Genomic DNA, 115,343 nt, shown 5'->3' with positions numbered 1-115,343 from the left:
AAAACTAGCGGCAGATGTGGGTGATACGGTACTTTACCCTGTATCTGTACGCTGTGAAGAAGTCATGTGGCGCGAGAAAAAACTATTCTGTAATGCCGATTTCTTCCATGCATCAGCTTATAACTTTATGAAGATCCCGACTAAATTGTTCACACCAATCTTTGTTATGTCACGCTTAACTGGTTGGGCTGCACACGTTATGGAGCAGCGCGCAGATAACCGTATCATTCGTCCATCGGCGGAATATACTGGCGAGGAGCTACGCCCAGTTCCAGCCATATCTGAGCGTTAATCGAACACTGTTCGAATCTATTCTGGCGGTCGCCATGGCCGCCTGTTCTCCGTCACCGATTGTTGGAAGTTGTTATGAATACTCAATTCCGTAAACGTTTACCTGATTCTGAGCTTTGCTATTACGATACAAAAGAAGCGGTAGAAGCCATCAAACCAGGTAGCTACGAGACTTTACCTTACACCTCACGCGTCCTTGCTGAAAACTTAGTACGCCGCGCTGAGCCTGAAAAACTCAATGATTATCTTGAACAAATTATCGAGTGTCGTCGCGATTTGGACTTTCCGTGGTTTCCTGCTCGCGTGGTTTGCCATGATATTTTGGGTCAAACTGCGCTAGTCGACCTTGCGGGTTTGCGTGATGCTATCGCTGAAAAAGGCGGCGATCCGGCTAAAGTCAATCCAGTCGTACCGACTCAACTGATTGTGGATCACAGCTTGGCTGTAGAGCACGCCGGTTATGAAGAAGATGCATTTGAGAAAAACCGCGCGATTGAAGACCGTCGAAATGACGACCGTTTTCATTTTATCAACTGGACCAAAACGGCATTTAAAAACGTTGATGTGATCCCGCCAGGCAACGGTATTTTGCACCAAATCAACTTAGAAAAAATGTCGCCAGTTATTCAAGCGCGCGACGGTGTTGCCTTCCCTGATACGCTTGTTGGCACCGACAGCCACACGCCACACGTTGATGCACTTGGTGTTATTGCCGTTGGTGTGGGTGGCCTTGAAGCAGAAAGCGTGATGCTTGGCCGTGCTTCCTACATGCGATTGCCGGATATTGTTGGGGTTGAAATCATTGGCAAACGCCAACCGGGGATCACCGCAACAGATATCGTACTGGCGATCACTGAGTTTTTACGTAAAGAGCGCGTCGTTTCTAGCTACTTAGAGTTCTTTGGTGAAGGTACGCAAGACCTTAATTTAGGTGACCGTGCGACAATTTCAAACATGACACCAGAGTATGGTGCAACCGCGGCCATGTTCTACATCGATGAGCAAACCATTGATTATTTGAAGCTCACAGGCCGTGATGACGAGCAAATCAAGTTGGTGGAAAAATACGCTAAGCTAACAGGGCTTTGGGCTGATTCTTTACAAAAAGTGCAGTACGAGCGTGTACTTAAGTTTGATTTGTCTAAGGTGACGCGTAATATTGCCGGTCCTTCAAATCCGCATCGCCGCGTTGCAACTAACGACCTTGCTAATCAAGGTATCGTTAAAGAGATTGAAGCGCCAAAAGATGGTTTGATGCCAGATGGCGCGGTGATCATCGCTGCTATCACCAGCTGTACGAATACCAGTAACCCACGCAACGTAGTTGCCGCAGGCTTGCTAGCACGTAATGCCAATAAATTAGGCCTTGCTCGTAAACCTTGGGTGAAAACGTCTTTTGCACCGGGGTCAAAAGCGGTACGTTCTTATATGGAAGAGGCAAAGCTTCTACCTGAGCTTGAGCAGCTCGGTTTTGGTGTCGTTGCTTTTGCTTGTACGACTTGTAATGGCATGAGTGGTGCACTTGATCCGAAAATTCAACAAGAAGTGATTGACCGTGATTTATATTCAACGGCAGTGTTATCGGGTAACCGTAACTTTGACGGTCGAATTCACCCTTATGCAAAACAAGCCTTCTTAGCTTCACCACCGTTGGTTGTGGCTTATGCAATTGCAGGCACCGTGCGCTTTGATATTGAAAATGGTGTTTTAGGTCGCGACCAAGAGGGCAATCCGGTCACGCTTAAAGATATCTGGCCAAGCGATGAAGAAATCGATGCGGTGATCAAAGAAAGCGTAAAACCAGAGCAGTTCCGCGCCGTTTATGAGCCAATGTTTGACCTCACGGTAGACTATGGTGAAGACAACGACCCACTTTATCAGTGGCGTCCAACGAGTACCTATATTCGTCGCCCTCCTTATTGGGAAGGGGCACTTGCGAGTGAGCGTACCATGAAAGGTATGCGTCCATTAGCGATTTTAGGTGACAACATCACGACTGACCATTTATCGCCATCGAATGCGATTTTAGCAAGCAGTGCGGCGGGTGAATATCTGGCCAAAATGGGCTTACCAGAGGAAGATTTCAACTCATACGCGACACATCGAGGTGATCACTTAACGGCGCAGCGTGCGACATTCGCCAACCCCAAACTGTTAAACGAAATGGTGGTAGAAAACGGTGAAGTAGTACAAGGTTCACTGGCGCGTGTTGAGCCTGAAGGCAAAGTCACCAGAATGTGGGAAGCCATCGAAACCTATATGGAGCGTAAACAGCCGCTGATCATCGTTGCAGGCGCAGATTACGGCCAAGGTTCGTCTCGTGACTGGGCTGCAAAAGGTGTGCGTTTAGCTGGCGTTGAGGTTATCGCCGCAGAAGGGTTTGAGCGTATTCACCGTACCAACTTAATCGGTATGGGTGTACTACCACTTGAGTTTAAAGCGGGCACTACCCGTAAAACGCTTGAGCTCGATGGTACAGAAACCTATGACGTTGAGGGTGAACCGGCACCAGGTGCTACATTAACTCTCGTGATTAACCGTCAAAGTGGTGAGCGTCTAGAGGTGCCTGTGACTTGTCGATTAGATACCTTTGAAGAAGTGTCTATTTACTCTGCAGGTGGTGTACTGCAGCGCTTCGCTCAAGACTTCCTCGAAGCGGAAGGCGTATAACCATGAGTCAATTTAAGCCGCAAATTAAAATTCCCGCCACTTATATGCGTGGCGGCACCTCTAAAGGGGTGTTCTTTAATTTAACAGATTTACCCGAGTACGCGCAGCAACCTGGTGAAGCGCGAGATAACTTGCTGCTACGTGTGATTGGCAGCCCAGATCCCTATGGTAAACATACCGATGGCATGGGCGGTGCAACTTCCAGTACCAGCAAAACCGTGATCTTAAGTAAAAGCGACAAAGCCGACCATGACGTGGACTACTTATTTGGTCAGGTTGCTATCGACAAACCATTTATTGATTGGAGCGGAAACTGTGGCAATTTAACGGCTGCGGTGGGGGCACTTGCAATCAGCAATGGCTTAGTCGACGCGAATAAAGTGCCAGAGAACGGTGTTGCTGTCGTTAAAATCTGGCAGGCGAATATTAGCAAAACCATAGTGGCGCATGTTCCAATCAGCAATGGAGAAGTGCAAGAGACGGGCGACTTTGAACTGGATGGCGTAACTTTCCCAGCAGCAGAAGTGGTGGTTGAGTTTATGGATCCAAGCGACCCAGATGTTGATATGTTTCCGTCGGGCAATCTCGTCGATACGTTAACTGTGCCTGATGAAGGCACCTTTGAAGTGACCATGATAAGTGCCGGGATCCCAACGCTTTTCTTCCGTGCTTCCGATTTAGGTTATGAAGGTACAGAGTTACAAGAAGCAATTAATGGAGACCCAGCTGCACTAGAGCGATTTGAAAAGATCCGTGCTTATGGCGCAGTTAAAATGGGTTTAATAGGTCATATTGACGAAGCGAAAGTTCGCCAACATACCCCAAAAATTGCCTTCGTTGCACCTGCTAAATCTTATGCTGCGTCGAGCGGTAAAGCGGTGGCAGCCAATACCATCGACTTAAACGTTCGCGCCTTATCTATGGGTAAGTTGCACCATGCGATGATGGGAACTGCCGCAGTGGCGATAGCAACCGCGGCGGCAATTCCTGGCACCCTAGTTAACGAAGCCGCTGGTGGTGGTGATCTTAACTCCGTGACCTTTGGACATCCGTCAGGCACCTTAAAGGTTGGCGCTGAAGCACTACAAGAGTCTGGTCGTTGGCAAGCTAAAAAAGCCGTCATGAGCCGCAGCGCTCGCGTGCTAATGGAAGGCCGAGTTCGCATCCCAGAGGCGTAGCTCCATACTAAATTAAAGGCTCTGTTCCCAAGAGCCTTATTCTCTACATAAGAAAACTCCCGAGTTGTTGCTTGGTCGTTAAAGTGTGCCTGTCATTCGGCTTTTTCTTTGATTTCCACCATGCAGACTTGAAATTCATAAGGACGATATGATGTTTGAAGCTTTACTTTCTGTGGCAATCACAACCGCGGTGTTGCTTGGCTCTCCCGGTCCAGCGCCACTTGCGCTGGCTGCAACGGGGGCGAGTCAAGGTGTTAAAAAAGGCTTCCCATTCTTAGCAGGTATTTTGGCAGGATTGCTTGTTGCGGTGATCTTTGCAGCCACTGGAATTGCAGGGTTACTGGTGAGTCAGCCTCAGGTGACGCTTGTACTCAAATGGCTTGCAGCCGCCTACTTAATTTATGTTGCCTACAAAATTGCAGCAAACAACGCGGCGCTTGGCAGTGCAGGTGCGCAGCTACCGAGCTTTAAAGATGGGTTTATTCTTAACCTCCTCAACCCCAAAGCCTACGCGGCTTGTATCGCTATTTTTGCGACGGCTTCGGTGCCGGCAAGCTCAAACCTAGTTGCTACGCTACTTGCTGCTAGCGTGTGCTACGTGGTGGCGATAGTGGTCGACACAATGTGGCTGGTATTAGGTGGTGTGATTTTTAAAACACTGAATGGTGAGGCAGTACTCAAGCGGATCCGAGTTGGCTTTGCGTTGACTTTGATTGTGCTTGTTCTTTACGGGCTATTTGTCGTTTGAGGTTGATGGGAAGTCACAGGCATAGCTTTTAGACTTGAATAGATGTAATAATCTGAGTTATGCAACCGTCACTCAGAAAAGCCAATGATCGCCCCACCAGATGAAAACAACGTCCCCATAAGTGACATCCGTGTTGAATTTTCGGACTCGGCATTTGCTTTGAGAACGTTAAGAGCGGGTGAATATCAACGGTTGGAGCGTCTGTTTTCGCTTAGATATGGTGAAGAGTACGATGCCGAAGAGTTATTAAAGTTACGACAACAAAGAGTGCTAGTACCTTTTTTACAAGCAGCTGAAGATAAATCAAAGCACTGTATTTGTGTGCGGCAAACTCAAACGCGCGAAATGCTTGGCATGATCTTAATTACAGTCGATGACTCAGCGGCCAAAAAAGTGCTGGTAGAAGAGAGTTGGTTTATCCACGATACTCTGTTCGACAAGGTGTTTTGTTTATTCGTGACAGAGTATTTGAATACGCTAGGTTTCGCTTTGGTTGAATTTAGAGTCGACGAGCGTAATGATTTAGTACGCCGGTTGGTTGAGCAACTTGGTGCGTGTTTTGATGGCATATTACGTCGTGCAGGTGTTTATCGGAACGAGTGCTTCAACCAAGCTGTGTACTCTATTTCTCAGGAAGAGTGGCAGTGCGTTGTTCCTCTGTATTCTATTTACAAAGCATTGCCACAATAATAATGAAGCTTAAAGTGTGCATTTATGTAAAGCAAAGTATCGGCTGGGTCCGTTAGCGCGACTAGCTCGGCAACTTGATAATGATGCATGTTCCGGAATTAGATTCTGTTTCACACTCAATTACGCCATTAAAATACTGAGTGACAATAGCGAGCGCAACACTTAGCCCTAAGCCCAGGCCTTTTTGTGTGCGATTACCGACAACAAAAGGATCAAATACTTTATCTTTGATTTCATGTGGAATACCGCCGCCATTGTCCGTGACTTTAATCGTATATCCAAGTTTTGAGGCTTGAGCCGATATAATCACACATGGGCTTTGCACTGAGTTATCAGCAAAGGCGTGGTAAAACGCATTTTCTATTACAGGTTGGAAAATCTGCTGTAACAATCTCTCTGGGGCGGTGATAGCAAGTGCTTCGGGAATATCTAAAGTAATATCAATATGTGGGTGTTGATTGGCAAGCTCACTCACACAGTGTGCGATAAGCGGTTGTAAGTAAACTGGCTTTACTTCTCCTTCAAATCCAGTATTGGTGATGATTTTGAGCTTGTCGATAATACCGGTTATCCGCTCGGTACTATTGACGACGAGCTTGGCACAGCTTTCGATATTTTCTATCGAATGCAATAAAGCAGACTTAGCTATTTCATTTTTATTTACCCTTTGTCTTACCCCTTCAACAAGCAATAGTTGGTTACTGGAAGCGGTCATGGCGACGCCAATCGGCGTGTTAATCTCATGGGCAAGTCCTGGGATCAATCGCACCAGCGTTGCTGACTTTTCGGCGTTTATCAGGCGTTTTTGAGTCTCACTGAGTTCACTGATCGCGTGATTAAGTGCTTTGTTTTTTTCTATTAACTCTTCAGTTTGGCTTTTTACCTCCGTATTTAGATAATCAATAATACTTTTACGGATGGCCGAACGAGAGTTGTACAACGCGATGAGGCTAAGTAATAGCAAGATAAAGCAAACAAACGCGGCACCATAATAGGATTTTACCTTTTTATTGCTGCTTGCAAGGAGTGAGCTGAAATCCTGCTCTCTGCGTTCTAAAAAGGCATTGATGTGCGTCATTATATGTACTTTACTTTGGAGGTAAGCCTCGCTGTACAAAATCTTGAGGGCCTGTTGATTTTTCCCTGCAGCCACGAGTTTAAAGGCTTCACGCTCAAGTGACACGAGTGCTTCACTTTTATCCTCTGCATTTCGCAACATAGTTAATTCATCCGTAGAAACTCCGTTTTCTAATAATAATGTCAGCAGCGCTTTTGGTGCTTCTTTTTCAAATGGCGCTTGACCCTCTTTGACCAGCAACATGTCCCAATAAACGCGGTGCAAATGCTTAGGGCGAGGGGAAGTGCCGTTACGGATCGTTAAGATCTCATCAAAAAATTGCTTAAACTTAGGGTTGCCTGTGGCGGCATAAGCCCGCGCCATCATGGTGAGTTGATCTGAGCTGAGTCTTAACTCTTGGGATAAACGAACAAGATTAAAATTTCTTTCTATTTCTTGCTCTTGCGCTTCTTTATTGACGAATGCTAAAAATGTGAACACCACAGAAAGAAAAAAAAGCAGCATGGAGAGCGCTGATATATGGTAGAAGTACTTAAAGCTAAACGACTGACTTGGGTGAAGTATGTTGCTTTGACTGGCTGCCATGTATTCAACGTTGTTAAGACTCGAATACGCAAAGTATAGTTAACCTAAGCTCGGAATAACAATTTGTTCTCTGGCCGTTGTCATCTCTCGTTCTGGTTGGTCGTTCTAGGCTTTTGTCACTTTGCCGAAGTGAGAAAGCAGCCAAATGATTATCAAGTATTTGGCTGCTCGATGGGTCTAGTCGAAAGTTAGTACGATCCTGCCGTTAATGTCGCTATTGAGCATATCGTCAAATATATCGTTGATTTGCTCAAGTGGCTTGGTTTCAATAATGGCCTTTACCTTGCCCTCAGCGGCAAACTGCAAGCATTCAGTGAGATCTTGACGGGTACCAACGATGCTGCCAACAACACTGATACCTTTAAGAACGGTATCAAATATAGGAATAGGCATTTCCTCCGGTGGTAAGCCAACGAGCACGCAAGTACCACCGCGCTTCACGCTGTTAAATGATGTCGTAAAGGCTGGCTTTGAGACCGCAGTACAAACTACGGCTTGGACTCCACCTAACTTATTTTGCATCAACTCTGCGGGATCGCTCTGCTTAAAGTCGATACATAAATCGGCGCCAAGCTCTTTTGCTAGTGCTAACTTTGATTCGCCAGTGTCAACTGCAACTACATTCAGCCCCATTGCTTTGGCGTATTGCACAGCTAAGTGACCAAGGCCTCCTACACCAATAATGGCAACCCATTCACCGGGTTTAGCTTTCGATACTTTTAGTGCTTTATAGGTGGTGACGCCCGCGCAGAATAGAGGAGCGGCATCGACAAATGACAAGCCTTCGGGGATTTTTACCACGTAGTTGGCATCGGCTTTACAGTACTGTGCGTAACCGCCGTCGACGGAATAGCCACTATTTAACTGCTCTGGGCATAAGTTTTCGTCGCCTTTTAGGCAGTGTTCACAATGACCGCAGGCGCTATGAAGCCAAGGTACACCCACTCTATCACCAACGGCTAGGTGTTTAACATCGTCAGCTTTTGCGATAACGGTACCCACACCTTCGTGACCAGGCACTAGTGGTAATTTAGGCTTAACTGGCCAGTCACCATGACAGGCGTGTAAGTCGGTGTGACAAACACCACAGGCGGCTATTTCAACGATGACCGATCCTTGTGTAAGTTGCGGTTTCTCAATTTCTTGAATTTCTAACGGTTGTTTAAATTGGTGCACTAACGCTGCTTTCATCTTTTTGCTCCTTGATTGAGTCGATGGTAGCTTAGCAGCTATAACCAGAAACAACTTGATCCGAAACAATGAATGAGATGAGAGTAAACAAAAATGGCGAGCACAATGCTCGCCAATTCATTACTTAATTACAAAAAAGTAGGGTGTTATTTTCTTCTACGTAGCAGCGCCAGTGGTGCAGCTAGTAGTAACCAAGATAGTGAGTCATTTGAAGGTGTTGATGTTGGATCTGGTGTAGGTGCTGTCGAAATGATGAATTAAGCGCTACTTTTATATTGTTGATTCAAACTAGAAAACCGATCACGGTGAGTTGATTTAAGGTTTTTATTGCAAATATATACACTCTATCTTTAAATGATACTTTAAATAAGAATAAGTACTTAATACGACAGCGTTTTATATCATGGGAAAGCATATGGATCTAAATAGCTTTAAAAGCAGGTGTTTAACAGGAATTTTCGCTGCAAATAAGGAGTCTCCTGAACTGACAACTTTGTTTGACGAGTTTGTCAAATTCTTTGGTACACTGAGTGGAGTTGATACTCAGTTTGATATGAATGATTGGAGTAGTGTTCATACTGAATATGGTGTTGCTATTTCTCCTGTTCAGGCAGCTAAATGCTCTCAAGAACTGCTGCGCAGTTTGATTTTTATGCAAGGTGTAAAAGCGGCTATCGAAGATAAACAGCAAGAAGGGTTATCTGAAGTTCATATTTTATACGCAGGCACTGGTCCTTACGCCACGTTGCTGCTTCCATTGTTAGCACTACATCCCAACCTTCCTGTTAGGGCAACCCTGATTGACATACATCCAGAAAATATAGCTGCGGTAAAAAAGTTAATTGATGCTTTTGATGTAGAGCACCGTATCGAACGCTTGGTTTGTTGTGATGCATTAAAATGGCAGGATGAAGAAAAATGTAGCTTTGATATCGTGATTTCTGAAACGATGACAGCATTACTAAAAAGAGAGCCACAAGTTTGGATCTTCAAGCACTTATTTCCCTACCTAAAAGAAGACGGTATTTTGATCCCTGAGTCTATCGCGTTGTCGGCAATGTTAAATAGAAAAGGGGAGCAAATACACGTTGGAGAATTTTTTAACTTACAGAAGTCTTCGGTACAGAAGCTCAGCCGTGGTGACGATACGTTATTACGTGGGGAGTTGATTATCCCGGATAGCCACCAGCCTGGAGATGGCTTTAAGTTGCAAACGGATATTATAGTCTATGGCCATTATGTCCTTGGTGAAAATGAATGCAGCCTCAATATTCCTTTCACTATTCCATGTGAGGCGACAAATTTATCTGCTGGCGCTATTGTTAAATATGAGTACACCAATTATGAATCTCCTGAGTTCGTATTCAACTTCCCAGCATCGCCGCGTTTTGTGCAAGATAATCACCTTGCACCAATAGATGAACAGGGGAAGCTTGGCCTTGTCGGAATAAAAAGTGCTTTTCAGCATTCTCAGCTCATCAAGTATGGTAAGAATGTGGCAATGCCTGAAAATATTTGGTTATGTCAGCAAGCTTTATGTGAGGCTTGTGATATATCACTCCAAGATTGGCTATCGCAACTTTATCAGTCAGCTACATTAGAAGTTTTTGAAGCGTGGCTGATCGAGCAAGAATCGAGGTTACAGGATAGCCTTTTCATTAATGAACTTAATTCAAAACTCTTACTTAACTATAAAAGCGAATGAGATGCTCACATTAGTTCAAGGGGTTTTTTACACAACTTCCAGCTTTGAGCAATTCGCTGCTTGTTCATCAGCAGTTATTTTCTGAGCCCAACATACACTATTTAACAATCCACTCAGATAGTGAAATAGTTGGCTTTATAATTTTAGCCGTTGAACCAGAACTGAAAAGTGTTGAATTTTGCCGGATTGTGGTTGCTAAAAAGGGATTGGGAATAGGGTAAGAAGCGATAAATCAGATGGAAAAATACGTGTTAGAGGAGTTGCGTATAACGCGAGTTTGGCTAGATGTTTTTGCAGATAATACGCGAGCGCAGCACATATACCAAAAGCTTGGATATCAGCAGTTCGATACGATACCTTACGACAATAAAATCCTGTTAATATTCGAAAAGCACTTACACTAATGTCTAAATCAAGTAACGAAAATTATCAAAAATGGTTAGCTGTATATGGGCGGTTGGTGGATTTCTCACTTGAGGATTGGCTTCTTATGGCTCCGTATATAAAAATCGGTCATATCACAGCCGATACGATGCTATTCGAACAAGGTGAGAAAATCTCGAGTGTTTATTTCTTATTAGATGGATATGGACGTTATTTCTACCTAGATGAAAAGGGTAATGAACGGAACAAATCTCTGCTACAGAAGGGCGGGGCATTCTCTTGTTTATCTTGTTATCTAGAAGAACAGCCGAGTCCATTTTCAACGCAAACGCTAACAGACTGTGTTATTGCCGAAATTCGCTATGCTGACTTAGTCACTGTATCTGAGCAAAACCTCAACTGGGGACGGTTTGTGCGCAAAATTTATGAACAGTTAGTGCTTAAAAAAGAGAAACGCGAAGCGGCGTTACTCCAGTTAAGTGCAAAGGAAAGGTACTTACGCTTTATCACAGAAAATCAAGCATTAAGCCGCGCGGTTGCTTTGCGCCATATCGCAATGTACCTTGGGATCACGGATGTATCGCTGTCGAGAATTAGAAAAGAGCTTGGCTTAACATAGGTTAAGGCACAGCAACAAAATTCGCATTACCTTATCTCTAATTATTGTTCTAAAGGTAAGGAATAACATCATGAAAAAGCTACTGCCTCCTATTTTACTGTTTTTATTTGTCATATTGATGCCTGTGGTGTGTTGGTTGACTGCTGCACCACATTTTATTTATTACCCTTTAAATCTGTTAGGGTTAATACCGATTGCTTTGGGGTTTGCACTGGCCAAGTCGGGCAGCATGATATTCGCGAGGGAAGAAACCGATATTATGACTTTCAATAAGCCTGATAAATTAGTGGAGGCTGGGGTATTTCAATATACCCGCAATCCCATGTACCTAGGTTTTGTCATTGCATTACTAGGCTATGCCGTATTAATCGGTGGTGCACTCGTGTCATTTTTGTTTGTGACTGCTTTTTTACTTATTGCCGACAGATGGTACATTCGATTTGAAGAAAAAATGATGGAACAAACTTTTGGAGATGCCTATTTACGCTATCAAAGGAGAGTGCGTCGTTGGCTTTAAACATCCAGCATAAATAAGGGTTAAATGGTGCAAGATATTGATTATTCAAAATCCCTACAAACAATCGTTGGAAAAGTGGTTAGGGTGTATCAATCTGGAGATATGCTTACCCAAGATCATCAACCTCAGCGACTTAATATTGAGTTAAACGACGCGCAACAGGTCGTGCGTATGTGGTGGGGATAGCCCCACCCAGTTTGTATATTGATTGATGAAGATGATGTATTTCGTCCAATAAAATGACTAAAGGTAACAAGATGCATATTGGCCTAGTTAAGGTATTTTTTGTTTTAGCCACGTTCACGAGCCTAGCTGTCTATGCCGTTAGCTACGATGAAATAACAGATATAGATGCGCTAGCGGCGCATTTTGATGAGCCCACTTTTGAACAACACTTCTTAGAAGAAGACATGGAGTTTATTTGGCTTTACTTTAAGGATATTGACCATTCCTTTTTAGTTAATACCGAAACGGGAGAGGTCTGCCATCATTTTAAAGGCAAAAAGAGAGAGTCTTGTTTTCCGGCAAGTTATTTTGAGTAAATCTATTTAAAGGAGCAGCGATGTCACACTCAAGTTGTAATTTGGTCCAATCTCCTTGCATCAGAAAGTGCTGTTTGGATGATAAAGATGTGTGCTTAGGCTGCTTTAGAACGTTGGACGAAATCACCCGCTGGACAAGTTACAGCGAAGATGAAAAGCTCAAAGTCTTAGCGCATTGTACGAGGCGCAAACAGCAACACGCTCAGAAATATAATAGGAATTGACCTCTCTAGAATGACAAAGCAAAAATAGCTCAGCTTTTGTCTCGCTTTTGGCACAGTCATTACTGTATTCGTGTCTCATTTTCGAGACATGTTTTATCGGGTATTATCTTAATTTAGTTCTATGGCATTGATTTATAATTAGAAAAAGTTTGGCCTGAAATTTGATTCATCAACTGTATTCTCAAAGTGGAGTACAAAGTATGGATATAAAACTGGCGAAAACAAAGCGCATGCCGATTAAGAAGCTCGCGTTGTTTGTAATTGTGCTACTTGTGGTCGGTTTGGTGTTTTTTGCCAAAGCGTATACCCAAAGTGCATCAAACGTGGTTTTCCAAGAAGAGTTAATCGTTGCTACAGTCCAACAGGGCGAGTTTGAACTCAGTGTTAAGGGACTTGGTAGTCTTGCATTGGAGAAACGCCATTTGGTTACCAGTAGTAGTGGCGGCAAAGTAGTTGAAGTGCTGGTTAAACCGGGTGAAATGGTCACTCAAGGTACGCTACTTGCTCGGCTTGAAAACCCATCACTGCGCGAAGCGCTCATTCAAAAACATAGCCAACTTACCAAAATTTCAGCACAACATGAGGCCGAACTTGCAGAGTTAAAGGCCAAAGTGCAAGAGGCCCACACCGCACATCATGATGCTTTGTTGGGTTATAAAGCAGACAAAATTCAGTGGCAGGCGCAAAAAACCTTAATAGAAAAGGGCAATAGCACTATCTCTATGCTTGATCATCAACGCAGCGAGTTTGCAATGCAGCGTAGTCAAAAGCAAGTGGAGTTACAGCAAGCTAGGGTTGCCACTCAGCAACAAGTACAGCAGGCAAAAGCCAAAGCGCAGCTGGCTGAGCAAGCAAGCCTACGATCCGAAATTAAGCTACTTGAAGAGAATATCGCAGCGCTTGATGTGCGCTCGCCAATCACTGGACAAATTCAGGATGTGCTGATTGAAGTGGGCATGCAATTGTCTAATACCAGTTCAGTTGCAGAGGTGGCAGATCCGCGTTTGCTGGTTGCTAAGATAAACATCGCGGAACTAGATGCGCCGCATGTACAAGTTGGGCAGTCGGCTACAATCGATACATACACTTCGCGTTTTAACGCCATCGTAAAACGTGTTTCCCCAAAGGTCACCAATAGCCAAGTTGAAGTGGAGCTGAGCATTGAAGGCGCTTTGCCAAGAGAGGCCAGAGATAAACTCAACATTGAAGGGGTTATTGTAACGAGCTATAAACCCGAGGCTATATTCGTCGCAATGCCGGCTAATGTCATTGCAAATAATCAAGCGAGCGTGTTTGTTGTTAATAAACATCTCGCGACGAAAAAAACGGTTAAATTTGGTCAGCGTTCGGTAAACTACATCGAAGTGCTTGAAGGCCTTAATAAAAATCAAACTATCATTATTTCCGATATGGAAAAGTATACTCAAGATAGCCAAGTGCTAGTGCGTTAACAGGACACTATTATGAACTCAGTCATTCAACTTAATAACATCAAAAAGCGGTTTCAGACGGATGAAATTGCAACTCAAGCACTAGACGGTATTAATCTCGTGGTAGAGCCCGGCGAGTTTGTGGCTATCACGGGACCTTCGGGGTGCGGCAAGTCTACGTTACTGTCAATTTTGGGCCTGATTGATGAGCCAAGTAACGGCGAGTATTTTATCAGCGGTAACCAAGCATTTAATTTGAGCTCAGACGAGCGTGCTCATATTCGCGCTAACCATATAGGCTTTATTTTTCAGGCATTTAATCTTATCAGTGATTTAAATGTACTTGAAAATGTCATGTTACCGCTGACTTATATCGGCGGCATTAGCCAAAAAGAAATGGAGCAAAAAGCCAAAGATGCACTGGCGATGGTGGGGTTAGAAAACCGAGTCAATCATTTTCCCTCTCAACTTTCAGGTGGTCAGCAACAGCGGGCCGCAGTTGCAAGAGCGTTGATTAACAGCCCCGACCTCATTCTCGCCGATGAGCCGACTGGTAACTTAGACTCAAACAATGCCCAGCAAGTGCTAGGGTTGTTGAGCGAGCTTCATGCTGCTGGCAAAACGATATGTATGGTAACGCATGATATTGAATCAACGACCTACGCCAGCCGGGTGATCTCAATGCTTGATGGCAATATTTTACGAGATAAAAAGCAGCTTGACCGTGTAAGTAAAGTCGTTGGAGCTTAGTATGGGATTACTTTTAGATTTTCGCTATGCGCTGAGAAACATCGCAAAATCAATGCGATTTACGTTATTGATGATGTTTATTATGGTTGGTAGTTTGACCATATCATTGATTGGCTTTAATTATATTTATACCGTGGCATTCTCACATAGCCAAGTAGGGAATGGCAGCTCTGAAATCAGGATCTTCAAGGTTCGCAACCCTATCAGCACGCAAAATCGATTTGAATATAGCATGCTGCCACAACTACGAGAACTTGATGAAGTTAAGCAACTTGAGGAGTGGCTTTATATTGCACCTGTGAGTGTTTGGGTAAGTGACGCTGAGCGAGGAAATCATTATCGAGGCTCCTATGTTGATGAGCGCTTTTTCCAGTTTATGGATATTAAGCCTGAGCTCGGGCGATTTTATACCGCTGAGGACTTTGTGGGATCAGCTCAAGATGTAGTCGTGATTTCAGACTATCTATGGTCGCATTTATTCCAAGGTAGCGAAGATGTTATTGGGCGTACGATGATCGTTGATCAAAAGCCCTACGAGATAATCGGCGTGATGCCCAAACGTAATAACTTCCCGATATTTTCTAAACTCTGGCTACCGCTTAAAGGTAATAACGCAGCACCTGCTGATGCTATTGATATTATTTATAAGATGCCAAACGAGGTGGTAGAGTCAAAGCTGGAGCAACGCTTAAGTTTATTCTTCACTGACTATGCAAAGCAACGCGCTAGTCAGTCAGAGCTCGAGGTGGATAAAACAGTTCGAGTTGAATCAATGACTTTAGTAGAATACAACACTGATGGTGAGGCGATATTTGTATTTACCCTATTTATGATAGGTATCGTACTTATTTTGCTTATTTCCTCAATCAACATTAGTAACTTACTCTTTGCCAAAATAATCGAGAGACAAAAAGAATCGGCTATTCGTGCCGCGATTGGTGCGAAAAAATTAAGAGTTGTTCAGCAGCATGCCTGTGAGGGCTTTATTTACTGCTTTAGCAGTTGGGTAGTGGCGCTATTGCTAACGGATCTCGGTTTGCGGGCACTGAACTTTGTTATTAATATGATGATTGGTGGCAAAATGCCGTACTGGTGGTATTGGCAATTAAATACCATCACTATCTTGGTGTCATTGTTGTTGATAAGCTTTGTATTTACTATTGCTGTGCTGTTACCTGCAGTGAAAACCGCTAACTTTAACATCAATGATGTACTGCGAGACGGCACGCGAGGTGCAACCGGCAAACAGGCTGGATTGATGTCAAAACGGCTATTGTCTTTGCAGGTGACTTTAGTGAGCTTTATGTTGATGGCGTCGAGCACCATAGGTTATGTGATGTACTCTATGGCGGGAAACATCGACGGAGAGACTCTCAAAGGGGTGCATTCCACTGAGCTGCAATTTCAAGCTGAAAACGAATTTTCGAGTGATAAAGCAGTCGAAATGGCAAGCGCGTTGGTTGTGGGTCTGACACTGGATCCTGCTTTTAAAGAAGGGCGCGTGTATCAGCGTGAGATTGAACTTGATGTGCAAACAAGCGAAGGCGAAGTCTACACCGATAAAATCATAAATATTGAAGCTGTAACTCATCTTTTCAAACGCGAACTGCAAAGCGGCAGAAACTTTACCGCACAAGACAACACAGAAGCGGCACCCGTGGTGAGCATTAGTCAGTCTCTCGCAAAGGCTTTGTTTGGCAGTGAGGATGTATTAGGACGCTCACTGATGTTACGTGATGCAAAATGGCCAAGTGCTAAAATAATTGGCATAGCAGTGGATGAAATGAGCGTTGTCGCCAGTGAGCGTCGTCATGAGGTCTATTTTAGTTTTCGTCAATATGCGCCAAAGGATAACGCAATGGCGGTTAAATTCGTCACTGAACTGCCGCCAAGCCAAAGTTACGAAGCGTTCTATCGCGTGTTAGGTAGGCTTTCAAGTAAGCTCGAAACTAGCTATGTTTTTGATCACTACGACAACCATCGCTCTATGATGGGGGCATTCACTAGCATCATTTATGTGTTTTTGATTGTGGGTGGATTTGCCTTAACGCTTTCTTTAATCGGCATTTATGCCATGGGCCTTAGTAATATTAATAAATCTAGCTATGAAATAGGCATCCGCCGTGCGCTTGGCTCCAAAGATCGCCAGATCATGTTGTTATTTATCAAGAAAAATCTAACCCATACCGTTACAGGGCTGACTATTTCTGCATTAATTTTCTATATCTTGTGTTATCTTGCTGTAGACTTTTTCCGTGGTATTGTGCCGTTTAGTGTTATGTTTGGTGCGGGTAGCATTACTTTGCTACTGGTATTTGTTGCGGTATGCCTTGCGCTTTATATCCCGGTGAAACGCAGCATAAAAGTCCAACCTGCGGTTAGCTTAAGAATGGAATAATAATTTGAAAAAGGTGTTAATAGTAGACGACTCGCTTGATATTCAAGCGAGTCTGAAGTTTTTACTTGAGGATGAAGGCTACGCCTGTCACGGTGTGGTGACACCAGAGGCAGCATTTGATTATGTCAGTACACAGGAAGTGGACTTGCTGCTATTGGATATGAACTTTACCCATGACACCACCAGTGGCAAAGAAGGGTTGGCGGCGATTGCTAAGCTCATTCAAATAGATCCGCTTTTACCCATTGTGGTGATGACTGGTTGGGCGACATTAGACCTTGCCGTTACTGCCCTAAAGCAAGGAGCGGCCGATTTCATTGAAAAGCCATGGGATGATGAGCGCCTTGCTCATAGCATCAAAGTACAAATCGAGAAGCGAGCTGACAGACAACATTTAGCGCGGCTATCTGCTGAAAACGAACGCCTTAAACAGCCCCAACAAACGATCAACTTTGTTACGCAAAGTGAGAAAAAACAGCGTGTGCTGACACAGCTCACCCAGTTGGCACAAAGCGATATGAACATCTTGCTGACCGGTGAAAATGGCACAGGAAAGAGCTATTACGCACAGTATGTACACGAGCATTCAAGTCGTGCTGGTGGCAGTTTTATTTCGATTAATATGGGGGCAGTGAGCGACGAGCTATTTAACTCTGAGTTATTTGGCCATAAAAAGGGGGCATTTACTGATGCGAAAGCAGATCGAGTGGGTGCATTTACACTCGCAAGTAATGGCTCGTTGTTTTTAGATGAAATTGCCAATTTATCTTTGCAATCTCAAGCAAAGTTGCTTCAAGTGCTAGAAGAGCGGAAGTACGCGGCGGTTGGCAGTCACAAAGTTTTGGATAATACTGCGAGAATAATTTCTGCCACCAACTGCCAACTCAATGAAGCGATTGCCAATAACCAGTTTCGCCAAGATTTATATTATCGATTAAATACTATAGAAGTAGAAATACCGCCTTTAAGAGCGTGCCCAGAGGATATCTTGCCATTAGCAGAGCGTTTTTTAATGCGCTTTAGTCAAGATTACAAAAAACCACCACCAATCATTATGCCTTGTGCTGCTAAAGCACTGAGTGCTTATGACTTTCCTGGCAATGTAAGAGAGCTTAAACATATGATGGAGCGCGTGGTATTTACATGTTCAAACGCCCGAGTATTTGCCAGCGATTTGGCGCTCAGTCCCACACCGCACTCAGCGTTGCAATCGGTGAATACTGCTACTGTGAGCACATCAGAAAATCACGATTTAACGCTGGATGAAATTATTGAGCAAGCACTATTTAAAAGACTGGAATTTCACGGTGGTAATGTATCAAAAGCGGCGAAGAGCTTGGGACTATCGCGCAGTGCGTGGTATCGCAAAATGGATAAATATGAGTAGGAGATAAGCAAGCTTGTTTTATCGATTTGGACACTGGTTGTTAAGTGCATTACTACTCGTTATTGCTAACGTTCTGCTCCTTGTGCACAATTACCCGGTTGCACTCGTTATATTGCTAGATTTGGTATTTGCGCTGTGTTTTGCACTGCTTACTTATAAATATAGCTCTACAAGACAAAACACTATTAATCTCATTGATACCTTGTTGATATCGCTTCGCCAAGGCGATTATGCTCTAAGAGCGGCACATGGCAAAGACGCACAATTATATTCAACGGTGGAACACTTAAACGCGCTTGCACAAACCATGCAAGCCGATCAGCGAGCGCTGGCAGAGCAAAGCGACCTGCTAAAGCAAATCATTGAAAAGCTTGATTGTGCACTTATCGTGTTTGACAAACAAAGCGTTGCATTTGCCAACAGCTACGCTGAGCGCACCTTTTTTGACTGTTACAAAGACGATGCCTGGCGCTGGTTTCAGTCATTACAAACTCAGCAAAAACAAGGAAAGGTTACGGTGATGCTTGATGGTACCGAGCATGCTTTTTTGCTTGAACACGACAGCTGCTACATTGCCAATAAACCTCACACTTTACTGGTTTTAAAACAGCTCGATAGTATTTTATATCAACAAGAAAAAGACGCCTTACAGCGGTTTGTCCGTATTTTAAGTCACGAGATCAATAACACCATAGCGCCGATTGGTACGATAGCTCGCAGCCTAACCAAGCGCCTAGACCGTGAGTTAGATTTAGAAAGGTTTACTAGTGGGCTGTCACTCATCAACGAGCGCGCCAATTACCTTAAATCTTTTATGGGCAACTATGCCTCACTTGCCAAATTACCTCCTGCGCATAAGCAGATTGTTGCACTCAGTGAGTTTTGCACTCAGCTACAAAGTATCTACCCTCAGCTAAAGGTAGAAAGCACAGCGGACCTGCTCGGTTTTTTTGATACGAGTCAAATCAAACAGGTGCTTTGCCATCTTATTAACAATGCCCAAGAAGCGTGCACACCTTCGCCAGAAGTCACACTCAACATCACCCCCGATGCAGACAAGTTAGCGTTTACGGTCACAGATACAGGCCCCGGTTTTTCCAACCTAAACGAAGCTGCTGAAGCATTTTACACCACCAAAGCTGATGGCAACGGCATAGGCCTTATGCTCTCTCGCATTATTATTGAAAACCACGGTGGACAACTCAAACTAGGCAATAACTCAAGCGGTGGTGCAAAAGTCAGTTTTAGCGTAGAGCGGGGTGGGAGTTGAGTGCGAAAGTAACAAGCAAAAAACGAAGACACCCAGTGTAATGTATTCAAAATAATTAGTGAAAGAGTACAAGTATGAAGCGGGTCGCAGGGTGAAAAATTTGAAAGACTTTAATAAAAAAACAACATTAATAAGGATTGTTTATGACATCACGATGCATTTTATTGGCATTTGCACTAGCTAGTACAATTGTGTTTGCAACTCCACATAATGGTTCGTTCGACCCAGCTAAGGGAACTTGGCAGAACAAAGATGAAGATGGTGATGGTGTGTTAGACGAGCATGATGAGTTTCCATTTGACAGTCAACGCGCTCGTTATCCCGAAATTGTCGAGATTGAACCTAATGATAACCCCAGCAATGCGGTAAAAGTTGCGCATCAACTTCCGTTTAAAGTAAAAGGGGTTATTTCAAATGCGGGTGATAATGGTGATTTGTACCAATTTGGTGCAAACAAGGGCGACTATATCTCAGCTCGCATTACCTATAGCTCCGATAATTTTAAGCCTAAAGTGTATTTTTCCGAGCAAGGTGGTTTTGTGATCAACTCATCGCAGATCCATACCCATAGCGCACTCAAAATGGCGCATATCCTGACTAAAATACCCCATGACGGAAAATTCAATTTGAGCGTCATTGATGATTTTTCGGGTGGCGCGCCGGACTATTCCTATGAAATTTACGTATTTAAAGATAAGGACACCGACGGTATTGATGATCATGCAGAATATGCAATTGGAGTTGAACCAACTCGTATTGATACCGATAGAGACTCTATCCATGACTTCTATGAATATTATGTAAAGCAAGGTGCTACACTCGATGAGGACAATAACGGGGTAATTAACTTATTAGACTTAGACAGTGATGGCGACGGCATTAGTGATGAGCGCGAAGGCTCAGGAAATGCAGATCAAGATGATAAATTAAACTTTTTGGATCTTGATTCTGATAATGACGGCATAGCGGATGCCGACGAAAAACTCAACGCGAAAGGATGGCCGGAAGACTCTGACAAAGACGGGGTTGAGGATTTTATCGATCTCGATAATGATGGCGACAAAGTGTTAGATATTTATGACGCCGAGCCGTATGAGCGAGTGCGAGGCTTTAGATTAAGCGATTCACCGAGTGTACAAATATCCTCTCAAGCCGGTTATTACAATGGCTATTCATTACCTCGAATTTATCGTATCGGCGATAGTGTTGTATTTACTGGTGATGACTTTGCCGGGCTGGAGAACCCAAAAGTGGTTATCTATAACGGTGAAGAAATTTATAATATCGCGCCAACATCGCACACTAACTCAGAGCTAATCTTTGAGCTCAATCTACCATTTCGCAAATATAAGGCATTTATTTACACTCGAAATAAGCGTTCTAATGAAGTGCGATTAAGCCCATACAAAGCGGGTTCACCGTTAATATTTGGATATGCCTCAATCAAAGTTCAAGAAGGTGAGCAATATGAGCTTAAGGGAGTGGGGTTTGATGATAAAACCCGCATCATAATGGGAAATAAAACACTTGTTCCTTCAACTCATACACCATCTAGTCTTACATTTACTATACCAACTGGTATAACAAAAGGCATATTACAATTAACGAATAATGTTGGAACGAGCAATAAGGTTCGGTATCGGGTGCAAGCACGCTAAAAAGTAAAGAACGATAGTAGACCAAAGAAGATTAAGACACCCACCTCAAAGAAAGAGAAAAAACGGTTAAAGTTTGTCGTGGGTGTCCGCCATTATTCTACTTGGGACTGCATAGTCACATATTTATTATATGATAATTGAAGTGTTACCAAAACACCTCCAACAATCAAACATACCCAACCAAACGGTGCAAAAGTAGAGTATGAATCACTATATTGACCTGCAAAGTAACTAGCTAGCGAAGTAGCAAAGAAAAATATGGCATAGCTTGTACTTAGTAATGGCTTGAATCCATGTTTAGCAATAATTGACATAAATATTGCCGAGCAAAATACCTCCGCAATAGCTTGAAGTATCATCACAAAAATGATGAAGTCTTTTACACTTGAATTTTTTGTAATGCTGTAATTAAGTAGATGCCAACTTAATGAAAATATAATAAAACCAAGTGCGACCTTATACCAAGAGCTGACTTTAAAAAACCACCACAAAGTAAAACATACAACACAAGTAGCGATAACTGTCTTAGCATTTATCGAAAAACCCAACCCACTCATTATCTGAGGAAATGCTTGATATAGATTTCCGCCACCAATTTCAAAATAAGACCAAAATAAAGTCGACAATAAGAAAATGACAATTACTAAGCCAACTCCACTAAAAAAGTTACTGCCTTGATTTTGGGTGGCTACATTTGCTTTATGGCTTTGCCGTGGCACTGCTGAACGCTGACTATACATGATGATAAATACAAGCGCGCTAACTGCCGCAGCCATTATGAAGGCTACTGACCAACTCACGTTTTCAACCAAAATACCTATTGTCATGGGCCCTATAAATGCGCCCAGATTTATCACCAGATATTGTCCTGTAAAAACGCTATCGAGTTTGCTCGACATTTTTTTCAATTGGTGGGCTATTATTGTTGGAATGTTAGGATTGAAGAATCCAGAGCCTAACGCAATCAATCCAGCCGAATATAAAAGGTGTTGGCTCTCTACGAATCCTAAACTTAAATATCCAAAAAACATTAATAAAATGCCCAATAAGGTAGACTTAAACGCTCCTAACAAAAAATCTGATAAAAGACCTCCAATAAATGTTGCCAGATAAACGTACATAGTGAACTGACCGTAAAAATCAAGCGTCTTAGATTGGTCCCAACCAGCCCCACCATTTTGGTCCATTAAAAACAGAACAATGAAGGCTCTCACCCCATAATAAGCTAACCGTTCAAGACAACTAGCTAATAGTATCCACCCAACAGATTTACTAATTGGAGCGTTTTTTATGACTTCCACTCTTAATCCTTTTTTATTTATTTTTTATATAAATTAAATTTCTGCTAGTTGCGAGGTTTTGGGCTAATATTATTATACATTGTAATATAATTTACTAGCTTTCTAATTCAAATGGTTTTAAAGCTCGAACACCACCCCACCCCCAATTATCAAGCAATCTTCTACTGAATACTATTCATGAGCATGTTTGGTGTAGGTAAAACCACTCATGGTTGCGCACAGCATGGACACATCATCCTGCTGAGCGCTATGGGTATATAAAGTGATAGAAAAATAACAAAAGAAAATAACAAAGACACGCACCACATTAATTTTATGCGGAGCAAGCATACAAGATGAGACTAAGTGCTTTTATGTCTCTCTAAAATAGTGTCATTTTTCAGAGGGAGGGGTCTACAGGACACATGAGTAATGTGGCCTGTAGACCTCAAGCCAGGTTATCGAAATAAGCAAATGACGTTTACTTCTTATATTTTTCAAACCAAGCTAGGGTATGTTCAATCTTACTGATCATCCGAGAAGGACGGCCTGCAATTCCATGTGGCGCACCTGGAATTTTGACCAGTACAGAATCAATTTTACGCAGCTTAAGTGCTTGGTAGAACTGTTCGGTTTCGGCCATTGGCGTGCGCAAGTCTTCTTCACCCGTCATTAGCATGGTTGGGGTGGTTACGTTGCCAACGAGCGAAAGCGGTGAGCGTTGCCAATAGTGTTCCATATGCTCCCATGGCATACCTGGGAATTGCGTTGGAATTTGACCAAGGCCACTGTCAGCGGTAAGTACTTTACTCAGCCAGTTGATCACAGGCTTTACGACAACAGCAGCGTTGAAACGGTTAGTTAAGCCAATTGCGTAGGCTGTTGCGATACCACCTGCAGAGCCGCCAGCAATAAACAGATTATCTTTGTCGATAAAGCCTTTCTCAAGCATAGCGTCTACCCCTGAGTTATGATCGGCAAAGTCTTCTTTCGAGCTGTATTTGTACTTGAGCAACATCGCAAAGCGCTCGCCGTAAGAGCTGCTGCCTCTGTGATTGTCGTAAAATACCACATAACCTTCGGCGGCATAACGCTGTAATTCTGCTGAGAAATGGGGGCCGTAGGCTAAGTGTGGACCACCGTGAATTTCTAGTAGTAATGGATATTTTTTGTTTGGGTCAAAATTTGGTGGCGTAATATACCAGCCCTGAATTTTCTCCCCGTCGAACGACGAGCTATACGTGATCTCATGCACTTTACCAAGGGTTTTATGTGCAAGTAGGTCTTCGTTAAGGCGGGTTAATTGCGCTACTTTGCCTTTTCTTGTCGTGATTGCGATGTCAGCAGGGCGCTCACTCGAACCCTGAGTAAAGGCAATTTCTCCATCAAAGTTAGCACTAAATTCACCGCTTAGATAAGGGCGACCAAGGGTTGTGCCTGAGAGCGTATCTGTGATGTCGGTAATTTTGCCTTTTGTGGTGATGCTCGCGAGCTTTCGCTTGCCGTGGTCATCGTACGTCATCGCCAGTCTATCACTGCTAATCCAAGTTGGGTTTTGGATTGAGCGGTCGAAGTCTTTGGCAATCATGTGGGAGGTTTTGTCCTGCCAATCCATGATATTCAGCTTGCTATTACGGTAAGGGTTTAGCGCATTCGATGCACTAAGATAAGCCAGCTGTTTACCATTTTCGGAAAAACTAGGTGCGTACTCACGACCAGGAGCCGACGTAAGCTGGGTGATATTACGGTTAAAATCAACTTCGAATAAGTCGCCTTCTAGGCGCTTGTATTCCCAGTCTGCAATACGGTTTGCTGAAAATACAATGGCCTTAGCATCTGCTCGCCACGCGAGTTTCCCACTATGGTGATAATTACCAGAGGTTAATTGGCGTGGCGTGCCGCCTTCACTCGGTAACACGAAGATCTGGCGATAGCCCGGTTTGATAAGGCCTCGGCCATCTGCTTGGTAGTAGGCTTTGTCGATAACAATGGCAGAGTCGGACCACTTCGCGCCTTTTGGTTTTTCTGGCATCTTGGCAATGACTGCTGGCTTTTCAGCAACCTTTTGGCTAAAAGCCAGCCATTTGCCATCTGGTGACCAAGTTAAGCCACTGATCCCAGATTGCAACTGTGTAAGTAGTGCCGTACGGTTTTGAGCAAGATAATGCACATGAATTTGTGTGCTGCCAGATACATTGCTCACAAAGGCGATTTTGCTACCATCCGGCGACCAGCGAGGTTGACTGTAATTGTTTTCATCAGAGAAGAGTGGTGATTGTGCGCCTGATTTCGTATCGACCAGCCACAGGTTTTGTCGCTTAGCATCTTTCATCACGTCATTATTGTTACGCACATAGACAACTTGAGTACCATCTGGGGATATTTGTGGGTCGTTTGCATATTCCAGTTCAAAAATGTCTTTAGCCTGTAATCCCACCTCAGTTTGTGCTAGTGCTGGCAATGCAGCGCAAGCCAGTAAAGTGCAAATAAGCGTCCGTTTCAATTCAAAAGGCATATCGCCACCTTCAATATAATTTTTATGTGGGCTTCATAGTTATTCAGGTGTAATTCAATGTCACCTAATACGCGATAGAATGAAATAAAAACTCGGTGTATCAAATGAAGGGGAGTGTAAGAAGGTTGTTTACGAGAGACAAAGAATAGTTCTGCTGGATACAATGCGTACCTGTGAATTATCCGTCGTTCATTAACTTGATTTTGGTATGATCTACGTGGCGCTCTGATCATGACGCAACAATAACGTAAAACTGTCATATGAGTGACGTACCTAACATAAGGATTTTTCACGATAATATCCAAACCTCAGGTTAAATAGTGTCAATAACCGTATTAAGTATGCATTTGCGCTATTCAGGCTCTACTCGTATGCAGTTTCTACCTGCTTTTTTCGCTTGGTATAGGGCTGAGTCAACTCGCTTTAGCATCTCAGATAGGTCTTGACCATCTTGTAAGCTGCCTACGCCAAAACTGGCTGTGATCTTGTGTGGGCAGGATAATTGAATGGCTTCAATCGCTTTACGGATCCGCTCTGCTACTTTCTGTGCATCGTTGAGATAGGTGTTGGGGCACAAGATAAGAAACTCTTCACCTCCCCAACGAGATGCGATGTCCGTTGACCTTAGACTATTTTGAATTTCCTGCGACACGAGCACCAACACTTCATCGCCGATATGGTGGCCAAACCTATCGTTCACTTGTTTAAATAGATCTAAGTCTAGAATAATCGTGCTAAGGGGAAGGCCTTTAGTTAAGCACTCTGTCGTTTCCTCGTGTAGTGCCTGATTCATTTTTCTACGATTGTATAAATTGGTTAGTTCATCCTTATTCGATAGCACTTCCAATTGTGCAGCCTTGACTTTATCTTGTGTGACATCCTGCATCAGGCCAATTGAATTAAGTGGTTGGCCAATGCCGTTTAGTAGCGTTTCACAGTGGTGTCTTACATAAAGTGTGGAGCCGTCAGCTCTAGTTACAACATGCTCAAATGTGGTGCTTCCACCGTGAACAAAAACATTGTGGAGCTGCTGTTTTATTGCTAGCTCGGCGCTTGGATCTAGTGCATTGATAAAGTCGCCCCACTGTGTAATGGCTTCGCCATCAATACCGAGCATGGCAGCAAGTTTATCGCTCATTTTAACGCTGTAGGTTAGGTGGTTAAGCCGCCACGTACCGACATTAGCAAGCTTTTGAATATCCAGCAGAGCTTTTCTGTCGTATTCGTTCTCACGTAACCTTTGTTGCAGCTTGTGGTTTTCTATTTCTAACGCCAGAACTTTATCTTCAAGTTTAGTAATTAGATCTGCGTCATCCGATTTAGATGGAAATACTTCGCTCATGCATAGTCCATTGGCTAATTCAATTTTTCTACGCACGTGTATTGAGTGCTTCTTCGGCCATTTGTGTGCCGACTAGTCGCGATTTTATTTTTTCATATACGATTTCTCTGGTTGTTGAACTATCATCAGCGAATGGCGAAAAACCGCAATCATCACAAGTGCCTAGCTGTGGAATAGGAATAAATTCACTCGCCAGTAACACGAGATCTCGTACGGATCCGGGGCTCTCAATTTCGCGACTATTCGGGTTAATCACGCCAATAAATACACGTTGGAAGGGCTTGAGGATGCTGCCTATCAGCTTCAGGGTTTTCTTGGGGTTCTCTTCACCTCTAAGTGCAACGTAGAAGCTTCCTGCATTAATGTCGAAAAGCGTAGGCAGCAGATATTTATAGTCAATGTCGGCGCTATGGGTTGCATCAATATCAGCACCCGGACAGGTATGAATACCAATTCGTTGCCGTTCGCTATCACTAAATTGGGCGAGACATTTATTGATTAGCTCAACAAAGGACTTGAGGGTCTGACCTGACGGGTCTAGTTTTAAAGACAGCCTCGCTTCTGTAAAGTCAATTTGTACTTTGTGTGCACCCAGTGCTAAGCAGCGTTTTACTTCGCCAACATGCTGAGTTATCAAATCACTGATAAAACTTTCGTGATCGTAATTTTCAATCCCGTGAGATGGATAAACTAAGCTCAACATTGAAGGAGAAATAACGGCTTGTTTGACGGGCACAGTTGCGTGTTTGAGTGCGAAAGCGAGAAATTCATCCGCCGTATGTTGATAGCGAAATGGCGGAACTTTAAGGTGTGGCGCAAAGACCCGAGAGTGACCATCGTTAAAATCAACGAGCAAGCCCTGATCTGAGTAGCTAGGTGAATCGTGTAAGCAATAGTGAGCAAAACCATCAAACTTTCTTTGCTCGCCATCACTGACGACCTGACAGCCAATCGCTTCGAGCTCTTTTATCACTTGTTGTGTTTCACGCTCTGCAATTTCGTTTAAAACTGCGTAACTTATCTTTCCTTGCTTATAGTCCCTGTAAGCGCTTATTAAACAGGGGTTTCGAGGAATTGATCCGATTTGTTCACTGGGGATCTGGAACCGCGCCATCGTAGTCTACCTTCTCGAGTTGCTTATTCTAAGTAAAACGATAAAAAGCCATAAATAATCAAACAAATGTGCGCTTATAGCAATCCAGTTACTTTGTCTGCTTTACAAACGCACAAGCGCCAATGTGAGTATAGGATCAAATAGATATAATCGCCTTGATTACATGGGATTTTACCTGATGAGATAATCTTTGGTGGGTGCTTTTGAGTGAGGCAAGGAGGTGATTTGAGGCTAACTTTAAAAATAATGAGTTAGCTTCTCTTTTATCTAAATTTCAGATTGAAAACAAACTGACTTATGAGAAGGCCATTTTATCCGTACTTTTCAAGTCAAAAAAGCGTGTTAGGTGAAGGGGAAATAGCGGATTTATTAAGTGTATGAAAGCAAATGAAAATTGATAATATTTTTAGTAGATGTTCGTAAGCAATGAGAATATTTCTTGCCCTTTAGAGTTTCAAATGCTCTTTCTGGGTTTATATAGCACCTTTACTTCCCAGCCGTTAATTAACGGTAAGCTACTTAAGATTATCGTATTATCTCCTGAGCTTGGTCGGGTAAGAAGCCACTTACTTCCATTACGTCATTGCCCAAAAACGGACGTCTTTTTTGTTTTGTTTCAATTGCTTTAATGATTTGCCAATCTTTTGAGAGCTCCATGTATATTTCTTTTCCTTCCGTTTTAATAACAAGCTCATAATAGAGTTGAGTGGGTGCAGATTTCCCGCCATCTTCCAAAAATAAGATTAGTCTGGCTTTGGTTCTGGCTCTTTTCTCTTGTGATTCAAAACTGATTGACCTTAAAATTAAATCACTACCATAGGCTAAATAAGTTGGTTTTAAGGTGAAGCTCTCAGAATTCATTTCATTATTTATTGTTATGTGAAGTATTTCATTGCCCGTGTAGGGGATTGACCGGCTTGTATCTCCGATAGCGTATTTAGCACCATCCTCGTATTCAGCATCTATTCTTTTGTCTAGTTCTGCGTTCTGGATTATGGCACGTAATGTACTTTTTTGTACGTCATCCAGACTAAGTGCTTTTAGAGTTGTAGTTTGAACATACAAATTTCTTTCGGTATCTAGATCCCGCGCTTTACTCTGGGCGTTATGTACACAGAGTAAAAGTAATAGGAGGGCAGTAGTTTTCATACAAATGATATCCTTATTGCGTCATTAGTTTGTAGATACTAACACCTGTTTAGCAAGTATAAACCTTATTTCTTGGTTGCATTAGGCTTGATGGTTTAACTTATAAATTAGAGAATAGATTATATGGATGCTCCAATGATAACAAGAGCGAGTAGAAGTTACCTGGTGAGTTTAAGTAATAAACCGTCGTACTGAACACTGATTAAGGTTGTAAAGCCGCACCACCTATCATTCCTTGAAGGCGGCACATAATTTAGGTTTTATTTAGCAGCTAAAACTATTGTTAATTCAGTATTTATCAAGCTGATTTTTTGGCTAATAGCTCTTGGCGCACAAGTTCAGCCCCTGCGCTCAATGCAGCGAGCTTACCTCTTGCCACTTCACGAGAAAGTGGTGCCATACCGCAGTTAGTGCATGGGTAGAGTTTGTCTGCGTCAACAAACTCAAGCGCTTTGCGTAGTGTGTTGGCAACTTCTTCTGGCGTTTCGATGATGTTGGTTGCAACATCAATCGCACCAACCATCACTTTTTTACCACGGATCAACGCTAACAAGTCGATTGGCACGTGAGAGTTATGGCACTCTAAAGAGATGATATCGATATTGGATTTTTGTAGCTTAGGAAATGCCTCTTCATATTGACGCCATTCTGATCCTAAGGTCTTTTTCCAATCGGTGTTAGCTTTAATGCCGTAACCGTAACAGATATGCACTGCGGTTTCGCATTTGAGTCCTTCAATAGCACGTTCAAGCGCCGCAATGCCCCAGTCGTTGACCTCATCAAAAAAGACATTAAACGCCGGTTCGTCGAATTGAATGATATCGACTCCAGCGGCTTCCAGCTCTTTGGCTTCTTGATTAAGGATCTTAGCAAATTCCCACGCTAGCTTTTCACGGCTTTTGTAGTGGTCATCATACAGCGTATCTATCATCGTCATCGGACCTGGCAATGCCCATTTGATAGGTTTGTCTGTTTGGCCGCGTAAAAACTTGGCATCTTCAACAAAAACCGGCTTTTGGCGAGATACAGGGCCCACCACGGTTGGAACGCTGGCATCATAGCGGTCGCGAATTTTTACGGTTTGACGCTTCTCAAAGTCCACACCGCTTAGGTGTTCAATAAAAGTGGTTACAAAGTGTTGACGGGTTTGTTCGCCGTCACTCACGATATCAATCCCTGCAAGTTGTTGCTCTTGCAAAGCAATACGTAGCGCATCGTTTTTGCCATCAATAAGCTCGTCGCCCTCTAGTTTCCAAGGTGACCATAGGGTTTCTGGCTGAGCAAGCCAAGCGGGCTTAGGTAAACTGCCAGCAGTAGACGTTGGTAATAGTGTTTTCATAATAAATGCTGTTCCATATTCCCGTTGATTATAAAGCGTAATTTGCAGACCACTGCTCAAGTACGGTTTGGTAAGGCTTGATGAAATGCTCTTCGGCAAATCGACCTTGTGCAATCGCCAACTGGCTGCGCTCTTCGCGGTCATAAACAATCTGCGTTAATGAATGATCTAGGTTTTTCAAGTTTGGCTGATAGCACTTGCCTGCAACCGCATTGGCGTTGTAAATCTCAGGGCGGTAGATCTTTTGGAATGTTTCCATGGTGCTGATGGTGCTGATCAACTCCAGATTGGTGTAGTCATTCAGTAAGTCACCAAAGAAGTAAAAAGCCAAAGGTGCAACGCTATTTGGTGGCATAAAGTAGCGCACCTGTAAGCCCATCTTTTTGAAATATTGCTCAGTTAATGATGACTCATTTGGCTGATATTCAAAGCCAAGCACAGGGTGCTGATTTTCAGTGCGGTGATAGGTTTTGTTATCAGATACACTTAGGCAAATCACCGGTGGCTTACTAAAGTGACTCTTGTAAGCTTCTGAATCGACAAAGTATTTAAATAGCTTACCATGTAAGTCGCCAAAGTTAGCTGGGATGCTGAATTTAGGTTGATCTTTATTATGATCAAGTAATAGCACGCTAAAGTCGTAGTCACGTACGTAAGATGAGAAGTTGTTACCAACAATTCCCTCAATGCGTTCATTGGTTTTGTGGTCAACAATATTGGTTTTTAACACTTCAATTGACGGGAAAGTTTGCCCACTGCCTGCAATATCCATATCAACCGAGACTATCTCAAGCTCAACAGAATAACGGTCGCCTTTTGGGTTATCCCAGCTAGCCAATGCGTTAAAGCGATTATCAATCATCTTTAAGGCATTGCGTAAGTTTTGCTGGCGGCTTTCGCCTCTTGCTAAGTTAGCAAAGTTGGTGGTGATCCGCGTGCTGTTTGACGGATGGTAATTCTCGTCAAGACGAATGCTCTTAATAGTGAAAGTAAACTCGTTATTCATGTTCTTCAGGTATCCAATTCTAATGCTAACGCGCTCGGTAATTACGTTTCACTGCGATAAACAGATATCCACGGGGACGCAGTGAGAGTGCCGAACATTAAGTGATGTAAGATTTATACGTGGATCACAAGATGAAGAAAAACGGTTTTATTTCACATAAAACATGAGTCTGATTCATGAGTTACAAAAATAGATGCCGCTTATTGAGTCGCATATGCAGAAAATATGAGCAATTGTAGAGTAAAACTCTTTGGAGATCCGAAAGTCTAGACTGCTAAATGTCTAAGTTGCATTTGTTTCAAGTAAAACGTGAGGAATATTCAAGGCTTATCTAAGTCAAAAGCACCAATGGCAAAGCGTTATGTTGTTATACTCGCAGCGCTTAGGTGGCACAAAGGCTAAAAGCAACGGCCATATTGCTCACTTAGGTGATTGCGCCTCAATTAAAAGAAGAGATAAGTGGAATGAGTGAGTTGATATTGTTGTTTGTGTATTGTGCACTACTCGGTAGTGTTGTCGGCTTTTTAGCCGGATTGTTAGGTATTGGCGGTGGGCTGGTTATTGTTCCGGTGCTGAGCAGTATTTTACTGTATTTTGACGTGTTACCACCGGAGCAAGTGGTGATTGCCGCTGTAGCGACATCGCTGGCATCCATTTTATTTACTTCTACCTCATCGGCAATCGCGCATCATAAAAATGGCAATGTACCGTGGGATTTAGCGCCGTGGATAATGACGGGCGTTGCACTAGGCGCGCTTATCAGTGGTTTTTTGGCAGCGCTATTACCCGAAAACGCAGTGCGCATTGTATTTGCAGTAAGTGTGGTATTGATAGCAATAAAAATGTTTTATAGCAGCAAAAATGAGAGCTCAACCCAAAGGCAGCTGCCAAATAAAGGCATACTTACGGTATTAACGACGATCACAGGTGGTTTATCTGCCATGATAGGCATTGGCGGTGGAGCGCTTTTGGTACCGCTGTTGACGTTTTTCTCTGTTGATATGAAAAAGGCCATAGGATGCGCTTCTGCATGTGGTATTGTTATCGCGCTCTTTGGTTCCGTTGGCTACATTAGCTCGGGCAGTGCGCACTTTGCACTTTCGGATGGTTTCGCCGGATTTGTTTATTTGCCGGCGCTGTTAGGAATTGTGTGCACGTCTTGGTTCACTGCTCCAATGGGGGCTAAAGCCACGCATCACTTGCCTGTTGCCACGATTAAAAAGGTATTTGCTGTGCTACTGTTAGTGATGGCTGTGAATATGGCGGTAAATTAAGTGCTTTTGAGCCAAAACGAGCTATGGCGTGTTTGGCTCAGAAGCTCTGCTAATCTTACTTTTTGAACGGATCTTCGGTTGGTTCAAAATGCTTGTTTAACTTGCCATTTCTGGTGCTATTGATGTATTCCCCAGATGGATCTTCGCTTATCAGTGTGAAGGCACTGACTGGCGATTCAAAGTTAAAGTTTGCCAATTCCACCCAAGCAACATGAGGCGTGCGAGCATTGCAAAAGTAATAGGTTTGGCTCCTATGTGCTGCAACGGTTGTCCACAAGGTATTAGATATATTTGGGCTGGCACTGCTTGTAAAATTATAGCCAAGGGGTACTGATGCACTTGCAGCAACCGAGCGAGCCTGTGCAAGGGCATCATGCTCATCGTTTGGTAAATCTAAGTGATTAAGATAAAACGCAGCGCGCTCGAATCTATCGGTTGAGTATGGACCGCCAGGGATCGTATGGCTCGGCTGACTGTTTTTATCACTCCATTGCCACAGCCAATAATCATTAATCCTTAGCTGATCTTCATAACTTGGTTCATTGGTAACAACGCGATAGTCAGCGCTGTGATGGATCTTAAAAACCCCATTCTCAACTTCGATAATGGCTGAATCGCCACTGATATCCGACACTATCAAATGCAATGCTGCGGTTTTACCTTCGCTGTTAGGTACTTCTGCACCAACGATCTGAATTTCTTGTTTGCTGAATACGTCAACGACTTCCTTGACGAGTACAAATTTGTCTAATACATATTGCAACCATCTCAGTACGCTCAGCTGCTTTTTACTTTTGCATGCTGATTTACCGTACGTCGCGCCTGAGTCGTACAATACATTTGCGACAAGCCCCATAGAGTTCATGCCATCGGAGGCTGCCCAGCCGCTGCAATCATCTCCAACCATAGCGACCACACTACTATAGGAAGATGTCCATGTAAGTGGGTTGCGAGTTTTCTCGCTTGCTATTGCCTCTAGCTCAGAAACTGGCTCAAGCCCCGATTTTTTTAGTCCTTTTTCAAGTACAAACAAGCTGGTAGGTAATATAAACATCCAGTCCATATTTCTGGCAGTAGCCAAATATGCTCTATTCCAGTTATTAAAAGCTCTAGTACACATAACAACCTCACAAGAAAATTAAATATCCTTTTGATGAGTGGTTTCTCATCAATCTACTGTTTCATACTAGGCTTTGAAAAAGGCTAAATACATTACAGAAAGTTACAGTGCATTACAGGAGTGATAAGTCAGTAACTATTAGCGTGAAAAACTAATGATTCGACAAGTATTCGTCTCGGGTTCCCTAAAACAAAAGTGGTGTGAGGTTAGTAGAATGAGTATATTTGCAAGAATTGGGTTAATTGCTATCAGGTATGACGTTTAGAGGAAATGGGATGATAAGAGAGATAACTCGGGAAGATTTTGAGTCGTTTTGGCCAATGTTTTCAGAAGTGATCCAAGCGCAAGAAACGTATGCATTTGACTCAAATATGAGTATAGATCAGGCATTTTTACTTTGGTGTGAAACGCCGCTCAAAGCTTTTGCATATGTTGAAAATGGGCAAGTACTTGGCAGCTATTATTTGCGACAAAATGCGATGGGTCCGAGTCGCCACATATGTAACTGTGGTTACATGGTGTCGAGTTTGGCTCGTGGTAAGGGAATTGCACGGCTGATGTGCGAACATTCCCAGCAACAAGCATTAGCGCTGGGATTCGAAGCCATGCAATTTAATAGTGTGGTATCGACCAATGAACTGGCGATTAAACTATGGCAAAAGCTTGGTTTTACCATTGTGGGCACCATTCCCAAGGCATATAAACACGGGAAATTGGGTTTGGTAGATAGCTATGTTATGTATAAATGGTTGGCTGATTAAAGTGGACAGGATCTGAAAGCTTTATTACATAGCCATCAAATCACAGGTGAAACTGGCTTGTTATCGCCAAAATAGCGATAGTCGAAAATCAGCAACAATGTAGTGCGGGATTTCGGATTGAAATAGAAGTAGCAACCCTTACTCTATGGTCTAACTCAAACCGTTAAGGATTGTTATGACTTCACTTGCTAACATGCCATTTTCTTTGCTCGAATTAAGCCCGATGAAAGAGCAAGATACCGTTTCACAAACCCTCGCTAACAGCGTGGCTTATGCGCAAAAAGCGGATGAACTTGGCTTTAAACGCTTTTGGATGGCTGAGCATCATAATATGCGTGGTATCGTCTGCGCAGCAACCTCCGTATTGATAGGACATATTGCCGGACACACTCGCAATATTCGGGTAGGGGCGGGTGGCGTGATGTTGCCAAACCATCCACCGTTAGTCGTCGCTGAGCAATTTGGCACCTTAGAAAGCCTCTATCCTGGACGCATTGATTTGGGATTAGGGCGCGCGCCTGGTAGCGATCCTATTACCAGCCGAGCACTGCGTCGCGATGACAGACGTGCAGAACAATTTGATGACGAAGTCGCTGAATTACAAACCTTGCTCGGTCCTTATGATGGTCACTCCTCGGTGCGAGCCATTCCGGGCGAAAACACCAAGGTACCAATCTGGTTGCTTGGCTCGAGTCTTTATAGTGCCCAGCTCGCTGCAGAGCGAGGTTTACCTTATGCATTTGCGGGTCATTTTGCGCCACGATTCGTGCATGATGCTATCGCGCTTTATCGCCGTGATTTCCAACCATCAGAGGTGTTAGATAAACCTTATGTAATGCTTGGCTTACCGGTAGTTGCAGCCGATACCGATGAGCAAGCGCAGTATTTAGCTACCACGTCAAAGCAACGTATCCTAGCGTTGATGCGAGGTCAGGCGTTATGGTTGAAACCCCCCGTTGACTCGATGGAGGGTCTATGGAATGCCCAAGAGCAAATGCAAGTCGAAAGCTTTTTAGGCCTATCTGTGGTTGGAAGCCCCGGGACGCTCCATCATAAACTCAGCATGATTAAACGCGAATTAGCGGTCGATGAGTTTATTTTTACCAACGATTTATACGAGCTAAGTGATAGAAAACATGCGCTTGAGATCTTGGCTTCTATGCGAAGTTCGTGATTATTATATGAGTTCTAAGTTTCTCAGTCCAACTTCTATTTTACTTGTGGAAAATTAAAAATGACATTAAAAATCAACGTTTTATTTTGTGGTTGAATTTCATTAAGGTGAGTTTGATAGAGCTATCTGTTGTTAATTTTTATATTTTGAATTACTTTATTGTTTTAAAAGTTAAAGAGGCAGGTTATGAAGGGGCAGTTGAGCTTGATTAGTATTGAATCATTATATGATGAGTTTGGTTCTAAATATTGTAAAGATAGAATAAGTAAAGGTTTATTGGTCAATGACTTTATAGAAAGACCTGTTCTTTTGGATACAATCAGTAAAATTAGAAGAAGGAAAAAATCAGATATTAAGAAAGTTTTAGACGTTGGTTGTGGCCCAGGAGTTTATACTAAGGATTTAGCTGGATTGGGAATGAGCGTAACTGCAATTGATATTAGTAAAGAAATGATTTCGATTGCTAGCGAATATTGTTCTAACAATCTCTCAACTAATGAAAACCTAACTTTTCAACATACTAGCTTTGAAGACTTTGATAATAAAGAAGAATACTTTGACTTGGTTTTAGCTACTTTCATGTTGAGCTACTTTGATGATCTTAATTTTTTCTTTAGAAAGGTTAGGAGTATGCTAACACCATCAGGTCGAGTGGTAACTTCTATATTGCATCCTATAAGGCTGTTTTCATCAGGTAAAAGGGGGGATTGTGATGGATACAATGTTTGTAACTACTTTCAAAACGGGTATTATGATTCTGATGTAATTAATGATAAGTCTCTTGTTCCGTTGAAAAGGTGGAATTTTCAAAATATTTGTGAAGCAGCTTTTGAAAATGGTTTGTTGATTGAGTATATACTTGAACCATACCCCGTAGACGATATTCCAGAAGAATTAACTGAAAAGGCAGATTTTTATCGACATAACCCTTCAGTGGCACTATTTGTAATGAGGGGGGTTTAATTATGAAGACTGGTCTAAATAGTGCCGAAAACAAACTTGTAAATATTGTAATATGGCTTATAAGTTTATATGGAGTCGCGATCTCCTTTTTTTCCTATTTTGTTTCAAAGGCAGAATATAGAGTTGGTCTTTCTTTAGTGTTTTTATTTGTATCTTTTCTTATTTTATATTTAGGGAAAGAGAGAATTTTTGGTGACCTTCTTCTGAAAGTTGTCGGAAATAAACAATTTGATGACTCATTAAAAGGAGGTGTATGGCATCTTCAAATATCTTTTGATGATCAAACTAGAACAGGGAACCTAAAGTTTAAGAAATCTTTGATAGGTATGAAAGTAATAGGAGAAAGTTTGGTCGATAGCAAAACAGGCAAAGTAGAGCGATTAGGATGGTATGCTGAAGACGCTGAAATTATTAGATATAATGACAAAGAAATATTGAAATACATTTATAAGGTATCAGGTAAAGACAATCAGGAGAAGATTGAAAAAGTTGGGATTGTTCTCGCTAGCAGAGAGCATGGGACTACGAATGAACCATTTAAAGGTATATTTAAGGACATATCTTTAAAAGAAAGTCAAATTTCTAGAGAGGGAACCGTAATGTTACGTAGAACTAGTGAGTAATTCCATCATTAAAATCATATCAACACTAAAATAGCAATTGGGGCATCGCATGGAAGAGATAGTCGTTAGATATATTCATTTTATCGGTATTTTATTTTTGGCATCGACGCTCGCGATTGAAAACGTGTTACTCTCTAAATCAATGAGTAGTCAGAGTATTAAGCGGTTAGCGGTAGTTGATGGCTTGTATGGTGTCAGTGCGCTGGTAACACTTGGCGCGGGGTTAACGTTGTGGTTTGTAGTTGGCAAGCCCTGTGAGTTCTACACTAAAAATCCGATTTTCCATGCCAAAGTCGGACTATTTTTGTTAATCGCTTTGCTGTCTATCATTCCGACTGTGTTTTTATTGAAGCACCGTAATACAACAAAAGATAATTTATTTGTGCCCCAGCGTATTATCGTCATTAAAAGGCTAGAAATGCTGTTACTTTTAGTTTTACCGCTACTTGCTGCACTTATGGCAAGAGGCTATGGGTTGCCCTCATCATGAAACAAAATATTGTCAATATTGCGCTCGTCGTCAAAGACTACGATGAAGCCATCGACTTCTACGTCAATAAACTAGGTTTTGAATTAATAGAAGACACCTATCAACCCGAGCAAGATAAACGTTGGGTGGTGGTGGCACCACCTAATTCTCATGGTACTGCGTTACTACTTGCCAGAGCTTCTACGCCAGAGCAGCAGGAATTTATTGGTGATCAAGCTGGTGGGCGGGTATTTTTATTTTTAAATACCGATGATTTCTGGCGTGATTATGAGCGCATGACATCTATTGGCATTCGGTTTATTCGCGAGCCGCAAGAGCAAGATTATGGCACGGTTGCTGTATTTGAGGATCTCTATGGCAACCGCTGGGACTTACTGCAACTAAACCCTGATCACCCAATGGCAAAGAGATGATCTCTAAGTTACCAAAATGGGTTGAGATCGGCGCTTTTATATTGGCGCTCGTTGCAGGATTTGTGAATGCAATCGGCCTGCTTAGCTTTGAGCACCAATCCGTTTCTCATTTATCCGGCACTGCGACTATGCTCGGAACTAGTTTTTTAGGTGGCAGCCTTAAAGAAACCCTGCACTTATTTGGAGTGTTACTCGCGTTCTTGCTTGGCTCTGCACTTGCAGGGTTTTTGCTGCATGGCACCACGTTAAGGCTTGGCAAACATTACGATACCGCGTTGGTGATCGAAGCCATGTTGCTTACCGTGTCTCTCGTCTTACTGATGCAAGGCTCATTTTATGGTCATTTTTTTGCCTCCGCGGCTTGTGGACTGCAAAACGCATTAGCCACCACGTACAGTGGAGCTGTGGTGAGGACAACCCATGTAACAGGAATATTCACCGACTTAGGGCTGATGATTGGGGCATTGTTTAGAGGCGAGCCTTTGGATACCAGAAAAACAAAACTGTTTGTGTTGATCATTTCAGGGTTTGTGGCAGGTGGCGTGTTGGGCGCTTGGCTTTATAACAAGTTTCACTTTCAGGCGCTGTGGTTACCTATAACCATCTGTTTGCTAATTGCTGGTGTTTACCGCTTTGCGCTTAGGGATAAGGGGTAGCACACCGCTGTGTTGACGTATCTCGGTTTGGATTATTGACTACTTAATCGACATCGTATACATTGGCGCGCGATTTTAATTTGGATCTTTCCACTATGTTTTACATCCTATTTAAGAATTTTGTTAGAAGGCTTTGCTCCGCGCATTAACACGATGAAGTGTTGCTCGGAGCTTACTTTCTAAATCTTCATCAGAGACATTGGCGACTACTTGAATAAAGGTGGGCAGCGGCAGTGTATCTGATGATTGGAAAGACGAAGCCGGCGATGGTACTTCATCGCCGGCTTTTTTGTGCCCGAAATTCAGTGGCACACATTTTCAAAGTTTTTTGAAACGGGAGGTCGGCATAACTGTCGATCTCCCGTTGTTTTATGGATGTAATTTAATGAATTTGCTTTTAAATGACCTGATGACGTCAGGTAGTGGCTCATACAAACACAAGCTTAATTTTAGCTTTATTTCTTTTGCTTTGCCGAACACCTGCAAGGTAAACGTTTGCTGCGCAAAAATGGGGTAAAGAGATGTTATTGACTTTATTACTCGCCTTTATTGCATTTTTAGTCGGGGCCGATGAGCTGATGCTTGGGCCTATTCTTGAACCTATTGGACTCGAATTAGGTGTAAAGCCTGAGCGAGTTACACTGTTTATTACCACTTACAGCGTTGCCCTAGCGATTGTGGCTCCGCTATTTGGGGCGCTCTCGGATAAAGCAGGGCACCGCGCTATCATCTTACCTGCAATCGTGGTTTTTGGTGGTGCCTCCATCGCGACAGGGCTTGTCACTTCATTTGAGTGGGGCTTAGTTGCTCGTGTGATCACGGGGATTGCCAGTGCTGGCATGCTCCCGATTGCGTTTGCCATCGCGGCAAGCTCTGGTGGAGATGCGCTCAAACGGATCGGTTGGGTGCAAGCAGGCTTAACTCTTGGCATGATCTCAAGTCCTGCGTTTGGCGCGTTTTTAACGCATTTAATGTCGTGGCGAGCGGCTTTTGTTGCACTCGGGATCGCCACTTGGGTTGTGGCGTTATTACTTACCGTAAACCGCCGTGCGATCCCAAGTGACAAAGCTGGAGAAGGCACCAAGATATCAGTCAAGCTATGGCAAATCCCCGGTGTTGTTGGCGCGTTACTTACTATGTGTATCGGTTTAGGTGGTGGTATTGGTTTGTTCAATTTGGTTGGGCAGCATTTACGAGATACACAAGCACTGTCAGTGTGGTTTATTGGTGTACTGTATGCCTTATTAGGCTTAGTGAGTGTTGCTGGAAACCTGATGATGCCAAAACTCGCAACCCACTTTGAAAGTGGGCGGCAGGTCATGCGTGCGTCATTGGTCGTTTGCCTCATTGCCAGTAGCGGTCTTTATTGGTATCAAGGTATCTCTCTCATACCGTTATACTTTTTGATGACACTTTGGGCATTGGCTGGCGGCATTGGTTCACCGGCATTACAGGCATATATTTCAGAACTTTCGCCTGCACATCGTGGTGTACTTATCTCACTGGCCATGAGCATGATGCACATTGGTGTGGCGATTTGGTCTGCCGTCGCAGGTTTTGCTTACAGCCTTGGTGCGGCCGCAATGGCGCTGCTTGCTATTATTTTGTTTAGTCTTGCCATTTTGTGTTTACGCCCCGTAAAAGGCGCATCAATTTAGGAGGTAACTAGTACCAATTAGCCTTAATACTTGCTCAATTTTAAGGAGCAAATCTGACGCTAACGGCGTTAAAAATTTCTCATTTAGAACAACTGAATAGCAAAATTTTCGCCCTGCCTACATGGATGTAGGTACCTTGGCGGTAGCGGTGTTATCGACAAGATTCTCTCGCCTCAAAATTGGAAGCTGAATTAAGCGAGTTGGTATGCCAGCCTGCATATTCAATTGAACACGAGTGCTTTTGATTGAGTAGAAATGTTTTAATCTGTGTGGACTTTCATTAGACGAAATAAATTGCTAGTATCATTTTTGATATTAATTCTCATTTTCATTTGCTTTGGGTTTCATGGTATTTGCAAAGTTGGTACATGGTTTGATCGGATGATGTTGCGTCTATATATGTGAGCACTGTAAATCAACAACTTGTTTTCTTTCTTTGCCAAATGGGTGGTTAAGCTAGGTTCCTTGTGGAGGAAATATGGAACAACTTATTCAAGATTATAAAATGCTACTAATCGGAGAGCCTAACATTAGGCCCATTGTTGCGGCTATGCAGCTAGGTGTGAGTGAAGCTGAGTTGCTAAACGCACAGCTGGATGAGCCTGTTACGTCTCGAGTTACCAGATTAGATGAGCATAAAATCGCGGATTTATTAAAAGGATTTAAAAAGCTTGGAAAAGTGATGGCTTTGACTAGAAATGGCTCTGTGGTGAGCGAGATAACTGGTTTGTATGAAAAGCTCTATGTTACAGGGCACAGTAACAAACTTAGTGCCGTGGCCATCAATCCAGGAGGGATTGATCTGCGGCTTTTCTTGCACAAATGGAAAAGTGTATTTCTTGTTGAAACGGATAAGCATACTAGTTTTCAATTTTTCGATGAAAATGGTCGCGCTGTACATAAGGTATATATGACTGCAGACGCCGACTTTAACGAGTTTGTGAACCTTAAAGCACGCTACCAGCTAACACATAGTCACAAGTTGGATGTAACGCCTTTTGAAGTCCTAGATACTAATATTAGGGACTTGAGTACTGCGCAACTAGATGATTTTAGGTCGCAGTGGGGCGAGTTAAATGATGTCCATCATTTTCCAAAGCTTTTAGAGACATACAACCTTGAACGCTTGCAGGCCCTTGAAATCGTTGGCTCACCATGGAGCTTTGAGCTACAAAGCTTTGACCTTGCAGATATATTTCAGCAAGCAAACATGTTTAAGCAAGAGATTATGGTATTCGTTGGCAATCCAGGTGCGGTACAGATCTTCTCTGGAAAGGTTGAAAACCTCAAACAAGTTGGCCCTTGGTTTAACGTATTAGATCCTGAGTTTAGCCTGCATATAAAAGCAGACGACCTAACCCGCGCGTTCGTGGTCAGAAAACCCACGGATAACGGCAATACTGTGGTTACCTCTATTGAGTTTTTTGATGCCAATCGCGAGACTGTATTAACGCTGTTTGGTCGCCGAATTGAAGGCAAAAAACAAACCGATGAGTGGCAGGCGCTATGTGAGCGATTGATCCATAAAGGACGGGTTGCGGCGTAATACTTGAGCTATAGAAAAGCTATCCTCTACAATCAGCTAAATTGAAAAGGGCTCTATAAAAGAGCCCTTTGGTTTTCTAGTGCCAAATAGGCGTGACTTCTGAGACCAAAATTATTCGTTTAGAGACGGTATTTTGCTGCACATTCTCCATTCTTGTCGCCATTGCACTATGGCAAAGTGGGCGGGAAGTACCACGTTGACACTCGTCCATAATCACTCCTGACCCCACTGGTAATTCAGCAAAGAGCCGAAGATCTTGGGTACTGACATTATCTATAGGGGTGTTTACCGCGACACCGTCAGCTATCACAAACTCCCCGCCTGATACATTCTCTCTGGCCAGCGTAAGGATTGAGGTAATCGTTTGATGACTTAACCCGTCGAAATGAAGCGTATTTGGGGTTACTAAGCAATCCGCATGAGGTGTCGGATAATAGCCAATAAACTGATGCTCAACATGGTACGACGGTGCTGGAATTGAATGTTGGATCAAAAATTCAGTCAGCGCTGCTATTACTGGGTGGTTGCAAATCAATGTACCGTCAGTGCAATGTGTTATTGCTTTGAACCATCTTTGTTTACCCCCTGCGTCCGGGTTTAGTTGTTGAGACAAGCCGTAAACATAGTATTGGCCTCCTTGTCTATTTTCGGGGCTGATAAGGTGAGTGTTAGCGTCCTTGACGGTATAGCGCACGATACCTCTTGCATTTTGGCCGGATGGAATATAGGTGTCTAAGCCTAATTCAGGTTCTACCTGCTTCAGTAACGACTCAATATCTTGTCGTGAACCAACGTTTAAATTTGGCAAAGAATATTGGCAGAAACCATTTCTTAACAATGTAGTTTTAGTCATCTTTGATTCTCCTATCTGTCTTTGTTGATTTGTTTTCTTAAAAATTTCAATAAGCTTTTTCATACTCACCCCATCTGATGTGTTTTGGTATTTATAGGTTTCCATTTAACTGCATGATTGTGAAGGAAAAATAAGGAATAAAAACGGAATGGGAACGGAAATTTATAGTGGTTTTATAAGTGACTTATTTATTACGTTGCTAAGCTTTGATGTCTAGATAGGGGCAGTGAGCTTTGTGAACAGCCTTCAGTAAATTGCAAATTATAGAAGGTTGCCAATTCAAACCCGCATTGCATCCAGGAATGATATTTCTGCAATTTTGTGCCAAGCGATAGGGGTGGTTATTTCTACCTTGACAGACTTGTCCGGCAATGAATTTGCGTCTGGTTTCGCTGACAAAGTCCGATTGATAAATGTGCAGAGCAGTTAGTTAGCTAGTATCGGTATGATTTTAAATAATTTTATTCCAGTGCCAAGTAATGGTCATTGATATTCACAATGATGCAAGTTACCGAATGGTAGTTACCTTCATAATTTATATTTAAGTAACAAAGTGAAAATAGATTTGAAAATTGTGTTCTAATTGTATAGAAATGTAATCTAAATGTGGTTTTTAGATCTGTAAGTGAGATTTTTGATATGCCTAAGGGTAAGGAGCGCGAAATGGAACAAGTTTATAACTTTGCGGATGAGGTGCAATTAGAGTCCTTAAGGCAGCTGATTGTTGAGAAGATTAATCAAAACGGACTATCCGAGCAGCAAGTTACAGACAGTGCTTACATGAGTGATAGAAGTCTTCGCAATTATAAGACGGAAGGCTACTTAGCCAGTTTAGCGCCACTCTCGTCATCGACGGTAAGTAAGCTAAAGAATCTATTGACTGCGCTTAATATTGAGCCTGAAGAAGCGCTGGAATACCACCAAAAGCGAATAGAAAATCAACAAAACAACCACCACTCAGACCCTACAAATCAAAATGGCCAGCAAAGCAATACTCAGTTTCAAGGGTGCACCTTTAACGGCGGGGCGAATGCTCCAAATGTTATCACTGGTAATAGGGATATTACGCTTAATTTTGGTGCTAAAGATTAAAGGTAATCTTAAATTCTGATAAGGGGTGGCTTAACCCTGAAAATGTAAGCTAGTTAAGAAGCTTGTATCTCTATAACGAAGTGCTCGTTTTTAGAAGCTATTAAGGTTTAATTACTTCTTTTTTATATTTAAAAGTGATTTTATATGAGTGCGGATCCAAAGGAAGCGGAAGCTGGTTCAAGCATTGGCATTGAAACCAATGCATATGAGAATGATGTTCCTCAGCAACTGAGCCAGTTTGATAGTAGTACGTTTGAAGAGGCCGTGATCCAAGGGAACAGAGATGTTCAGGTCAATAACTATTTTTCAAACGCTGACAAGAAACCATTGAAGTATGAAGCACTTCAGTTAAGAACGTTTCCAAAAATTGCGAGTAATGAGGTCATTTTAGATGACATCAAGTTAGCCGAACTTAACAACTTCCTCGTTTGTCACAATTGGCTGATTATTGGAAAAAATAACGAGAATGCCTTTTATCTCTCAGAGGCTATCGCTGCTGCTTTACAGCACACCGACATATCATCTTACTACATACGTCACAATTCATGTCGAATGACTGAGTATTTAGAAGCAAGATTTCCTTACGTAGAAAGTCAACACGCTTATGTTATTAGGCAACCAATAGAAGACCTAGAAAGCTTCGAGCGCTTTATCGAAACCCGTGAAAATCTAAATGCACTAACGTCTAAACTAAAAGCACGTAAGGCGACGCTGCTTATGGTATTGGATAGTAAAGGCGATAGTGACTGTCCTAGAAGGATCCAGGAATACCTGCGTTTCAACTCTGTAAGTTCTATGCTTGGTTATTGGCAGCCTGCAGTTCACTTTACACATGACCCATTACCTGTGGCAGCACTAGATAACGACGACTGGTTGGACTGTTTAGTTATTACACTAACTTGTTGGTTTAACAATATGCCACTGGTGTTGTTTCAAAATGCAATTGCTAAGGCATTTGACCATAAATTAAAACAAGCTAAAGAAATAGGAGAAGGAGTCGAAGCGTTAACTCATGCTTATGCTCGTTGGCAGCAAGATCCTGATGCGTTTTTAAAATTAGCTGGGCTTGAGCTCACATCACCGTCGGGCTTAGGTATTTGTTGTATCAGGCTAAGTTCGATTAAGCAGGCAAGCGTATATCGAGAAAAGTTGCTTACAAACAATCCATTCCAACTAGCTGTACTCTCGCCAATTATTGAGGAAGTCATTTTTGATCAGGATATAACAAATGAACTCATTGACATAGATGCACTTTTTTCAGACCTCGCCTACTTCTACTTAAAGCTTTCTGAAGTCGGGGTAATTACTATTAACAGTGACTACCTATTAAAATTATTTGAACGTTATCGTCAGTGTCCAAATTCAAAAATAATTCATTTTATCTCATTTGTTAGGGCGCTCTCTTATCAAGATAGATTCAAAATAGCCATCGATGAATTTATTTATCAACTACTAGGGCAAGTGGAAAAGAAAGAGAAAGATTTAATATCTATTTCAGACTTAGAAATTCATATTGACAACTGGGTGCCAGTATTTAAATCAACCTATGAAAATAAGCTTAAAGAGATGGTGTGTGATTTCAAAAATCACCTCTATTATTTGTTTAATACTCTAGCCTATTCAATTGAATTTGAAAGTGAGTCTGAAGTTTTGTCATTAGAGTATATATTTTCTAAAAGCTATGAGCTTGGGTTGGATAAGAGTAAGAAATGTCCTAGCTTTGCGCTGCTTCGCTACTATTTTTCAGGGTATTTATATAGCGACTCCTTTCACTTATTAAAAATACTAAAAAGTATACCTTCCGATAGTGAGAAGTGTGTTTTAACTTTAATGATTGTGAGACTTTTTGTTTTTAGTCTTATGCATCGTGTGTTAGAGGGAAATAACCAAGTTGATGATAAGGCTACCTCCTACTTGATTACGTTAATGTTTGAAGAGGGGGCGGAAGAGTTAATTTACCAATTGCTCGCGATGCCAAGTTTGAGCGAAAGTCTAAAGAAGAGAAACATCACAGCATTTTTAACCACATCAATTTATATAAAGCAAACGCTGCTCCAAGCGCAATATATCACCGATGAAAGCGAATATGAGCATTACGACATGATGCTTACGGAGTTAAATGAAAAATTCAAACGATTGAATCAATTGTTTGCCATTGCTTGCACCAGAAAACAGTACGAGCAAATTAAAGCAGATTTAAGAATTCAGCGAGATAAGGCGGTAGAGCAGTACAGAAATTGTATATCAGATAAAGAGTTGAGGATGCTACTAAAGCTAAAAAAAGGCGTGTTAAGCGAAGCTATTAAACAATTTAAAAAACCTAGAAGAGAATCCTACCATGCATGAAAGCATCTCTAATTTGAGCAACTTAATCAGAAAAGTCGATACTAACTTTCACAATCCGAGAGTTCATGGAGAAGGATTTGTTGTCACTTGGAATAAGAAAACCAACCAAATCGTAACCAAGCAAGGTTTGCTATCTGATTTATTTAATAAGAAACATTATGAATATTTCTTTGTTAAATCTCATACAAAACCAATCGTCATTAGCAAAATTCCATTTGAATGGCATGAAGGTGCAAGTGAGATTGCACTAGAGTTTTACGCTACCTTTCAGCTTAAAATTACAGATCAAACTGAAGCACATAAGTTAGTCGAAATCTTGAGTATGTCGGGCACGCCGGAAAAAGGATTATTTAATTTAATAGATAAGCACCTGCATCACTGCATGTCGAAAATGTATAAGAAATGCTTGGACTCACAAAATAGCAACTTATTGGATGAGTTTTATCAGCAAGAGCTACAGCGTGGAGAAAGCAGTGAATTAAACACTTCGGTGTGCGAGCAAATGCAGCAAGAATTAAAAGGAATGGATTTTAATATTGGCTTTACGTTGCGTAATGCACCAGAGCGATATGCCGAATTTAAATATAGTACCAAGATAAAAGAAACGGGCTTAGAAGTAACGTCCGAATGTCAAATGACATTGAATAACTATCAAGCCTATCGCAAGTCTGAAATTAGCGATATCGAGGGGGTGGTAGCACACATGAAGGCGGGTATTGAGAGAGCAATCCGTCAGCATATTTTGGGCAAATCTGAAATGGATCTGCTGAGCAACTTCAAAACGGCAACGAGTCAAGACGTCTCTATCTCCGATCAGGTTAAAAATAGTGTTAAGCAACAAGCTACTGCGATTGGTTATGAACTTAATTCATTTCATACATTACCAAACATTGCTCCGCTGAGGTTATTAAATGGGTTGATGCTCACGTTTGATAAAGAAGATGGCGCATTTAAAACGGGGATGTTTGGTAGCCGTGTACGGTTAAATATTCGCATGGAAGTTAAGGCGAAAGAAGGAGAGTTTGAGAAATACCGTCACTTATTTGCAAGTAGTGAAAACGACAATCAGATTGATTTGTTAGCAATAACGCAAGCGCAAATTCTCGACAGAATAAAAGTACTAGTACACGACATTTGCAAAGAAGTGATGTTGAATGACAAGTTTAATCATTACAAAGCATTAAGTCAGTTTGAAGAATTAATCCGGCCTCAACTTGAAAATGAAATTGGCAAACGATTAAGTGAACAACATGGCTTGGTGGTAAGTATTAAGTCACTTATGGCAGTTGAATCTGAAGATGCCATGAGGCTTGAAGAGCTAAGAGGTAAAAAAATACCAATCCAATTTAAGCATTTTTTTGGTGGACAAGACGGGATTGGTGCCGAGTATTCATTCAGTGGTGCATTTGAAGTGCTCGGTCTAGTCGTCAGTGACGCCGGTGGTGAACATAGTTGGGAAACGTTTGAAAAATGGGATTTTGGTTACCGAATTGATTCTCCTGAGCGTCATACCAACACCGCCCTTAAAGGGAATGACGATAGAGTCTGTAAAAAATTGGCGATTGAGAATGAACTAGAAGATATAAAACAGGAAGTTATTAGGCTTTTCAAGGCATCAACATTACTTATCCCTTCCATTACGCTTTGGGTGAATAAACGCGAGTATAACGCAAAGTTACAAGATGAATTGCTCTGTGAGGTATCAGCTCTGTTGAGGCGCAGCCGAGGAATGGATCTACTGATTGAAAGACTAGAAATTAAAGACGAAAGCCTGATCCAAGCGCAGCTTGATAGTCGAGATCGTAAGCTCAAATCAATTGCCGATGTCGATAGTATGCGTTTAGAGCAGCGTTTAGTTGATTTAAAACAAAGCAAAGACGAAAAGCAAAAGCTTGCGGACGAAGTTACAGAAAGAAGATTGAGTTTCCTGCGCGACAGCGATGATTTTGAGGACTTACTAGACGAAAAAGAGCGTATCGAAAATGATTACCGTCATTTAAATACTAAAGAGTCGACCATAGAAGAGCTACTGCCAGCCCCTAACAGCCATGCCTCGAGCGATATCGAAGAATTAGCTGATGTACTTACTAAATCCAATAACCAGTGGGAAACGAACGATGAAAAGTAGAAAAAACCTTGTTGCTGCTTCAATCATGACAGCTTTGCTATCCGGGTGTGCAATGACTGACGACACTCAAACTCGAGCTGAGGGAGCATCGACAGGTGCACTCATTGGTGGTGCGCTTGGTTTGGTGTTAGGTGACAATAAGCAAGCCGCTATGATTGGTGCATTGATTGGTGCTGTTGCCGGTGATCTTTATGCCAAGAGTGTGGTTAAGAAGAAGCAGGATTACGCTAATACTGAGTTATATATGCAAGATGTGATTAAAGGGGCACAAGAGAAACTTATCGCAGCAAAAAATGAAAGAGAAAAAATTCATTTGGAAATAGAAGGTTATACCGCGCAGTTAGAAAGCATTGAGGCAGAGTCTCAAAAACGCAGTGCTGAGTATAGTAGCTTAGAAACGCAAAAAGATAGCCTGTCTAAAGCGGTTTCCAAGTCAGCTAAGTTAGTCGAGATATTGACTGAAGAAATTCAGTACCAAAAGGACGTGCTGGCACAAGAAAGAGAAACCGTTTCTGTGCAATTAGCCTCACATAGTGAAACGGTTATTCAACAACTTCTTGCTGAAAAGAACGAGCTAGAAGTCATGCAAGCCCAGCTAGCTTCATTAGATAGACGGAAATTATATTAATGCTGAAGCGGGTTATATATTGCTTGTTTTTGTCTTTGCTAGCAGGTTGTAAGACGACAGGTGATCCGACAACTGGTGGGTTGTATGGATGGAGCGAAGAAAAAGCAAAGCAACGACAGGCACAGCTAAACCGAAGAGTAGTGGATATCGAAGCTCAAATGAATGCGATTGAAGAAGAAAATCAAGAGCTTGAAAGTGACAAGGTACAACTAACACAGTTGATAGTAATACAAAGTGAGAAGTTAAACGCTTTAATTGCAAGCCATGATGCGTTGCTGGATAAGATAGAAACATACAAAGGTCTTGAACATATTAATCAGACAAAAATTAGCCAGCTGAAAACACGTTACCCATGGCTCGGCCTGAGTCGAGAGGAGGTATTGAGACAATTTCAGGAAGCGGCAAGCGAATCACGACAACAGCAAATGCTAAACCAGCTAGAGAGTGAGCTTGAATCACTAGCACAAGAAATAGATATGATACTTTGAGTAATGTAGATGTCGATTAAACCAATAAAAGCACAATATTATTGCAACAATATAGAACACTGCAGCAATGCTCGGGCGCATAAGTTATTTACTAAATCATATGCCAACAAGTGTGGTGTTTGTGCTCAGCCATTACTGTTTGCGCGTTGGCATTTTTCGTTTGTCACTTCCTTTAGTTGGGTACTTTGTTTATCAACATTGGCAGCGCTATCTTATCCATATTTTTTTCCTAAAGAATATGGAAATATTACTTTTTCTGGTGTGAAGACTGAAGTTCAAGAGTCTAATGCCGTTGTGGAAGTTACTCTTCATCGAACAACAGGCATTGATTTAGTACAACAGATAGAGTTGATAACAGAAGATGGTACTGCAAAAGCAGCTGAGGACTATCGAGCCCTTGATATTGCTTTACAGTTCCAGCCTGGTGAAGTGCAAAAATCAATAAATATTCCTATTATTCCTGACTCCGATGTCTATGAAAACAATGAAATGTTTTACATTAAGCTGAAAAATGTGAAAGGGCAGCCGTCACATATCGTGATGATTGTCGAAGCTGGAGTAAACAAAGACTTAGTGGAAAAAAGCAGCCTTTTGGTAAGTAACCTTTCAGCTCTTGCAGCGGACCTTTCGAATGATTTGAAACAGCTTGAGATCCTTGGTAACTATCTGTCAACCAAAGAAAATCCAAAGGCGAACTTGGTCAAGAATTACCGTAATACTCAAGATAATATTCAAAGAGCGAGAGAAAAATACATCGTTCTTTTTAATGAAGCTTTAGATTTGGACCCTAATGTTTTGAGAAATGCATTGGATTCCCACCTTGAAGCGCTGAAAAAACAACAGTTTCATACTCAATATGAAGCAACAACTGTGATGAAAGCTCAGTTACTTGACTACTTGAGTTCCAGAGTTTCTAACTCGCCTAAGTGGCTCGAGGAGTTAGGTGAGGTAGTAAAGCTTGAAGTGAAAGCAAATAACAATGGTAGTGTTATCTAATCTGAGTTGCTTATTTATTGGGCTAACTTTCAACTAAGCCAATGGGCAGCGCACTCAGCGCTGCTGCATACTCCCCATCAACAGAAGTGAAAATCGAGAGAACTTTTGTTCATTATTCGACGAGTTAGCAATAGCTCATTGAAGCACCCTCAAATACTGCGAGCCTTTGGTTTACGGTGTTTAAGTTCAACCATTACATCGAACTACAATATTTACCTGTAAAACTTTCAAACAAAACGATTGCTGACTAAAGAACTGGCAGAGGGTTGTCTGTAACTGACGTTTGTAAAAATACAGAGCTAATTTGAGATCCTTTTATATCAAGTGCTACAAGTAGCACCTTGCTTTACTTCCAATCTATTTCCTATTTCTTTCCTAATCCATTAACTAATTGATATTAAATAGCTTATTGGTTTGTGAATTTTCCAAATATCGGCCTCTGGCATCTGCCATTATCGCCTTAACCTTATGTCTATCGGGCAAACAAGCAAACGCCTGATGTAAGGTGAACTCTGGCTGCAGACAGATTTTACCTCTCCTTTAAAAGCAGAATGAGAGGAATTTACTATGTCTTTTAAAATAGAAGCATGTAATTTAAATAATATTGATGTCGCAGTTAAAACGTTGAAAGAAAACTATGTGGAAAACTTTCCAGCTATCAGAGTTACTAAAGATAAAATCTTAGGTAAAGGTATTTCTCTATACCTACTTAGTGATATAAGCCAAGTTCCACATAATCCAATAGCGACTTTTGGACTGAGCAGTGCGTATGACGATGAAGATGTTTGGAAAGAAGTAAGGGCATCATTAAGCGATGACTTTGACCCTAAAAAGGATGCAGTTGTCGGCCAGCTTAGTATATCGAGTAAAGATGTCGCAATTACCAGAGTCGTTTATGGCCTGTTATTAGATAAAGCACAACAGATGGGTTATGAGCGGTTGTTTTTTATCCTGAGAGGAAATGTTGATTTTTATAAAAAGTTATTTAACGCTATACTGATTAAAAGTGATTGCAACTATGATATTGGGGTTGATAGAAAAATATCTGCTCTAGTTGTTGAAACGAAAGAGATAAAGCAAAGGGGCCTTCGCTTCCTAAATCGAAACTTATCATCTTGCTTTAATAAGAGTGATAGTCTAATTAAAAGGGAAATTATGAATAAATCTCATTGGGATGAATATAGTAGTGCATTTGACTCTATTATTACTCCACCACAGGTTGAACTTTATAATACAATTGCTCCGCTGTTGTCAGGAGTTGTACTGGATGCTGGATGTGGAAATGGAAACTTAGCCGCTTTTGTTAATGGTGAGGTTTCTACTTATCACGGCGTCGATACATCTCTTGATATGGTGCAAAAAGCCAACGCCAATTTGCAGAGACTGAAAGAACCACAGCGATTTCAAGCATTTCATGTCCAACTAGAAGAGTTTGTTAATACGCATCAATACGACGTGATTACATTAATAAACAGTGTTTACGCGATGGATAATCCGTCTTTGGTTTTTAAACACTGCTATAACTTACTTGCTCCGGGTGGTCTGTTAATTATCGCAAACCCCAATGAAAACATGACAAAATCTCACATGGAAATGATGATTGAGTTGTATGAATCGCAATTTAGTGGCAATCCTGCTGTTGCAGACTTTAAGAGATTGAATTTACAATTTGTCACACAATACCAACATTCGTTTTATACTTTAGATAAAGTTGAAGGTTGGCTAGAACAAGCTGGACTGTCTGTAACAAACCGAGACTGCACTCACTTTCATGGTGCAATGAATTTAATCGTAGCTAAAAAGTAGGAAAATAAAAATGCGCTATCAAGATCTAGTCGATTTGTTGAATGCTTCGAATCAAGCAGAATACACTGCAAGTTTTTATCGTGCCATATCACATATCGGATTTGATAGCGCAATTTATGGTTTTTTGCCAAGCCATGAATTTGTTAAACACTTGAACCAAATGCCTATCATACTAGCCACCGAAAACGCCCCTCTCGATTATTTAAAGTACTATCAGGAAAATGAAATTTTTAAGCCTGAGACAGATATCTTCGTAGCTAAAATACTTGCTGGTCATCGAGAGCCAATAAACTGGTGGCGGGACCTACATGGTTTCAACCCCACAGAGTTACAAGTTGCTACCTTGACCCATGCAAAAAACGAATTTGGTCTCAATAACGGTTTTGTCGTCCCGCTCATGTGTGACCACAGAGGCTACGCTTGTGTTACTTTGTATAGCAATTTAAGTGATAAAGACTTTAATCATCTGGTACAGGAAAATGAAGAACAAATCGGGTTATTTTGCTCGGCGTTGAACAGCAAAATCTTCTCAGATCCAAACTTAGTTGCCGAGTTATACGACAATTATATAAAAATGAGCGATACAGAGCGTCAAGTGATGCGATACTTGGTTTCGGGGAAACCGATGAAGCAAATTGAAGATCATATTGGAATAACCTATCGCTACGCTGCAAAAGTAATTGATAAGTTTAGAAAAAAGCATGGAAATGTGCCAAAAGATAAATTGCTATATTCGCTAGGGCACTACTTTAGTTGATTTAACGCTAGTATTTCATATCTGATTTATCGTACTAACGGACGAGTTTATCTTCAATATGGCAGGCTCCTCTGAGCGAGGAGTGGATATTAATGCTAACTTATTTTTGGACAGAAATGAGTTTCGGAAAACTGAACATTAGCATGTCATGAATAACTTCAGGTATGGTAAATGACTTACCTTACATGCAGGACCTACCAGATTGGTTCTAAACTTCTGCCTTGCGATGTCTGCACATCTGATGAAAACACTAAGGCACACCTCTTTAAGAGCAAATCACACAACTTACTTATGGAGGGGAATAGGGCTTGTTCAGCACTATGGATAAGTTTCACACAAAGAGGTTAAGGCTAATTATCTTTAACGGTAGGCATTTGATATGAAAAGAATTATTATAACAGAAAGCAAAAACCCGAGAGGGACTATCTAGTAGTCTGTCTCGGGTCTTCATATAAACTGCTGCAGGCGCATGATAAAGTCAGTGGGGCCTAACAGCTGCTATGAAAAGGATTATAGATAATAATGGCTGAAAGTCAACAAGCATACCCATACAATGAAGTCATAGAAGATACTCAGAAAAGTCGAGCCGAACATATAGAGATTGATCTTTCTAGCGAAAGGCTATTGCCTTACTTTAATGATGGAAAACAAGACTGGTATATAGCTTTCAATCTCTACCTTTACAATGCTAGGTTGTCGAAAGCATTCTTGTACCCACTTCACATTTTAGAGGTAACTTTACGAAATAAATTACATGAGTTGTTTTGCTCAATATTCAACGATAACTGGCCAAATGATCCCACTTTTATGGCCATGCTTAACCAGCATAGTTCAAACTCTCTATCCAAAGCCAAGCAAAAAGTTAACAATCGCAGTCCAGAGGATATTACTGCAGCTCTTTCGTTTGATTTTTGGTCTAACATCCTTTTCAGATCAGATTATACAGATTTTTGGCGTACAAATTACTCTAAACTAAATATCCATCGCCCAAAATTCAAACAGTTCAAAACTAAGATTAACGAAGCTAACGACCTGCGTAATCGTATTGCTCATCATGAGCCAATTCTAAGACTAAACTGTTCAAATCTTCATACTGAAATTTTAACTGCAATTCAATGGTGCTCATTTGAAACGTACCGATGGACTAAAGAGCACTCAACAGTCCCTGTGGTACTTCGAACTAAACCCGCACCCACAGGTAACCCACAACCGTTACTGGGAATAAAAGCCGACAATGATTTTGCTATAGTTCAAAGTACTTTGACATTGGACTCTATGCCAGAGAACGCTTTCATAATTTGCGAAGATAAAGAAATTATCATCACAATCTCAGATATCGGTAGGTACCTGCTATCGAAAAAAGATAAAAACGACTTGATGATAGAGCTGCAAGAACACACTTTAGAAATGGTGATAAAGTCGAACCAATTAAGTAAAAATTTTATTGTGTGTAGCCAAAATGAAAGCTATGTACATACCAAGAAAATCTTCAGTAAGAAAAGAAACGGGTTTATTGTTGTAAAAGATTTGAATATGGAGACTCTCGGCGTAATCCAGCAACCTCACAGGCAACTATAAGATACCTCAAATTAGGAAAAAGCCTCAAATGATATGAGACTAATTTGGTACAATATGCCGTTAACCTAACGCTTATTTGTATTAGTTCATACTACTCACATCCAAAATGAGCATGGTTTTATACCCTTTCATCAGATTAGATTTGGTAGGGAAAACACACGCCCCTAAATTTTATAGAGTATTTGAACTAACGGACTTTGGGGCAAATGCGAGTTAGTACCAAACGTCCGCTTTTTAACACACATACAACAGCCAAGTTTAATTTAGCCCTGTTAATCTGGTTTATTAACGTCTGGTGGTTTAGCTGTGGTCTCTAATTAAGTCAACTATGGCTAGGTTTTATGGCCCACTCATCAAATTGTGCATGAGTGGGCCTGCTTTATTTTAGTTTGTTGAGCGATCACTTACGATAGGTGATGGCGGGTTTTTGGGCTTATTACTCTGGTGTAGCATAAAGTAATATTGTTGGCGTTCATTGGATTGATTATTGATATCAATACGTGCAACTCCTGCTATTACGTCTAAACCATCGGCACTCTTCACCAAAGGGTAGTCGTTTGGACCGAGAGAGAGTAGGGATACTCTGTTGAATACCAAAGTTTCTACATTCTGAACTGTTTGATGTTGGTTATCTTCACCGACATCAAAATAATGGTTGCCGCCGTATACATCTTTTCCAATATTACGCATAAATGCCCCCATACTGATAAGGAAGTTGTTTTCAACTTCAATGCCTTTTAGCCCATAGAACAGCTCGTGCTCACCGACAAATACAATTCTTCCCCCCTGTGCAGCAAATTGTTTTAAGCGACTGACTTCATCCGGAGAATATGAGTTAAGTGGAGTCCAGAGTACGATAAGTTTTATTTGTGGGTCATCAAGATCCCAATCTTCTAGAGACTGATATGTAATAACTTCAAAGCCTAAATCTTCCCAAGTACTGTACAGGTAATTAATAGATTGGCATGACCAACTGCAGCGAGAATCATGAGATCGATCTAGGACTATTTTAGAACCTTGGGCACGGAGGCTGTTTCCTGAAAAACTGGCTAGGTTTTTCGCAAATTGCGTGTTATCAGCTTTGTAAATCCGCTCATTATCTAGAATATTGACATCATTGAATACGATTAAATCTCCACCAGCTGCAGGTGCGACGTTACTGTCAAACGTAAAACCAATAATTGAATTTGCTCGGCTCCCCTGACTATCTGTCGCATAGAGTATAATGTTGTTTTCACCTTGAACAAAAGACTCCGCTGGTTGAGTGAGTGCGAAACTGCCACTATTAAGCGCAAAGGTAATGTCTCTTTTAGCCTCTCCATTTATAGAAATAAATAATTTGGCGATACTTGATTGAACTGTTTCAATCTTGCCTTCTATTAAGATGTTACTACTCAAAATTGCGCCAGGTGTTGGAGACAATATTGTGATTTGTGGTGGAACTTTTAATGTTAACTCAGATGTTGGCTCCGAAATTGCGCGATAAGCGCTTAAATCGCTTTCGTTTCCTGTTAAAGCAACATCTATGATACATGCTTCAAGCCTGCTTTTTATGCTTACATACTTTTGGCACAATTCTTTAACCCGTTGATATTCCGCACTACCAATTTGTGCCTCTAACCTCGCTTGAGTTAACAATGTTCGTGGAAAGTTAAGGTCAACGAAGCTTTCAGGGGTCTCATCATTGAAGTAGTCGAACAAAGAGGATTCGGATGTTACACGCCAACTATTGCCGTAAATATCATAAAGTTGATTGAAGTTACCTTTGTCTTCAATTTGATTGCCGTTAGCATCCGTTAAGTCATTGTCGACGTTGCCATCAAAGTATCCTAGTAACCCATTAACGCTGCCTGCACGAGAGTTTGGTAAAAGCACTTCTGTCTCGACAAACTCACCCCGCCGATACACTTTTAGTAATGAGGTGTCTGGCCAAGTTATTTCGTAATGACGATTATTTTGTTTAAAGATACTTGCTTGATTAGAAAGCTCACTAGCACCGTTATTCAATGTTTGTAATTGACCATCAATAAGCACGGCAAGGCCTTCATCATTGGGGTAAAAGGTGACTCTTGTTCCTGCGACATTTGCGGCGACAGCGGCATTGAAAGACACGTGTTGATTGCCAGGGACTGCGACATAACGGCCCTGAATCTCAAAAGTGTCGATATTGGACTTGGCTAAGATATACTCACCAACGCCATTAAATCCATAGTTTAAGCCGTCAAACGTACGTAAGTTTGGGTCTCCTGTGACACGAGCCTGCTTGCGCGGGTTGCCTAGGTTGTCGTCAATTGGGTTGCTACCATCTACGGGCTCACCACTGAGCAGAATTAATTGAACTGGTTGGTTGGTGTCCTCGGTAACAGTGATTGTAATGCGCTCTGGTTGAAAACCCGATTTAGAAGCGATCACATGATAATCACCAACTGCGAGTGGTGGAGAACTAAAGGCGCCACTGGTATCGGATGATAATTGTTGAGAAAACCCAGTGCTTACGCTTGTTAGTGACACATCAGCGTCTGATATGGGGCTACCGTCAACGTCGGAGATAGCACCTGTAAGCGTATTGAATTGAGTCTCAAATGGGCATACTTCAGAGCCCCAAATTGGTTGCTCCAAATCATAAAGAGGAATCTTTTTCTTCTTAGCTTTACTTGTCAGCCCAAGAATATCGCCTACAAAGCCGTAATCTAGGTTGGCATTAACTCCTAATCCTACTGAGAGTTCAAGTTTACAATTTGGCTCATGATCTGCGCTTTTGTAGTTTGCTTTAGCAGCATATTTTGCATATGGGCCCATTGCTAACCCTGCTCCAGGGCCATCTAACTCTATCTTATTCCCAAATGGTAATGGTACAGACAACTCGTAAGCAGAAAGCATAAACTGTAGCTCTGCTTTTGCTTTTGCTGATGTTTCACCTGATAGTTCGTATTCAGGTCCAATTTGAGATATGACAGGCACAAAGCTGTGAACTGGGCTCAGTTTTTCGTTTTGATATTTGAATCCGGTTCTATAGTTTCCTGATGCACTAATACCCATCTTTAAATTTGCTTTACCAGCAACAATAATATTAGCGCCAAGTTGTGGGTGTAATTTGACGTTTAAAAATAAAGGAATAGGCCCCACGAATAGCTTAACATTTTTGTTAATAATGGGATTGAATACCTTGCTTTTGTTCAGGCCTCCTTTGTAACTGTAGTTCGCTTTTAGATAAGTATTAGTGAGGTAATCTGCTTGAGCAATTGTAGAAAAGTGAGTTACCTCACCACGAATAATTGAAAACTCTATTCCTATCTGGGCGCTTGAGTTCATCTTTAGTTCTACAACAGACGTGACTTCAGGGCTTAGTTTTTGTTGCAGTGTTCTTGAGAACGTTAAGATAGGAACATCTACACTCGACTGTACCGTATTATTAGCAGTTGAAATCGACTGATTAAGTGTTGCAGCTTGGTTCGTGATAACAAGGTCTAATTTAACGTCTGCATCTGGAAAAGCTTTGTGTAATGGTGCTTGCGAGGTAGTTAAAATATTACCATTAATATCAATAACCTCACGCATAAACCCGGTGTCACCATCAGTGGTGACACCGACTATAATATCACCGACTTGTATGTCGCTTAACGCACCTGTGGTGAGTGTGAGCCTACCCATCTCTGGGGTAATTTCTACTCCCGATTGGCCATCAACGATAAAAGTTGTGTAACCGTCAACGGCTCTTGTTGCCGGTTTCAATTCGCTGCTCGGGTCTAATGTAGCGATGACTTCAGCATCTTCAAGCGGTTGCTCATCATGGTCACCTGTGTAGTCAACAAAATCTATTGCTTCAGCAACTTCTACATTGGCGCCTGCAGAGATAGAGTAGCCTGATTTATCTGAGACTGTGACCGTAAACTCAAGGTTATCTCCAGTGTAGTCTTCAGGGATTTTTAGTGAAGCAAAATCAGGTTTATCGTTATCAATGTTAAGCTCTATATCTGTTGATTCTTCCCATACAATGCTGTCAATTTCAACGGCACTCGATATATCTGCTTTTAATTGTGCCCACGACCCTTTCGCGATGCTCTGAGGTACTTGCAATTGAATCGTTATGTTGTTCAGGTTGTTTACGGTGACAACTACCTGATCAGTAGCACTTCCTCCTTCATCATCAATAACTGTTAATTCGAAGCTTAACTCCTCGTTTTCTGTGACATCTGGAGCCACAAATGAGGAAATTGCGTTGCTTTGGTCCGATAGCAAAACTGGGGGGCCTGAAAGTTGCTGCCACTGGTAGCTTTTAATCACCCCATCGTTATCTGTGCCACTACCGTGTAATGTGACGGTTGCCTTTTCATCGACCGTTTGATTTTCTCCTGCTTGAGCAATCGGTAAGCTGTTCGTTGGTTTATTTATATCGTTATCTGAGTCCCCACCACATGCGACTAAAGCGCCTGTTAACAACGTAATTAGGGTTGTGCGTAGAGGAATGTATTTATGCAGATCCATAACCATCCTTATGTATTTGAGCGAGAGCAAGTTGCTTTGGAAAAAATAAGAATGCGTGAAAAAAACAGCATGAGACAGGGTCGAAATTTCCACCTTGTTCAGTATCGGTTCATTGAATAAATTAACTAGGTGTTAATAAAATTAAAAGGGTTATGGACATGGAACACGGCACTATATCACAACAATCTACAGGAAAATCTATATCAGGCGTTTGGAATTTGCCTTTACTGCTTTGTTTGCTCTTTCTGTTAGTTCAGCTGGCAGGGTGTAATGCGATGCACACTGCGGTGAAAAAGCGAGATTTAAGAGTTGAAACTAAAATGAGCGACTCTATATTTCTAGATCCAGTCAGTCAGGACAAGCGCACAGTGTTTTTGCAACTCAGAAACACATCGGATAAGCAGGATTTAGTCATCGCTAACGAGATACAAACTGCATTATTGTCAAAAGGCTACAAGGTTGTTAATGACCCAGATGCAGCGCACTTTTGGATCCAAGCGAATATTCTCAAAGCTGGCAGAACAACCGCTGATGAAAATCGAGGAATTTTAGCCCAAGGCTATGGTGGGGCTGTAGCGGGTGCTATTGTTGGTGTTCAGTTTGGTAGTGGTCGAGGACAAGCTGCTGCAGGCTTGCTTGGCGCAGCTGCGGGCTTTGTTGCTGATGCAATGGTGGAAGACGTTTATTTTAATATTGTTACTGACTTACAGGTTTCTGAGCGCGCGAAATCGGGTGTCGAAGTACAAGAAGGTAATAGAGCTAAACTAAAGCAAGGTAACTCAGGCTATAAATCGGTGACTTCAAACGAGGTGACCGACCGTAAAAAGTATCAAACACGGATCGTTTCTACAGCGAATAAAGTAAATCTAGAATTTGTTGAGGCTCGACCTAAGCTAGTTCAAGGTTTAGTAAATTCTATTTCGGGTCTGTTGTAGCAAGGTGTGCGGTAATAATGGAAATATAGTATTAGCATGGATGTGAGGCGCCAATACTATATTTCCAGCTATTTTTAACTGTTATCGGTCACTTTTTACAAATACTGCAACCAAGGTGATGGATCAACGTGTTTTTAGTGGCTAATTCATTTTGTAGGCCAATACAATACCCCAATCAAAGTGGTCAACGCTTAAATATTCCCCATGATTTGTGCCTAATAATAATTTGGCTAGTGTGTAACGTAAAAGTAGCGCGTACAAATGCAGAAAACAAAGGTGTGCTGGGAACCGAGCCTATTCCCTTGGTGCACGGGTTACGTTTTTGCGTAGCCTTTCTAGCATAGCTAAGCTTAAATTCATTGCAGCGAATGTGATGAGAATAAAGTGAAGTGATGGTGGGCACTTCGTCACATTAAATACCGACCTTGCTTTCGGTATCACTGAGCTAAAGTGTCACCATGCCACCGTTTTACCGTAAATATTCCCGCCTTGTAACAGCACAAACAGCATGAGGAAAATACTACCAAGTGTCAGTGCTGCGCGCTCAAGCAATTGAGAGCTTTCGACCAAATACACAAAAAAAGCGTCAATTGACAATTTATTAAATAACAATAATACGCGGAGGTATGTTATATTGTATCAAAATCTAAATTCCAGAAAATAGAGATACCAGTGAACAAAAAATTACTACTCTCCCTCATTTTGGTGGCTAATGGCACCACTGCGCAAGAATCAGCTTCAAATCGTAGCCCAAACGGGGAGATAGAGCATATAGAGATTAAACAGTTTCGGCAGCCCTATCGTGGTAATGTACCTTTAGTTCAAACGCCTCAAGCAGTCGATACCATTAGCTCAGAACTGCTTGAAAGCGAAAGTATTACTCGCTTTATGGAAGCGTTAGAACTCACACCGAGTGTTGTTAGGCAAAATAACTCTGGAGGCATGTTTGATAGCTTTGCTATCCGTGGTTTCTCGGGTGATGAAAATAATCCATCAGGTTATCTTGTCAATGGTTTTAATTCTCGAGGCTACAACGGCAATAGAAGTACAGCCAATATCGAAAGCATTGAAGTCATGAAAGGTCCAGGCTCTGCGTTATATGGGCAAGGGGAGCCCGGTGGCACTATCAATATCATTACCAAAAAGCCTCAGTTCGAAGAGCAAGGTTATATTCAAGCAACGTTTGGTAATTACAGTAAAAAACAGTTTGAATTTGATTACACAAACTCAGCTACCAAAGAAACTGCTTATCGACTAAATGGCGCATATGAAGATTCAGACACACATAGGAACCATGTTTCAATCAATAGCTTGCACTTATCGCCGTCGGTACTGTGGAATATTTCTGATGACACGAGTCTGAGCTATGAAATGGAAGTACTCAATCAGAAAAAGCCGTTGGATAGAGGTGTGTATATTCTAAATAATAACTTTGATGACGTTAACACGGACGCTTTTTATGGTGATATTCGTGATGGTGCGCACCAAGTTGAAGCCTTAGGTCATCAGTTAGTGTTAAATCATAAGGTAAGCGATGATTGGCACATACTCACCGGGTTTGCTTATCGAGATTCTTCATTTGAAGGTGTATCTTCAGATACCGAATTATCAGATGGTCGACAGCTGATATACACAGACGCGAGCCTACTTTCTCGTCAAAGACGTGCTCGAGACTACCAGGCTTTGGATGTTTCTGCGCGTATTGAACTCAGTGGTGAAATTGAATTAGGTAGTGTAAAGCACAACATTCTAGTGGGCGTTGATCACTATAACTTTGACATTGATACTGATTATAAAGTATGGCGTACGGCATGGGGGTCGGGCGATACCACCTATAGCATTAACCCAAATAATCCAGACTACACGCAAACACAACCAGAACCTGTTCTAAAGACGTTGACCGAAGAAAACCAAAAAGGTCTCGGTATTTATGCTCAAAACTTGATCGAACTGACCGAGAAATCGAAAGTATTAGTGGGTGTCCGTGTTGATAAATTTGAGCAAGACATTCTTAACCTTCGTAGTGATGAAGCGCAAAGCCAAGAGCAAACCGAGTTTACACCACGCTTGGGTTTTATTTATAACGCGAATGACAAAGTTAATCTGTACACAAGTTACGCAGAAGGGTTTAGGCCAAATCCAGGTTTAGATTCTAATCGTAATGCGTTTGAACCAGAGGAAACTAAATCATTTGAGATTGGCGCTAAATGGCAAGGTGTTGCGGATCGTTTCTCGGGTAGCATTGCACTTTTTGATGCGCAAAAAACCAATATGCTTACCGCTGAACCTGACACGGGCTTATCGGCAACCTTGGGCGAAGTAGAAAGCCAAGGTATTGAATTTCAATTAACGACTGAGTTAACCGACGATACTGTGCTCGCGCTTGCTTATGCTTATACCGACGCAAAAACCGCAAATGATGTGATTAATGCAGACTGGGGCGTGCCTATTCCCAAGGGCTCACGTTTGATTAATGTTGCAGACCATATTGGTCATGTTTCACTGAAGCATTACACCACACTTTTAGGAAAAGAATCCTATCTTGGGGCAACCGTGAATTATGTGGGTGATCGTCTGGGCGAAACAACAGACGCAAACTTCATTTTGCCATCCTATACGCTAGTTAATTTATCGGCATCGGTTGAATTAAATGACAAGGTAAGTGTGAAACTGGACATCAACAACCTGTTTGATAAGACCTATTTTGAAAACTCCTATCACAAACTATGGACCATGCCGGGATCACCTACAACATACAGCGCAAGTGTGAAGTATCAGTTTTGATCCCTAATACGAGCGTAAAGTCTTAGCATATTTTAAGTCTTCTGCTTGTCGAGAGAGTAACAGTCTGAGTCATTTTACTTGGACTGTTTTTTCGTTTTTAACACGAGAAAGAGTGTAATGAATAATCTTCAAAACAGTAAAACACGGTTGTCTTCTATCGATATACTGCGTGGCATCGTGATGTTATTTATGTTGGTTGACCATGTGAGAGAGCGGTTTTTCTTGCATGTACCAGTTCTTGATCCAATGGACATTCATACCACGAGTCCAGAGTTGTATTTTACCCGTTTAAGTGCCCATTTTTGTGCGCCTATTTTTGTCTTTTTGACAGGTTTATCGGCTTGGTTGTATGAAAACCCCGCAAACGGTGCGAAGCGGTCGGCCCAGTCATTTCTTTTAAAGCGTGGCCTATTTTTAATTTTACTTGAAATGACACTGGTTAATTTTTCTTGGTTTGGCGCGTATCAAACACTGTACTTGCAAGTTATTTGGGCAATTGGCGTCAGTATGGTGGTATTGGCACTGATGGTCGCTTTACCCCGCAGGGTGATTGCAATATTGGGTGTAAGTATTGTTGCTGGTCATAATTTATTGTCGCCCATCGAGTTTGCACCGAACGAAATAGGTTATACCGTTTGGACGATTCTGCATGACCGAGGTTATTTAGTCGCAGATGCTGTTGTTAACGTAAAAGCGTCTTATCCGGTTTTACCTTGGATTGGCGTTATCTTGTGCGGCTATGCGGTAGGGCCTTTATTTTCAGGCTCAGTGTCATCGCAAGCACGTAAAACCATTTTATTGCAAAGCGGAGCTGCGCTATTAGTCGGGTTACTGGTTTTAAGAGGATTAAATCTATACGGAGAAACACTTGATTGGTCTCAACAGGCAACAACACTTCTCACCACAATGGACTTTTTTAACTTTACTAAATATCCGCCGTCTCTCGATTTTATTTTACTTACCTTGGGAGTTGGTGCATTCGTATTAGCGTTTTTAGAGAATAATGCGCTCAGAGTATTAGAGCCGGTTCGAGTATTAGGGTCAGCGCCGATGTTTTTCTACATTACGCACCTATACGCGCTACTTGTTCTTAGTATATTGGCACAATGGCTATTTGGTGCGAATCAGCACTATGGTAGCAGTCAAACTGCATATTTTGGCTTTTATCATGTTTGGCAGATATGGCTATTCGCAATGTTTTTAAGCGCGCTTTTATACCCATTATGTAAATGGTTTGCAGGTTATAAACGAAAAACATCAGCGCGATGGGTAAAGTATTTTTAAATGTTGTTTAAGTTGTTGCTCTTAAAATGAAATTTCTTTAATTGGAGCTGGTAAGCGAATGGCAGACACCCACCATAATACAGATGCGAGTTGTGGTTGGTGTCTGTGTTATTCTTTTGTTAAGTTCTTTTTGGTTCATTGCCTTGTCATACAAATTTTAACTCATGAGTCCAATCTTTCCATGAAATCGACTTGCCCGGTAATGCTATTTTTGAGAACGGCCACACTGATTGAAGCCAATTTAAGACAGTCTGATAAAGTATTTTTTCTAACGCAATATTATCATCTCGAATCCACAAGTAGACTTCGCAGTCATAATTTAGTGATCGGCTTGGATCTATATAAACAGAGCCTAGGCATTTTTCCTTTGAATTGTTAAATATGGAATATGCAAAAGCATCCCTTGATTCAAATTCTTGTTTATGAATTTTTAAGCTTTCTATATTTTCTTCGAGGGTCATATTAACTTTAGGCCACTCAGTTTCAGGGCCAAATAATCCTTGTAGCCTTTTTTGACTGGACATTACTGCTTCAAAGTCTAACTCAGCAACTTCTTCTTCAAGAACTCTGAAGTGAAAATTTTCACTATCAAAAAACGTCGGAGGCTTAAACGATTCAGGAATAAATGGATTGGGCATACTCTGAGTTATCCGTAGTTGTATAACATTTTAGTATTTATGCGACACGCAGTTTGTGTTGCATAATCGCTGGTCGGACTGAGCCGTCACCTGCTCGGTGTGTCAGAGCTGGTGTTGCTTATGCTGTGGGCTTACTTAGAAAAAATAGGCTTTTTAGAGGCTTTCACTTTCCTAGCTAGTGTAATCAGTTTAGCTAGTGTTATGTAAGCTTTCCCTGCATTGCTCAGCGCTTATTATGTCTTCATTACACCTAAATTAGCCTTAATAAGCAATTATATTTTTTAGACGTACAGAGGCCGCTAGCCTGAGCAATTAGGCAGGTTAAATAATATAATTAACGCTCAGGACTGTGATTTATAAAAGCTTTCTAACTTATCTAAAAAACCATACAGTTTTTGGTTCATTTCGTCATAGTTATGGTTCAGTAAAACCTCTGGCTCATCTACAAATGGATGCTGCAACGCGTCACTGAGATCGTCATTTTCAATCAGTAATGCGACGATATCTTTAGTAAATTCCATATGGCACTGAAAACCGTATACTAGGTCTCTGTAGGCGACAATTTGCCTTGGGCACCCCGCGCTATATGCAATCACTTGTGATCCATTGGTGAGCCCCGGCATATCATTATGCCAATGACCGACATCCAACACTTTTCCAAAATGACTAAATAATGGATGTGTCATCCCAGCTTCCGTCAAGGTTATCGGGTATTTTCCTATTTCACGTTCAGGGCTAGGTTCAAATGTTGCACCTAACGCTTCACCAATGAGTTGCGACCCTAGGCATATACCAAGCACAACTTTTCCGGCGGTAATCGAGTTCAAGATGACTTCTTGCTCACCTTTTGTATCGAAGTGTGGGCATTGCTCAATAGTTGTCGACGGATTTTGAGGTCCTCCCATTACAATCAAAAAATCTAGGTTTTTGGCATTTTTTGGGAGCGGTTCTCCTTGATAAACTCGCGAGTAGGTAATGGTATGGCCGCGTTTATTTGCCCACGATTCATAGGCGCCGGGCGCTTCAAAATGTTCATGAACGATAAAGTGAATATGCATCTTTGTGCCTTTTAATTAACGATAGGCTGTAGATGGTATATTAAATTTGGATGGCGTAATTTATACTAACAGACGTTTAATGTTGATAAGTCGCCAAGATGCAAGCTAATGACCTCATCAAAGGTTCTCCTAATAAACAAATCATAACCAAAACGACGAATATGGCTTCTGGTTATATTGATGACTTTCACTCACATTTGTGGCATCAAATTGTGTTTCCTTTGCAGGGGCTGCTGCAATCAAGTATCGGCGATAAAAGCGGGATTGTTCCTCACAATGGCATGCTCTACATACCCGCAAATACAGTGCATAAATCCATAGCGATTACAAATACACAGTTTTTGGCGATTTACCTTAATCCCGACAAATATGTTCAGTATGGAGACAAACCAAAATCCTGTCTGGTAACGCCATTTATTAAAGCATTAATACTGCTTCTATTTGAAAACGAGACGCTCACTCAAGCAGAGTCCAATATCACACATTTGCTAACCGTATTGCGAGATCAGATCGAGATCGCAAACCGTTATGAAATACCTTTGCTCATACCTACCGATAAACGTCTTTTATCCATTTTCTTACAGCTTAAAGAGCAACCGGATTTACCATTTACGTTAAAGGAATGGGCAACAAAAGTGGGCGCTTCTGAGCGCACTTTGTCGCGATTGTGCTCAAGAGAGTTTTCCCAATCATTTTCACGGTGGAGACAAAATGTGAGGTTAGTTTTATCTTTGCAATTGTTAGAGTCGCAAAAGAGCATACAGGAAATTGCTATCGAGTTGGGGTACGCTTCTGACTCTGTGTTTGTGCAAGCGTTTAAGAAATTGTTTAACCAAACACCCAGAAAATACCGAATTGCCAACTTACAGCACAACGTAAATTTATTTTGAGCAACTTCTGCTGCTTTTAGGTTACCTGCGCTAGAGACGAAAGTATCTTATCGTGAATGCTTTTAAGTTCTTCCCGCTTTATGTAGTCTAGGTGGGATTTAATTATTGGAGGCATTTCGCGATGTTGCGAATTCTTTTATGTGCTAGCTTAGGATTAGCACCAAGTTTTGGGTTGGTTGCCAAAGAGGTAATGACCCCTGACAAGCTTTGGCAAGTAAAGCGCGTAAGTGCGCTTGGGTTATCTAAAGACAAAACCCATGTGATTTATCGAGTTACAACGCCAAGCGTTGAAAACAATGACTTTGATAGCAAAGTTTATCAAGTGCCGTTAAAGGGTGGGGTGTCCCAGCTTTTAAGCGCATATCAAGGGATATTGTCAGACGACAACATTTCGCCAGATGGCAGCAAAAAACTATTTCATGACACCGTCAATGTTGAAGCTGTGTTGGCCACGGATAGACATAAAGCACTTACGCAAGCAGATGCTTATGTATTTGATGATTTAAACTACCGCCATTGGGATACTTGGAAAGACGGCAGTGTTAAACACGTGTTTTATCAGGACCTCACTACTGAAGAAAAAGTCGACATCATGAAAGGGATGCCTTTTGATAGTCCGACGTCACCATTTGGTGGTTCAAGCGATTATGTTTGGGGCCCTAAAGGTGAAAATATCTACTACGTCAGTAAAAAGCTGACTGGCGCAGAATATGCGAGCAGCACCAACACAGATATTTATCGTTATAACTTAGCGAGCAAGAAAACCACCAATCTAACCGAGCAAAACTTGGGTTATGATAAAAGCCCAGAGTTCTCATCGACAGGGTTGCTGGCTTTCTTACGTATGGATGAAGCGGGTAACGAGGCGGATAAAAATGACATTATCGTTAAGTTGGGTGACAGAGAAGTCAACTTAACTGCGCACTGGGACGGCACGGTAAGCAGTTTTGAGTGGAGTCACGATGGTAAGCATATTTATTTTATTGCACCAATTGACGGGACAATCCAGCTATTTCAAGTAGCGGTGAGCAGCAAAACCAAAGCCAATCCAAAAATTAAGCAGCTAACTAAGGGCATGTTTGATGTAAATAGCATTGTCGCTGCCTTAGATGATCAGTTAGTTGTTACTCGTAATAGCATGAATCAAGCAAAAGAGATCTTCCGCTTTGATCTGAATAGTAAAAAGCTTGTTGCGCTGACAAATGTGAACGAGGCGTTTTATGCTGGTTTGGATTTACCGAACGTTGAAAAGCGAATGGTGAAGACAAAAGACGGCGAAGACATGCTAACTTGGGTTATCTACCCACCTAATTTTGATAAGCGTAAGCAATATCCAACGCTGTTATACCTTCAAGGTGGTCCACAGTCGCCGTTATCACAGTTTTATTCCTTCCGCTGGAACTTCCAAGTGATGGCATCACAAGGCTACATTGTGGTTGCGCCAAACCGCCGTGGTATGCCAGGGCACGGCGTGAAATGGAACAAAGATATCAGCCAAGATTGGGGTGGTAAGGTAATGCAAGATTACCTTGATGCAATCGACGATGTTGCGAAAGAGTCATACGTTGACAACAAACGTATCGCGGCAGTTGGCGCAAGCTTTGGTGGCTACTCTGCGTTTTACTTAGCTGGCAATCACGATGGTCGTTTCAAAACCTTTATCGCGCACTGTGGCATTTTTGATTTGCGCAGTATGTACGGCACAACCGAAGAAATGTTCTTTGTGAACAACGAATTGGGTGGCGCGTACTGGGAGCAAAACAATGCGGCCATCAGCAAAGCATACAATCAGTTTAACCCAATCAGCTATGTGGATAAGTGGGATGCGCCGATGTTCGTGATCCATGGTGGTAAAGACTACCGTGTACCGCTGAGCCAAGGAATGCAAGCCTTCCAAGCTGCTAAACTACGTGGCTTGAAAAGCCGTTTTCTTTATTTCCCTGAAGAAAACCACTGGGTACTGACACCGCAAAACGGAATAGTCTGGCAGCGTGAATTCTTCAAATGGTTAGAAGAAACTTTATAATTGATGTCACTACTAGTTAAGAAAATGCCAGATCGCACAGTGTGTAGTCTGGCATTTTTGTTTTGCAGTGTAACCTTGGTGCTGCGCAAGTATTGTTGTGCCCAAAAATTGAATTAGTCAAAGGAAAATTAAATGATTAGAAGGATAATAAGTGGTTTTTGGTTACTTATGTTGGCTGTGAATACACAGGCAGCTGAAGAAGCGTTAACGATTGATAGTGTAATGCCTAACAATATGGAACTGGCTTTTCCGAATGATGCCAATATTTACCCAGATATCAGTGACTTCAAGGTACTTAACGCGGTACTGATGAGTAACGAAAACGGTGAACGCTGGGCAATGATCACGATTAAAAATCAATCGAGCGGGCGTCGGACATTAACACAAAAACACCTGCTGGCACTAACAGCAAACGGGCAAAGGATCGCGCCGATGAAGCTTTCTGAAAGCTTTGATGGCGGAGAAACGCTTCCACTCACACTGGCTTTCGGGGAAAATAAGTTTCCGTTGCTTAACGTGTATACGCGAAATTAATAAACCTTAGTAGCATCTCTTTTTACAACCATAGTCACTGTGCTAAACGTTGCGACTTAGGTAACCATGTTTGTTAGCACCTGATATTTAGCCTCTAACAAACTCCGATAGATCCACATCAGCAATTCATCAATTAAAAATAAGCAATGCATCAAGTTTTAAAAGTTTTTATTTCATAAGCTTACCCAAAAATGGAGAAAAGCATGAAAATACTTTTAAAAAGTTTGATGTGGTTAAATTGCGCGTTGTTTGCGTTAGTTACTCACGCTCAGATAGCCTCAAAATTACAGCATATCACTGTGAGTTCAAAGTTAGTGGGAGGGCCTGTTGATGTACAAATATATTTGCCTTTTGATTTTGATGTTAACCGAAAAGAGCCATACTCAACGCTTTATACAACTGCGGGAGAGAGCCGTTTTGATGTACTGAAAGCTGAAGTGGACTGGCTGAGTCACACTAGTTTTTCACCTATCCCGCAACTTGTGATCGTGCGAGTGCCCAAATTGAGTTTTGCTGGGGCTGACAAGTTATCTGACCAAGCGTATTTTGCCTTGCTAGCTCGCGTGTTAGCAAGTGAAGTTGAACCAACACTAATACGGCAATTTAATCTTTCGCCGTTTAAAGTCATTGAAGGGTACTCAAGCAGGGCGGCGATTGCCTTGAATTTATTAGGAGAAATGCCCGGGTATTTCCAAGGTGCAATATTGTCTGCGCCAATTTGGAGTCACCTCCCCAAGCTACTAAAAGAGGATATTAGTGACAGCATCACCAAGGGCAAGCTCACCAATAACCTATATATCAGCCTTGGCAGCTTTGATGAAAATAGACCGTTTTTTGCTGCGCTCGCCGTTTCAAAACGACACCAACACCTGATGCTAGAAGACTTAAGTCAACATCATTATCATGTTGGCGCACAGCTAGCGCTAAGACATGGATTACAACATATTCTTGGTGCAATAAAGCTTCAAGATTATGCTCAATTTGAAAAATTAGGTCTAAAGGGGTTGCGAGAATATCACCAAAAACTAGAACAGCGCTATGGGTACTCGATTGATATTAAGGCCAATCAGCTTGCTCTAGGGCAATATTTATTCGCGCAAGGCAATACAGCACTTGGAAAAAACGTGCTTGATGAACTACTTGCGACTATGCCTAACTCTGTAATTTACAATTTACGTTATGGACAGACTCTTTTGAATGCGGGCGATACAACACAAGCAACACTTCAGCTAAAGCGTGCCTTGCTGCTAGCAACAGAGCAAAAAAATGAAGAAGCCAAGCAGTATATTGAACAAGTATTGTCTCGGCTTTAGCGTTATTAAGAGTGATATAAAGGTGGCGCACATGTGTGAGCCACCTTTATATTAGTGGTTTTCTGGTTCTGTTATTTTTACTTTAACTTGGTTTGCGCTAAGTGTTTTTGGTGAGTCAGCTAAAACCTTAAAAGGATGTAGTTGAACATCTGTGATCAAGCGAGTCTGCTCGTCGGATTTGCCCAATGTATCCAAAACTTGCGTGTTGATGTTATAGCGCCAGATAGTCGCCTGTTTGTCGGGAATAATCAGCTCATTCCCACGTAGGTAAAAACGCCAATGCAAGGTGATTTTGTTTGTTATTGGCTGTGGTTTGAGCGAATTGTTGACGAGTACTTTTAAGTTTGGCTCATCTGGTGTGGCTATATAGACAGTACCGTTTTGCTGTATTTGTGCCCAGTGAACCTGCCCCTGATAAAGTGGCTGTTTATGGTTGGTTACAGGGTCGAAAAGTACTAGCTGTTCATCGCCAAGATCATTGATGAGAAGGTAGTTACTTCCTTTTATTTCAATTGATTGCATTATAATTTGCTTTTCAAATAAAGCAGGAAAAACTTCAACGCCAGTGACTAAATTGATTTTCAGTAAACTTTGTTTTGATGCTGCCCACAATTGTTTACCATCGGCTGTCCAAACAAAAGACGAAATATGTTTGTTATGGGTGAGCGGGATCTCTTGCTGTTCTTGCTTTAACCAAACTTCATTGGTGCCTGTACGATTAGAGAGAAATGCAATGGCATTTCCACTTGGTTGGAATTGCCCTGATAGCTCGTCGTAGTGGCTGATTGTAAGTCGGCTTGTAGAGAGGTTGTCTTGAATATTAATCTGCTTTTGTTCTCGAACTAGTGTCGCTAAATAGCTATTACCTTTAATGTATTCAGTGATGTAAAACGATTCTGAGCCGATTGCCGGAATGGCTTGTACAAGCTTGAGGTTTTGAAAAATATAGAGCGCAGATGCGGTTGAAAGTATGTGTGTTGTATCTGGCCCTTCTACTAACATCAACGAACGGTCTAATTCTACATCAGACAATTTTTCTTGTTGAAGAAGAAAAAGCTCGTTTTCTTTGCTAATCATATAACTAGAGAGATAAGCCTCTTCATCTGGATCTTGGGTGAGTAAAGTAAGTTGATCCTCATTAAATGAGGACGCTAAAATTGTTGCTGCTATAGGTAAAGAAGTAAATGTGACTGAGTCTGAGTGCGGAGTAAAAAGGGCATACTCGTTATTGGCGATAAGTAACACTTGATGACCAACCCAGTAGGCTTGCCGCACTTCGTTATTTAAGCAAGGAGAGATCACTTTTCTGGCAGCAAATCTTGGTAACACGACGATAGCTTGATGACACTTAGCTTGTGATTTTGTTTTGCGTGTTTCAATGAGTACTGCTTTTTTACCCTCTTTGTTAAGCTGAGGTTTGCCAACAAAATCCAATGCACGGGTAACTAACTTAGTTGTTTGGAAATCCAAATCCTTTACTTTTAGTTCCGCTGCTTGCGGTGTTCTGGCCACATATAATAACCTTCTACCTGAGGTGAGTGTCGCAGTGCTCTCCAACTCCAATCCGTAACTTACAGGTGTAACCTCTGAAAGTTGGAAATTAGCTTTTGGCATAGTTGAATAGCTAAACAATATACCGAAGAGGATGATGAAACCTGCGAAATAGAGAGCACAGGTTCTCAGCTTTTGGCTTAAATTAGTATGCTGCTCCCCAACCTGTAAACGATAGCCCTTTTTATGAAAAGTCTGGATAATACGTTTATCACTATCTCCAAGTAGTTTTCTAAGCTGAGCGATGCATCGTTGAAGGGCATTTGGGGCGACGACGGTATTTTGCCATACAGAATTAAGTAGGTGCTCTTGCGTAACAAGCGTGCCACGATGTTGATACAGTATTTCAAGTACTGCCAGCACCTTAGCCTCTAATTTGATTGTCTCATCAAGGTAGGTAAGTTCACCCGTGGCTAAGTCTAGCTTACGGTTATTGATTGTTATCATTATTATTTGGGAGCAGCAGTCGATACAGCTAGTCTATCTTGTATTGGATATAAAAATAACCCATCAAGGTTTATTTCACTTTATTAACTGAGCCATTATTTAGAAAATTGGATCACTGGGGCACTGGTTCATTTTGTAACGTAAACAGCCCCATATTACTAGCGCTTGGCAGCCAAACTGCTAACTGCGATTGCAGCGCTTGTTGATCCAAGTTTAGGTGGTTAGCGCTGTAGGTTACCGCTTCTTGATAGCGTAGCGGTTTGTTTCTCAGATGTAGTAATAAGTCTGCTTGCCAGTCATTCAATACACTCATTTTGATGCGATATTGTTGGCGCGATATTGCAATATGCGTTTGCTCAGGCGTTGGCAAGGTGTACGGCTTTGCTTGCTCAAGCTGGGTTATAAGCGGCAGCAAAGGGTAATCGGTTTGAATAAGCTGTACTGATTCTGGCACCGAAATGACAAAATTTTCTGCGATACCGCAAAGGAGCTCAATCTCGTTTATTACTGCAGTTGATTGCTCGGTTTCCGGTCCTGGTTTTAACAGTGCAAGCGCTTTGGCTCTTTCAAACTTAGCCAGCTCTGAAGGCAAGCTAAACATAGCTTGCTGGTGGGCATTAAAATCACCGGTGGGTTTAGTGTGTGCTAAAAAATCAGCGAAGCGCGAGCCTAGTTGATGTAGTGTCCAAGACTTAGAGGGTAAGGTGACGATAAAGGCTTTGGCGAAGGTGTCGAATACTTCGTCGCCCATAAACTGGCGAAGTAGTGCAAACTCTCCCCGAAGACATTCGACTAAACGCATCACATAGCCTGCAGCATAGATGTCTACTCTTCTCATGGCTCCCAGTGTTTTACTACTTTTTACACAGTCATGCAGCGTTAAACCATGCGGATTTGCAGCGGTATTGAGTTTTTGTGGTAGGTCGCCTCGCACCATTAAAACGGTGCTAAGCCACTGCTGAGTTTGCGTTAAGTCTGGCGTTTTCATTATGTTAATTCTGCTCGCTCTTTGACGATTGGAGTTGACAGCGCGTTGGTGTTAGTAACTGTATCTTGCTTTGGAATATGCCCTGCCAGTACCAGTTTTGCTTTGCTTAACTCATCAACGAGTTCAGGAAAGCTGGGGATATTGGCATCCCATTCAAGTAAGGTAGACACGCCGCCCGTTAACTGCTGCGCCAGTTGGTAAAGCTGCCAAACCTTGGCGGGCACTGGTTGGTCATGGGTGTCTATCAAACAATCACCGCAGTCGCTAGGACCGGCTAGATGGATTTGAACGATGTGCTCATGGGGGAGTTGACGAATAAACGCTTCGGCGTCAAAACCATGGTTAAAGCTACTAACAAAGACGTTGTTTACATCCAATAGCATGCCGCAGCCTGTTGCGGTGACTAACTCACTAAAGAACTCACTTTCAGTGAGGGTTGAATGTTGAAATTCAAGGTATGTTGATGGGTTCTCAAGCACCAAAGGTCGCTCTAAAAAATCCTGTACTTGGTCAACACGGTTGATAACGTGTTGTAGGCTTTCGTCAGTTAATGGCATAGGTAGGAGATCGTGACTATTCAAACCAGCAACGCCTGTCCAACACAAATGATCGGAAATAAGCTGTGGCTTAACGAATTCACTTAACTCCTTGAGCTTGCCTAAGTATTCAAAGTTAAGAGGGTCGCTGCTACCAATATTCATTGACACACCATGCATCACTAGCGGGTATTGTTCCTTTAACTGAGCGAGCACATGCCGACCATAGCCGTGATTATCTATATAGTTTTCACTGATGATTTCAAACCAGTCAACATCAAGCGATGCTCCGCGTTCCAATTGAGACATGATAAAGGGATAGTGCTGGCTTCTCAGGCCAACACCAAACCCTAAGTCGGTCAATTGTTCTATAGCGGACGCAGCAAGCTGCTGCGTCCGAATTGGATTTGTCATGCTATCTTTCCTATCAAGTTGATGGAGGAAGTGCTAGACGAATATCTGAAGGTTTTGGCTTCTCTTTAGGTTCGCCATCTTCGTTCAATAAACCATTGGCATTGCAGTATGCTTGCCAAGCAATATCGTATACGGCATCCCCTTGTTTATAAGGCATAAGCACATGATCTGCAGATTGATCTGTTGGGGCTTGTTGGCCTTTCGGATAAGTGTAATCAATAGCAGAGAAGGTGTTATCTTTTAAGTTAAACTTAAATAGTTGCATATCGTATTCTTGGTCTTCACCAGAAAGTTCAGGGAAGAGTTGAGAGGCTGATATAGGCACGGCACACCCACCCAAGTTATTACACTTATTATCAGCAGGGGCACTTTTTGGCCCTGTTGATACGCTACCACCACAGCTACCGCCGGGCGTTGTGCTATGAACAAAGCCGCAACCACCTTGTGCTTTACAATCATTACTGCCTTTACAACTGTGATATACCTCAGGAGGTGGTAAGTCATTCGAACCTATGTTGGTATAGCTCATTCCTTGGCAGGCATGATAAAGGGCGTTCGGATTTTGTGGGGCGATACCCGTTACTAAATCCGGCGCAATTCCCGTGGTTGCCCAGCAAATCGAGATCCTATCGCCAGAGCCACCCATCGCAGGGCCCGGAAATTCACTGGTTTTACCAGACCAATAACGATCAAGTGCAGTAGTTAGACCTTTAATTGTGCCTACCGCAGATTGACTGAATAATTGATGCGTATTGCCAATATTTGACGAGAGTTTAAGGTTGTTAAGCGCTTTTACTACACTGCTGACGCAAGGTAGATTTGGGTTTTGCTTAGCTGCTTCATCATCGCCGTTGGGGTCCAATAACGCCTCATTCCAGCTATTACCCTCAGCAAACCAAGTTGACCAAGTCATGTAACGTTCGTCTGGTTGACTTGAAGACTTCTCAAAGTCGACAATGAGCCTCATAGTATCGGTAAATATTTGAAAGTGATCTTTGTATTTATTAGTGATCCGGGCACACGCCGAACCGGAAATTGGACCCTCACCGCAGCTTGCGGGATAATCCGCCTTCAATGCTTCTGCACTAGGTTGAAACTTCTCTTCTACGGTGCTGAGGTGGGGATCATCCGCTTCATCCGCTTTCGCTGCTAGGAGGTTTTGTGCCCATTTCTCATCAGCCCAGCGTTTACAAATCATTTCTGCCACACCATCACCTTCTCCTTGATCAGTAATGGCATTTACATTATTCATTAACGCTTCTTTTAAAACAGTATGATCTTCTTTTACGCTGAGAGAGCCCTTAATACCTGGAAATTGTGGCTGATAATCTTTATTACCAGGGCGCTCATTAAAATAGTCGCGCTGAATGGTTGCATAGTCGAGCAAGCTTGTGCCATCGTCATACTGGATCTGGATATAATCCCAATAGCTGAGGTACATGTGTCCAATCGAGCCAAACAGCGGCAGGTTTTTCTCAGTGTAATCTGGTTTCCACCAGTCATAAGGTGCCTGCTCAAAATATTTTGGCCGTTTTGTGTCTTTGTTTGGTTCTAAATATTGCTCTTGGATAATTTTCTTTGCGTTTTCTTCCGTTTCTTCAATCAACATAAAGAGTAGTGTCTGCTCTTTGTTGAGTTCAGTGGCATTAACGCGTAGATCTTGTAACGTTTTACCTGGGAAAATTTGTTTGAAGTAAGCTTGAATCTCAGGGCTCAGTTGCGACAAGTCTTTGGTACAGTCTGCAAAGTCCAAAATATGTGGAATACCACTTTGGTTGTTGTAGCATTTCCAACCATAGTTTTCATCAATCAATGCCGGACTTGTAAAGCTTGGTGTGAGTCCCAACTTACTTGCCATATTGGAAGCAAGCTGTAAATGGAGCATTTCTTCAATGAAAACACTATATACGCCATTAAAAACTTGCTGATTGATAGTTAATCTAAACTTATCCGACAAATCGCTGGGTTTACTATCACTAACTAACGTATTTATATCGAATAACGGCGCGAGGTCAACGTCATATTGACTACGGCGCTCTTCCGGGATATATCCAGCTGTTGGACCAAGTCCTGGCCAATAACGTCCTGGATAAAGGTTTGATGAATCAGCGATCGCATGGGTGCCTTGAATGGAATAAAGGCCTGTCATGTATAAAGGGATAGTGAATAATTCTACATTTATTGCGGCTTGTGCTATTGCCCTAAGGCAAGATAAATCAGCGTTCTTGTATTTGCTTGCGCGTGCTTTTATTTGCTTCTTTTGTGTACTGCTGAGGATGATGTTGGTGTTGAGCTCTTTGTTTATTTTTAAAGGCTGACTCTCTTTATTCTGCACATTCATAGCTTGCTCCTTGATGACGGTGGACTTGCTGCATTTTTTCGCCTAATAGCCTGTAGTATTGGATATATATGTCGAACTATTGCAATTCAGTTAATAAAGTTAAGTGATTGGTTCAGGTGAAAACACCACTCTCTTTAGAAAGTAGCTGTAAAAGTAAAAAAAGGCGATTACACAAGATTACGGGGTGGGGATTATATGTTGTGTCTAAACGTAGATCGTTATTAGAAGTGAGTAATCAATAATTACTCACTGAATTTAGCTAGCAAGTCTTACCGTTCGCAATAGTAACCAGGATCCGGTACTGGGAATTCAGGCAAACGTTCACAACCTTCAAACTGTACCTGTGGCGATTCGAAAAGAGGTGCGCTTCGATACTTACCTTTGACTGAAAAGCTACTCGGTGCCGTAATTATCCGAGGTTTTGGAGCAAAGTTTATGTCGAAACCATCCGCCACCGCTTCATAGGTCATAGCCCAGTTTGAAAATAATTGAGGGCTATTCAACCTATACATCGAGTCAGCTTTATATACATCAAACCATTTACGAGCCAAAATACTTTGACCTGACTTCAAAATGATAAGAATACGGTTATCTTTAATATCATTTATATTATATAAATTATTTATTTCAAACTCTAACTTGGATGCATCTATATTTGAAAGGTTAATTAGACCATATTGATCGAAAATTTCTGGTGCAAAAGTTTGAATAATTGAGTTGGATGAAGAGGGACCACCAATAATAACTTGGCATTGAATAGACACTCTGCCTTGAGCGTGCTCTGCATTCGCTGTCATTTTACATCCGGATTAGTGCAACTAATAAATTTGCAGCGATAATTGAGTTTCTAAATTTACAATTCATAAAATATCCTTTTTAATATGAAATTAGTACTGCAAGGAGGAGATTAGTTAATGTGTGCAAAAAGATCAATTTTAATTGTTGTTTTATTTTTTCTTATTAGTTCTGGTTGCACTTCAATAGGTCGAAGTGTTATGAGTAAATCATTGAAATATGAGTTAAAACTAGTTGTCGACACAGAGTTGATAAATGTCAAAAAAATTGAAAGGAAATTAAAAAAAGGTGAGTACACGTTGACTTATGACTTTTATCCAAGTGATATTTCAATCAAGGATGACATTGATATGAATGTTGAAATTAATGGTATCAGTGCCGGTTACAAAATAGTGAGAGAAGAGCAGGCTCGGGCTCTCGATTTGAGCGGGCAGCTAACTCTCTTGATCCCCGGTTTTGCCGTGGATAAATCACTACTGACTTCCTACGCGATTTGGTTTTCCTCATTGGGATCAGATGTCATTGTAATGGACTTGAAAAGCGTTGATGAAACTACATTTTCGTTTGGTAGCAAATTGGTCGACTACTATCCTGAATTATCGTCTAATTATAAGTCAGTCAATGTTATCGGATTTTCTATGGGCTTTCTACCGGCATTGCATATAGCTCAAAAGTATAACCCTAGTAATTTGATTGGTGTGGCACCATTTTTAATTAGGGAAGACTTAAATGTTGCTGCCTCAAAAACGGTTTCATATATTGAGTACTTGCCGCAAGGATTAATCGATAAGGTGATAGAGTCATATTTAATTGAAAATGATTTGCAAAAGTACTTCTCAGATGGACTTGAAGTTGTTAACTATTATGAAAATCTATTAGTAATTAATTCAGGTAAAGATGATGTACTTCCAGAGTCAAGCAAGTTGGTATTAAAAAATCACTGTGCACAACAGTTTTTTATACCTAATTATCAGCATCATTTACTTGCATCAACGCCGACAAATGAAACAACAAAGCTACTCGTACAATTTTTGGGAGATTTATCGCGTAGAGATAGGAATAAAGATTGTTCGAAAATATAAAAGGCTGATTGCTCAGCCTTTTATATTTTTATAGTCATTAGAACTTAGACGGCGCAGGAGGCACTGTCAGTGTTTTCTTCGGGCTATCTTTTAACTCTTTCAACAGCTCCTTCACTGCACGCTCGACAGAAGGGTCTTTACCGGCATGAACAAGCTCTGGTCTATCGATCACTTCGATATCAGGGCTCACACCCTCGTTTTCGATGATCCAATTGCCTTCGTTATCTAGAATTCGGAAGGTTGCAGCGATAACCTGACCTCCGTCAACAAGACTTGGATTACCCGAGATACCGATAAGGCCACCCCAAGTGCGAGTACCAATCAGTTTGCCAAGACCTGCCTGACGGAAGTAGTAAGGTAGGGCATCACCACCCGAACTTGAATAACCATTGATAAGCATGGCTTTTGGACCATCGTGGGCAAATTGTGGAGTTTTTGTTGGCTCAACACCACGGCGTTTCCAATAGTTAAGTGGCTTACGAGCAAGCCAAGTGATCATGTGCTCAGGGATAAAGCCGCCGCCGTTATAACGGTCGTCGATGATCAGCGCATCTTTGCTCGTTTGTGGCATAAAGTTCTTAAATAATGAACGGTTACCATCATAATGAGTATTTGGTAGGTGAACGTAGCCAATCTTACCGTTTGATAATTTATCCACGTAGTCAGCACGTGATTGAACCCATGCCATGTAACGCAAGCCTTGTTCGCTGGCAACAGGTTTTACCGTGGTTTTCCAGCTATCATCAGCGCTTGGTGATTTACTCAATACCAACTCAACTTGCTCGCCTTGGGTGTTTTCAAGTAGCTCGTAAAAGTTAACCACGTCTTTTACCGAGCGACCATTGACCGAGATGATGTAATCACCCTCATTGGCATTCACGCCGGTTTCATTGAGTGGTGAACGGTAGTCTTCATGCCAGTTCTCACCTTTGTAGATACGCTCAATTTTAACGTAGCCAGACTGATGAGCGCTTATTTCTGCGCCAAGTAAACCATGCTTTTTGCGCTCGGCTGTTGGGGCATCACCAGATTGTACGTAGATGTGACCTGCGTTGATTTCACCCGCAATTTCACTAAGTACATAGTCTAAGTCGCTACGGTGTGCGACAGCGCTGGCAAGTGGTTGATACTTCTCCAAGATAGCACCCCAATCTTGACCATGGTGATGTTCGTCGTAGAACCAGTCGCGTAATGTGCGCCAGCCTTCTACATACATTTGTTGCCATTCAACTTTCGGGTCGATTTTCAGTGTCATCTTAGATAAATCAAGCTGACTGGCTTTTAAATCTTGCTTTGGCTTTGGTGCAATTACACTGAAGTTGTTACCAGCGCGAGCGATCAGGTGCTTACCGCCAGCAGCAACCTTATAACTGCTTACGCCTTCGGCGACGGTTTCTAGTTTGCTATCTGGCTCTGTGCCGAGGAGCTTTAGTGCACCGCCTGTTAAGGTTAGTACGCCTCCTTCAACACCTGTAAGCGAACCGTAATTACCTGCTGGGGCTGAGAGTGATACAACCCGTGACATAAAGCCGTTGGCCTCAATGCGATTTGCTTGTTTGTCGCTGTCCTTTTTCGTTTCATCGTCTGATTGAATGCTTAACTCATCACTTTCAAAGGCATTAAGCGGCTTGATCTGACTATTCACCGCAACGCTATAAATGCGCGTGGCATTATTAAACATATAATCAAATTCATAGCTGCTAAAGGTGAGGTTATAGTCGCGCTCAGAAGTGAAATAAATGTAGTTACCGTCAGGAGAGAAAGTAGGGTTACGCTCACTGGTCATGTTGTCAGTCAGTCGAGTGACCTTTTTATCCTCAGTGTTATAGTGCCAAAGCGAGGCGTAGCGGTTTTCATTGTTTTTAACAAAAACAATATCTTCACTGTTTGGCGACCAAGTATATTCAGTTAGACCATCTTCGTCGTATTTGGCGGTGTCAATTTTATGCATATCGCCAGATTTCGCATCAACCCACCATAGCGTGTGGTTTTTATCTGCGAAGAGTAGTTTGCTGTTATCAGCGGACCAAATTGGTGTAAAGCGCCAGATGGTACCATTGTCAGTTAACTGGATGGTTTTGTTGTTATTTGCTCTATCTTTGAGATAGATCTCATATTCACCTGTTTTATCGCTCATGTAGGCAATATAACGGCCATTCGGTGACCAGCTTGCTTCAATTTCACGACCTTCTGGTGTGTAAGAGAGGTTACGAGTTGGACCCTGTTTTACTGGGACTGAGAATAACTCACCACGGGCAGTAAACAATGCACGCTTACCATCGTGTGATATATCCATAGAATCAATAAAGTCGCTAACGTTTTTACTATATGGCATGGCATATTGACGTACACCTGCTACATCGATTTTTAGCTTTTTAGTTGTTTTTGTCGCTTCGTCAAAGCGATATAAGTAACCGCCATTTTCGTAGACAATGGCATCTGGCCCGGCTGAAGGCCACAGCACGTCAAAGTCTTTGTGGTCAGTCATTTTAACCGGTGACTTGCCATCGCGATATTTATAAAGGTTGAGCGTGTAGTCACGATCAGACACAAAGTAAATACTGTCATTCACCCAAGTTGGTTGTTGATCGGTGGCTTTGTCAGTGGTGAGTTGTTTGGACGTATTGTTTTCAAGGTCGTAAATCCATACATCCTGAGCTCGACCACCACGAGAGCGCTTCCAAGTTCTAAACTCTCTGTCGATTGGTGTGTAAACATACTTGCTACCATCAGCGGAAAGCATACCACCACCCGTTTCTGGAATGGCCATCGGCTGCTCAAGTCCACCTTCTACTGGTACCATATACGGGCGACCCATACGTTTGCCCCATGGTGTGCGATTTGCTCTAAAAACGATATGTTTACCATCGGGTGTCCAGTCCATCACGCGATAGTCGAACCCACCGCGAGGAGGCATTTGACCAACATCGTTGTAGTAAGTGAGTTGCTTTAATCCTGAACCATCAGCATTGATCACATAGATTTGGCGGCTGCCATTATACTCGGCGGCAAAAGCGATTTTGCTGCCATCTGGAGAGAACTTAGGGAAGGTCTCAAAACCAATATGGTCTGTTAGACGCTGACTTTTACCTGTGTTGGTATCTGCAATATATATGTCGCCAGCATATACAAAAGTGACTTTATCTTTGTGGATATCTGGAAAGCGGAGTAGGCGAGTATCTTCGGTCTGATACGCCGAAACAAAAGGCGCGGCTGCCGCAGCAATGGCGAGCACGAGTGTTTTTATCTTCATCATAATATAGGCATTTCCGTTATTATTTTGATACATAATAACGATTGATAAGTGAAATGCACCCAATTTAGATGAGTAGCTTGTTTCAAAATGTGAAAAAACACCCCACCGCGGAGTGTGGTCGCGATGAGATGTTGAGTAGTTGGGGGAGGTACAGATGTACCTCAATCATGTGTTGATTTAGAACTGAGCAACAAAAGTTAGGTTGCTTGTTTCACCGCCGTCTGTGTCAACCACACTGCCTTTAAGGTAGTAAGTGTCGTTGAAGAAGTATTTAGCTTCTACTGCTAAGTCTGAATCATATGAACCTAGACCAAGCGCAAAGTTGCGAGTGAAGTAGTAGTTTGCAAGTACGTTTGTTACAGAGTCATCTTCAAAATCTGTATCAACACGGTTGTGCTCTACGTCGATTGTGAAGTAGCTTTCACCACCTACGTGCATGAAGTAACGTGCACTTAGGTTTAGATAATCAAATTCGTCTTCAGTTTCAACAGTGAAACCAATGTAATCTGTAGAATTTAGTTCGTGGTTGTACTCAGCTTTGAACCAAGTTACGTCACCAATTTCAAACTCTTCGTGGCGAACGCTTAGTTTTAGGTTGTCGTTGTATAAGTAACCAAAACCGACAGAGTAATGGTCGTCAGCCTCACCAAGATCAGCGATGCTACCAGTTACAAACCATTCTTTAGTAATGAAGCCTTCACCACGCGCTGAGAAAGCATTTGAATAATCATCGTTAAAGTAACTTACGCCTACATTGCTGTCCGTATCAAGGTAGCCAAAGTCATCCCATACGCCTACTGATTCTTGAGGTGCGAAGAAATAGCGAGAAGAAAGCATCAGTGCGCTGTTGTCAGAGCCATCATAATCTGTATAACTAGCGGTGTTGAACCACTCTTTTTGTACGTTACCAGTGTTAGCCTGAGCTGCTGCTGAAACAAGTAGTGAAACAGCTGCGATAGATAGTAGTTTTTTCATAGTCATCCCTTTAATTTCCATATATTGAGCTACATCGACTCAACGGCGCGCATGGTAGTATTAGAAATCTGAACGGAAGCTGACAATAATGAAAAAAGTTTGGATATTGGCAAAAAAGCTGAGACTTAATTATGCTTTTTGTTTATGAGATAAACATAAAGGAAGTGAAAATGAAAAATTCATTTCACGGTATATCAATAGGCACTGAGCGCTTTGGAGATAATATTTATCTCACACTTAAGCCTACAGGTAAACTCACTCATGAAGATTATGTTGTTATTACACCAATAATCGAGAGTGCACTGAAAGCGGTAACATCGCCTAAAATCTATGCATTTCTTGATGCGACTGATTTTGAAGGCTGGGAGCCAAGAGCCATGTGGGATGACTTCCAATTCGCCTTTGAGCATAGCACTGAATTTGCCAAAGTAGCAATATATGGCGGTAAAAATTGGCATCGACTTGCTGCAACAATAGGTAACTGGTTTGTTACTGGTAAAGTGAAGTATTTTGATGATAAAGAAGATGCACTGAATTGGCTTAAAGAGCGAGACTGACTAAAGTTGAATTAAATTCATGATTTATGCATTGTGGCTCGAGATGCTAGTCACATCTGCAAAAAGTGGATTATTCAACCTATCATCAGTATAGTGAATTAACACCATTGGCTTTTGTCATAACGGCTTAGGAGCTTCGACTGTGAAAAAAATACTGATCACTGGTGCAAACCGCGGTATTGGACTTGCGTTAACTAAAACCTATCTGCAGGCTGGCTGGCACGTATTAGCAACTTGTCGAGACCCGCTTACTGCTTCAGAACTTAACTCTCTCGCGCCAACTTTTCCTGAGCTCCAAGTGTTTGCCTTAGATGTGACCAATTACGACCAGATGGAAGAATTAAGCGAGAAACTGGCGCCTGTAGCTATAGATATCGTTATCAACAACGCGGGTATATATGGGCCGAAAGACTATGCGTTTGGTGAAACCGATATAGAAGCGTGGCGAGAAGTTATGGAGGTTAATGTCTTTTCCACCATGCGACTTGCTGAACTATTTTACACCCATCTTTGCAACGGTAATGAAAAGATTTTTGCGGCCATTTCCTCTAAGGTCGGCAGTCACACCATGAATACCAAAGGTGGCGGCTATATCTATCGCAGTTCGAAGGCTGCGCTAAACTCAGTGGTAAAGAGCTTGTCTAATGATTTACTGAGTGAGGGGATCCGAACTGTTGCGCTTCATCCTGGTTGGGTTCAAACGGAAATGGGGGGCCCCAACGCGTTAATTACCCCGGACGAGTCTGCAAATGGGATCTACTCCGTGTTATCACACTTTGTGGATGCACAAAGCGGTGGCTTTTACGACTATAGCGGTGACGCTATTCCTTGGTAATAAACTGGCAACTAATCTGTGCTTACACGAGAAATAAAAAATTTTGGTTACTTAATGAGGAAGGTACGTTGCGTAGCGTCCACATAGTCGTAAAGGAATGTGCATACAGTGGTAGAAGTTCAAAATTTAGTCTTCACGCGTCGTGATGGTGAAGTGAATCGAGTTGTATTAGATAAGCTTAGTCTCAGTATTGCTGCTAAAGAACAGGTCGCTATTGTTGGTGATAGCGGGTCGGGTAAAACGACACTTATCCATCTGATTGGTGGTTTGTTAAAGCCCGATAGCGGCAGTATTATTATTGATGGCCGGGATATTACTCAGTTTAATGATATTGAACAGGCGCTCTACCGTCGCAAGTTAGGGATGATATTTCAACACTATCAATTGCTTGCACCTTTATCCGTCTACGACAATATTGTTTTTCAAGCACAGCTCAATCAATTGAACCCAAAGCAAAGCGATGTTGATGCGCTGGCAGAGCGTTTGGGGATTTTACATAAATTAACGGCCTTGCCTCAGCAATTGTCAGGTGGTGAGCAGCAGCGAGTTGGTATCGCACGTGCCATGATCAACAAGCCTAAGTTATTGCTGGCCGATGAGCCGACGGGCAACTTAGATGCTGCGAAAAGCGAAGAAGTGGTATTACTTCTGCGTGAGCTGTGTGAAGAGCAAGGCGTTAACTTGCTTATGGTTACACACAGCCAACACCTTGCTGACAGCCTAGATAGAAAAATCACCATTCAAAATAACCGTGCTTATGGCTAAAACGATGGAACGGCTGAGCGCGTTATCAGAAATTAGGCTGGTACTCACGGTGTTTATGCAGTTCTATAAAAGGCATCTTTGGTTGTTTTTGTTATTCGTTTTTGGCTTATCTTTGGGTAGTGCTTTACTTGGCTCAATTCAAGGACTAAATCAAGAAGCAACGGATCGTTACCAGCAAACCAGCGCACTTATAAATAATCCAATTAGTCACTTTGTTCGGCCAAGCGTAGGCCGCGAGATGTTGACTGGAGATGTATGGACGGCGCTGCGAAACGCAGGAGTGGTATCGGCTGAACCGGTTTTGGAAGGTGTGCTGGTCGTGCCCAGTGAGAACAGGCTTCGCATTAAAGGGGTTAATACTTTGAAATGGCTTTCTCTACCTAAAGTGCAATCACAGGGAGATAAGTCAGGCAATCAAACTGCACCATTACAATTCGGATTTAATACAATTTACGTATCTGAGGAGATGGCCCAACATTTGTCGCTCAGAAGGCATGAAGTGATCAAGCTTCTTGATACGGATGTGCATTTCGCTGTTTTATCGGAACTTACTGGCGATGTTGCAATAGCCGATATTGCATTAGTTGACCATTTACTGAATTCAGCAGGTCGAATTAGTTATATAGAGATCTCAAATGCAGTATTGGATGAGGCAAAAGTTAGGCAGATTTTAGGTAATAAAGCACAGCTGCAAAGTGCACAAGCGCAGTCTTTCGACTCGTTGTCGAAGGCGTTTTTCTTCAACCTGCAAGCGCTTGCATTCCTAGGCTACGTGGTTGGCGCTTTTTTAAGTTTTAACGCTATAAAGCTTTGTCTGCACGCAAGAAAAAAACTACATCAGCAACTCACACTACTTGGATGTATTCAAGCAAATGTAGTCGCAGCGGTAGTCATTGAGGTGCTCGTCTTAAGCTTGATTGCTGCATCGGTGGGCGCAGGTGTGGCTTTCCTAGGGGCGAACTTATTGGTGAGCGAGATCTCTATGGCGTTAGAGAGCCTATTTGCATTAGATAGGCGTTTACCGGTTAATTTCAGTTGGTTAGTCGTGCTGCAAGCATTTGTGTTAAACCTTTTGGTACTTGCAAGTGTGGCATATTGCCAAGTAAAGCCTCTTACTTTTTATAAATCTTGGCAGAGTAAAATAGTGAGTGGAAGTCTATTGGTTACGGCCGCTGGGTATTTTTATCTTGGTAGCGAAGCGCCATTTCATGCGCTTGGGTTGTGCGTTTGCTTACTGTTGCTCTTTTTTATGATAACACCATTGGCACTGTGGGCTGCGTTTAAAGGTATTCCAACTCAGCATCCATTAGTCAAATGGATGAAAGCAGACAGTGTCGAGCAGATCAGAGTACTTGCAATCAGTGTTTATGCCGTGTTGCTTGCGGTTGGCACTTCCGTAGGGTTGCAAATTATGGTGAGTAGTTTTAGCTCAGCTTTGCAGATCCATTTAGATGGTCGCCTTAGCGCAGATCTATATGTGCGGCCTAGTGAAGTTACCGATGTGCAATATCAATGGCTCTTAAGCCAAAAGGATATTGAAAAGGCCGGTGTATTTTGGCGTGCAGAGATAAGTTATGGCCTGGGCTCACATCAACAAGGCACTCAATCAGCGAGTTTGATTAGCTTTGGTCGCTCTGGCGAACATCACTACAATCTTACGCTGCTTGCGGGAGCTGTACCTAATAACGAAGTGCTTTACTATGATGCGAATAAAAATGTGAGTAGGTGCCTTGCCAACGAGCCAAGCAAATTATTGTATGGCGTAAAGTTGGGTCAGCGTATTCGTTTGCAACAAGGCAAAAAGCATATTAACTGTGAGATAACGGGTTTTTATTACGATTATGGCGAACAGCGCGCGGTGTTCGTCGCTGTTAGTGACGCAATTGAAAACGCCGGGCTTAACTATGAAGCATATGGTTTTTCAATTGTTCTAAAGCCAGATATTGATACCGCTTTATTTAAGCAAAAGGTCATACAGCAATTCCATTTAAACGACTCACAAGTGGTTCAAAATCAGCGCTTTAAACAATACGCTACGCGTTTGTTTGAACATACGTTTTACGCAACGCACGCGTTAAATTTAATGATAGTTGCTATCGCGCTATTTGGGTTGTGGGTATCATTACTGACTCTCGGCGCTAAGCAAATTCAACCTTTGGCCATCTTAAAAACATTAGGCGTTACCACTTGGCAAGCATTTGCTATTAAATTAGGGCAGAGCGCTGTTATTCTGCTTGTGAGTTTAGTGTTGGCGACGATACTCGGGGGAATGCTCGGGTGGATATTACTTAAATTTGTGATGCCAATTGGCTTCGGTTGGACGATCCCTTTTCTATTACCTTATCTTGAGATCGCAGTCTTTATCACCCTCATTTTTAGTTTAGCTTTGCTGGTTAGTGTACTACCTCTACTCAAACTGAGTCGTCACGATACTGCGGATCTGTTGTATGAAGACTAATTATCTTATCGTTTTATTACTGTTAATGGTGGGAGTCGGCTGCACTCCGGAGCTGTCAGAAGCACCTGCTTCAAAACGTGATTTTTTCAATCTTCAGTTGGGCGATCCGGTCTCTCCCGTATATCAGTTAAGTTTTCCGCGTGATCACGGTAGCCATCCTGATCAAGGCATTGAATGGTGGTATGTTACTGCAAACTTAAAAAGTGATTCAGGGCAAGAATTTGGTGTTCAATGGACGTTATTTAGAACCTCAGTTGTCAGCGTTCAATATGTCAGTCCATGGTGGGATGGTGAGTTATACTTTGCGCATTTTGCAATTCAAGATAATACCAGACACCAATCCTTCGAACGATACGGAAGAGCAGGGCAAGTAAAAATTCAAGCTGACCCATTTATCACGCAATTAGATAACTGGTATTTGCGCAGCGCGACGGAAACATTTTTTCCGTTAACGCTTCATGCTGAGGAAGAAAAAAACAGTGTTAATTTAACACTGAGAAAAAGTCCGATAGTGCTACATGGGAACAATGGCTACAGTGAAAAAACGTCCGACGGCCACGCTTCCATGTACTACAGCTATCCTTTTTTAAGCGTCTCGGGTGAGCTTACTTTTCAAGGTGACACACATCAAGTCAGCGGTGACGCGTGGCTCGATAGGGAATGGTCTTCCTCGTTTATCAGTAAGGCACAAAGCGGCTGGGATTGGTTTAGTATTCGCGGTCAAGACAGATCGAACGGCGCACTAATGGTATTTTGCATTCGTGATAGCCAACAAGTCTACAGAGATTGCCGAGGCACTGAAATTACAGCTGAGGGTAGCACGACAGAAATAGCGCATAAGGATATTCAATTAAGTGTTTTGGAGCAGGTTTCGTTAGATGGAGTAAGCTATCCATTTAAATGGCAACTACGGCTAAAGCACAGTCCTGTTATTCTGATCGAAAGTATCAATCGTGATGCGAGAAACCGGCTGACTATCCCGTATTGGGAAGGAAGAGTAAAAGTGTCCGGTGGCTATACCGGTGAAGGGTACGCTGAGCTAGTCGGATACGAATAGCCCGCATTGGCTATACCGATTAACTTGTACCTATATTGTCTTTAAACTTCCTAGTGAGATAGTATTAGCCCACATTAAACATGAATTTATCCTGAAATCTTGTTTTAACAGCGATTTTTTCTGTCAAACTCAGTCCTAGAAAGCTAGACTCTAGGAATATCTTACTATCCGTGTTGCTATGTTAAATACGTTTTTTGTAACCGATCCCGCACCAGAGTTGCTACTCAACGGAACTTATGATGCTACGCTTGTAGCGTTATCTGTACTTGTGGCTGTTATCGCCTCATTTTTTACGCTTATCCAGATTGACTTTGCTGAGCAAAATCAAAATAGTCGTATAAATCGGCTTGCAAAATTTGGCGGTGCTGTAGCCATGTCTGGTGGTATTTGGAGTATGCACTTCATTGGCATGTTAGCGTTCTCACTTTGTGTTGAAGTGGATTACGATCCTTGGCTTACTGCGGCGTCCATCTTCCCCGCTTTCTTAGGTTGTTGGGTTTCGTTTGATTTGATAACTCGACCAAATGTCACACTTGCAGTAAAGGGGCTCGCCGCGGTCATTTTGGGGGCGGGCATTGGCACCATGCACTATAGCGGTATGGAAGCCATGCAGCTTGGCCCTATGCTGGGTTACGACCCCGCACTTTTTGGTTTATCAATTGTCGTCGCTGTGTCACTTGCCTTCATCGCAATTCAAGCAAGAAGTAAACTGCGTGATTATGTCAGTGATAACAATATCAGTGTTGTAAGATGGCTAGGCGCTTTGGCACTTGGGGCATCGGTGTCAGGAATGCATTACACGGGCATGCAGGCGGCAAAATTTGTATCTGACTCACCAATTATCAGCCAAGAAATGCAAGAGCAGCATACTCAATCGCTTGCATTGTTTATTGCTGCTGTCAGTATGATCATTAGCGCTTTATCTGCGCTTATTCATACCGCGAGCAAGTACCGCTCAGTGGCTGCAGACAAAGCCGCTAATGAATCTAGGCTTGCGGCTATCCTAGAAACAGCCGTTGATGGGATCATCACTATCAATGGTGATGGTATCATTAAAAGCTGTAACCCGTTAGTTGAACGAATTTTAGGATGGTCTGAGCGAGAAACGCTTGGTCGCAATGTTGCTGTGTTTTTACCTAAAGAAGCGCAAACGAAAGTATCATTCGACAGCACTTACCTTGAACAATTTAAGGGGGTTGGCCGTGAAATCAAGGCGCTACACAAGCACGGGCATCTGGTACCTATTCGGCTGGGAATAGGAGAGGTTGAGTTAAAAGACCAAAGCGCGTTTTATGTGGGTTTTATCACTGACTTAACAGCGCAAAAGCAAATGGAAGAAGCACTGATTGAGCAGGAATCGCGTCATCGGACGCTGCTAAATAACATGCCTGGCGTGGCATTTCGTTGCCGGATTGATAGCAAATGGACGATATCGTTCGTAAGTCCCATTGTCGAGCAGCTTACAGGCTACCGAGCAGAAGAATTTATTTCTGGGCAAGTTCATTTTGCCAGCTTGATTATTGAAGATGACAAAAGCTTAACGCACGATGTGGTTGAACAAGCACTGCAATGCGGCAAAGCGAGTTACTCGCAGGAATATCGAATATTACACAAATCAGGCCATACCAAGTGGGTGCTGGATAAAGGTTCATTTGAATACGATCAAGCGGGTAAAGTTGAGGGCATTGCGGGCGTATTACTTGATATTAGCGAGCGCAAGAACATGGAAGACGAACTACGTGGCGCAAAAAGCATTGCTGAAAGCGCAGCGGCGTCCAAGCAAGCGTTTTTAGCGAACATGAGTCATGAAATTCGCACACCGATGAATGCCATTTTAGGATTTAGTGAAGTACTGAGAGAGTCTGAGCTGAAACCTGATCAAAGTAAGCATGTAAATACGATACTTACGAGTGCAAAGGCGCTACTGCACTTGCTTAACGATATTTTAGACTCCGCTAAGCTGGACCAAGGCAAGCTCGACCTGATTGAGAATGATTTCTGTATTTCTGAGCTACTCGACAACGTGGTATCGACGTTTTGGTATCAAGCAAAGAAAAAGGGCTTAAAACTAGAGCTCACGATGAGTCACAGTTTGCATCAAACTTATCATGGTGCTTCCGACCGCTTACGGCAGGTATTGGTAAATTTATTGGGTAATGCCATTAAATTTACTGCACAGGGCCGTGTAGAGCTTAGCGTTGAGTCCTCTCATGACAATTATGTACTGTTTAAAATTGCGGACACAGGTATAGGGATTGCCAACGATAGACTAGATTCAATTTTCAATCCCTTTGAACAGGCCGATGAGAGCATGAGTCGCCGCTTTGGTGGTACAGGCCTTGGGACGACCATTAGTCGCCAGCTAGTCGAGTTAATGGGTGGAAAAATATGGGCTCACAGTGAGCTTGGAAAAGGGTCTACTTTCTACTTTACTGTGCCTCTTAAGAAAATCGCGGCATTCACAATAGCGCAAGATGTTCATGTCGAACTTCCCCCATTAAATATCTTGGTTGCCGATGATATTCAACAAAATACCGAATTGTTGAGCTTATTACTTGAAAAGCAAGGTCATAGTATAGAGGTCGCAGGGGATGGGCTTGAGGCCATCGAAAAAGCAAAAGCGCAACAATACGATCTTATTCTAATGGATATTCATATGCCGGGTTGTGATGGACTTGAGGCAACGCGCACTATCAAAGCATATGAACGAGAAAATAGGCAACAAGAGACACCGGTAATCGCCCTTACCGCGAGTGTGTTAGGCGAGGATAGAGCGGCTGCAAAAGCTGCAGGGATGGCTGCATTTGCCTCAAAACCAGTGGTGATAGAAGATTTAACTCGCACTATTGCTGAAACGCTCAATATCAATATTGCTCATACGGCGATTGGAGTAAGGCAAACCAGCAACAAGCAGCTTATAAATAGAGCTAGAGCGATAAATTTGTGGGGCAGTGAAGCTCGATTTTTAAAAGAATTGGCGCGTTTTTGGGATGGTAAAAGAGAAGAAGTGGTAGCGCTTTTTGCCCACGAAGGTCAGTTTACGAATGATGTACTACAGAATATTCACACCATCAAAGGCGTTGCTGGAAACTTGGCGTTGGAGACACTTTTTGCTCTGCTTGAGCAAATAGAGGGTAAGAAGGAAATTGACGAGCGCTTGAGAGCTAAAATGGCGCTCATTATTGAAAAACTAGACGACGTGGTTGGACTGAGTGATGAAGAAGTTGTAACCAACGCGTTGAGTGAGGGCGACGTTTTTTTGTTTAAGCAAAACTTGCCACAAGTAAAAGAGATGATAGATGAGGCGCAAGTCGAGGATGATGTGCTTGACGCATTGTTAGAGAGCGCGCCCCTTACGTACCGAAGCCAGGTAGAGGCGTTGAAACATGCATTGGATGATTTTGAATTTGAACGTGCGGAGGAAATTCTCGCACAATTAATGAGTACTGATGTGTAATGATAAATGACCACAAGCCTCTGATCCTAGCCGTTGACGATGAAGCAACGAACCTACAAATTTTAAAGCAAACGCTGGGTAATCATTATCGTATGAAGTTTGCAAAGTCTGGAAAATTGGCGCTGGAGCTAGTAGATAAGGAACTACCTAACTTAATTTTACTCGATGTTATGATGCCAGAAATGACAGGCTTTGAGGTTTGCTCCAAATTAAAAGAAGACCCTACCACAGCGAGGATCCCGGTGATTTTTGTGACTGCCTTGAGTGAAGAGTTTGACGAAGCTCGAGGCTTTGAGTTAGGTGGTGTTGATTACATTACAAAGCCTATCAGCCCTGCGATAACTAGAGCGCGAGTGAAGACGCACTTGTCTTTAGTCAGTGCTACTGAGCTTAAAAGTGCATACGTTGAACTGATGCAGCGGCTCGGTCAGGCGGCGGAATACAAAGACAATGAAACAGGCCAACATATTGCAAGAATGAGCCGCTACTGCTTTGTGCTTGCTAAAGCTTGCGGTTTACCGGAAGCGTATGCGGAAGATTTGATGCTCGCCGCCCCGATGCACGATATTGGCAAGGTCGGTATTGCCGACAGCATTTTGCTGAAACCTGGACGTTTAGATGCCGAAGAATATGAGGTGATGAAACAACATGCTGAGCTGGGTGCAAACATACTTGCGGACTCTGATTCAAAACTCGTCAAGCTTGCATATTTAATGGCGATGGAGCACCACGAGAAATTTGATGGAAGCGGTTATCCAAAAGGATTAAAAGGGGAAGAAATCTCACTTGAAGGACGGATCTGTGCGCTTGCGGACGTGTTTGATGCGCTTACTTCAAAGCGCCCATATAAAGAGGCTTGGCCTATCGAAAAGGCATTGGCCTTCATTCATTCTGAAAGTGGTAAGCACTTTGACCCAAAGTTAGTTGAATTGCTCGATGAAAACCTACCAGAAATCCTAAAGATTAAAGCACAGTATGACTAATCCCCGGTGCGTGGTAGACATTATTCTCAATTTCCCATTGATGAAATTGAAAACGGTGTTTACCAATCAGCGCCAGTCCCAGTTTTTCGTAAAATCGATTTGATTCGTTCTCGACCCAAGTATAGAGCTAGTACCGCTCGCCAAGTTTGTCTACCATATGAGAAAGTAACCGCCGACCTATCCCACATCCTTGAAACCGGCCTAGCACATAGAGTCTCTCTACTTCAAAGCCAAGATCTTGCTGGTGGTATCTCGAGTGACGGTTAGCTTGAATATAACCTTGTATCGCACCTTGATGCGTTGCGATGTAAATGCTGATCTCTTCTTGCTGTAGCAAAGATATAAAGTAGGTTTCTGTAAAGGTAGAAAGCGCATATTCTGCGTATTCTTGTCGGAGTCCTTGGACTGCATAGGTATCGAGCCAAACCTGAATCGATAGCGCGGCAAGCTTTAATGCATCAGAGGGTACAGCTGGGCGAATTGTGGCGTTGGGCATTACGTTACCTTATCCATTATTTGCGCATATTGGTAATACGCTAGTTGGCCCACTCTTCTTAATTGTGGCATTGGAAATTTAGGCAGCGGCTTTGTATAGATGGGTAAATCAGGCACTTTATGACCCATTAATTTTTCAGCAAGACGAATGCTTGCCTGAGCACTAAATGCCACACCTGAGCCACAATATCCGAGCACATATCCAGTGTTATTTTCACTGTAGATATGGGGGAGATCATCAAGTGCGGCGGCAATATAGCCACTCCAGAAGTAATGAACTTTAGCATTGAGGTTAGGAAAGCAATCGTTAAGCGCTGAACGCAAGTTGTGTTGGTATTTAGCGTTCTCCTGATCGTGGCCAAACACCGCACCTCGTCCACCAAATAAAATGCGATTGTCGGGAAGGCGACGATAGTAGTATTTAAGCCGTCTGGTATCCATGACGACTTGCTCTGTCATTAAGCCATTGACAGCAAGTTGCTCATCGCTGAGTGGTTCAGTCACGATAATACTACTTAAAATAGGCAGGTAACGTCCTTGAGTTAATGGCGAAAAATGTCGTTGAGCGTAGGCATTTGCTGCGATCACGACTTTGTTCGCCGAGACTCTGTGGCCATTCACTTCTAGCTGGTGGTTGCCATTTTGGTTCTGGTAATGAGTGACCAAACTATTTTCATAAAGTTGCACACCAGCTTGCTGTGCTAAAGCCTTGTAACCTAGTAACAGCTTCAAAGGGTGAACACCAAACGCGTTGTCAAATCGCAATGCGCCAAACCCTTGCTGGTTGTGCATATAGGTTTCGGTCAGTTGTTGCTGAGACAGTAACTGATGGCTCTTGCTACCCATGGTTGCAGTGAGAAATTCGGACTGCGCTTTTAGTAGCGAAAATGCTTGCTGATTGTGTGCAACTTTCAAATAGCCAGATGCTTGCACATTGCAATCAATGTGATTGGCGTCGATATGTTCACGGACCAAAGCAACGGCGTTGTTGTACTCTTGATATATGGCTTTACTGACATCCAGACCATACTTTTTGGCCAGTTGCGCATAACCAAGCCGTCCCGTACTTGGTAGCACAAATCCCGCATTTCTCGCGCTCGCGCCAAAGCCAACTTGATTGGCTTCAAATAGGGCAACGCTTTGGTGATGAGTGGTTGCCAAATGGTAGGCGGTAAGTAAGCCCGTAAAACCACCACCGATCACAGCGATATCTACTTGTAATGATTTATCTAGCGAAGGGGTGGGGGTACCTATAGGGCAGGTTGCAGCCCAGTAGCTATTGGCAAAAGCTTGGCCTTGGCAATGTGGCTGAGTGAGTGGATCAAACCCTGACATCTTAAAACTCCAATACCATTTCTGCTGCTTGGCAATGGCATTCAGTACCACAAATAGTACAGACATAGCCGTGATAGATACAGTCGTCTAACCACTTATCATCATGGACTTTGATCAGTTTGCCACCGGCCTTAGTGAAGTATTTAACGGCACCGTTACCTGGGCTTTGTTTCCAAAGATGTGCAACGCCAGCTCTCGCGCCTTGTTGTGTTAATGCTGTTATTGCGTGTTTTAGTAATTGGGGTCCAATACCTTGGCCCTGTGCGTTCGGTGATACCGCGATACATTTAAAATATGCCATATCATTTTGATCAACAGGCCACAAAGACGGTGAACTCCACCTATCTATAGGCCATTGTCCGGCGCTATATGATGTTCTAAAACCGAGTAATTCGCCTTCATCGTTTAGGGCAACAAAGGAAGCATTAATACCGTTTTTACAGCCTTTTTGGTGCATTTGTTCAATGCTTGCGTCATCAAGATAATTATCACCATGAACGAGATTACCAAGTGCGATAACACGCTCGAAATGTTCTGGTTGTAAAGGAATAATTTTCATAGGCTGCTCTATTGTTGTTATTTACTGTGAGGCGTTTTGACTAGCATACCACGTTAGATTATGTACCAAAAACGCTAAGGTTCATCGATTTGAGTAAACGTTATTACATATGTTGTAAGAATAAAAAGTGAACAAAATTTGACAGCGATGTCATTTTGTTAATAATTGTTGAGTTGATGAGTCTCATTATTAACAACAACATGTAAAGGAAAAGTATGAATACTCTAAAACTAGCGACTGCAGTTTCGCTTGCCATAACTGCAAGTCAAGTAATGGCCATGAGTCCGCAGCCCGATCCACAAAACCCCAATGGTTATATTGTTTCTCGAATAGAATTGAAGAATGCCGAGAGCGCGAAAACCAACAACCCTATGTATGCTATTTGGTCTAAAGCACTGGAAACAAGAGACAATACAGTTGTAGAGGCAATTTCGCCGGGCCTTGCCAGTAACCCTGATAATGTAAAAAGAGCTGAACGGGTATTTGGTCAAACCCAGTGGCAATTTCTTACGCAAATGGCGGCACCTGAATACACCTACACGCGTTTTTTACGTGCCATTGGTAAATTTCCCGCATTTTGCGGCGACTATACTGATGGCCGAGACGCCGATGCAATTTGTAAACGCTCTATTGTGACTGCTTTTGCGCATTTTGCCCAAGAAACAGGGGGGCATATTGCCAAAGACAACATTTCTGATAACCCTCTCGGGTTAGAAGAGTGGCAACAAGCTTTGGTGCATGTGCGTGAAATGGGTTGGTCAGAAGGACAAGTAGGCTATACCACAGGGTGTGGACAAAATGACTGGCAAAATCGCCGCTGGCCATGTGGGGCGGGACAAGGATATTTTGGCCGAGGCGCTAAGCAGCTTTCATATCACTTCAACTACGGCGCGTTCAGTGAAGTCATGTTTAACGGTGATGCAACGGTGTTATTAAACAATCCGGGCTTAGTGGCTGACTCTTGGCTAAATTTAGCGTCTGCAATTTGGTTTTTCTTAACGCCGCAAGCGCCAAAACCTGCAATGTTACACGTTATTGATAGAACTTGGACGCCATCCTTGCGTGAAAGTGAGGCTGGGATTGGTTATGGCTTTGGTACCACGATTAATATTATCAATGGCGGTATTGAGTGTGGCGCGCAAAATAAAGACAAGGGTCAGCCCGTTAACCGCATTCGTTATTGGGAAGGGCTTTCGCATTATTACAACATCACGATTGAAGCCGATGAAGAAAATACCTGTTGGCAGCAAACACCATACGGAAGCTTAAATCTTGACGGCGCAACTGATGTCCTCTACACCAACTGGGAAGGTGATTGGGCTTATTATGCAGATCGCCCCGGAGGATATTCATTTGAGTGTAAACTCGTGGGGTATCAAACGGCTTATTCAGCGCTTGTACCAGGAGACTACGAGAAATGCGTGACAAACTTTTATCAATCACACGCAAGCTGGCCTGAAGTACGAGTTGTCGATGATTTACCAACCAATCCTACCGAACCGCCTGTTGACGGTGTACCCGCTTGGGATGCCGACAAGGTTTACTTAAAAGGTGATAGAGCGAGCTACAATGGTGTGATCTACGAAGCCAAGTGGTGGACTAAAGGCAATATACCTGCTGCCGATGGCTCTGGCCCTTGGTTGGCTGTTAACTAGATAGTGTTGGCGGGTTTCCCGCCTCTATTCTTAATAGATTTATTTTTTCCTAAAACTCACCTTGTATTACTTTTAGTTCTATTTATTTTTTAAAAACACCCCGTCTTATTACTACTGAAATTTTATTGTTATTTATTTAATTTTTTGTTTTTATTAATTGTTTTTTGATGGTTTTTGGTTTTTTTATAGTTTTTAATATTTAAAAAACTGTATGTTTTGTTTTTCAAGTTTTTGAAAAAAATTCCCAAATTTGTTCTTTGTTTCGCTTAATTGAGTTTTTATTGATGTACATTTTGTTGTTTTTTATATGTAACTTCGTTGTGGCTAAGGTGCTAGGATGGGATTCCCTTTTGCTCGCAGATTAACCAAAGAGTAACTCCGTCCTAAAATCACCTTTCCAATCTGTTCTTCTTCGTTTCGCAGCTAAACGGTCTTTTTACCTTGATGTTGCGCAACTTGTTGAAATAAGGCTAGCCCATTATCAAAATCAAATGCACTAACCACATTTAGCGCATTGTACACATTGTCTTTCCAGCATCCTCGAAGCATCTATCAATTGCTATGTGTGGCTTTTGAGGTGCTTCTCGACGAGAATTAATCCATTTTAACAGTGCCTCGAGTAAAGTATCTGCATCTAATGCTCTGATTATATTAGCAACACAATGACGTTTTGGAATGTCATTTTCAAAGGAACAATGATGCCTTAGCCAATCCAGTTGCAGCTCACCAAACTTTTGAATTGATTTCCATCCGTCAGCGCCACTAAATATGGCAATCAAAGTTAATATGTCGACAAGACCATTACATCAGGTTCTTTAATATTAACATCAGTTCTAGGGTCTTCAATCCAGCCTAAATGTGCAATGATGCTCATTGTAACGACCTAAAAAATTGCGATGCTCAATCAGATCATAAAAGCCCAATACTCGTCAATTTACAGTTCGCTCCCGTCCTGAGTAGCTAATTAGGACTTTGTACTAATTTGTTACGTTATAGTGCCTGTTTGACAATCCATGATATAGTCTCTAAGAAAATTTTTGTTAATTTGTTATGGTTGAATATTTTGCTTAGTAGGCAAAATATAATGTATCGAGCACCATTCTAAGGATAGGTTTTATGGTTAAAATAACAGGTACTTTATTTGCCGTTTCGTCTTTGTTATTTATTTCTGGTTGCGGTGGAGGGAGTGATTCAAATGATCCTATACCGGATCCAATTAAACCGCCACCAGATCCAGTTATAGTTGAGCCCGATCCCAGTGTGTTTATGGACGCAATTGAACAGCAGGGCAAACAGTACGTCGCAGATGCAATCGAAGTAATGACCTCGCAAGGCATAAACTGTACAGATACGACAGCGACCCATGAAATGTGCGATATCGTTAATGTAAAGTTTAATGATGGTGTGTTTGATCAATCTCGGACAAAATCATCGCAAACATTGCTAGTTTTAGATTATGGAATGGACTTTCATACGGTGCTTAGATACCGCTCTCGAGTCAAGGCTGCGTTTAAATATGACCCTCAATCCAAAACTTTTATCGCGGATAATCCAGAGGTAAACCTTTCAAAGCTGGGAGTTAAACTATTAACAGAGGTCAATCAGTTTACCTTTACGAATGAAAAATTTGACTCTCCGCAGCCTGCATTTCTACCCGCCGCGTGGTTATCTGAGCTCGCTATTAAATATAGGGCAGTAGTGCCTGCTGATAAAGCAGATAGAGTCACGAAGCGTAATTTTAATAGTCATGGCACTAAGGTATTTGGTTATCTTGCTCAGCATAACCCTGAGGCAGAGTTTGTTGCTATTGATACTGAGTCTTTCTCACCTTTTATTCAGCATAAAAACGCGCTCTGTGCGCAAGATGTCAGTGAATTTTCTCGTTTCATGACCAGTGCAGCAAGCTCGTTAACTGCTGATATTATTGAAGCGAACGAAGTTGAATTTATTAACTATTCGGGCGGCTTTACGCTGCAAGATGTGTATATCGCATGGCAGCAGAATGCGTGTTCGGGAGAGCTGAATAACGCAAAAGCTACAGAGTTTTTATATGCTTTGAAGCCTGTTTATGAGGCAATATTTAGCTCACCCAGCGCGCTTGCATTTCATGCTGGTAACATTGATGCTGTGACAAGCAATGATGACTTGGATCTAATGCAATTTAGCAATCGAATTCGGGTTTATCAGTATTCAACTTCAGCAAAAAACACGACAATTCAGCCATTTGGAAAATCTGAGTGGCAACAGGTTTATGTAGAGCAGCCAGACAGTTTTGTGGGCAATGAAAGCATAGATTTGTATATTAATGTCGGCTATGACCCATACGACAGCACGGCAAAAAATAGTACGCCTAAAATGGAACCTGATGTGCTTGGTATGCGCTATGGTGTAGAGCAAGCCTTGTATGGCTCCTCTTGGACAACACCAGTTGCAACATCATACGCGATAAACGAGCAGGTCAAGCTTGCTACTGAAACGGGTGTGAGCACTTTTGACCCTCAGGTGTTAAAAACAAGACTACTACCAGACTCTTGTAATGATTCTGGCGGCTATCAAGGAAACGAGACGCTCGCTAAGTTTATTGAACAAGGGCAGGGGATGTGCCGTATTCAGGACCCATTGCGTCACCGAGCTGATGAGCTCAACCGTATTGGATATTTAAGCCGATAATCGACTCGCTGTAATAATGTAAAAATGAATCGAAGTCGCATATTGTTGTGTACTTCGATTCATTACCTTAATTTCAGCTAATATCATAAACTCCAATTGAAGCCCCTTGGTATGCGCGCTAAAATAGTGTTTTAGCAATAATCGAGACCATATCGTGTCTGTAACTCGCTCGTTAGTCCAAACTCTGTCTGAGTGCATTGAACATGTGCTAGATACTTCTCTTCATGCCGATAAAGCATTAACTCAATTACTACAGAACAACCCTCAGTGGAGCCTTGATGAAAGGCAGTATGTGGTGAGTAACTATTACCATATCTTTCGCTTTAAACGGTTACTGGCTTACCTACTTGAGCATGAAGAAATGCCGCTAGATGGCTTTGGCTATTGGCTAACTTGCCAAGTTGTTACAGCGCAGCCGCTACCTGAGTGGGTGGATACTGAGCGTTATAATCTGGAAAAGCTACAAAGTTTAATCGAGCAGGCGCCTCAAGCTGTTCGCTTATCTTTACCAGATTGGTTAAACGAGATTGCGAATGAGCAACTGGGTGAGCAGTGGCCAGCGGTTGCATCCGCGCTAAATCAAAGTGCTCAACAATATTTGCGAGTCAATAGCCTAAAAAGCGATATTGCGACAGTAACAGAGTCTCTGGCAAAAGAAGGGATCAAGGTTTCACAGGTTGCGCTTGATTCTCATGTCGCGCTAAAAGTTGAGTCCAATAGCCATCTGTTTCGCTCTCAAGCGTTTCAGGCGGGTTGGTTTGAAATGCAAGATGCTGGTTCTCAGCAAATCGTGCCTTTTTTAGAAATACAGCCCGGTCATAAAGTGGTTGATGCCTGTGCAGGCGCTGGTGGCAAGAGCTTACATATAGCGGCGCTAATGGAGAATAAAGGTCGCTTGTTGTCTATGGACATCCATGAACATAAGCTTGAAACGCTGAAACAACGAGCGAAACGTGCTGGTGTGCATGTTGCTGAAACGCGCGTTATTCAAAACAATAAAACCATTAAGCGCCAAAAAGAGAAGTTTGATCGCGTGCTATTGGATGTGCCGTGCTCTGGTCTTGGTGTATTAAAGCGGAATCCAGATGCAAAGTGGCACTTGAATTCGCAAAATTTAGACACACTTATTGCTTTGCAAACCGATATTCTAGCGCGTTACAGTCAAATGTGTAAGGTGGGCGGCAAACTGGTGTATGCAACTTGTTCAATTCTTCCTTCTGAAAATGAGCAGCAGGTTGAACGCTTTTTGGCAAATAACCCCAATTGGCAGTTAGAAGACTCACTACGTTTACTTCCAGGAGTAAATTCAGAATTTGACGGTTTTTACGCCGCACGATTAGTAAAAAATAGTTAGGAAACAAGATGAACCCAATCATTGCATTACTTAAAGAGCACAATATTTCGGATGAACAGATCCAAGCGGTATTTACCCAGCTGACTGAAAATCCAATGATGGCGATGGCGACTATTCAGCAACTAGGAATTCCACCCGAAAAGCTTCAACAGTTGATGGGCTTGGTAATGCAAAATCCTGCATTGATCAAAGAAGCAGTTAACGAATTAGGTCTTGATTTTGAAAAGGTTGAGGCTGCAAAAGCACAGCTAAAACAGTAACATTAATGGCTAGGGCTAGACAAACTCAGGCTTGTCTAGCCCTAGCTAAATAACTCACATACAGATCAAATTTTGTGAGTAAAACCACTGTATACGCCAAATAAAAATGTGAGAATAAAAGAAAATAGTGACGAGCCTATTGCATAGGCTAGGACTGCCTTACCCCAATTTCTCCACTTTACCAACTCATGTTCCGCCATTTTATAGTTAAGTATTATGCTGTACAAACCAGAAAATAAGAGCGAAAAAATTGCGTAAAGCTGCTCGCCGAAGATACCAAGCAGTAGTGGAATTGAGAATAGCAGGACGCTTAAGGTTAGAATGAGTAGGTGTCCTATAGCGTACTCCAGCATTGTGTAGGGCACAGAGCGATACACTAGCTTAGAGGCTAATCCGAGTAAAAATGCCAGGATAAAGACGCGATAAACATGAGTTGCCTCATAAAGTGCGATTTCAGATTGCCATTTGAGCTGATCTTTCGATTCCAAAAGTTGACTGCTGGATATGAAACTGATTTCAAGTAGATGTGAGGCAAGCACGATCACGGTGAGTAGAATAAAACTAAACTTGAAGGGATTACCAAAGCGGCTTCTCTGCCCATTCAAATATCCAAGAATAGTCTTAAAAGGTCTAAGTAATAATCCAAAAAGCAACTTAAAAAAAGGGGATTCGAGTTCAAGCAGTGCGCTTTGAAGCAAAATGCGTAAGTGTTTAAAGGTCAGTCTTGAGGCTTTTTTCTGTCCGCAACCTGAGCAGTACTCGCCAACAAGTTGAGTGTGACAATTTAAACAGTGCGATTGATTGTCAAAATTTGCGTGATCCATAGATGTATTTATTATTTTTTAATATCGATGAATGCTACCTTTTTTTGTCTCTAATAATCAAACAATATAGGTGTTAAGGCCCACTTTTCTAGTACTCCATCTGAACTTATCGTCGTGAGCATATTGCTATCGGAGATGTGTACATCATAAACGGTGCTGCCCAAATTCAGTTGTGCAATTGGCCAACTGACAATCTCTTTTCCCGACGTTAATTCCCATAACGATATATATTCCTTGGAAGAGGTGGTTAGCAGAAATTTGTCGTCAGCGACGAATTGCGCACTACGAAAAAACTTGAAGCGCTGAGGATAGGATAGAGATAACACTGCTTGACCTGTACGCGTATCAATGAATTTTTGGTCTTGCAGGGCGTCTGATACGAACAGCCAGTTTTCATTTTGTGATAATGCCAAACTGGTAATACGATGAGGCAGCTCATAATCTACAGTGACTTCTTTACTAGTTAACTCAAGCTTTTTAGCGTGGCCGTCTAAAGAAGCTGAGTAGAGCGAGGTTAAACTCCGGTTAAAAATCAAATGTGTAATGTTACTTTCATGAAGGTTTATTCTGGTGATGATCTGCTCATCTAAACTCAAAAGTAGTATGCTGCCGTCATTGTAGCCAAGGGCGATAAACTGCTCGTCACTGGACCACAGAGCCTTGGTAACGCGAATGAATGAGTCAAGTTCAGGTAATGGATAACTGACAACTTCGTTTGAGTGTAATTGCCAGATGTTAAGTTGGGTGTCTGAAATACTGATAATACTGCGCTTGCTCGGCGCTATTAAAGCATCGCGAAAAGTAAGTTGGTATTTACTTCCTTCAATTTGTTTAATCAACTGTTGGCTTTGGTTATCCCATATTTGTAGCAAATGATCGTCAATGAGTAATAAGGTTAGCGCCGCGTCACTTGAAAGTTGGGCGAGACTAACCGGCAACTGAGTCAATTGTATTTGCTCTGTTGGCTCTAGAGTCTGCCTTTTGCTACATCCTGTGAGGATAAGCAAAGCGACTATCATTGCGTAAAAAGCGAGTCTCATTCTATACCTTAAGTTTTAGCCTTTCCCTCTTTCTCAAAGAAAGTTAAACACATCCTAATGACAGTACCAAAAATGGCTTGTGCTGTATTTATATATCGGCGTAAGGTAAAGCTCCATTAATATTAACCTTGGAGTATGGAGTGAAAGGGTTTCTTGGTTTAGTGTTACTTGCCGCAATTTGGGGTGGCTCATTTTTATTTATGAAGGTGGCTGCCGGTGTCCTTGGTCCTGCTGTACTCATTGAATTTCGAGTCTTATTTGGTGCGTTAACGCTCGCCGCGGTTGCTTTAGTATTAAAGCGTAATTTACATTTTTGGCAGTACAAAAAGCACTTTTTAATCCTCGGACTGTTTAACTCAGCGTTACCTTTTATGTTATTCGCTTATGCCGTGCAAACGCTTGATGCTTCCATGCTCTCAATTTTAAATTCAACCGCACCATTTTGGGGGGTGTTAATCAGTGTGTTTTGGTTAAAAGTGCCGACTCAAAAGTCGGTGTGGCTAGGATGTGGATTTGGGATTGCAGGTGTTATCACACTAGTCGGGTTGGATAGCACTGTATTGGACGAGGGTGCATGGTTACCTATTATTGCAACCCTGTGTGCGACTCTGAGCTATGCGGTGGCCTCTCATTACACCAAAACGGCACCAAAAATGAGCGCATTCAATCATGCCCATGGGAACTTATGGGGCTCTGCGCTATTGGTATTGCCTTTTATTTGGTTTATGCCAATGAGAGAAACGCCTGACTCTACAGTGATAAGTGCGGTAGTTGGACTTGGCATATTATGTACGGGCGTTGCCTATATTCTCTATTTTAAGTTAGTCGAAGATCTCGGCGCGGCGTCTGCTTTATCTGTTACCTTTTTAATTCCTGTGTTTGGGATTTTATGGGGGCATCTCTTTTTACAAGAGCAAATCGGTGCTAACACAATCCTTGGCAGTAGTTTAGTTTTGCTTGGGGTCAGTTTAGTAACTGGGTTACAAGAAAAGATATTCCCACCAAAAGCGATGAAGGAGCTGTAGGTGAGAAGTGACGGCCCCTCAACATGGTGCTGTCAAAAAAGCGTTTCTCAGAAACGATAAAAGGGCCTAAAAGGCCCTTTGGTGAAGTATCGTTCAAGTTAGTGTGGTCACTTTAACCCCTTAAAGCAACCAACCAATTGTTTTGCAACTGCGGCTTATCTCAATAAGTTTCTAAGCTAGCGAGAGGAAGAAACCTGCAATTGCTGCACTCATGAGGTTAGCCATAGACCCTGCTAACACTGCTCTGAGCCCTAGGCGAGCGATATCCTTTCTACGACTTGGGGCCATACCACCAAGTCCGCCTAGTAAGATGGCAATCGACGATAAGTTAGCAAATCCACATAAAGCAAATGTGACAATCGCTTGAGTGTGCGTGCTCAACGTATCGCGATAATTCATATAATCTAGGTAGGCAACAAACTCGTTAACTACCAATTTTTGGCCGATAAAACTACCTGCCGTCACGGCTTCCGACCAAGGTACCCCAAGTAGCCAAGCAACAGGGGCAAAGACGTAGCCTAAAATTTCTTGTAGCGTCAGTGTCGGGTAATCAAAAATTCCACCAATACTGCCTAGTAAACCGTTTAGTAGCGCAATAAGTGCCACAAACGCAAGTAGCATTGCACCTACGTTCAGTGCCAAGTGCATACCGCTTGATGCACCAGATGCTGCCGCATCAATTACGTTTACTGGTTTATCATCACCACTATCTACATCAGATAGGTTTTCGTGTGGCTTCTCGGTTTCTGGTACAATCATTTTTGCCATTAAGAAACCACCAGGAGCTGCCATAAAGCTCGCGGCAATGAGGTATTTAAGCTCAACACCAATCGCCACATAGCCCGCCATAACAGAGCCTGCCACCGTCGCCAAACCGCCCACCATAACTGCAAACAACTCTGATTGCGTCATTTTTGGAATAAACGGTTTTACGATCAAAGGGGCTTCCGTTTGGCCGACAAAAATATTTGCCGTAGCTGAAAGCGACTCTGGTCGTGACGTTTGTAGTAACTTTTGCAAGCCACCACCCAAAATTTTAATGATCCAGTTCATAATACCAAGGTGATACAACACAGCAACGAGCGCTGAGAAGAACACGATCACTGGTAATACCTGAATCGCAAAGATAAACCCTAGCGAGTCTTGTTTGGCTAATGGCCCGAACAAGAAACCGATACCGTCATTAGCATAGCTAATCACTTTGGCAACCGCGCTAGACATTGAAGCTAATACATTTTTACCCGCTTCAATAAAGAGTACAAAGCCACCAATAAGGACTTGCAGTAAAAATGCAACGCCTACGGTACGCTTATTAATAGCACTGCGATTTGTCGAACACGCAAATGCTACGCCTAGGAGCATCATCATGCCCACTAAGCTCATAATTGTTGTCATGCCAATTTCCCGTTATTCTTGTAGCAAATATTTTATTTTACTTTTAATAATATCAATCGCAACGCGATTCATACCGCCACGGGTCACAACCAAGTCGGCATTATGCTTGGATGGCTCGATAAACTGATAAAACATCGGTCTTACCGTCGCCTGATATTGTTCTACCACAGATGACAGACTTCTTCCTCTGTGCTCTATATCTCTTTGCATGCGACGCAGCAAACAAATATCCAAAGGTGTATCAATGAACACCTTGATATCAAACTCTTCACTTAATGCAGGATCGCTCAGTAGTAATATACCCTCGACGATTAGTATCTTAGCAGGGTTTACTATTCGGGTTTTATCACTACGTGTATGCTGTCCGTAATCGTAGGTAGGAACCTCTACGGATTCACCTAGGCGAAGCTTAGTTAAATGCTCGCGTAACAACTCGTGTTCAAACGCATCAGGATGATCATAATTCGTTTGAGTACGATGCTCTATAGGTAAATGCGATTGATCTTTATAATAGGCGTCCTCTTCGATTACCGCGATAGTGCCTGAGGCAAGCTCATTCACTAATTCGTTGTAGATCGTTTGACTAAAAAGAGACTTACCAGACGCAGATGCGCCAGCTATGGCTATAATAGTTCGTGTCACTAAAGTTCACACCCAGCAGTTGTTTATGTTGGAAGATCACAATAGCAAAAAAGACACGATTAATCTCTTTTGCCTCGCTTAATGAGCAAATTTAACGGGTTTAGCGGACTCAAAACAGGACTTATGTCCGCTTAAGGGCGACAGAGCCAAATTAGCAAGATCGCAGCTTTTCGTGAATTTTGTGACTATTTTATGACAGCGGACTTATGTCCTGTACGATTTTTTTAACCAAACATAAAGTAACCAACGCTTAAGGTAACCATGTATTTAAGAATAAATAACAGCCTGAGCAGTATAGAGAGGTATCTATGGCAAGAGCAATCATTTTAATGGCGGATAGCCTAGGCATTGGCGCAGCACCGGACGCAGAAAAGTTTGGTGACGTAGGCGCGAATACTCTCGCTCATTTATTACAGGCGTATAAAGAAGAAAAAGGACAAGCGTTAGACTTACCTAATCTTTCTAAACTAGGCCTTATTGCAGCATGTGAAGCTGCAGGTAAAGAAACCTGCGCCGTGGCGCAAACCATAGAGCCAAGTGCTGCTTGGGGATATGCAAAAGAATTATCGAGTGGTAAAGACACGCCGTCTGGCCACTGGGAAATGGCTGGGGTGCCAGTATTGTTTGAGTGGGGTTACTTCCCAAATACTAACCCATGCTTCCCACAAGAATTTATAGATGAGTTGTGCAAACGTGCAGACATCCCAGGTATTTTGGGTAACTGTTACGCGTCGGGCACAACGATTTTAGAACAGCTGGGTGAAGAACACATGCAAAGCGGTAAGCCGATTTGCTACACCTCAGTTGATAGCGTCTTTCAAATAGCCGCTCATGAACAATCGTTCGGACTTGACAAGCTTTATCAAGTATGTGAAATCGCACGGGCACTGCTTGATGAAATGAATATAGGACGAGTGATTGCGCGGCCATTTATAGGCACTTCAAGTGCCGACTTTATTCGTACTGGTAACCGCCGAGACTATTCGGTATTACCGCCTTCGCCGACTGTGCTAGATAAGCTAGCCAATGACGGTGGCGAAGTAATTAGTATTGGTAAAATTGCAGATATTTATGCGCATCAAGGGATCACGCAAAAGCACAAAGCGCCTGGTCTTTTGAATCTGCTAGCAAAGACAAGCGAAGTGATGGACACAGCACCAGACCATAGTCTTATCTTCACCAACTTAGTCGACTTCGATGAAAAGTTTGGTCACCGCAGAAATGCAGTGGGATATGCAGAAGCACTTGCTGAGTTTGACGCATTTTTACCTGAAATTATTGCCAAACTAAAAGCTGATGACTTGCTTTTAGTGACTGCCGACCATGGTTGTGATCCAACCGCAGAAGGCACAGATCATACGCGAGAGTACGTGCCTGTATTGGCGTATACACCGGGTATGAACAATACTCCGTTAGGAGAAAGACAAAGTTTTGCTGACATAGGTCAAACGCTTGCCCAGTGGTTTGATTTAGATGCAACGCAGTACGGTGAAGGCTTTAAGGCCGAGATAAAAGCCTAACTAAAGGAAACAATATGAGCACTCCACACATTAGCGCAAAGCCAGGTGATTTTGCAGAAACGGTATTAATGCCGGGCGATCCACTAAGAGCAAAATACATTGCAGAAAACTTTTTGGAAGATGCTCGTCAGGTAACTGACGTTCGCAACATGTTTGGTTTTACTGGTACTTACAATGGTAAGCCAGTTAGCATTATGGGTTCAGGCATGGGTATTCCATCTATGTCAATCTACGCTCGTGAGCTTATTGTTAGCTTTGGTGTTAAGAACCTGATCCGCATCGGTACATGTGGTGGTATTAGTCAAGACATCAAGATCCGCGATGTGATCTTTGCACAAGGCGCAAGCACAGACTCAAATGTGAATCGTGCTCGTGTACGTGGCTATGACTTCGCTGCAATTGCTGATTTTGGTTTATTAGAAAATGGCGTAAACGCTGCTCGCCGTTTAGGTATTGAAGCAAAAGTTGGTAATGTTTTCACTACAGATACTTTCTATCAAGCCGATGGCGAATTTTATAGAGAATTAGACAAGCTAGGCGTAATGGCTGTTGATATGGAAACAGCTGGTTTATACGGTGTAGCGGCTGAATATGGTGCAAAAGCGATGGCACTATTCACAGTAAGTGATCATGTTATTACTGGTGAGGCAACGCCACCAGAAGAACGTCAAAGCACGTTCAATGAAATGGTTAAAATTGCGCTAGAGTCAATTTAATACGATTTGAAAAGTTCCTTGGTAACGTAATCGCAGAGTTTTGGAGACACGCCTAAAACAACGCGAATCACACCCAAAAAAGCCGCTTGAAGCGGCTTTTTTTTTGATCTTGGCCCATCCAAAATTCCTTCGACTAGTTTAAAGTACACAAAGGTGGTAGAGTTTTCTAATGATAAGGTATTGGTGTTAGGTGATGACGATTCTTGCTCTGGGCTTTTTTGCGTTGATGGCGAATGCCGAAGTTGACTTAGATGCATTTGAATCTCTGGTTAAAAACGCGCCAGATGAAGCGCTTAAGGTATACCAAAACGCGATTGCTCGGGAGGATCTTCCAGTTCAAGATTTATATCAACTTCATTATCTTGCGATTAGAGCGAGTGCCAGTACATTTAATAATGCCATTTTTATTAAAGCGCTAGATACGCTTAAAGCACCACCCTTTAAGACTTTGGCGGACGAAGACAGGGCGAAGATTCTGACTAATATTGGTGTTGGCTATCGTCGCCGTAACCAGAATGAACAAGCTATCTGGCATTATCGATGTGCAATGAACGCTCCAGCCAGCTTCCAGCATAAGTCTGCACTTAAAGTGAACATCGCGATTGCGTACACGCGCCTTGAACAACCCGCGATTGGCTACAATCTCTTAAAAAGCGTGGATAGAGAAATGTTACCAAGCTTTATGCAAGCAGGGCTGTTAACTGCGCTTGGCAATGCAACATTTGCAATGGGCGAAACCGATGAGGCGCTGAGCTACTTTGTTGATGCAGCGATCCATTACGCAGAAGATGAAAACTATAGAGCTGTGAAGCAGGTATCAATCAATAGTCTTGGGATATACGTACTTAACTCAGACTTCTCCAGCTATCGCAAAGCGCTTGCTAATATTGCAGCGGAACCTGCCCTAATAGAAGATAATCAGCTTTACCTTGGTTGGTTAAGGGAGCTGGTACAACAGCTAGAGCAAAACAAACAAGCCTTAACCGTGTCGACAACAATGAAAGCCTATTCGCTAGGCGCTGCGAATGCAGGATATGCGTCCATGGTGAATGCGCATATCGACAAGTTTAATCTGTCGCTGCCGAAAGTCACTTCACAGGTCATCGTCAGAGATCCGCTTCCTGTTGAATTGGGAAAACACTGGTGCCCGAAACTTTGACAAAGCCAATTTTTTTGCCATGGTTATGTTATCGTTAAATAAATACGGCTTGTGAGTTTTGGAGAAATAATGTCGCAATGGGTAAAAGGAGAAATCGTCGAAATCACACATTGGACGCCCACATTATTTAGTATCAAATTTGAAGCGGATATCGCACCGTTTAAGGCTGGTCAATATACTAAATTGAGTTTGCAACAAGGGGAAAAGCGCATCGCGCGAGCATATTCTTTTGTAAACCCGCCGTCAGAACCAATTCATGAAGTATTGTTAGTCGAAGTACCCGACGGAAACCTTTCTGTGCCTTTACATCAGCTACAAGTCGGTGATGAGCTCGATGTAACTTACCATGCAAACGGTTTTTTTACACTAGATGAGCTACCACCTTGCGATACGCTTTGGATGATAAGCACAGGTACAGCGGTTGGCCCATTTTTGTCTATGCTCAGAGAAGGTGAAGTATGGCAGAAGGTTAAGCGGGTGATCCTTATTCATGGTGTACGCCTAAATGCAGATTTGTGTTACCGTGAAGAGCTTGAGCAGTTGCAACAACAAAGAGACGGCTTTACTTATGTGCCGCTCGTCACACGGCAAAAACCAGAGCTCGGTTGTCAGGGCCGTGTCACCGAACTGATAGAAAATAAGCAATTATTAACTCACCTAGGCTATAAGCAGTTTCCTGATAGTAGCCATTTTATGCTCTGTGGTAACCCCGAAATGGTGAAACAATTAAGTGCTCAGTTGCAGAGTATGGGATATGAACGCCACAGGCGAGCCAAACCTGGACAGATCACCGTTGAGCAATATTGGTGAATCTATGCACGTTCGTGTTATTTATCTCTTGTGCTTGTTGCTGCTGGTAACCGCGAACACTGTGTCTGCAGAGCCTAAGGTCATTAGGGTCGTGGACGCAGCAGAAGAAAATGGCACGCCGCAGAACCAATATTTTTTGTCAGTCTTGCGGTTAGCATTGGATAAGTCACGCGAACGTTATGGCGAGTATTGGATAGAGCCGATTGATTTACCAATTAATCAATCACGACAATTTAAGGAATTGCTAAAGCACAATGTCGATGTGTTTTGGACGGTTTCAACAGCCGCTAGAGACACTCAGGCAAAGCCTGTGGCCATTCCCATAGCGTTTGGCAGCTTTGGTATAAGAGTACTGGCTATGAATGTGGCTGACAGCGGCAAGCTTAATGTGCATTTATCGTTATCAGAGCTACAAAAGTTCAACGTTGTTTTAGGGCAGGATTGGCCTGATGTTCATATTTTTGAAAAGGCAGGTTTTACGGTAGAAAAATATGTTGATGGCTTGGCAAGTTATCGAGTGCTCGCAAATAGTGCCGGTAAGATCTTTCCACGAGGTGTCATTGAAGTAGTACCTGAGCTCAAGGCGTTCGATAACAAGCAAGTGACTTATGGCGAAAAGAACCTGTTGCTCTATCCTTCAATGGTGTACTTCTATGTCCGCAAAGAAGATATTAAACTTTATAAACGCCTAGAGTATGGTTTAACACAAGTGCTTGAAGATGGCTCTTTGGCTGCCCTTTTTTACGACAGTACGATGATGACTGAGCTGAAAAAGCACTTTAATTTACAAGGTGCCGCCATCCATCAAATTGAAAATCCGTTGATTATCTCTAAAAAGCAGCTCGACGCGATTTCTCAATTACAAGTCGAGCTGCTAAAACAACTTAACTATTCACCAGCTCGTTAAAGCTTTGGTTGTCTGCAAGACTCGCAAACGCTGGCTCGTGTTGCAGCTCGTTCTTTAAGTTAGGCGCATATTCCAAAGCCATACGGATGTCGGCCATCGCATCTGCGTGCTTGTAAAGCATCGAGTAAGCACATGCTCGTTGCCAATAGGCATAACCATAGTCACTGTCTATTTCTAGCGCTTGATTACACAAAGCAATTGCCGTGTTGGTTTGACCAAGCTCTAATAAAGCATCAGCTTTGTAGGCAATTGCCTCTACATCTTCAGGTTTGCGATTTAGGATCTCATCGTAGATCTCAATTTTAGAGTTCATGTCACTCTCAAGATTTGCCCGCATCCACAGAGAGTGTACTTCATTCGTTATGGATATTTTCTTCTGGTTATTGAGGATTTCTTCAGAGCGTTCGCGTAATTTTTCTTCAATAACCTGAAGGCGCTTTTCATATTCATCGGTGATCGTGCCAACGCGCAGGCTAACGATATCTTCTACTTTACTCTTAATATCTCTAAAAGAAGTCCAACCAACAACCACTAAGATGGACGCGGCCGCTGTGATCAAAAAGAGCACATTGTTGATGGTATCTGTGGTGTAGGTAATCGCGCGATCTGCAGTATCTAGCTGAGAGTGACTGATTTTCTTTTCAATATCAGCTCTTAAGCGCATTTGATCTTCTCTGACAGCTCTTAATTCATCAAGAATATAACGCTCAATTAAGGGCCTATACATGGGCTCTTGTAATTGCGACAAAGCCTGTTGTTGTTGGTTTTCTGTCGGCTTTTTTGACGTTGTTTGTTCATTCGCCATGCTAGTAAAACTGCAAGCGACGAGTAGGATAAATAGTACTATGCTTTTCATATTGATGTTCTAGAAACTTTATATTTTTAATATGGTGCATGAGTTAAGGTAGAATTGCAAAAAGCGGAGAAGAAATATTGGCTTATATAATAAAATTAGCGATTTATAGCCTGATTATACTCTCTTTAACGAGTTTAAGTGCCTCTGCAAAAGAGCTACTGGTGGTGACCGAAGAGTGGAAGCCATACAACTTCACCAATGACAAAGGCGAGGTTGTTGGGAGAGCAACAAAAAAGGTGAGGGAGGTGCTTGCAGAAGCCGAGGTTGACTACGAGATAAAAGTTTACCCTTGGGTACGGGCGATGAAAATTGCCAAAGAGCGACCAAACACAATGATTTATTCGATTTATCGTACTGCCGAGCGTGAAGCTGACTACGAATGGGCATGCCCTTTGATCCGCCCTGTAGGCGTGTATTTCTTCAAACTGAAAACGCGTAAAGATATTCAAGTTGCTTCATTGGAAGATGCCAAGCAGTACACGTCCGCAGTTGTGAAGGGAAATCTTTATTATGATTTCTTAATCCAACATGGCTTCGCTCAGGGAGAGCACTTGGTTGTTGCCGCAGATTCAAAAAGCTTTTACAAACTCTTTTTCAAAGGGCGGATAGATCTTGTAATGTCAACGGAATATATCATGAGTGAAGAACTTAAGGCGGCCGGGCTCAATTATGATGAGGTTGTACCTCTGATAGAAGTAACCAAAGCTACACAACAGCGTGGCTGTATGGCATTTAGCAAGGATACAGAACCTATGTTAATAGAGAGAATTAGGCGTGCGCTGGCGAAGCACAATCAAGAGTTTGTTGGGCCATAATGGGCAATCCTCAGGGAAAGGTTGCCCATAGTGATAGGGTACTAATCAATATTAGTAGCTAAGCTCAATTTGACCAACTGCCACGCTGCCTTTATCCCACGTTGTTCTGCACTTGAGGTCCAAAACAGCGCCACTTTCGTAGTTATTGTCTAAAGTGGTGGTATGGCTAACAAATTGCTCTTCTGTTACGTTTGGATCAGATATATCAGTCCAATAGAAACCTTTACCTGTCTCTCTAAACTTGAACCATTTATCGATACCGCCGTCGCTCACTTTACGAATTTTTGAAACCAAACAAAAGGCATTAGTACCAGTTAGTCCTTTAGTTGTTCCATGAACGGTTAGCGTAAATTGGCCTATATTAGCATTTAGCGGCACACTACAGTTGAAGTAACGCTCTGTTCTTAAGTAGGCAGGATTGAAAATAAAGTAGCCATTTCCCGTGGCACCCGCTTGTTCGCTGTGTTTTTGTGTTAACGCTTCTAAGTTACCAACCGCATTTGCATGTTTAGTGAAAGCAGCAGCCTCCAGTTTACTGTCTAAAGCACAGTTATTTGCACCTGAATACAACTCCACAGTAGCGTACGCTGAGTTCGCCGCGAATAATGAAGCGATAATCGCAAGTTTGGTTTTCATACTAATTCCTTGTTTTAGTTAGCGAAGTGGGTACGTTAACAGAGTGCACCGTTCATGTAAACTAAATGTTTTTTAAATATTTGTGAAAGTGTTTTTTAGGAGAGTAAAGAGAAAAGCGCACCACACGGTGCGCCTAATCAGTGCCATGGTGAAGGGGAAATTAACTAAAGGTGTTACACCAATCAAACCCTTCATAATGATAAACGAATGAGCAAAATAAAAAGATCATCATTTTTTAAAGTTTTGCAGCTTGCTGCACCACAATCGCGTGGCGCTTTGCTAATCTTTGGTGATCTTTATCGTATCCGCCACCAATCACGGTTGCGACAGGGACACCATGCTTTTGACATAACGTCAGCACCAGTGCATCTCGTTTCGCAATGCCAAGCCATGAGATATCTAATTTACCTAAGTTATCACCTTGCCAAACATCGACACCAGCGTCGTACAGCACGATATCTGGATTTAGGTCAATCAATAATGACTCAAGCGTATGTGCAACAATTTCGAGGTAGTGTGTGTCACTGATCCCTATTTCTAAGCCAATATCTAAATCGCTAGCATGTTTACGGAATGGGAAGTTTTTCTCACAGTGGATTGAGCAGGTATAAACATACGGGTTGTGCTTCAACATGGCGGCGGTGCCGTCACCTTGATGAACATCCAAGTCAAAGATTAAGGCATTGGTGATCTGATTATTGTCGAGCAGATGTGTGGTCGTAAAGGCGAGATCGTTTACCATGCAAAAACCAGAGCCAAAATCATAATGTGCGTGGTGCGTGCCACCGGCTAAATGGCATGCAATACCGTGTTGAAGCGCAAGCTCTGCAGTTTTTAGCGTTCCAAGAGGCGCAGTAAAAGTACGTGCCATAAGCTGCTCTGACCAAGGTAGACCTATACGGCGCATCATTTTAGCGTCGAGTTGATTACGCCATAAGTCCCAAATATATTGCTCGCAGTGCACGCTTTCAAGTGGCGATGGGTTGCCGGGCTCTGGGCTATAAACATTGTTATGAATGAGCCTTAATGCATCTACTTCTTGGTATAGACGCGCAAATTTACTCATCACGAAGCGGTGTTTTGGATCAAAATTGAATGAGTAATTAGCGTGATAAACTAGTGGTAAATTTGGGTTGTTCAAAAACGGCTCCAAAAATGGCGATATGGCAGTGTAGCAATATCAATCTCCGAAGCCGAGCGCTTTAGCTTTTAATGTTGCTTGCGTTCTGTCTCGTACTTGCAGTTTTGCGAGCAAGCAAGAAACCGAGTTACGGATGGTACCTTCCGCTTTATATAACGTATTGGCGATTTCCTTATTGGAATATCCTTTCGCGATTAGTTTTAAAATATCCTTTTCTCGTGTGGTGAGCTTATCTAAAGTGGGGTCAGGTTTTAGTAGGGTCTCAGCAAGCTCGTCTTGGATGATGAGTTCACCTTGATGGACTTGTCGAACGGCATCAATTAACTCTTCTAAGTCCACGTCCTTAAGAAGGCAGCCTTTAGCACCAAGTTCTAGGGCTAATTTTAGCTTTGCAGTATCGTTGAAGGTAGTGAGGATAATGACTTTAAAGTTTATAGCCAAAGGCAAAAGCTCGGTGAGCACATCGACACCATCTAGCTCAGGCATTCGCATATCTAAAAGCACAATGTCAGCTGTAATTTGGTTTGATTGAACCTGTTGAATGAACTCACTGCCGCTGCCACAGCTTCCAGAACAAATAATGTCACCACTCAGCGAAAGCAGTGCTTGCATACCTTGGCGCACAAGCGCCTGATCATCGACTAGGTAAACTGATATTTTAGCCATTTGTCGTCC

98 protein-coding genes (2 of these 98 running past the window's edge) are annotated in these 115,343 nt (G+C 42.3%); 64 read left to right on the top strand and 34 right to left on the bottom strand.

What is annotated here, in order from left to right; all coding sequences use genetic code 11:
- The 5 genes from prpC to DS891_RS08925 form a co-directional block, all read left to right on the top strand.
- Positions 1-292, top strand: partial view of a 2-methylcitrate synthase gene (prpC, locus tag DS891_RS08945; protein WP_174169576.1) — the end only. The gene continues 830 nt to the left of window position 1, outside the view; only the last 292 of its 1,122 coding nucleotides appear in the window; its start codon lies off the left edge, out of view; the stop codon is at positions 290-292.
- 74 nt (positions 293-366) lie between these two features.
- Positions 367-2,961, top strand: a complete 2,595-nt coding sequence (gene acnD, locus DS891_RS08940) for a Fe/S-dependent 2-methylisocitrate dehydratase AcnD (RefSeq protein WP_174169575.1) — start codon at positions 367-369, stop codon at positions 2,959-2,961.
- A 2-nt stretch (positions 2,962-2,963) separates the two neighbouring features.
- On the top strand, positions 2,964-4,139 hold the full coding sequence (gene prpF, locus DS891_RS08935; RefSeq protein WP_174169574.1) for a 2-methylaconitate cis-trans isomerase PrpF: 1,176 nt from the start codon (positions 2,964-2,966) through the stop codon (positions 4,137-4,139).
- Positions 4,140-4,287: 148 nt separating this feature from the next.
- Positions 4,288-4,887 carry a LysE family translocator gene (locus DS891_RS08930; RefSeq protein WP_227388088.1) on the top strand — a complete coding sequence of 200 codons (600 nt, stop codon included), beginning with the start codon at positions 4,288-4,290 and terminating at the stop codon, positions 4,885-4,887.
- 84 nt (positions 4,888-4,971) lie between these two features.
- Positions 4,972-5,577 carry a GNAT family N-acetyltransferase gene (locus DS891_RS08925; protein ID WP_010603808.1) on the top strand — a complete coding sequence of 202 codons (606 nt, stop codon included), beginning with the start codon at positions 4,972-4,974 and terminating at the stop codon, positions 5,575-5,577.
- 61 nt (positions 5,578-5,638) lie between these two features.
- Here DS891_RS08925 and DS891_RS08920 read toward each other — a convergent pair whose 3' ends face one another.
- Positions 5,639-7,240: a sensor histidine kinase gene (locus DS891_RS08920; RefSeq protein ID WP_174169573.1), complete on the bottom strand. Its 1,602-nt coding sequence runs from the start codon at positions 7,238-7,240 to the stop codon at positions 5,639-5,641.
- Between the two features lie 177 nt (positions 7,241-7,417).
- On the bottom strand, positions 7,418-8,431 hold the full coding sequence (gene adhP / locus DS891_RS08915) for an alcohol dehydrogenase AdhP (RefSeq protein WP_102058341.1): 1,014 nt from the start codon (positions 8,429-8,431) through the stop codon (positions 7,418-7,420).
- 93 nt (positions 8,432-8,524) lie between these two features.
- Between adhP and DS891_RS08910 the strand changes: the two genes are divergently transcribed.
- The 14 genes from DS891_RS08910 (at position 8,525) to DS891_RS08845 (ending at position 21,315) form a co-directional block, all read left to right on the top strand.
- A complete protein-coding gene (locus DS891_RS08910) occupies positions 8,525-8,692 on the top strand; it encodes a hypothetical protein (protein WP_174169572.1) in 168 nt (55 codons plus the stop codon).
- Positions 8,693-8,846: 154 nt separating this feature from the next.
- Positions 8,847-10,136 (top strand): class I SAM-dependent methyltransferase, encoded by a 1,290-nt coding sequence (locus DS891_RS08905; RefSeq protein ID WP_174169571.1) that lies wholly within the window; start codon positions 8,847-8,849, stop codon positions 10,134-10,136.
- A gap of 236 nt (positions 10,137-10,372) precedes the next feature.
- Positions 10,373-10,540 (top strand): N-acetyltransferase, encoded by a 168-nt coding sequence (locus DS891_RS24535; RefSeq protein WP_254605780.1) that lies wholly within the window; start codon positions 10,373-10,375, stop codon positions 10,538-10,540.
- Positions 10,541-10,626: 86 nt separating this feature from the next.
- Positions 10,627-11,139, top strand: a complete 513-nt coding sequence (locus DS891_RS08895; protein ID WP_254605778.1) for a Crp/Fnr family transcriptional regulator — start codon at positions 10,627-10,629, stop codon at positions 11,137-11,139.
- Positions 11,140-11,209: 70 nt separating this feature from the next.
- The gene (locus DS891_RS08890) at positions 11,210-11,656 is read left to right on the top strand and encodes an isoprenylcysteine carboxylmethyltransferase family protein (RefSeq protein ID WP_174169569.1); all 447 of its coding nucleotides are present in this window, start codon (positions 11,210-11,212) and stop codon (positions 11,654-11,656) included.
- Positions 11,657-11,680: 24 nt separating this feature from the next.
- The gene (locus DS891_RS08885) at positions 11,681-11,842 is read left to right on the top strand and encodes an I78 family peptidase inhibitor (protein ID WP_010603803.1); all 162 of its coding nucleotides are present in this window, start codon (positions 11,681-11,683) and stop codon (positions 11,840-11,842) included.
- A gap of 71 nt (positions 11,843-11,913) precedes the next feature.
- Positions 11,914-12,198, top strand: a complete 285-nt coding sequence (locus DS891_RS08880; RefSeq protein WP_174169568.1) for a hypothetical protein — start codon at positions 11,914-11,916, stop codon at positions 12,196-12,198.
- 20 nt (positions 12,199-12,218) lie between these two features.
- The gene (locus DS891_RS08875) at positions 12,219-12,422 is read left to right on the top strand and encodes a DUF1289 domain-containing protein (RefSeq protein WP_010603801.1); all 204 of its coding nucleotides are present in this window, start codon (positions 12,219-12,221) and stop codon (positions 12,420-12,422) included.
- A 200-nt stretch (positions 12,423-12,622) separates the two neighbouring features.
- The gene (locus tag DS891_RS08870) at positions 12,623-13,873 is read left to right on the top strand and encodes an efflux RND transporter periplasmic adaptor subunit (RefSeq protein ID WP_174169567.1); all 1,251 of its coding nucleotides are present in this window, start codon (positions 12,623-12,625) and stop codon (positions 13,871-13,873) included.
- Positions 13,874-13,885: 12 nt separating this feature from the next.
- Positions 13,886-14,602 carry an ABC transporter ATP-binding protein gene (locus DS891_RS08865; protein ID WP_010603799.1) on the top strand — a complete coding sequence of 239 codons (717 nt, stop codon included), beginning with the start codon at positions 13,886-13,888 and terminating at the stop codon, positions 14,600-14,602.
- A 1-nt stretch (position 14,603) separates the two neighbouring features.
- Positions 14,604-17,000, top strand: coding sequence for an ABC transporter permease (locus DS891_RS08860; protein ID WP_174169566.1), 2,397 nt, complete (start codon positions 14,604-14,606; stop codon positions 16,998-17,000).
- 4 nt (positions 17,001-17,004) lie between these two features.
- Positions 17,005-18,387, top strand: coding sequence for a sigma-54 dependent transcriptional regulator (locus DS891_RS08855; protein ID WP_174169565.1), 1,383 nt, complete (start codon positions 17,005-17,007; stop codon positions 18,385-18,387).
- Between the two features lie 13 nt (positions 18,388-18,400).
- On the top strand, positions 18,401-19,657 hold the full coding sequence (locus DS891_RS08850) for a PAS domain-containing sensor histidine kinase (protein WP_174169564.1): 1,257 nt from the start codon (positions 18,401-18,403) through the stop codon (positions 19,655-19,657).
- 143 nt (positions 19,658-19,800) lie between these two features.
- Complete coding sequence (locus DS891_RS08845; protein ID WP_174169563.1) at positions 19,801-21,315, top strand: cell surface receptor IPT/TIG domain-containing protein; 1,515 nt, start codon at positions 19,801-19,803, stop codon at positions 21,313-21,315.
- Positions 21,316-21,407: 92 nt separating this feature from the next.
- Here DS891_RS08845 and DS891_RS08840 read toward each other — a convergent pair whose 3' ends face one another.
- The 7 genes from DS891_RS08840 to DS891_RS08810 all read right to left on the bottom strand — a co-directional run bounded on the left by DS891_RS08840 (position 21,408) and on the right by DS891_RS08810 (position 31,060).
- Positions 21,408-22,616, bottom strand: coding sequence for an MFS transporter (locus DS891_RS08840; RefSeq protein ID WP_174169562.1), 1,209 nt, complete (start codon positions 22,614-22,616; stop codon positions 21,408-21,410).
- A gap of 460 nt (positions 22,617-23,076) precedes the next feature.
- Entirely contained in the window at positions 23,077-25,110 is a 2,034-nt protein-coding gene (locus tag DS891_RS08835) for a S9 family peptidase (protein ID WP_174169561.1), read from the bottom strand.
- A 352-nt stretch (positions 25,111-25,462) separates the two neighbouring features.
- Positions 25,463-26,452 carry a sensor domain-containing diguanylate cyclase gene (locus tag DS891_RS08830; protein WP_174169560.1) on the bottom strand — a complete coding sequence of 330 codons (990 nt, stop codon included), beginning with the start codon at positions 26,450-26,452 and terminating at the stop codon, positions 25,463-25,465.
- 28 nt (positions 26,453-26,480) lie between these two features.
- The gene (locus DS891_RS08825; RefSeq protein WP_174169559.1) at positions 26,481-27,566 is read right to left on the bottom strand and encodes a 5-methyltetrahydropteroyltriglutamate--homocysteine methyltransferase; all 1,086 of its coding nucleotides are present in this window, start codon (positions 27,564-27,566) and stop codon (positions 26,481-26,483) included.
- Positions 27,567-28,091: 525 nt separating this feature from the next.
- Positions 28,092-28,715 (bottom strand): hypothetical protein, encoded by a 624-nt coding sequence (locus tag DS891_RS08820; RefSeq protein ID WP_174169558.1) that lies wholly within the window; start codon positions 28,713-28,715, stop codon positions 28,092-28,094.
- A gap of 298 nt (positions 28,716-29,013) precedes the next feature.
- Positions 29,014-30,054: a methionine synthase gene (locus DS891_RS08815; RefSeq protein WP_174169557.1), complete on the bottom strand. Its 1,041-nt coding sequence runs from the start codon at positions 30,052-30,054 to the stop codon at positions 29,014-29,016.
- Positions 30,055-30,082: 28 nt separating this feature from the next.
- Entirely contained in the window at positions 30,083-31,060 is a 978-nt protein-coding gene (locus tag DS891_RS08810; RefSeq protein ID WP_010603789.1) for a DUF1852 domain-containing protein, read from the bottom strand.
- Positions 31,061-31,524: 464 nt separating this feature from the next.
- On the opposite strand from DS891_RS08810, the gene DS891_RS08805 reads away from it, so the two are divergent.
- Positions 31,525-32,334 carry a sulfite exporter TauE/SafE family protein gene (locus DS891_RS08805; protein ID WP_174169556.1) on the top strand — a complete coding sequence of 270 codons (810 nt, stop codon included), beginning with the start codon at positions 31,525-31,527 and terminating at the stop codon, positions 32,332-32,334.
- Between the two features lie 55 nt (positions 32,335-32,389).
- On the opposite strand, the gene DS891_RS08800 is transcribed toward DS891_RS08805, so the two are convergent.
- Entirely contained in the window at positions 32,390-33,454 is a 1,065-nt protein-coding gene (locus tag DS891_RS08800) for a linear amide C-N hydrolase (protein ID WP_174169555.1), read from the bottom strand.
- 275 nt (positions 33,455-33,729) lie between these two features.
- On the opposite strand from DS891_RS08800, the gene DS891_RS08795 reads away from it, so the two are divergent.
- The 7 genes from DS891_RS08795 to DS891_RS08765 all read left to right on the top strand — a co-directional run bounded on the left by DS891_RS08795 (position 33,730) and on the right by DS891_RS08765 (position 38,534).
- The gene (locus DS891_RS08795; RefSeq protein ID WP_174169554.1) at positions 33,730-34,215 is read left to right on the top strand and encodes a GNAT family N-acetyltransferase; all 486 of its coding nucleotides are present in this window, start codon (positions 33,730-33,732) and stop codon (positions 34,213-34,215) included.
- Between the two features lie 175 nt (positions 34,216-34,390).
- On the top strand, positions 34,391-35,389 hold the full coding sequence (locus DS891_RS08790) for an LLM class flavin-dependent oxidoreductase (RefSeq protein ID WP_174169553.1): 999 nt from the start codon (positions 34,391-34,393) through the stop codon (positions 35,387-35,389).
- Positions 35,390-35,575: 186 nt separating this feature from the next.
- Positions 35,576-36,352, top strand: a complete 777-nt coding sequence (locus tag DS891_RS08785) for a bifunctional 2-polyprenyl-6-hydroxyphenol methylase/3-demethylubiquinol 3-O-methyltransferase UbiG (protein ID WP_174169552.1) — start codon at positions 35,576-35,578, stop codon at positions 36,350-36,352.
- A gap of 2 nt (positions 36,353-36,354) precedes the next feature.
- Positions 36,355-36,975 carry a hypothetical protein gene (locus DS891_RS08780; protein ID WP_174169551.1) on the top strand — a complete coding sequence of 207 codons (621 nt, stop codon included), beginning with the start codon at positions 36,355-36,357 and terminating at the stop codon, positions 36,973-36,975.
- A 49-nt stretch (positions 36,976-37,024) separates the two neighbouring features.
- Entirely contained in the window at positions 37,025-37,465 is a 441-nt protein-coding gene (locus tag DS891_RS08775; RefSeq protein WP_174169550.1) for a DUF2214 family protein, read from the top strand.
- The gene (locus DS891_RS08770) at positions 37,462-37,878 is read left to right on the top strand and encodes a VOC family protein (RefSeq protein ID WP_010603775.1); all 417 of its coding nucleotides are present in this window, start codon (positions 37,462-37,464) and stop codon (positions 37,876-37,878) included. The genes DS891_RS08775 and DS891_RS08770 overlap by 4 nt, the downstream gene beginning before the upstream one ends.
- A complete protein-coding gene (locus DS891_RS08765) occupies positions 37,875-38,534 on the top strand; it encodes a YoaK family protein (protein WP_174169549.1) in 660 nt (219 codons plus the stop codon). Before DS891_RS08770 ends, DS891_RS08765 begins: the two co-directional genes overlap by 4 nt.
- Before the next feature lie 123 nt (positions 38,535-38,657).
- Here the strand turns inward: DS891_RS08765 and DS891_RS08760 are convergent, their stop codons facing one another.
- Entirely contained in the window at positions 38,658-38,846 is a 189-nt protein-coding gene (locus DS891_RS08760; protein WP_174169548.1) for a hypothetical protein, read from the bottom strand.
- Between the two features lie 209 nt (positions 38,847-39,055).
- Here DS891_RS08760 and DS891_RS08755 point away from each other — a divergent pair, with 209 nt between their 5' ends.
- Together DS891_RS08755 and DS891_RS08750 are read left to right on the top strand one after the other, a co-directional pair.
- Positions 39,056-40,192 (top strand): MFS transporter, encoded by a 1,137-nt coding sequence (locus DS891_RS08755; protein WP_174169547.1) that lies wholly within the window; start codon positions 39,056-39,058, stop codon positions 40,190-40,192.
- A gap of 478 nt (positions 40,193-40,670) precedes the next feature.
- Positions 40,671-41,738, top strand: a complete 1,068-nt coding sequence (locus tag DS891_RS08750) for a ChuX/HutX family heme-like substrate-binding protein (RefSeq protein ID WP_102058371.1) — start codon at positions 40,671-40,673, stop codon at positions 41,736-41,738.
- A gap of 76 nt (positions 41,739-41,814) precedes the next feature.
- Here the strand turns inward: DS891_RS08750 and DS891_RS08745 are convergent, their stop codons facing one another.
- A complete protein-coding gene (locus DS891_RS08745) occupies positions 41,815-42,591 on the bottom strand; it encodes a 2OG-Fe dioxygenase family protein (RefSeq protein WP_010603771.1) in 777 nt (258 codons plus the stop codon).
- A 663-nt stretch (positions 42,592-43,254) separates the two neighbouring features.
- On the opposite strand from DS891_RS08745, the gene DS891_RS08740 reads away from it, so the two are divergent.
- The 9 genes from DS891_RS08740 (at position 43,255) to DS891_RS08700 (ending at position 54,410) form a co-directional block, all read left to right on the top strand.
- Positions 43,255-43,683, top strand: coding sequence for a hypothetical protein (locus DS891_RS08740; protein WP_174169546.1), 429 nt, complete (start codon positions 43,255-43,257; stop codon positions 43,681-43,683).
- A 144-nt stretch (positions 43,684-43,827) separates the two neighbouring features.
- Positions 43,828-46,029: a hypothetical protein gene (locus DS891_RS08735; protein ID WP_174169545.1), complete on the top strand. Its 2,202-nt coding sequence runs from the start codon at positions 43,828-43,830 to the stop codon at positions 46,027-46,029.
- Complete coding sequence (locus DS891_RS08730; protein WP_174169544.1) at positions 46,022-48,157, top strand: hypothetical protein; 2,136 nt, start codon at positions 46,022-46,024, stop codon at positions 48,155-48,157. The genes DS891_RS08735 and DS891_RS08730 overlap by 8 nt, the downstream gene beginning before the upstream one ends.
- The gene (locus DS891_RS08725) at positions 48,147-48,785 is read left to right on the top strand and encodes a glycine zipper domain-containing protein (protein ID WP_010603767.1); all 639 of its coding nucleotides are present in this window, start codon (positions 48,147-48,149) and stop codon (positions 48,783-48,785) included. Before DS891_RS08730 ends, DS891_RS08725 begins: the two co-directional genes overlap by 11 nt.
- A complete protein-coding gene (locus DS891_RS08720) occupies positions 48,785-49,273 on the top strand; it encodes a hypothetical protein (protein WP_010603766.1) in 489 nt (162 codons plus the stop codon). Before DS891_RS08725 ends, DS891_RS08720 begins: the two co-directional genes overlap by 1 nt.
- A 9-nt stretch (positions 49,274-49,282) precedes the next feature.
- A complete protein-coding gene (locus DS891_RS08715; protein WP_174169543.1) occupies positions 49,283-50,269 on the top strand; it encodes a Calx-beta domain-containing protein in 987 nt (328 codons plus the stop codon).
- Positions 50,270-50,836: 567 nt separating this feature from the next.
- A complete protein-coding gene (locus DS891_RS08710) occupies positions 50,837-52,075 on the top strand; it encodes a bifunctional 2-polyprenyl-6-hydroxyphenol methylase/3-demethylubiquinol 3-O-methyltransferase UbiG (protein ID WP_174169542.1) in 1,239 nt (412 codons plus the stop codon).
- 10 nt (positions 52,076-52,085) lie between these two features.
- Positions 52,086-52,832, top strand: a complete 747-nt coding sequence (locus DS891_RS08705) for an autoinducer binding domain-containing protein (protein WP_174169541.1) — start codon at positions 52,086-52,088, stop codon at positions 52,830-52,832.
- A gap of 522 nt (positions 52,833-53,354) precedes the next feature.
- On the top strand, positions 53,355-54,410 hold the full coding sequence (locus DS891_RS08700) for an Abi family protein (protein WP_174169540.1): 1,056 nt from the start codon (positions 53,355-53,357) through the stop codon (positions 54,408-54,410).
- 384 nt (positions 54,411-54,794) lie between these two features.
- Here DS891_RS08700 and DS891_RS08695 read toward each other — a convergent pair whose 3' ends face one another.
- Positions 54,795-58,895: a VWD domain-containing protein gene (locus tag DS891_RS08695; protein ID WP_174169539.1), complete on the bottom strand. Its 4,101-nt coding sequence runs from the start codon at positions 58,893-58,895 to the stop codon at positions 54,795-54,797.
- Between the two features lie 158 nt (positions 58,896-59,053).
- Here DS891_RS08695 and DS891_RS08690 point away from each other — a divergent pair, with 158 nt between their 5' ends.
- The 3 genes from DS891_RS08690 to DS891_RS08680 all read left to right on the top strand — a co-directional run bounded on the left by DS891_RS08690 (position 59,054) and on the right by DS891_RS08680 (position 63,898).
- Positions 59,054-59,830, top strand: a complete 777-nt coding sequence (locus DS891_RS08690) for a complement resistance protein TraT (protein WP_099031941.1) — start codon at positions 59,054-59,056, stop codon at positions 59,828-59,830.
- Positions 59,831-60,502: 672 nt separating this feature from the next.
- Positions 60,503-62,614: a TonB-dependent siderophore receptor gene (locus DS891_RS08685; RefSeq protein WP_174169538.1), complete on the top strand. Its 2,112-nt coding sequence runs from the start codon at positions 60,503-60,505 to the stop codon at positions 62,612-62,614.
- A 117-nt stretch (positions 62,615-62,731) separates the two neighbouring features.
- Positions 62,732-63,898: a DUF1624 domain-containing protein gene (locus DS891_RS08680; protein ID WP_174169537.1), complete on the top strand. Its 1,167-nt coding sequence runs from the start codon at positions 62,732-62,734 to the stop codon at positions 63,896-63,898.
- 146 nt (positions 63,899-64,044) lie between these two features.
- Here DS891_RS08680 and DS891_RS08675 read toward each other — a convergent pair whose 3' ends face one another.
- On the bottom strand, positions 64,045-64,536 hold the full coding sequence (locus DS891_RS08675; protein WP_174169536.1) for a hypothetical protein: 492 nt from the start codon (positions 64,534-64,536) through the stop codon (positions 64,045-64,047).
- A gap of 341 nt (positions 64,537-64,877) precedes the next feature.
- Positions 64,878-65,594: a type 1 glutamine amidotransferase gene (locus DS891_RS08670; RefSeq protein WP_174169535.1), complete on the bottom strand. Its 717-nt coding sequence runs from the start codon at positions 65,592-65,594 to the stop codon at positions 64,878-64,880.
- A gap of 98 nt (positions 65,595-65,692) precedes the next feature.
- On the opposite strand from DS891_RS08670, the gene DS891_RS08665 reads away from it, so the two are divergent.
- The 4 genes from DS891_RS08665 (at position 65,693) to DS891_RS08650 (ending at position 70,357) form a co-directional block, all read left to right on the top strand.
- Complete coding sequence (locus tag DS891_RS08665) at positions 65,693-66,484, top strand: AraC family transcriptional regulator (protein WP_174169534.1); 792 nt, start codon at positions 65,693-65,695, stop codon at positions 66,482-66,484.
- A gap of 121 nt (positions 66,485-66,605) precedes the next feature.
- Positions 66,606-68,510 carry a S9 family peptidase gene (locus tag DS891_RS08660; protein ID WP_174169533.1) on the top strand — a complete coding sequence of 635 codons (1,905 nt, stop codon included), beginning with the start codon at positions 66,606-66,608 and terminating at the stop codon, positions 68,508-68,510.
- Positions 68,511-68,642: 132 nt separating this feature from the next.
- On the top strand, positions 68,643-69,044 hold the full coding sequence (locus DS891_RS08655; protein ID WP_174169532.1) for a hypothetical protein: 402 nt from the start codon (positions 68,643-68,645) through the stop codon (positions 69,042-69,044).
- Positions 69,045-69,247: 203 nt separating this feature from the next.
- Positions 69,248-70,357 carry an alpha/beta hydrolase-fold protein gene (locus DS891_RS08650; protein WP_174169531.1) on the top strand — a complete coding sequence of 370 codons (1,110 nt, stop codon included), beginning with the start codon at positions 69,248-69,250 and terminating at the stop codon, positions 70,355-70,357.
- Positions 70,358-70,408: 51 nt separating this feature from the next.
- Here the strand turns inward: DS891_RS08650 and DS891_RS08645 are convergent, their stop codons facing one another.
- The 5 genes from DS891_RS08645 to DS891_RS08625 form a co-directional block, all read right to left on the bottom strand.
- Entirely contained in the window at positions 70,409-72,355 is a 1,947-nt protein-coding gene (locus tag DS891_RS08645; RefSeq protein ID WP_174169530.1) for a winged helix-turn-helix domain-containing protein, read from the bottom strand.
- Positions 72,356-72,467: 112 nt separating this feature from the next.
- Positions 72,468-73,343 carry a DNA-binding domain-containing protein gene (locus DS891_RS08640; protein ID WP_174169529.1) on the bottom strand — a complete coding sequence of 292 codons (876 nt, stop codon included), beginning with the start codon at positions 73,341-73,343 and terminating at the stop codon, positions 72,468-72,470.
- Complete coding sequence (locus tag DS891_RS08635; RefSeq protein WP_174169528.1) at positions 73,343-74,293, bottom strand: DUF692 domain-containing protein; 951 nt, start codon at positions 74,291-74,293, stop codon at positions 73,343-73,345. The genes DS891_RS08640 and DS891_RS08635 overlap by 1 nt, the downstream gene beginning before the upstream one ends.
- 13 nt (positions 74,294-74,306) lie before the next feature.
- Positions 74,307-76,634 carry a ferritin-like domain-containing protein gene (locus DS891_RS08630; protein ID WP_174169527.1) on the bottom strand — a complete coding sequence of 776 codons (2,328 nt, stop codon included), beginning with the start codon at positions 76,632-76,634 and terminating at the stop codon, positions 74,307-74,309.
- 269 nt (positions 76,635-76,903) lie between these two features.
- A complete protein-coding gene (locus DS891_RS08625) occupies positions 76,904-77,431 on the bottom strand; it encodes a hypothetical protein (protein WP_217448610.1) in 528 nt (175 codons plus the stop codon).
- A 198-nt stretch (positions 77,432-77,629) separates the two neighbouring features.
- On the opposite strand from DS891_RS08625, the gene DS891_RS08620 reads away from it, so the two are divergent.
- A complete protein-coding gene (locus tag DS891_RS08620) occupies positions 77,630-78,511 on the top strand; it encodes an alpha/beta hydrolase (RefSeq protein ID WP_174169526.1) in 882 nt (293 codons plus the stop codon).
- Positions 78,512-78,548: 37 nt separating this feature from the next.
- On the opposite strand, the gene DS891_RS08615 is transcribed toward DS891_RS08620, so the two are convergent.
- Positions 78,549-81,800: a S41 family peptidase gene (locus tag DS891_RS08615; RefSeq protein ID WP_174169525.1), complete on the bottom strand. Its 3,252-nt coding sequence runs from the start codon at positions 81,798-81,800 to the stop codon at positions 78,549-78,551.
- 144 nt (positions 81,801-81,944) lie between these two features.
- Complete coding sequence (locus tag DS891_RS08610; protein WP_010603740.1) at positions 81,945-82,742, bottom strand: putative porin; 798 nt, start codon at positions 82,740-82,742, stop codon at positions 81,945-81,947.
- Between the two features lie 170 nt (positions 82,743-82,912).
- Between DS891_RS08610 and DS891_RS08605 the strand changes: the two genes are divergently transcribed.
- The 7 genes from DS891_RS08605 to DS891_RS08575 all read left to right on the top strand — a co-directional run bounded on the left by DS891_RS08605 (position 82,913) and on the right by DS891_RS08575 (position 92,854).
- Positions 82,913-83,299 (top strand): STAS/SEC14 domain-containing protein, encoded by a 387-nt coding sequence (locus DS891_RS08605; protein WP_174169524.1) that lies wholly within the window; start codon positions 82,913-82,915, stop codon positions 83,297-83,299.
- A 142-nt stretch (positions 83,300-83,441) separates the two neighbouring features.
- Entirely contained in the window at positions 83,442-84,134 is a 693-nt protein-coding gene (locus tag DS891_RS08600; protein WP_174169523.1) for an SDR family oxidoreductase, read from the top strand.
- A 108-nt stretch (positions 84,135-84,242) separates the two neighbouring features.
- Positions 84,243-84,899, top strand: a complete 657-nt coding sequence (locus DS891_RS08595) for an ABC transporter ATP-binding protein (protein ID WP_174169522.1) — start codon at positions 84,243-84,245, stop codon at positions 84,897-84,899.
- Positions 84,892-87,357, top strand: a complete 2,466-nt coding sequence (locus DS891_RS08590; RefSeq protein WP_174169521.1) for an ABC transporter permease — start codon at positions 84,892-84,894, stop codon at positions 87,355-87,357. The genes DS891_RS08595 and DS891_RS08590 overlap by 8 nt, the downstream gene beginning before the upstream one ends.
- Entirely contained in the window at positions 87,347-88,414 is a 1,068-nt protein-coding gene (locus tag DS891_RS08585) for a lipocalin-like domain-containing protein (RefSeq protein WP_174169520.1), read from the top strand. The genes DS891_RS08590 and DS891_RS08585 overlap by 11 nt, the downstream gene beginning before the upstream one ends.
- 178 nt (positions 88,415-88,592) lie before the next feature.
- On the top strand, positions 88,593-91,871 hold the full coding sequence (locus DS891_RS08580; protein WP_174169519.1) for an MHYT domain-containing protein: 3,279 nt from the start codon (positions 88,593-88,595) through the stop codon (positions 91,869-91,871).
- Entirely contained in the window at positions 91,871-92,854 is a 984-nt protein-coding gene (locus DS891_RS08575; RefSeq protein ID WP_174169518.1) for an HD domain-containing phosphohydrolase, read from the top strand. Before DS891_RS08580 ends, DS891_RS08575 begins: the two co-directional genes overlap by 1 nt.
- Before the next feature lie 127 nt (positions 92,855-92,981).
- On the opposite strand, the gene DS891_RS08570 is transcribed toward DS891_RS08575, so the two are convergent.
- From DS891_RS08570 to DS891_RS08560, 3 genes are read right to left on the bottom strand one after another with little or no spacing between them, the layout of a single operon-like run.
- The gene (locus DS891_RS08570) at positions 92,982-93,350 is read right to left on the bottom strand and encodes a GNAT family N-acetyltransferase (RefSeq protein ID WP_254605776.1); all 369 of its coding nucleotides are present in this window, start codon (positions 93,348-93,350) and stop codon (positions 92,982-92,984) included.
- Entirely contained in the window at positions 93,350-94,684 is a 1,335-nt protein-coding gene (locus tag DS891_RS08565) for an FAD-binding oxidoreductase (RefSeq protein WP_174169517.1), read from the bottom strand. The genes DS891_RS08570 and DS891_RS08565 overlap by 1 nt, the downstream gene beginning before the upstream one ends.
- A gap of 1 nt (position 94,685) precedes the next feature.
- Positions 94,686-95,243 carry a GNAT family N-acetyltransferase gene (locus DS891_RS08560; RefSeq protein ID WP_102058401.1) on the bottom strand — a complete coding sequence of 186 codons (558 nt, stop codon included), beginning with the start codon at positions 95,241-95,243 and terminating at the stop codon, positions 94,686-94,688.
- Positions 95,244-95,458: 215 nt separating this feature from the next.
- On the opposite strand from DS891_RS08560, the gene DS891_RS08555 reads away from it, so the two are divergent.
- Positions 95,459-96,898, top strand: coding sequence for a chitinase (locus DS891_RS08555; RefSeq protein WP_174169516.1), 1,440 nt, complete (start codon positions 95,459-95,461; stop codon positions 96,896-96,898).
- 506 nt (positions 96,899-97,404) lie between these two features.
- Here the strand turns inward: DS891_RS08555 and DS891_RS24805 are convergent.
- Complete coding sequence (locus DS891_RS24805; protein WP_158299157.1) at positions 97,405-97,677, bottom strand: ISAs1 family transposase; 273 nt, start codon at positions 97,675-97,677, stop codon at positions 97,405-97,407.
- Between the two features lie 337 nt (positions 97,678-98,014).
- Here DS891_RS24805 and DS891_RS08545 point away from each other — a divergent pair, with 337 nt between their 5' ends.
- The 3 genes from DS891_RS08545 to DS891_RS08535 all read left to right on the top strand — a co-directional run bounded on the left by DS891_RS08545 (position 98,015) and on the right by DS891_RS08535 (position 101,182).
- Positions 98,015-99,568 (top strand): hypothetical protein, encoded by a 1,554-nt coding sequence (locus tag DS891_RS08545; protein WP_174169515.1) that lies wholly within the window; start codon positions 98,015-98,017, stop codon positions 99,566-99,568.
- 154 nt (positions 99,569-99,722) lie between these two features.
- Complete coding sequence (locus tag DS891_RS08540; RefSeq protein WP_368032184.1) at positions 99,723-100,922, top strand: RsmB/NOP family class I SAM-dependent RNA methyltransferase; 1,200 nt, start codon at positions 99,723-99,725, stop codon at positions 100,920-100,922.
- 8 nt (positions 100,923-100,930) lie between these two features.
- On the top strand, positions 100,931-101,182 hold the full coding sequence (locus tag DS891_RS08535) for a DUF2999 family protein (protein WP_010369956.1): 252 nt from the start codon (positions 100,931-100,933) through the stop codon (positions 101,180-101,182).
- 874 nt (positions 101,183-102,056) lie between these two features.
- Here DS891_RS08535 and DS891_RS08525 read toward each other — a convergent pair.
- A complete protein-coding gene (locus DS891_RS08525; protein WP_174169514.1) occupies positions 102,057-103,046 on the bottom strand; it encodes a WD40 repeat domain-containing protein in 990 nt (329 codons plus the stop codon).
- A gap of 140 nt (positions 103,047-103,186) precedes the next feature.
- Between DS891_RS08525 and DS891_RS08520 the strand changes: the two genes are divergently transcribed.
- Entirely contained in the window at positions 103,187-104,071 is an 885-nt protein-coding gene (locus DS891_RS08520; protein WP_174169513.1) for a DMT family transporter, read from the top strand.
- A 171-nt stretch (positions 104,072-104,242) separates the two neighbouring features.
- Here DS891_RS08520 and DS891_RS08515 read toward each other — a convergent pair whose 3' ends face one another.
- Both DS891_RS08515 and udk read right to left on the bottom strand, forming a co-directional pair.
- A complete protein-coding gene (locus tag DS891_RS08515) occupies positions 104,243-105,466 on the bottom strand; it encodes a NupC/NupG family nucleoside CNT transporter (RefSeq protein WP_010369948.1) in 1,224 nt (407 codons plus the stop codon).
- A gap of 12 nt (positions 105,467-105,478) precedes the next feature.
- Positions 105,479-106,108, bottom strand: a complete 630-nt coding sequence (gene udk, locus DS891_RS08510) for a uridine kinase (RefSeq protein WP_010603723.1) — start codon at positions 106,106-106,108, stop codon at positions 105,479-105,481.
- 308 nt (positions 106,109-106,416) lie between these two features.
- Here udk and DS891_RS08505 point away from each other — a divergent pair, with 308 nt between their 5' ends.
- The 5 genes from DS891_RS08505 (at position 106,417) to DS891_RS08485 (ending at position 111,220) form a co-directional block, all read left to right on the top strand.
- On the top strand, positions 106,417-107,628 hold the full coding sequence (locus tag DS891_RS08505; RefSeq protein WP_174169512.1) for a phosphopentomutase: 1,212 nt from the start codon (positions 106,417-106,419) through the stop codon (positions 107,626-107,628).
- A 14-nt stretch (positions 107,629-107,642) separates the two neighbouring features.
- Positions 107,643-108,344, top strand: a complete 702-nt coding sequence (gene deoD / locus DS891_RS08500; RefSeq protein WP_102058407.1) for a purine-nucleoside phosphorylase — start codon at positions 107,643-107,645, stop codon at positions 108,342-108,344.
- Positions 108,345-108,537: 193 nt separating this feature from the next.
- A complete protein-coding gene (locus DS891_RS08495; protein ID WP_010603720.1) occupies positions 108,538-109,503 on the top strand; it encodes a hypothetical protein in 966 nt (321 codons plus the stop codon).
- A gap of 69 nt (positions 109,504-109,572) precedes the next feature.
- Positions 109,573-110,313, top strand: a complete 741-nt coding sequence (locus DS891_RS08490; protein WP_174169511.1) for a ferredoxin--NADP reductase — start codon at positions 109,573-109,575, stop codon at positions 110,311-110,313.
- A 4-nt stretch (positions 110,314-110,317) separates the two neighbouring features.
- Positions 110,318-111,220, top strand: a complete 903-nt coding sequence (locus DS891_RS08485; protein ID WP_174169510.1) for a hypothetical protein — start codon at positions 110,318-110,320, stop codon at positions 111,218-111,220.
- On the opposite strand, the gene DS891_RS08480 is transcribed toward DS891_RS08485, so the two are convergent.
- The gene (locus DS891_RS08480; protein WP_102058410.1) at positions 111,198-112,076 is read right to left on the bottom strand and encodes a tetratricopeptide repeat protein; all 879 of its coding nucleotides are present in this window, start codon (positions 112,074-112,076) and stop codon (positions 111,198-111,200) included. The genes DS891_RS08485 and DS891_RS08480 overlap by 23 nt on opposite strands.
- A gap of 77 nt (positions 112,077-112,153) precedes the next feature.
- Between DS891_RS08480 and DS891_RS08475 the strand changes: the two genes are divergently transcribed.
- The gene (locus DS891_RS08475; RefSeq protein ID WP_211200921.1) at positions 112,154-112,891 is read left to right on the top strand and encodes an ABC transporter substrate-binding protein; all 738 of its coding nucleotides are present in this window, start codon (positions 112,154-112,156) and stop codon (positions 112,889-112,891) included.
- Positions 112,892-112,942: 51 nt separating this feature from the next.
- Here the strand turns inward: DS891_RS08475 and DS891_RS08470 are convergent, their stop codons facing one another.
- From DS891_RS08470 to DS891_RS08455, 4 genes are all read right to left on the bottom strand, one after another.
- On the bottom strand, positions 112,943-113,527 hold the full coding sequence (locus tag DS891_RS08470; RefSeq protein ID WP_174169509.1) for a hypothetical protein: 585 nt from the start codon (positions 113,525-113,527) through the stop codon (positions 112,943-112,945).
- Between the two features lie 235 nt (positions 113,528-113,762).
- A complete protein-coding gene (locus DS891_RS08465) occupies positions 113,763-114,668 on the bottom strand; it encodes a histone deacetylase (RefSeq protein WP_174169508.1) in 906 nt (301 codons plus the stop codon).
- 39 nt (positions 114,669-114,707) lie between these two features.
- Positions 114,708-115,334 carry a response regulator transcription factor gene (locus DS891_RS08460; RefSeq protein ID WP_010603713.1) on the bottom strand — a complete coding sequence of 209 codons (627 nt, stop codon included), beginning with the start codon at positions 115,332-115,334 and terminating at the stop codon, positions 114,708-114,710.
- Positions 115,327-115,343 carry the 3' portion of a sensor histidine kinase gene (locus DS891_RS08455; RefSeq protein WP_039496529.1) on the bottom strand. The gene runs 1,096 nt beyond the window's last position, so the window shows 17 of its 1,113 coding nt (coding positions 1,097-1,113); its start codon lies beyond the right edge, outside the window; the stop codon is at positions 115,327-115,329. The genes DS891_RS08460 and DS891_RS08455 overlap by 8 nt, the downstream gene beginning before the upstream one ends.

The organism is Pseudoalteromonas sp. JC28 (assembly GCF_013319255.1).
GTDB lineage: Bacteria > Pseudomonadota > Gammaproteobacteria > Enterobacterales > Alteromonadaceae > Pseudoalteromonas.
This window is presented reverse-complemented; position numbering and strand designations above follow the sequence as displayed.

What these genes read in the sequence shown, in the direction of transcription:
- acnD (WP_174169575.1), top strand. Translation starts at nt 367, where the DNA reads ATGAATACTCAATTCCGTAAACGTTTACCTGATTCTGAGCTTTGCTAT.
- prpF (WP_174169574.1), top strand. Translation starts at nt 2,964, where the DNA reads ATGAGTCAATTTAAGCCGCAAATTAAAATTCCCGCCACTTATATGCGT.
- DS891_RS08930 (WP_227388088.1), top strand. Translation starts at nt 4,288, where the DNA reads ATGATGTTTGAAGCTTTACTTTCTGTGGCAATCACAACCGCGGTGTTG.
- DS891_RS08925 (WP_010603808.1), top strand. Translation starts at nt 4,972, where the DNA reads ATGATCGCCCCACCAGATGAAAACAACGTCCCCATAAGTGACATCCGT.
- DS891_RS08920 (WP_174169573.1), bottom strand. Translation starts at nt 7,240, where the DNA reads ATGGCAGCCAGTCAAAGCAACATACTTCACCCAAGTCAGTCGTTTAGC.
- adhP (WP_102058341.1), bottom strand. Translation starts at nt 8,431, where the DNA reads ATGAAAGCAGCGTTAGTGCACCAATTTAAACAACCGTTAGAAATTCAA.
- DS891_RS08910 (WP_174169572.1), top strand. Translation starts at nt 8,525, where the DNA reads ATGGCGAGCACAATGCTCGCCAATTCATTACTTAATTACAAAAAAGTA.
- DS891_RS08905 (WP_174169571.1), top strand. Translation starts at nt 8,847, where the DNA reads ATGGATCTAAATAGCTTTAAAAGCAGGTGTTTAACAGGAATTTTCGCT.
- DS891_RS24535 (WP_254605780.1), top strand. Translation starts at nt 10,373, where the DNA reads ATGGAAAAATACGTGTTAGAGGAGTTGCGTATAACGCGAGTTTGGCTA.
- DS891_RS08895 (WP_254605778.1), top strand. Translation starts at nt 10,627, where the DNA reads ATGGCTCCGTATATAAAAATCGGTCATATCACAGCCGATACGATGCTA.
- DS891_RS08890 (WP_174169569.1), top strand. Translation starts at nt 11,210, where the DNA reads ATGAAAAAGCTACTGCCTCCTATTTTACTGTTTTTATTTGTCATATTG.
- DS891_RS08885 (WP_010603803.1), top strand. Translation starts at nt 11,681, where the DNA reads ATGGTGCAAGATATTGATTATTCAAAATCCCTACAAACAATCGTTGGA.
- DS891_RS08880 (WP_174169568.1), top strand. Translation starts at nt 11,914, where the DNA reads ATGCATATTGGCCTAGTTAAGGTATTTTTTGTTTTAGCCACGTTCACG.
- DS891_RS08875 (WP_010603801.1), top strand. Translation starts at nt 12,219, where the DNA reads ATGTCACACTCAAGTTGTAATTTGGTCCAATCTCCTTGCATCAGAAAG.
- DS891_RS08870 (WP_174169567.1), top strand. Translation starts at nt 12,623, where the DNA reads ATGGATATAAAACTGGCGAAAACAAAGCGCATGCCGATTAAGAAGCTC.
- DS891_RS08865 (WP_010603799.1), top strand. Translation starts at nt 13,886, where the DNA reads ATGAACTCAGTCATTCAACTTAATAACATCAAAAAGCGGTTTCAGACG.
- DS891_RS08860 (WP_174169566.1), top strand. Translation starts at nt 14,604, where the DNA reads ATGGGATTACTTTTAGATTTTCGCTATGCGCTGAGAAACATCGCAAAA.
- DS891_RS08845 (WP_174169563.1), top strand. Translation starts at nt 19,801, where the DNA reads ATGACATCACGATGCATTTTATTGGCATTTGCACTAGCTAGTACAATT.
- DS891_RS08835 (WP_174169561.1), bottom strand. Translation starts at nt 25,110, where the DNA reads ATGCCTTTTGAATTGAAACGGACGCTTATTTGCACTTTACTGGCTTGC.
- DS891_RS08830 (WP_174169560.1), bottom strand. Translation starts at nt 26,452, where the DNA reads ATGAGCGAAGTATTTCCATCTAAATCGGATGACGCAGATCTAATTACT.
- DS891_RS08825 (WP_174169559.1), bottom strand. Translation starts at nt 27,566, where the DNA reads ATGGCGCGGTTCCAGATCCCCAGTGAACAAATCGGATCAATTCCTCGA.
- DS891_RS08820 (WP_174169558.1), bottom strand. Translation starts at nt 28,715, where the DNA reads ATGAAAACTACTGCCCTCCTATTACTTTTACTCTGTGTACATAACGCC.
- DS891_RS08815 (WP_174169557.1), bottom strand. Translation starts at nt 30,054, where the DNA reads ATGAAAACACTATTACCAACGTCTACTGCTGGCAGTTTACCTAAGCCC.
- DS891_RS08810 (WP_010603789.1), bottom strand. Translation starts at nt 31,060, where the DNA reads ATGAATAACGAGTTTACTTTCACTATTAAGAGCATTCGTCTTGACGAG.
- DS891_RS08805 (WP_174169556.1), top strand. Translation starts at nt 31,525, where the DNA reads ATGAGTGAGTTGATATTGTTGTTTGTGTATTGTGCACTACTCGGTAGT.
- DS891_RS08800 (WP_174169555.1), bottom strand. Translation starts at nt 33,454, where the DNA reads ATGTGTACTAGAGCTTTTAATAACTGGAATAGAGCATATTTGGCTACT.
- DS891_RS08795 (WP_174169554.1), top strand. Translation starts at nt 33,730, where the DNA reads ATGATAAGAGAGATAACTCGGGAAGATTTTGAGTCGTTTTGGCCAATG.
- DS891_RS08790 (WP_174169553.1), top strand. Translation starts at nt 34,391, where the DNA reads ATGACTTCACTTGCTAACATGCCATTTTCTTTGCTCGAATTAAGCCCG.
- DS891_RS08785 (WP_174169552.1), top strand. Translation starts at nt 35,576, where the DNA reads ATGAAGGGGCAGTTGAGCTTGATTAGTATTGAATCATTATATGATGAG.
- DS891_RS08780 (WP_174169551.1), top strand. Translation starts at nt 36,355, where the DNA reads ATGAAGACTGGTCTAAATAGTGCCGAAAACAAACTTGTAAATATTGTA.
- DS891_RS08775 (WP_174169550.1), top strand. Translation starts at nt 37,025, where the DNA reads ATGGAAGAGATAGTCGTTAGATATATTCATTTTATCGGTATTTTATTT.
- DS891_RS08770 (WP_010603775.1), top strand. Translation starts at nt 37,462, where the DNA reads ATGAAACAAAATATTGTCAATATTGCGCTCGTCGTCAAAGACTACGAT.
- DS891_RS08765 (WP_174169549.1), top strand. Translation starts at nt 37,875, where the DNA reads ATGATCTCTAAGTTACCAAAATGGGTTGAGATCGGCGCTTTTATATTG.
- DS891_RS08755 (WP_174169547.1), top strand. Translation starts at nt 39,056, where the DNA reads ATGTTATTGACTTTATTACTCGCCTTTATTGCATTTTTAGTCGGGGCC.
- DS891_RS08750 (WP_102058371.1), top strand. Translation starts at nt 40,671, where the DNA reads ATGGAACAACTTATTCAAGATTATAAAATGCTACTAATCGGAGAGCCT.
- DS891_RS08745 (WP_010603771.1), bottom strand. Translation starts at nt 42,591, where the DNA reads ATGACTAAAACTACATTGTTAAGAAATGGTTTCTGCCAATATTCTTTG.
- DS891_RS08740 (WP_174169546.1), top strand. Translation starts at nt 43,255, where the DNA reads ATGGAACAAGTTTATAACTTTGCGGATGAGGTGCAATTAGAGTCCTTA.
- DS891_RS08735 (WP_174169545.1), top strand. Translation starts at nt 43,828, where the DNA reads ATGAGTGCGGATCCAAAGGAAGCGGAAGCTGGTTCAAGCATTGGCATT.
- DS891_RS08730 (WP_174169544.1), top strand. Translation starts at nt 46,022, where the DNA reads ATGCATGAAAGCATCTCTAATTTGAGCAACTTAATCAGAAAAGTCGAT.
- DS891_RS08725 (WP_010603767.1), top strand. Translation starts at nt 48,147, where the DNA reads ATGAAAAGTAGAAAAAACCTTGTTGCTGCTTCAATCATGACAGCTTTG.
- DS891_RS08720 (WP_010603766.1), top strand. Translation starts at nt 48,785, where the DNA reads ATGCTGAAGCGGGTTATATATTGCTTGTTTTTGTCTTTGCTAGCAGGT.
- DS891_RS08715 (WP_174169543.1), top strand. Translation starts at nt 49,283, where the DNA reads ATGTCGATTAAACCAATAAAAGCACAATATTATTGCAACAATATAGAA.
- DS891_RS08710 (WP_174169542.1), top strand. Translation starts at nt 50,837, where the DNA reads ATGTCTTTTAAAATAGAAGCATGTAATTTAAATAATATTGATGTCGCA.
- DS891_RS08705 (WP_174169541.1), top strand. Translation starts at nt 52,086, where the DNA reads ATGCGCTATCAAGATCTAGTCGATTTGTTGAATGCTTCGAATCAAGCA.
- DS891_RS08700 (WP_174169540.1), top strand. Translation starts at nt 53,355, where the DNA reads ATGGCTGAAAGTCAACAAGCATACCCATACAATGAAGTCATAGAAGAT.
- DS891_RS08695 (WP_174169539.1), bottom strand. Translation starts at nt 58,895, where the DNA reads ATGGATCTGCATAAATACATTCCTCTACGCACAACCCTAATTACGTTG.
- DS891_RS08690 (WP_099031941.1), top strand. Translation starts at nt 59,054, where the DNA reads ATGGAACACGGCACTATATCACAACAATCTACAGGAAAATCTATATCA.
- DS891_RS08680 (WP_174169537.1), top strand. Translation starts at nt 62,732, where the DNA reads ATGAATAATCTTCAAAACAGTAAAACACGGTTGTCTTCTATCGATATA.
- DS891_RS08675 (WP_174169536.1), bottom strand. Translation starts at nt 64,536, where the DNA reads ATGCCCAATCCATTTATTCCTGAATCGTTTAAGCCTCCGACGTTTTTT.
- DS891_RS08670 (WP_174169535.1), bottom strand. Translation starts at nt 65,594, where the DNA reads ATGCATATTCACTTTATCGTTCATGAACATTTTGAAGCGCCCGGCGCC.
- DS891_RS08665 (WP_174169534.1), top strand. Translation starts at nt 65,693, where the DNA reads ATGCAAGCTAATGACCTCATCAAAGGTTCTCCTAATAAACAAATCATA.
- DS891_RS08660 (WP_174169533.1), top strand. Translation starts at nt 66,606, where the DNA reads ATGTTGCGAATTCTTTTATGTGCTAGCTTAGGATTAGCACCAAGTTTT.
- DS891_RS08655 (WP_174169532.1), top strand. Translation starts at nt 68,643, where the DNA reads ATGATTAGAAGGATAATAAGTGGTTTTTGGTTACTTATGTTGGCTGTG.
- DS891_RS08650 (WP_174169531.1), top strand. Translation starts at nt 69,248, where the DNA reads ATGAAAATACTTTTAAAAAGTTTGATGTGGTTAAATTGCGCGTTGTTT.
- DS891_RS08645 (WP_174169530.1), bottom strand. Translation starts at nt 72,355, where the DNA reads ATGATAACAATCAATAACCGTAAGCTAGACTTAGCCACGGGTGAACTT.
- DS891_RS08640 (WP_174169529.1), bottom strand. Translation starts at nt 73,343, where the DNA reads ATGAAAACGCCAGACTTAACGCAAACTCAGCAGTGGCTTAGCACCGTT.
- DS891_RS08635 (WP_174169528.1), bottom strand. Translation starts at nt 74,293, where the DNA reads ATGACAAATCCAATTCGGACGCAGCAGCTTGCTGCGTCCGCTATAGAA.
- DS891_RS08630 (WP_174169527.1), bottom strand. Translation starts at nt 76,634, where the DNA reads ATGAATGTGCAGAATAAAGAGAGTCAGCCTTTAAAAATAAACAAAGAG.
- DS891_RS08625 (WP_217448610.1), bottom strand. Translation starts at nt 77,431, where the DNA reads ATGACAGCGAATGCAGAGCACGCTCAAGGCAGAGTGTCTATTCAATGC.
- DS891_RS08620 (WP_174169526.1), top strand. Translation starts at nt 77,630, where the DNA reads ATGAGTAAATCATTGAAATATGAGTTAAAACTAGTTGTCGACACAGAG.
- DS891_RS08615 (WP_174169525.1), bottom strand. Translation starts at nt 81,800, where the DNA reads ATGTATCAAAATAATAACGGAAATGCCTATATTATGATGAAGATAAAA.
- DS891_RS08610 (WP_010603740.1), bottom strand. Translation starts at nt 82,742, where the DNA reads ATGAAAAAACTACTATCTATCGCAGCTGTTTCACTACTTGTTTCAGCA.
- DS891_RS08605 (WP_174169524.1), top strand. Translation starts at nt 82,913, where the DNA reads ATGAAAAATTCATTTCACGGTATATCAATAGGCACTGAGCGCTTTGGA.
- DS891_RS08590 (WP_174169521.1), top strand. Translation starts at nt 84,892, where the DNA reads ATGGCTAAAACGATGGAACGGCTGAGCGCGTTATCAGAAATTAGGCTG.
- DS891_RS08585 (WP_174169520.1), top strand. Translation starts at nt 87,347, where the DNA reads ATGAAGACTAATTATCTTATCGTTTTATTACTGTTAATGGTGGGAGTC.
- DS891_RS08580 (WP_174169519.1), top strand. Translation starts at nt 88,593, where the DNA reads ATGTTAAATACGTTTTTTGTAACCGATCCCGCACCAGAGTTGCTACTC.
- DS891_RS08575 (WP_174169518.1), top strand. Translation starts at nt 91,871, where the DNA reads ATGATAAATGACCACAAGCCTCTGATCCTAGCCGTTGACGATGAAGCA.
- DS891_RS08570 (WP_254605776.1), bottom strand. Translation starts at nt 93,350, where the DNA reads ATGCCCAACGCCACAATTCGCCCAGCTGTACCCTCTGATGCATTAAAG.
- DS891_RS08565 (WP_174169517.1), bottom strand. Translation starts at nt 94,684, where the DNA reads ATGTCAGGGTTTGATCCACTCACTCAGCCACATTGCCAAGGCCAAGCT.
- DS891_RS08560 (WP_102058401.1), bottom strand. Translation starts at nt 95,243, where the DNA reads ATGAAAATTATTCCTTTACAACCAGAACATTTCGAGCGTGTTATCGCA.
- DS891_RS08555 (WP_174169516.1), top strand. Translation starts at nt 95,459, where the DNA reads ATGAATACTCTAAAACTAGCGACTGCAGTTTCGCTTGCCATAACTGCA.
- DS891_RS08545 (WP_174169515.1), top strand. Translation starts at nt 98,015, where the DNA reads ATGGTTAAAATAACAGGTACTTTATTTGCCGTTTCGTCTTTGTTATTT.
- DS891_RS08535 (WP_010369956.1), top strand. Translation starts at nt 100,931, where the DNA reads ATGAACCCAATCATTGCATTACTTAAAGAGCACAATATTTCGGATGAA.
- DS891_RS08525 (WP_174169514.1), bottom strand. Translation starts at nt 103,046, where the DNA reads ATGAGACTCGCTTTTTACGCAATGATAGTCGCTTTGCTTATCCTCACA.
- DS891_RS08515 (WP_010369948.1), bottom strand. Translation starts at nt 105,466, where the DNA reads ATGACAACAATTATGAGCTTAGTGGGCATGATGATGCTCCTAGGCGTA.
- DS891_RS08505 (WP_174169512.1), top strand. Translation starts at nt 106,417, where the DNA reads ATGGCAAGAGCAATCATTTTAATGGCGGATAGCCTAGGCATTGGCGCA.
- deoD (WP_102058407.1), top strand. Translation starts at nt 107,643, where the DNA reads ATGAGCACTCCACACATTAGCGCAAAGCCAGGTGATTTTGCAGAAACG.
- DS891_RS08495 (WP_010603720.1), top strand. Translation starts at nt 108,538, where the DNA reads ATGACGATTCTTGCTCTGGGCTTTTTTGCGTTGATGGCGAATGCCGAA.
- DS891_RS08490 (WP_174169511.1), top strand. Translation starts at nt 109,573, where the DNA reads ATGTCGCAATGGGTAAAAGGAGAAATCGTCGAAATCACACATTGGACG.
- DS891_RS08485 (WP_174169510.1), top strand. Translation starts at nt 110,318, where the DNA reads ATGCACGTTCGTGTTATTTATCTCTTGTGCTTGTTGCTGCTGGTAACC.
- DS891_RS08480 (WP_102058410.1), bottom strand. Translation starts at nt 112,076, where the DNA reads ATGAAAAGCATAGTACTATTTATCCTACTCGTCGCTTGCAGTTTTACT.
- DS891_RS08470 (WP_174169509.1), bottom strand. Translation starts at nt 113,527, where the DNA reads ATGAAAACCAAACTTGCGATTATCGCTTCATTATTCGCGGCGAACTCA.
- DS891_RS08460 (WP_010603713.1), bottom strand. Translation starts at nt 115,334, where the DNA reads ATGGCTAAAATATCAGTTTACCTAGTCGATGATCAGGCGCTTGTGCGC.